The organism is Pyxidicoccus trucidator (assembly GCF_010894435.1).
Classification (GTDB): domain Bacteria; phylum Myxococcota; class Myxococcia; order Myxococcales; family Myxococcaceae; genus Myxococcus; species Myxococcus trucidator.
In genome coordinates, this window is sequence record NZ_JAAIXZ010000025.1 from 57,672 (window position 1) to 163,577 (window position 105,906).

At 70.0% G+C, this 105,906-nt stretch carries 89 protein-coding genes and 2 tRNA genes (1 of these 91 cut by a window edge); 30 read left to right on the top strand and 61 right to left on the bottom strand.

Annotated features, from left to right (window positions below; all coding sequences use genetic code 11):
* The 7 genes from era to G4D85_RS43125 all read right to left on the bottom strand — a co-directional run.
* Positions 1 to 801: the 5' portion of a GTPase Era gene (gene era / locus G4D85_RS43095; RefSeq protein ID WP_164020115.1), read on the bottom strand. 144 nt of this gene lie to the left of the window's left edge; only the first 801 of its 945 coding nucleotides appear in the window; it begins with the start codon at positions 799 to 801; its stop codon lies beyond the left edge, outside the window.
* A gap of 120 nt (positions 802 to 921) precedes the next feature.
* Positions 922 to 1,473 carry a peptidylprolyl isomerase gene (locus G4D85_RS43100; protein WP_164020116.1) on the bottom strand — a complete coding sequence of 184 codons (552 nt, stop codon included), beginning with the start codon at positions 1,471 to 1,473 and terminating at the stop codon, positions 922 to 924.
* A gap of 78 nt (positions 1,474 to 1,551) precedes the next feature.
* Positions 1,552 to 2,316, bottom strand: coding sequence for a peptidylprolyl isomerase (locus G4D85_RS43105; protein WP_164020117.1), 765 nt, complete (start codon positions 2,314 to 2,316; stop codon positions 1,552 to 1,554).
* Positions 2,317 to 2,359: 43 nt separating this feature from the next.
* Positions 2,360 to 3,166, bottom strand: a complete 807-nt coding sequence (gene rnc, locus G4D85_RS43110; RefSeq protein ID WP_164020118.1) for a ribonuclease III — start codon at positions 3,164 to 3,166, stop codon at positions 2,360 to 2,362.
* Positions 3,167 to 4,030 (bottom strand): hypothetical protein, encoded by an 864-nt coding sequence (locus G4D85_RS43115; RefSeq protein ID WP_205525954.1) that lies wholly within the window; start codon positions 4,028 to 4,030, stop codon positions 3,167 to 3,169. It abuts the gene before it with no gap.
* Entirely contained in the window at positions 4,030 to 5,175 is a 1,146-nt protein-coding gene (locus G4D85_RS43120; RefSeq protein WP_164020120.1) for an acyl-CoA dehydrogenase family protein, read from the bottom strand. The genes G4D85_RS43115 and G4D85_RS43120 overlap by 1 nt, the downstream gene beginning before the upstream one ends.
* A gap of 69 nt (positions 5,176 to 5,244) precedes the next feature.
* Positions 5,245 to 6,774: an acyl-CoA carboxylase subunit beta gene (locus G4D85_RS43125; protein ID WP_164020121.1), complete on the bottom strand. Its 1,530-nt coding sequence runs from the start codon at positions 6,772 to 6,774 to the stop codon at positions 5,245 to 5,247.
* A 203-nt stretch (positions 6,775 to 6,977) separates the two neighbouring features.
* Here G4D85_RS43125 and G4D85_RS43130 point away from each other — a divergent pair, with 203 nt between their 5' ends.
* Positions 6,978 to 7,337, top strand: a complete 360-nt coding sequence (locus tag G4D85_RS43130) for a YtxH domain-containing protein (RefSeq protein WP_164020122.1) — start codon at positions 6,978 to 6,980, stop codon at positions 7,335 to 7,337.
* Between the two features lie 122 nt (positions 7,338 to 7,459).
* Here G4D85_RS43130 and G4D85_RS43135 read toward each other — a convergent pair whose 3' ends face one another.
* Positions 7,460 to 8,236, bottom strand: a complete 777-nt coding sequence (locus tag G4D85_RS43135) for an enoyl-CoA hydratase-related protein (RefSeq protein ID WP_164020123.1) — start codon at positions 8,234 to 8,236, stop codon at positions 7,460 to 7,462.
* Between the two features lie 102 nt (positions 8,237 to 8,338).
* Between G4D85_RS43135 and G4D85_RS43140 the strand changes: the two genes are divergently transcribed.
* Complete coding sequence (locus G4D85_RS43140) at positions 8,339 to 10,285, top strand: TIM44-like domain-containing protein (RefSeq protein WP_164020124.1); 1,947 nt, start codon at positions 8,339 to 8,341, stop codon at positions 10,283 to 10,285.
* A gap of 141 nt (positions 10,286 to 10,426) precedes the next feature.
* On the opposite strand, the gene G4D85_RS43145 is transcribed toward G4D85_RS43140, so the two are convergent.
* The 3 genes from G4D85_RS43145 to G4D85_RS43155 form a co-directional block, all read right to left on the bottom strand.
* Positions 10,427 to 11,449 (bottom strand): Rpn family recombination-promoting nuclease/putative transposase, encoded by a 1,023-nt coding sequence (locus G4D85_RS43145; RefSeq protein WP_164020125.1) that lies wholly within the window; start codon positions 11,447 to 11,449, stop codon positions 10,427 to 10,429.
* A 199-nt stretch (positions 11,450 to 11,648) separates the two neighbouring features.
* Entirely contained in the window at positions 11,649 to 12,608 is a 960-nt protein-coding gene (locus tag G4D85_RS43150; RefSeq protein ID WP_164020126.1) for a hydroxymethylglutaryl-CoA lyase, read from the bottom strand.
* Positions 12,609 to 12,641: 33 nt separating this feature from the next.
* Positions 12,642 to 13,370, bottom strand: a complete 729-nt coding sequence (locus G4D85_RS43155; protein WP_164020127.1) for a class I SAM-dependent methyltransferase — start codon at positions 13,368 to 13,370, stop codon at positions 12,642 to 12,644.
* 75 nt (positions 13,371 to 13,445) lie between these two features.
* On the opposite strand from G4D85_RS43155, the gene G4D85_RS43160 reads away from it, so the two are divergent.
* From G4D85_RS43160 to G4D85_RS43175, 4 genes are all read left to right on the top strand, one after another.
* The gene (locus G4D85_RS43160; RefSeq protein ID WP_164020128.1) at positions 13,446 to 15,329 is read left to right on the top strand and encodes a methylmalonyl-CoA mutase family protein; all 1,884 of its coding nucleotides are present in this window, start codon (positions 13,446 to 13,448) and stop codon (positions 15,327 to 15,329) included.
* Entirely contained in the window at positions 15,329 to 17,515 is a 2,187-nt protein-coding gene (gene scpA, locus G4D85_RS43165) for a methylmalonyl-CoA mutase (RefSeq protein ID WP_164020129.1), read from the top strand. The genes G4D85_RS43160 and scpA overlap by 1 nt, the downstream gene beginning before the upstream one ends.
* On the top strand, positions 17,512 to 18,495 hold the full coding sequence (gene meaB, locus G4D85_RS43170) for a methylmalonyl Co-A mutase-associated GTPase MeaB (RefSeq protein WP_164020130.1): 984 nt from the start codon (positions 17,512 to 17,514) through the stop codon (positions 18,493 to 18,495). Before scpA ends, meaB begins: the two co-directional genes overlap by 4 nt.
* Before the next feature lie 75 nt (positions 18,496 to 18,570).
* On the top strand, positions 18,571 to 22,038 hold the full coding sequence (locus G4D85_RS43175; RefSeq protein ID WP_164020131.1) for a methylmalonyl-CoA mutase family protein: 3,468 nt from the start codon (positions 18,571 to 18,573) through the stop codon (positions 22,036 to 22,038).
* Positions 22,039 to 22,103: 65 nt separating this feature from the next.
* On the opposite strand, the gene G4D85_RS43180 is transcribed toward G4D85_RS43175, so the two are convergent.
* The 3 genes from G4D85_RS43180 to G4D85_RS43190 are packed head-to-tail and all read right to left on the bottom strand — an operon-like array spanning position 22,104 to position 26,836.
* On the bottom strand, positions 22,104 to 23,297 hold the full coding sequence (locus G4D85_RS43180; protein ID WP_164020132.1) for an aminotransferase class I/II-fold pyridoxal phosphate-dependent enzyme: 1,194 nt from the start codon (positions 23,295 to 23,297) through the stop codon (positions 22,104 to 22,106).
* Between the two features lie 60 nt (positions 23,298 to 23,357).
* Positions 23,358 to 24,335 carry a phosphatase PAP2 family protein gene (locus G4D85_RS43185; protein WP_240359843.1) on the bottom strand — a complete coding sequence of 326 codons (978 nt, stop codon included), beginning with the start codon at positions 24,333 to 24,335 and terminating at the stop codon, positions 23,358 to 23,360.
* Positions 24,332 to 26,836, bottom strand: a complete 2,505-nt coding sequence (locus tag G4D85_RS43190; protein ID WP_240359844.1) for an efflux RND transporter permease subunit — start codon at positions 26,834 to 26,836, stop codon at positions 24,332 to 24,334. Before G4D85_RS43190 ends, G4D85_RS43185 begins: the two co-directional genes overlap by 4 nt.
* Positions 26,837 to 27,256: 420 nt before the next feature.
* On the opposite strand from G4D85_RS43190, the gene G4D85_RS43195 reads away from it, so the two are divergent.
* The 3 genes from G4D85_RS43195 to G4D85_RS43205 are packed head-to-tail and all read left to right on the top strand — an operon-like array spanning position 27,257 to position 31,022.
* The gene (locus G4D85_RS43195) at positions 27,257 to 28,807 is read left to right on the top strand and encodes an aminotransferase class I/II-fold pyridoxal phosphate-dependent enzyme (protein WP_164020134.1); all 1,551 of its coding nucleotides are present in this window, start codon (positions 27,257 to 27,259) and stop codon (positions 28,805 to 28,807) included.
* Between the two features lie 7 nt (positions 28,808 to 28,814).
* Entirely contained in the window at positions 28,815 to 29,996 is a 1,182-nt protein-coding gene (locus G4D85_RS43200; protein WP_164020135.1) for a GNAT family N-acetyltransferase, read from the top strand.
* A gap of 18 nt (positions 29,997 to 30,014) precedes the next feature.
* Positions 30,015 to 31,022 (top strand): NAD-dependent epimerase/dehydratase family protein, encoded by a 1,008-nt coding sequence (locus tag G4D85_RS43205; RefSeq protein WP_164020136.1) that lies wholly within the window; start codon positions 30,015 to 30,017, stop codon positions 31,020 to 31,022.
* 70 nt (positions 31,023 to 31,092) lie between these two features.
* Here the strand turns inward: G4D85_RS43205 and G4D85_RS43210 are convergent, their stop codons facing one another.
* Positions 31,093 to 31,719 carry an MlaC/ttg2D family ABC transporter substrate-binding protein gene (locus G4D85_RS43210; RefSeq protein WP_164020137.1) on the bottom strand — a complete coding sequence of 209 codons (627 nt, stop codon included), beginning with the start codon at positions 31,717 to 31,719 and terminating at the stop codon, positions 31,093 to 31,095.
* A gap of 54 nt (positions 31,720 to 31,773) precedes the next feature.
* On the bottom strand, positions 31,774 to 33,528 hold the full coding sequence (locus G4D85_RS43215; protein WP_164020138.1) for a TolC family protein: 1,755 nt from the start codon (positions 33,526 to 33,528) through the stop codon (positions 31,774 to 31,776).
* Between the two features lie 290 nt (positions 33,529 to 33,818).
* Here G4D85_RS43215 and G4D85_RS43220 point away from each other — a divergent pair, with 290 nt between their 5' ends.
* A complete protein-coding gene (locus G4D85_RS43220) occupies positions 33,819 to 34,742 on the top strand; it encodes a class I fructose-bisphosphate aldolase (RefSeq protein ID WP_164020139.1) in 924 nt (307 codons plus the stop codon).
* 203 nt (positions 34,743 to 34,945) lie between these two features.
* Here the strand turns inward: G4D85_RS43220 and G4D85_RS43225 are convergent.
* The 5 genes from G4D85_RS43225 to G4D85_RS43245 all read right to left on the bottom strand — a co-directional run bounded on the left by G4D85_RS43225 (position 34,946) and on the right by G4D85_RS43245 (position 37,781).
* Positions 34,946 to 35,018 (bottom strand) — tRNA-Ala (locus G4D85_RS43225).
* A 55-nt stretch (positions 35,019 to 35,073) separates the two neighbouring features.
* Positions 35,074 to 35,475 carry a hypothetical protein gene (locus G4D85_RS43230; protein WP_205525955.1) on the bottom strand — a complete coding sequence of 134 codons (402 nt, stop codon included), beginning with the start codon at positions 35,473 to 35,475 and terminating at the stop codon, positions 35,074 to 35,076.
* 57 nt (positions 35,476 to 35,532) lie between these two features.
* Entirely contained in the window at positions 35,533 to 36,813 is a 1,281-nt protein-coding gene (locus tag G4D85_RS43235) for an RsmB/NOP family class I SAM-dependent RNA methyltransferase (protein ID WP_164020193.1), read from the bottom strand.
* 111 nt (positions 36,814 to 36,924) lie between these two features.
* The gene (locus G4D85_RS43240) at positions 36,925 to 37,599 is read right to left on the bottom strand and encodes a response regulator (protein ID WP_164020140.1); all 675 of its coding nucleotides are present in this window, start codon (positions 37,597 to 37,599) and stop codon (positions 36,925 to 36,927) included.
* Positions 37,600 to 37,695: 96 nt separating this feature from the next.
* Positions 37,696 to 37,781: transfer RNA gene (locus tag G4D85_RS43245), tRNA-Leu, on the bottom strand.
* Between the two features lie 96 nt (positions 37,782 to 37,877).
* Here G4D85_RS43245 and G4D85_RS43250 point away from each other — a divergent pair.
* The 3 genes from G4D85_RS43250 (at position 37,878) to G4D85_RS43260 (ending at position 41,764) form a co-directional block, all read left to right on the top strand.
* Entirely contained in the window at positions 37,878 to 38,621 is a 744-nt protein-coding gene (locus tag G4D85_RS43250) for a tetratricopeptide repeat protein (protein ID WP_164020141.1), read from the top strand.
* 399 nt (positions 38,622 to 39,020) lie between these two features.
* Complete coding sequence (locus G4D85_RS43255) at positions 39,021 to 39,977, top strand: diguanylate cyclase (protein WP_164020142.1); 957 nt, start codon at positions 39,021 to 39,023, stop codon at positions 39,975 to 39,977.
* Between the two features lie 47 nt (positions 39,978 to 40,024).
* The gene (locus tag G4D85_RS43260; protein ID WP_164020143.1) at positions 40,025 to 41,764 is read left to right on the top strand and encodes a response regulator; all 1,740 of its coding nucleotides are present in this window, start codon (positions 40,025 to 40,027) and stop codon (positions 41,762 to 41,764) included.
* 68 nt (positions 41,765 to 41,832) lie between these two features.
* Here G4D85_RS43260 and G4D85_RS43265 read toward each other — a convergent pair whose 3' ends face one another.
* The 17 genes from G4D85_RS43265 to G4D85_RS43340 form a co-directional block, all read right to left on the bottom strand.
* A complete protein-coding gene (locus G4D85_RS43265; protein ID WP_164020144.1) occupies positions 41,833 to 42,423 on the bottom strand; it encodes an HdeD family acid-resistance protein in 591 nt (196 codons plus the stop codon).
* Positions 42,424 to 42,655: 232 nt separating this feature from the next.
* Positions 42,656 to 43,558 carry a tRNA (adenosine(37)-N6)-dimethylallyltransferase MiaA gene (miaA, locus tag G4D85_RS43270; RefSeq protein ID WP_164020145.1) on the bottom strand — a complete coding sequence of 301 codons (903 nt, stop codon included), beginning with the start codon at positions 43,556 to 43,558 and terminating at the stop codon, positions 42,656 to 42,658.
* On the bottom strand, positions 43,551 to 44,462 hold the full coding sequence (locus tag G4D85_RS43275) for a hypothetical protein (protein WP_240359853.1): 912 nt from the start codon (positions 44,460 to 44,462) through the stop codon (positions 43,551 to 43,553). Before G4D85_RS43275 ends, miaA begins: the two co-directional genes overlap by 8 nt.
* Before the next feature lie 101 nt (positions 44,463 to 44,563).
* On the bottom strand, positions 44,564 to 44,725 hold the full coding sequence (locus tag G4D85_RS49070) for a hypothetical protein (RefSeq protein ID WP_205525956.1): 162 nt from the start codon (positions 44,723 to 44,725) through the stop codon (positions 44,564 to 44,566).
* A 17-nt stretch (positions 44,726 to 44,742) separates the two neighbouring features.
* Positions 44,743 to 47,844 carry an outer membrane protein assembly factor BamB family protein gene (locus G4D85_RS43280; RefSeq protein WP_240359845.1) on the bottom strand — a complete coding sequence of 1,034 codons (3,102 nt, stop codon included), beginning with the start codon at positions 47,842 to 47,844 and terminating at the stop codon, positions 44,743 to 44,745.
* Between the two features lies 1 nt (position 47,845).
* Positions 47,846 to 48,364 (bottom strand): hypothetical protein, encoded by a 519-nt coding sequence (locus G4D85_RS43285; RefSeq protein WP_205525957.1) that lies wholly within the window; start codon positions 48,362 to 48,364, stop codon positions 47,846 to 47,848.
* Positions 48,364 to 48,672: a PqqD family protein gene (locus G4D85_RS43290; RefSeq protein ID WP_164020147.1), complete on the bottom strand. Its 309-nt coding sequence runs from the start codon at positions 48,670 to 48,672 to the stop codon at positions 48,364 to 48,366. Before G4D85_RS43290 ends, G4D85_RS43285 begins: the two co-directional genes overlap by 1 nt.
* A complete protein-coding gene (locus tag G4D85_RS43295; RefSeq protein WP_275900380.1) occupies positions 48,669 to 49,076 on the bottom strand; it encodes a S24 family peptidase in 408 nt (135 codons plus the stop codon). Before G4D85_RS43295 ends, G4D85_RS43290 begins: the two co-directional genes overlap by 4 nt.
* A gap of 182 nt (positions 49,077 to 49,258) precedes the next feature.
* Entirely contained in the window at positions 49,259 to 50,527 is a 1,269-nt protein-coding gene (gene hisS, locus G4D85_RS43300; RefSeq protein ID WP_275900383.1) for a histidine--tRNA ligase, read from the bottom strand.
* Positions 50,528 to 50,553: 26 nt separating this feature from the next.
* Entirely contained in the window at positions 50,554 to 51,396 is an 843-nt protein-coding gene (asd, locus tag G4D85_RS43305; protein ID WP_164020149.1) for an archaetidylserine decarboxylase, read from the bottom strand.
* 75 nt (positions 51,397 to 51,471) lie between these two features.
* Entirely contained in the window at positions 51,472 to 52,188 is a 717-nt protein-coding gene (locus G4D85_RS43310) for a hypothetical protein (RefSeq protein ID WP_164020150.1), read from the bottom strand.
* A gap of 55 nt (positions 52,189 to 52,243) precedes the next feature.
* Entirely contained in the window at positions 52,244 to 52,975 is a 732-nt protein-coding gene (locus tag G4D85_RS43315; RefSeq protein ID WP_164020151.1) for a metallophosphoesterase family protein, read from the bottom strand.
* Positions 52,976 to 53,001: 26 nt separating this feature from the next.
* Positions 53,002 to 53,355, bottom strand: coding sequence for a TIGR02266 family protein (locus G4D85_RS43320; protein WP_205525958.1), 354 nt, complete (start codon positions 53,353 to 53,355; stop codon positions 53,002 to 53,004).
* Positions 53,356 to 53,459: 104 nt separating this feature from the next.
* Positions 53,460 to 54,386, bottom strand: coding sequence for a PfkB family carbohydrate kinase (locus G4D85_RS43325; protein WP_164020152.1), 927 nt, complete (start codon positions 54,384 to 54,386; stop codon positions 53,460 to 53,462).
* Positions 54,387 to 54,507: 121 nt separating this feature from the next.
* Positions 54,508 to 56,037: an MlaD family protein gene (locus G4D85_RS43330; RefSeq protein ID WP_164020153.1), complete on the bottom strand. Its 1,530-nt coding sequence runs from the start codon at positions 56,035 to 56,037 to the stop codon at positions 54,508 to 54,510.
* A gap of 103 nt (positions 56,038 to 56,140) precedes the next feature.
* A complete protein-coding gene (locus G4D85_RS43335) occupies positions 56,141 to 56,878 on the bottom strand; it encodes an ABC transporter ATP-binding protein (RefSeq protein ID WP_164020198.1) in 738 nt (245 codons plus the stop codon).
* 56 nt (positions 56,879 to 56,934) lie between these two features.
* The gene (locus G4D85_RS43340) at positions 56,935 to 57,750 is read right to left on the bottom strand and encodes an MlaE family ABC transporter permease (protein WP_164020154.1); all 816 of its coding nucleotides are present in this window, start codon (positions 57,748 to 57,750) and stop codon (positions 56,935 to 56,937) included.
* A gap of 181 nt (positions 57,751 to 57,931) precedes the next feature.
* Between G4D85_RS43340 and G4D85_RS43345 the strand changes: the two genes are divergently transcribed.
* The 3 genes from G4D85_RS43345 to G4D85_RS43355 are packed head-to-tail and all read left to right on the top strand — an operon-like array spanning position 57,932 to position 60,825.
* On the top strand, positions 57,932 to 58,513 hold the full coding sequence (locus G4D85_RS43345; protein ID WP_240359846.1) for a hypothetical protein: 582 nt from the start codon (positions 57,932 to 57,934) through the stop codon (positions 58,511 to 58,513).
* 45 nt (positions 58,514 to 58,558) lie between these two features.
* Positions 58,559 to 59,980, top strand: coding sequence for a hypothetical protein (locus G4D85_RS43350; protein ID WP_164020156.1), 1,422 nt, complete (start codon positions 58,559 to 58,561; stop codon positions 59,978 to 59,980).
* Positions 59,977 to 60,825 (top strand): hypothetical protein, encoded by an 849-nt coding sequence (locus G4D85_RS43355; RefSeq protein ID WP_164020157.1) that lies wholly within the window; start codon positions 59,977 to 59,979, stop codon positions 60,823 to 60,825. The genes G4D85_RS43350 and G4D85_RS43355 overlap by 4 nt, the downstream gene beginning before the upstream one ends.
* Here G4D85_RS43355 and G4D85_RS43360 read toward each other — a convergent pair.
* Genes G4D85_RS43360 through G4D85_RS43380 form a run of 5 tightly spaced genes read right to left on the bottom strand, consistent with a single transcriptional unit; the run spans position 60,812 to position 67,168 of the window.
* Positions 60,812 to 61,519: an RluA family pseudouridine synthase gene (locus G4D85_RS43360; RefSeq protein ID WP_164020158.1), complete on the bottom strand. Its 708-nt coding sequence runs from the start codon at positions 61,517 to 61,519 to the stop codon at positions 60,812 to 60,814. The two genes, G4D85_RS43355 and G4D85_RS43360, sit on opposite strands and share 14 nt — an antisense overlap.
* On the bottom strand, positions 61,516 to 63,003 hold the full coding sequence (locus tag G4D85_RS43365) for a M16 family metallopeptidase (RefSeq protein WP_164020159.1): 1,488 nt from the start codon (positions 63,001 to 63,003) through the stop codon (positions 61,516 to 61,518). Before G4D85_RS43365 ends, G4D85_RS43360 begins: the two co-directional genes overlap by 4 nt.
* 32 nt (positions 63,004 to 63,035) lie before the next feature.
* Positions 63,036 to 64,349, bottom strand: coding sequence for a M16 family metallopeptidase (locus G4D85_RS43370; RefSeq protein WP_164020160.1), 1,314 nt, complete (start codon positions 64,347 to 64,349; stop codon positions 63,036 to 63,038).
* A 27-nt stretch (positions 64,350 to 64,376) separates the two neighbouring features.
* On the bottom strand, positions 64,377 to 65,042 hold the full coding sequence (locus G4D85_RS43375; protein ID WP_205525960.1) for a response regulator: 666 nt from the start codon (positions 65,040 to 65,042) through the stop codon (positions 64,377 to 64,379).
* 2 nt (positions 65,043 to 65,044) lie between these two features.
* Positions 65,045 to 67,168 carry a serine/threonine-protein kinase gene (locus G4D85_RS43380; protein WP_164020162.1) on the bottom strand — a complete coding sequence of 708 codons (2,124 nt, stop codon included), beginning with the start codon at positions 67,166 to 67,168 and terminating at the stop codon, positions 65,045 to 65,047.
* Between the two features lie 399 nt (positions 67,169 to 67,567).
* On the opposite strand from G4D85_RS43380, the gene G4D85_RS43385 reads away from it, so the two are divergent.
* From G4D85_RS43385 to sitI6, 4 genes are all read left to right on the top strand, one after another.
* Entirely contained in the window at positions 67,568 to 69,262 is a 1,695-nt protein-coding gene (locus G4D85_RS43385) for an HAD-IG family 5'-nucleotidase (protein ID WP_164020163.1), read from the top strand.
* 156 nt (positions 69,263 to 69,418) lie between these two features.
* Positions 69,419 to 70,717 (top strand): glycerophosphodiester phosphodiesterase family protein, encoded by a 1,299-nt coding sequence (locus G4D85_RS43390; RefSeq protein ID WP_205525961.1) that lies wholly within the window; start codon positions 69,419 to 69,421, stop codon positions 70,715 to 70,717.
* Between the two features lie 77 nt (positions 70,718 to 70,794).
* Positions 70,795 to 71,469: a SitA6 family polymorphic toxin lipoprotein gene (gene sitA6, locus G4D85_RS43395; RefSeq protein ID WP_164020164.1), complete on the top strand. Its 675-nt coding sequence runs from the start codon at positions 70,795 to 70,797 to the stop codon at positions 71,467 to 71,469.
* Positions 71,470 to 71,482: 13 nt separating this feature from the next.
* Complete coding sequence (gene sitI6 / locus G4D85_RS43400) at positions 71,483 to 72,205, top strand: SitI6 family double-CXXCG motif immunity protein (protein WP_164020165.1); 723 nt, start codon at positions 71,483 to 71,485, stop codon at positions 72,203 to 72,205.
* Positions 72,206 to 72,232: 27 nt separating this feature from the next.
* Here sitI6 and G4D85_RS43405 read toward each other — a convergent pair whose 3' ends face one another.
* The 3 genes from G4D85_RS43405 to G4D85_RS43415 are packed head-to-tail and all read right to left on the bottom strand — an operon-like array spanning position 72,233 to position 74,382.
* On the bottom strand, positions 72,233 to 73,093 hold the full coding sequence (locus G4D85_RS43405; protein ID WP_164020166.1) for an aminotransferase class IV: 861 nt from the start codon (positions 73,091 to 73,093) through the stop codon (positions 72,233 to 72,235).
* 7 nt (positions 73,094 to 73,100) lie between these two features.
* Positions 73,101 to 73,637, bottom strand: coding sequence for a P1 family peptidase (locus G4D85_RS43410; RefSeq protein WP_164020167.1), 537 nt, complete (start codon positions 73,635 to 73,637; stop codon positions 73,101 to 73,103).
* Positions 73,597 to 74,382 carry a class I SAM-dependent methyltransferase gene (locus G4D85_RS43415; protein ID WP_164020168.1) on the bottom strand — a complete coding sequence of 262 codons (786 nt, stop codon included), beginning with the start codon at positions 74,380 to 74,382 and terminating at the stop codon, positions 73,597 to 73,599. The genes G4D85_RS43410 and G4D85_RS43415 overlap by 41 nt, the downstream gene beginning before the upstream one ends.
* 224 nt (positions 74,383 to 74,606) lie before the next feature.
* Between G4D85_RS43415 and G4D85_RS43420 the strand changes: the two genes are divergently transcribed.
* Positions 74,607 to 76,838: a di-heme oxidoreductase family protein gene (locus G4D85_RS43420; protein ID WP_164020169.1), complete on the top strand. Its 2,232-nt coding sequence runs from the start codon at positions 74,607 to 74,609 to the stop codon at positions 76,836 to 76,838.
* A 66-nt stretch (positions 76,839 to 76,904) separates the two neighbouring features.
* Here G4D85_RS43420 and G4D85_RS43425 read toward each other — a convergent pair whose 3' ends face one another.
* The 5 genes from G4D85_RS43425 to G4D85_RS43445 form a co-directional block, all read right to left on the bottom strand.
* Entirely contained in the window at positions 76,905 to 77,426 is a 522-nt protein-coding gene (locus G4D85_RS43425) for a hypothetical protein (RefSeq protein WP_164020170.1), read from the bottom strand.
* Between the two features lie 139 nt (positions 77,427 to 77,565).
* Positions 77,566 to 79,731 (bottom strand): sensor domain-containing diguanylate cyclase, encoded by a 2,166-nt coding sequence (locus tag G4D85_RS43430; protein ID WP_164020171.1) that lies wholly within the window; start codon positions 79,729 to 79,731, stop codon positions 77,566 to 77,568.
* Positions 79,728 to 80,009 (bottom strand): FtsB family cell division protein, encoded by a 282-nt coding sequence (locus tag G4D85_RS43435; protein ID WP_164020172.1) that lies wholly within the window; start codon positions 80,007 to 80,009, stop codon positions 79,728 to 79,730. The genes G4D85_RS43430 and G4D85_RS43435 overlap by 4 nt, the downstream gene beginning before the upstream one ends.
* Positions 80,010 to 80,117: 108 nt before the next feature.
* On the bottom strand, positions 80,118 to 80,636 hold the full coding sequence (locus tag G4D85_RS43440) for a TlpA family protein disulfide reductase (RefSeq protein ID WP_164020173.1): 519 nt from the start codon (positions 80,634 to 80,636) through the stop codon (positions 80,118 to 80,120).
* Positions 80,633 to 81,121 carry a Fur family transcriptional regulator gene (locus tag G4D85_RS43445; RefSeq protein ID WP_205525962.1) on the bottom strand — a complete coding sequence of 163 codons (489 nt, stop codon included), beginning with the start codon at positions 81,119 to 81,121 and terminating at the stop codon, positions 80,633 to 80,635. Before G4D85_RS43445 ends, G4D85_RS43440 begins: the two co-directional genes overlap by 4 nt.
* Positions 81,122 to 81,557: 436 nt before the next feature.
* Here G4D85_RS43445 and G4D85_RS43450 point away from each other — a divergent pair, with 436 nt between their 5' ends.
* The 4 genes from G4D85_RS43450 to G4D85_RS43465 are packed head-to-tail and all read left to right on the top strand — an operon-like array spanning position 81,558 to position 84,158.
* On the top strand, positions 81,558 to 82,745 hold the full coding sequence (locus G4D85_RS43450) for a hypothetical protein (RefSeq protein ID WP_240359848.1): 1,188 nt from the start codon (positions 81,558 to 81,560) through the stop codon (positions 82,743 to 82,745).
* 16 nt (positions 82,746 to 82,761) lie between these two features.
* Positions 82,762 to 83,112, top strand: coding sequence for an FmdB family zinc ribbon protein (locus G4D85_RS43455; protein WP_164020174.1), 351 nt, complete (start codon positions 82,762 to 82,764; stop codon positions 83,110 to 83,112).
* A 50-nt stretch (positions 83,113 to 83,162) separates the two neighbouring features.
* Entirely contained in the window at positions 83,163 to 83,366 is a 204-nt protein-coding gene (locus G4D85_RS43460) for a hypothetical protein (RefSeq protein WP_164020175.1), read from the top strand.
* A gap of 42 nt (positions 83,367 to 83,408) precedes the next feature.
* Positions 83,409 to 84,158, top strand: coding sequence for a hypothetical protein (locus G4D85_RS43465; protein ID WP_164020176.1), 750 nt, complete (start codon positions 83,409 to 83,411; stop codon positions 84,156 to 84,158).
* 18 nt (positions 84,159 to 84,176) lie between these two features.
* Here the strand turns inward: G4D85_RS43465 and G4D85_RS43470 are convergent, their stop codons facing one another.
* Both G4D85_RS43470 and G4D85_RS43475 read right to left on the bottom strand, forming a co-directional pair.
* Positions 84,177 to 84,914 carry a PHP-associated domain-containing protein gene (locus G4D85_RS43470; RefSeq protein WP_164020177.1) on the bottom strand — a complete coding sequence of 246 codons (738 nt, stop codon included), beginning with the start codon at positions 84,912 to 84,914 and terminating at the stop codon, positions 84,177 to 84,179.
* Positions 84,915 to 84,977: 63 nt separating this feature from the next.
* Positions 84,978 to 85,253 (bottom strand): hypothetical protein, encoded by a 276-nt coding sequence (locus G4D85_RS43475; RefSeq protein ID WP_164020178.1) that lies wholly within the window; start codon positions 85,251 to 85,253, stop codon positions 84,978 to 84,980.
* 229 nt (positions 85,254 to 85,482) lie between these two features.
* On the opposite strand from G4D85_RS43475, the gene G4D85_RS43480 reads away from it, so the two are divergent.
* A complete protein-coding gene (locus G4D85_RS43480; protein WP_164020179.1) occupies positions 85,483 to 85,695 on the top strand; it encodes a hypothetical protein in 213 nt (70 codons plus the stop codon).
* A gap of 69 nt (positions 85,696 to 85,764) precedes the next feature.
* Here the strand turns inward: G4D85_RS43480 and G4D85_RS43485 are convergent, their stop codons facing one another.
* The 3 genes from G4D85_RS43485 to G4D85_RS43495 all read right to left on the bottom strand — a co-directional run bounded on the left by G4D85_RS43485 (position 85,765) and on the right by G4D85_RS43495 (position 93,202).
* Positions 85,765 to 87,939: an alpha-amylase family glycosyl hydrolase gene (locus G4D85_RS43485; protein ID WP_164020180.1), complete on the bottom strand. Its 2,175-nt coding sequence runs from the start codon at positions 87,937 to 87,939 to the stop codon at positions 85,765 to 85,767.
* A gap of 120 nt (positions 87,940 to 88,059) precedes the next feature.
* Complete coding sequence (locus tag G4D85_RS50640; RefSeq protein WP_420821750.1) at positions 88,060 to 90,477, bottom strand: serine/threonine-protein kinase; 2,418 nt, start codon at positions 90,475 to 90,477, stop codon at positions 88,060 to 88,062.
* 190 nt (positions 90,478 to 90,667) lie between these two features.
* Positions 90,668 to 93,202: a serine/threonine protein kinase gene (locus G4D85_RS43495; protein ID WP_164020182.1), complete on the bottom strand. Its 2,535-nt coding sequence runs from the start codon at positions 93,200 to 93,202 to the stop codon at positions 90,668 to 90,670.
* 64 nt (positions 93,203 to 93,266) lie between these two features.
* Here G4D85_RS43495 and G4D85_RS43500 point away from each other — a divergent pair, with 64 nt between their 5' ends.
* The 3 genes from G4D85_RS43500 (at position 93,267) to G4D85_RS43510 (ending at position 97,186) form a co-directional block, all read left to right on the top strand.
* A complete protein-coding gene (locus G4D85_RS43500; protein ID WP_164020183.1) occupies positions 93,267 to 94,646 on the top strand; it encodes a sigma 54-interacting transcriptional regulator in 1,380 nt (459 codons plus the stop codon).
* 156 nt (positions 94,647 to 94,802) lie between these two features.
* The gene (locus tag G4D85_RS43505) at positions 94,803 to 96,095 is read left to right on the top strand and encodes a hypothetical protein (RefSeq protein ID WP_205525964.1); all 1,293 of its coding nucleotides are present in this window, start codon (positions 94,803 to 94,805) and stop codon (positions 96,093 to 96,095) included.
* A gap of 119 nt (positions 96,096 to 96,214) precedes the next feature.
* On the top strand, positions 96,215 to 97,186 hold the full coding sequence (locus G4D85_RS43510; protein ID WP_164020185.1) for a DUF4382 domain-containing protein: 972 nt from the start codon (positions 96,215 to 96,217) through the stop codon (positions 97,184 to 97,186).
* Between the two features lie 164 nt (positions 97,187 to 97,350).
* On the opposite strand, the gene G4D85_RS43515 is transcribed toward G4D85_RS43510, so the two are convergent.
* The 4 genes from G4D85_RS43515 to G4D85_RS43530 form a co-directional block, all read right to left on the bottom strand.
* Positions 97,351 to 98,310 carry a hypothetical protein gene (locus G4D85_RS43515; protein WP_164020186.1) on the bottom strand — a complete coding sequence of 320 codons (960 nt, stop codon included), beginning with the start codon at positions 98,308 to 98,310 and terminating at the stop codon, positions 97,351 to 97,353.
* 11 nt (positions 98,311 to 98,321) lie between these two features.
* Positions 98,322 to 99,011: a hypothetical protein gene (locus tag G4D85_RS43520; protein ID WP_164020187.1), complete on the bottom strand. Its 690-nt coding sequence runs from the start codon at positions 99,009 to 99,011 to the stop codon at positions 98,322 to 98,324.
* 6 nt (positions 99,012 to 99,017) lie between these two features.
* Positions 99,018 to 100,826 carry a metallophosphoesterase gene (locus G4D85_RS43525; RefSeq protein WP_240359849.1) on the bottom strand — a complete coding sequence of 603 codons (1,809 nt, stop codon included), beginning with the start codon at positions 100,824 to 100,826 and terminating at the stop codon, positions 99,018 to 99,020.
* Positions 100,827 to 100,926: 100 nt separating this feature from the next.
* Positions 100,927 to 102,513, bottom strand: coding sequence for a patatin-like phospholipase family protein (locus tag G4D85_RS43530; protein ID WP_240359850.1), 1,587 nt, complete (start codon positions 102,511 to 102,513; stop codon positions 100,927 to 100,929).
* Between the two features lie 993 nt (positions 102,514 to 103,506).
* On the opposite strand from G4D85_RS43530, the gene G4D85_RS43535 reads away from it, so the two are divergent.
* Positions 103,507 to 103,857, top strand: coding sequence for a hypothetical protein (locus tag G4D85_RS43535; protein WP_164020189.1), 351 nt, complete (start codon positions 103,507 to 103,509; stop codon positions 103,855 to 103,857).
* Between the two features lie 41 nt (positions 103,858 to 103,898).
* Here the strand turns inward: G4D85_RS43535 and G4D85_RS43540 are convergent, their stop codons facing one another.
* The gene (locus tag G4D85_RS43540) at positions 103,899 to 105,770 is read right to left on the bottom strand and encodes a hypothetical protein (protein WP_164020190.1); all 1,872 of its coding nucleotides are present in this window, start codon (positions 105,768 to 105,770) and stop codon (positions 103,899 to 103,901) included.
* Positions 105,771 to 105,906 lie beyond the last annotated feature (136 nt).

Below are 105,906 nucleotides of genomic sequence, written 5' to 3' on the forward strand. Positions count from 1 at the left end.
CCCCTGCTTGCCAATGATGATGGCCTTCTGGCTGTCGCGCTCCACGTAGATGGAGGCCGCGATGCGGATGAGCCCGCCCAGCTGGTTCGGCGGAGTGCCCGGCCGGGGCTCCCGCTCGGACTCGTCGAAGATGTCCACCAGCACCGCGGTGGAATAGGGGAGTTCCTGGCGGCAGTGCCGCAGCACCTGCTCGCGAATGTACTCGGCCACCAGCATGCGCTCCTGCTGGTCCGTCAGCATGTCCTCGTCGAAGACGTTCTCCCCTTCCGGCAGGTGGCCCAGCACCGTGTGGAAGAGCCGCTCCACCCCGTCCTTCTCGCGCGCGGAGATGGGCACCACCTCCGCGAAGGGGAACTGGTTGCGGTACAGCTCGATGAGCGGCAGCAGCAGCGCCTTGGGGACGGTGTCGATCTTGTTGATGACGAGGAAGGTGGGCTTGCCCAGCTTCTGCAGCCGCTCGAGGATGGTGCGGTTGCCCGGGCTCACGTCGAGCTTCTCGCCCGCGGGCGGCTCGATGAGGAAGAGGACTAGGTCCACCTCCTCGGCCGCGCTCAGGGCGGTTTCGACCATGTAGCGGTTGAGCTCGCCCTTGGCCTGGTGGATGCCCGGCGTGTCGAGGAACGCCACCTGCCCCTCCGGGCGCGTCACCACGCCGAGGATGCGGTTGCGAGTCGTCTGGGGCTTGGGCGAGACGATGGCGAGCTTCTCGCCCGTCAGCGCATTGAGCAGCGTGCTCTTGCCCACGTTGGGGCGCCCGATGAGCGCGGCGAAGCCGCTGCGGTGTGGATTGGGGGAGGCCATTGCTTCGAAGGTGATCTGGGAGTCCCCGAAAGGGGGAGCCCCGAAGGGGGAACGTCTTACAGCGCCCTATAACAGCCCGCCGCCCGGCGTTTCAGCACGGACGGGCGGCAGGCGGGCGGCCTACGGCTGGGTCGTCGAAATGGTCAGCTTGTTGATGCGCACGTCCTGGCGCGGGCGGTCGCTCCCGTCGCGCGGCGCGTTGGCGATCTTCTCCACCACGTCGTAGCCGCTTACCACCTCACCGAAGATGGTGTGCTTGTTGTTGAGGTACGTCGGCTTGGACGTGGTGATGAAGAACTGGCTGCCGTTGGTGTTGGGGCGGCCGATGTTGGCCGTGGCCAGCAGGCCCACTTTGTCGAAGGTGCGACCGCTCTGGTACTCGTCCGGGACGTTGAAGCCCGGGCCACCGCGGCCAGTGCCCGTGGGGTCGCCGGCTTGAACCATGAAGCCCGGAATCACGCGGTGGAAGATGACGCCGTCGTAGAACGGCTTCTTCGTCTTCTCGCCGGACTGGGGGTCCGCGAACTCCAGCTCGCCCGTCGCCAGGCCCACGAAGCTGGTCACCGTCTTCGGCGCGTCCTTCGCGAACAGGCGCACGACAATCTGCCCCTGCGTGGTGTCGAAGGTGGCGTACAGGTCCTTGCCCGCCTGGGCCTCGTCCATCATTCCCATGCTGCCCTCCCGTCTGCGCTGGGGGCCCGACCGGATGGACGGGCCCGTGTCAGGTCCTCTGCCCCACCTACCGGGGGCTCACGGCGCCGGCGAGGCCGGCGTCGCGCCCGGAGCCGGCACCGGAGCCGTCTCTGGAACCTTCTTCGGCGAAGCCTTCTTCGGCGCCGTGGCCGACTCCCTGCCACCCATTGCCGAGCCCGGGGCCGGAGCCGCGACGCCCGCAGGCGCCTTGTCGCTCAGCACCACCCGGTTGATGACCACCGGCGTCTGAGGTCGGTCCCGGTTGTCCCGGGCCACGCCGCCAATCTTCGTCACCACGTCGTAGCCCTGCACCACCTCGCCGAAGATGGTGTGCTTGTTGTTCAGGTACGTGGGCGTGGTGGTGGTGATGAAGAACTGGCTGCCGTTGGTGTTGGGGCCCGCGTTGGCCATGGCCAGCAGGCCGACCTTGTTGAAGCCCCGCTCGCTCTTGAACTCGTCCTCGAAGCGGTAGCCCGGGTCACCCATGCCGGTGCCCGTCGGGTCTCCGCCCTGAATCATGAAGTCGGGGATGACCCGGTGGAACACCGTGCCGTCGTACATCGGCTTCTTCGACATCTTTCCGGACTGCGGGTCCCTCCACTCCTTCTCACCCGAGGCCAGGCCCACGAAGTTGGCCACCGTCTTGGGGGCGTCCTTGGAGAAGAGGCGGACGATGATGTCGCCCTGGCTCGTCTTGAGCGTGGCGTAGAGGTCCTTGCCGGACTCGACCTTCTTCGTCCACTTGCCGGCGGCGGCCGAGGCGGTACCCGCCAGCAGGCAGGCCACCAGCGCGAGCGTCATACGGAGGGAGGAGGGTCGCATCGGCGGGCACCTTATGCGCCACCCCTCCTCCGTCCAAGGGGTTTCACGTCGGGGTGTCGCCCCGTGACGTTTCGTCCGGTGTGGGCGCGGAGGGCTCGCTCGCGGGTGCGGGGGCCGGGTTCGGCGCCAGCCGCTGCGAGAACATGTCCAGGGTCACCCGGGCCGCGGCCTGCTCCGCCTCCTTCTTGCTGCGCCCCGTGGCGCGCGCGAAGGGCTCCTCGCCGATGATGACCTCCACCTCGAAGGTCTTGGAGTGTTCCGGACCGGACTCCGACACCACCCGGTACTTCGGGGGCATCTTCAGCCGCTCGTGGACGAGCTGGCCCAGGGCCGTCTTGTAGTCCTTGTCCAGGCTGGTGGCCGCCTCGTCGATGAGCTCCGCGAAGAATCGGTCCACCAGTTGGAGCACCGGCTCCATGCCCCCGCTGAGGTACACGGCGCCGAAGACGGCCTCCATGGCGTCCGCCAGCAGCGAGTTCTTCTCACGCCCCTTGTACTTGTCCTCGCCCCGTCCCAGCAGCAGCAGGTCTCCCAGTGGAATCCGCCGGGCCACCAGGGCCAGCCCTTCCTCGTGGACGAGGCGGGCACGGACCTTGGTGAGGAAACCCTCGGGCACGTCCGGGTAGCGCCGCCAGAGCCGGTCGGCGACCGCGAGGTTGACCACCGCGTCGCCAAAGAACTCCAGGCGCTGGTTGTCCTTCAGGCGCAGGTCCGGGTTCTCGTTGACGTACGTCTTGTGGGTAAGCGCTTCAATCGCCAGGTCCTGCCGGGAGATGGTGACTCCCAGGCGGGACTCGAGGAGCTGCACCCGCCCGGCGAGGCTGAGTTTCTCGGGACTGCTCACCGTCATTCACTCCTGTGGCGCGTCCGGACCCACGAGCCTCACGGCCTCGGGGGGGACCTTCAGCAGGTCCGCCACCATCCGAACGATGCCGGGAAACTCATCCAGCTCGAACCGCCCCGCCCACACCTTGCCCTGGGCCCCCGCCAGCAGGCCCCGGAACGTACGCCCCGCCACCCTCGCCGCGGCGAAGCGGTAGGGTCTGCCCTGCACCTGAAGCTGCGCCAGCAGCTCCAGGGCACTCCTCGGAGGCACCAGCGCCTCAGCTCCGAACTTCTCCACGATGTCCGAGAAGCGCACCAGCCCGGCACCCACGGGCGCCGGCTGGGGCCGGGCCGCCGGCTCGCCGAACAGCGCCGCGAGGTAGCCCGTCAGGGCCACCCGCTCCCGGAACTCGGACAGCTCCAGCGTGTGGCCACCGTTCGCCTGGACGTCCGCCCCACCCCGCACCACGCGGGCCACCCGGAAGTTGCCCAGCCGGTCCGCCACCAGCGTGACGGTCAGGTCGGCGTCCGCCACCTCGGTGGACAGCTCCAGCGTCTGCGGGTCCACGCGCGCGGTGAGGCCCAGCACCTGGAGCTCCGCCGAGCGGCGCTGGACGTGGAAGATGTGCTCGTTGAAGGCGTCGGACAGCAGCGCCTCGATGTCCGCGACGTCACTGAGGGCGCCAATCAGGATGGGGGCGAGCCCCACCACCGCCGCCGGGGCGATGGGAATGAGCCGGTCCCCCATCACCTGGAAGGTCACCTCGGGGATGAAGGCCCGGGTGACGGGATTGACGAGGGGGGAGGCCTCCAGGTCCAGCACCGCCTCGGTGCCAGCCGCGTCCTCCCTCACTTGCAGCCCGAGACCCTCCAGTCGAGCGGTGTCCATCACTCCCCTTTGAAGATCTCGCGGGCGATGATGGTGCGCTGGATTTCGCTCGTTCCCTCGCCAATCTCACAAAGCTTGGCGTCGCGCAGGTAGCGCTCGACGGGGAACTCACGGGTGTAGCCGTAGCCGCCGTGGATCTGCACCGCCTTGTTGCAGGCGCGCATGGCCGCCTCGGAGGCGAAGAGCTTCCCCATGGAGGCTTCCTTCGAGTACGGCTTGCCCTCGTCCGCCAGCCGGGCCGCGCGGTGCACCAGCAGCCGCGCCGCGTCCATCTCCGTCTGCATGTCCGCCATCATCCAGCGCAGGCCCTGGAACTCGCTGATGGGCTGGCCGAAGGCGGTGCGCTCGCGCGAGTAGCGGACGGACTCCTCCAGGGCGCCCCGGCCCAGGCCCACCGCCAGCGCGCCGATGGTGATGCGGCCGCGGTCGAGGATCTTCATCGTGTCGATGAAGCCGTGGTCCACCTCGCCCACGCGGAAGGAGTCCGGCACCTCGACGTTCTCCAGGATGAGCTCGGCGGTGTCCGAGGAGCGCATGCCCAGCTTGCCGTGGATGGCGCGCTGGCTGAAGCCCGGCATGCCCTTCTCCAGCAGGAACGCGGTGATGCCCTTCTGCCGCTTCTGCGGCGAAGTCACTGCCAGCACCACGAAGACGTCGCCGACGGTGCCCTGGGTGATGAACATCTTGGTGCCGTTGAGCACCCAGTTGTTGCCCTTGCGCACCGCCGTCGTCTTCATGCTGGAGGCGTCCGAGCCGGACCCCGGCTCAGTCAGGCCCCAGGCGCCGAGGAACTCGCCGGTGGCCAGCTTCGGCAGGTACTTCTTGCGCTGGGCGTCGGTGCCGAAGATGCGCAGGTGGCTGGTGCCCAGGCCGTTGTGGCTCGCCACCGTCAGCGCGAGCGAGCCGTCATAGCGGGCGATCTCCTCCACGGCGACCGCCACGGCGAGCGAGTCCATGGCCGCCCCGCCGTACTCCTCGGCGACCAGCATGCCCATGACGCCCAGCTGTCCCAGCTCCCGCACCACCTCGAGCGGGAACTTCTCGTCCTTGTCCCACTCGCGGGCGTACGGCTTCACCCGGCGTTCGCAGAAGTCTCGGAGGGAGGACTGGAGGGCGCGGTGGCTTTCAGGAAGTTCGAAATCCATGGTCGGCAGGATCTATAGCAGAGCGGCCCGGTGCAGGCCGGGCCTCGCGGAGGGAGGAAGTTTTCCTACTCAGACGGGATAGACACCGTGCTTCTTCTCGGCACGGGGCGCATGGCGCTGGGAGTACAGCCGGTAACGCTGGGTCAGCTCCTGACGCAGGCTGTCACCGGGGACGATCTCATCGATGATGAGCTCGCTGGCCAGCTTGTAGATGTCCACGTCGGCCCTGTACTCGTCGCGCAGCTTCTGGACGTAGGCGGGGCGGTCGGCCTCGGGCAGCTCCTGGATCTTGTTGTAGTAGACGGCGTTGACGGCCGCCTCCGGACCCATGACGGCGATCATCGCCCCGGGCAGCGCCAGGGTGGCGTCCGGCGCGAAGCCGGGGCCGCTCATGGCGTACAGGCCGGCGCCGTAGGCCTTGCGCACCACCACGCAGATCTTCGGGACGCTGGCCTCGGACACGGCGGAGATCATCTTCGCGCCAGCGCGGATGATGCCGGCGCGCTCCACCTTGGTGCCGATCATGAAGCCCGGCACGTCCGCCAGGTAGAGCAGCGGGATGTTGAATGCATCACACAGCCAGATGAAGCGCGCCGCCTTGTCCGCGCTGTCCACGAACAGCACGCCGCCCTTGTACTTGGGCTGGTTGGCGACGATGCCCACCGGCATGCCGTCGATGCGGGCCAGGCCGGTGATGAGCTCCTGGGCGAAGAGCTTCTTCACCTCGAACCAGCTGTCCTCGTCGATGAGCTCCTTGATGAGCGCATGCATGTCGAAGGGCTTGTTCTGGTCCACGGGGACGATCTCGTCCACGCGCTTGCCGCTGGCCTTGGGCGCGAGCTTGGGCGCCTCGGGCGGACGCTGGCTGAAGTTCTCCGGGAAGAAGCCGATGTACTTCTTCGCGGCGGCGATGGCCTCCTCCTCCGTCTTCACCAGCACGTCGCCGACACCGGAGATGGAGCAGTGCATCTTCGCGCCGCCCATCTCCTCCAGCGTCACCTTCTCGCCAATCACCATCTCCGCCATGCGGGGGCTGCCCAGGTACATGGAGGCGTTGCCGTCCACCATGATGACCAGGTCGCAGAAGGCGGGGATGTACGCGCCACCGGCGGCGGACGGCCCGAAGAGCAGGCACACCTGGGGCACGAAGCCGGACATATGCACTTCGTTGTAGAAGATGCGGCCCGCGCCCCGGCGGCCGGGGAACATCTCCACCTGGTCGGTGATGCGAGCGCCGGCGGAGTCCACCAGATAGAAGAGCGGGCAGCGCAGCGCGCGGGCCGTCTCCTGGATGCGGAGGATCTTCTCCACCGTGCGGGCGCCCCAGCTTCCCGCCTTCACCGTGGAGTCATTGGCCATGATGGCCACGGTGCGGCCGGCCACCTTGCCGAGGCCGATGATGACACCGTCCGAGGGCAGGTCCGCGTCCAGGTTGTTGGCGAGCTTGGCGTCCTCGACGAAGGAACCTTCATCCACCAGCAGGCGGATGCGGTCGCGAGCGAAGAGCTTGCCCGCCTCCTTGTTCTTCGCGTGGTACTTCTCCGCGCCACCCTTCTCTACCTGGGCGATCTTCTCCAGCAGCTTCGAGTCTTGGGACATGGCCCGGGCCACATAGCAGAAAGGTCCCCGCCTGGCTGCCTTCTCTCCAGGGGAGCAGCGCGGCATGACGTCCAGCTTACGACGCAGTGTGTGAACGGGGGTCTCGGGGGGTGCCACGGAAGGCTCCCCTGCCTACCTTGGAGCCTCACGGGGGCGTCACGCGAGCAAAACCGCCTCCTGCAAATCTGGCCCTGGAGGGACGCATGTTCGCAGCGAAGAAGACCAAATGGATGGCGAAGGGGTTGGCCAAGAGCGACCTGATCCGCAAGGTCGTGGCGCACAAGCTCATCAACGACCTGCCCCGCGCGGCGCGGGACACCTGGGATGACTTTGACCCGGATGACGTGCTGCGTGTGGTGGGGCTGACCACCCGCAAGCCCGCGACCCTGGGCCTGGGGGGCCTGGGCGTCTTCATCCTCGGCGTGGCTGCCGGTGGCGTGGCGGCGCTGCTCCTCGCCCCGAAGACGGGCACCGAGCTGCGCACCACCGTCAAGGACAAGGCGATGGGCTACATGAACAAGCAGAACGTCAACATCGGCCCCGAGAAGACCGCGAGCGCCTGAAGCACCGGGGCCTTCCGGCCCCCAGCCTGAAACCCTCCGGGGGCGCGAGGCCTGGTCCATCCAGGTCCGTGCCCCCGGTGTCTTTCACGGGGCCCGGGACGACGGGCCCTCCGGCGCGCTGACTACCGGCCCTTGTAGACGGGCGGACGCTTCTCGGCGAAGGCGCGCAGGCCCTCCAGCCGGTCCTCCGTCTTGAGGATCTCCTCGTAGCGGCGCAGCTCCAGCGCCAGCGCGTCGTCCAGCTCCAGACCGGTGCCCTCGTCGATGGCGTGCTTGGCCGTGGACACGGCGATGGGCGCGTTCTTCACCACCGCTTCCGCCAGTCCGAAGGCCACCTCCAGCAGGTGCCCCTCCGGAGCGAGCCGGTTCACCAGCCCCACACTGAAGGCCTCCGCCGCGTTGACGCTGCGCGCGGTGAGGATGAGGTCCTTCGCGCGGCCCACGCCAATCAGCCGCGCCAGCCGCTGCGTGCCGCCGCCGCCGGGGATGATGCCCAGCCGCGTCTCCGTCAGCCCCAGCTCCGCCGCGGGCGCGGCGACGCGCAGGTCGCACGCCAGCGCCAGCTCGGTGCCGCCGCCAAAGGCCGCGCCGTTGATGGCGGCGATGAAGACGCAGTCGCTCTGCTCGATGGCGCGGAAGGTGCGTCGCAGCCCGTCGAGGAAGGCGCGGACGTCGTCCTCGACCATGGTGGCGCGCTCCTTCAGGTCCGCGCCCGCGCAGAAGGCCTTGTCGCCCGCGCCTGTGAGGATGACGGCGCGGACGTCGCGACCGGTGGACACGCGCGCAACCATCGCCCCCAGCTCCGTCAGCATCGCCCGGCTGATGGCGTTGCGGCGGCCCTCGCCGTCGATGGTCCAGATCTCGATGGCACCCCGTGCGTCGACCTTGAATTCCGGCATGTGGACTCCCTCTCCGGGCCCGTCCGGCGGGCCGCCCTCGGACGCGGCAGAGTGCGGCGGGAAGGCGGGTCTGGCAAGGCGGAAACGGTTAGCATTGGACGCATGTCCTCGCGCTTCACGCCGTATCGACTCTCCCGGTGGGCCCCCTGGCTGCCCTCCACGCTTGCCCTGGTGGCCCTGGTTGCTCCCCTGGTGGCCCTGGCCCGGGGCGGCGGCGGCGAGCACTACACCCGCCCCTCCTCGGACAGCGGAGACGACGGTGGCGGCATCCCCTTCTGGATCATCTACGAGGTGATAGGGCTCGTCTTCCGCTACCCGAAGGTGATGCTCCCGCTGCTCGCCATCGGCGGCGTGGGGTACTGGTTCTACAAGCGCAACCTTCACCCGGACGCCACCACCCGGCGCGCCCTGGACCAGCGCGAGGCGGAGCAGCGCACCCAGGTGTCCCACCGTGACGTGCCGGGCTGGGTGAACGCCCTCAAGCTGAAGGACCCCGCCTTCGAGCTCCAGCCGGTGCTGGACAAGTCTCGGTGGCTCTTCCTGGAGCTGCAGAAGGCGTGGTTCCAGCGCGACATGACGCCGGTGCGGCCCTTCCTGTCGGACGCCACCTGGCAGCGCTTCAACGTGCAGCTGAAGCTCCTGGAGGCCCAGGGCGTGCGCGATGCCATCACCGACATCGAGGTGCTCGACATCCAGCTCATCGGCCTGGCGCAGACGGCGTGGTTCGACAGCATCCAGCTTCGCGTCCAGGCACGCATGCGCGACACGGACGTGCCCGCCTCCTTCACGGACGCGCAGGCCACGGACATGGCGCGCAAGGCGCTGCCGGAGTCCTTCACCGAGGTGTGGACCTTCGTGCGCAAGCCCGGTGCGCAGACTCGCGCGGGCGCGGACCTGTTCCAGGGCAAATGCCCCAACTGCGGCGCCCCGTTCGCCGGCGGCGCGGCCAACACGTGCGAGTACTGCAATGCGGTGGTGAACTCCGGTAACTACGACTGGACGCTGTCGGAGATCACCCAGGGCGTGGAGCACGTGCGCCACCACAAGACGGTGGACGGACTGCTCCCGGCGCGCGAGGTGGACCCCGCGCTCAACCTGGAGATTCTCGAGGACCGCGCGTCGCTGCTGTTCTGGAAGTGGGTGGACGCGCAGAGCCGCGGCGACGCGAAGACGCTGTCCAAGGTGGCCAACACGGAGGCCGTGCAGCGGCTGGGCTCGGAGCTGGAGGACCTGCACCGCAAGGGCCGGCGTCGCGTGTTCCTGGAGTGCGCCGTGGGCGCGGTGGACGTGCGCGCGCTGCAGGTGGCCCCTCAGGGGTATGACGTGGCGCACGTGGAGATCCGCTGGAGCGCGCGCATGGGCGTGGGCCCGCTGAACGAGCGCCCGCCGACGCTTCCCACGGTGCCTCAGCGCTTCGTCTTCTCCCTGGTGCGTAGGCACGGGGCGCGGACGAACGCCGCCAACGGCATGTCCACGGACCGCTGCCCGCAGTGCAACGCGACGCTCACCGACAGCGCCGCGACGACGTGCGACTTCTGCGGCACGCAGCTGGGCAGCGGCGAGCGGGACTGGGTGCTGGCGTCCGCCCTCCCCTACGAGGCGTGGAACGTGGAACAGGACCAGCGGTACCAGGCCAACGTGCTCCGCAAGGCCGTGGCCACCGAGCAGTCCCGGAACAAGGGCCCCGTACCGGGCGCGGATATGGCGATGGACGTGCAGGAGCGGCAGCGGCTGCTCTACATGATGGCGGCCATCGCCGCGGCCGACGGCGAGGTCAGCTCCAGCGAGCGGAAGATGCTCAAGCTCTGCTCGGAGCGCTGGGGCGTGGAGTGGGCCAACGTGGAGATGGCCCTGGGCGCGGGCTCGCAGCTCTTCGAGCGACTGGTCCCACGCGGCACGCCCGAGGCCGAGCTCTTCCTCCGCAACATCGTGGAGATCGCCATGGCGGACGGCCGAATCGATCGCAAGGAGCGGCGCATGCTGGAGACCGCCGCCGCCCACCTGGGCATGCAGGAGCGGCTCACGGCCATGCTTGGCGAACGTGGCTGACGACAAGGGCGGCCCGGAGTCTCCTCCGGTGCCGCCTTCCTTGGCTTACGAGCGCCTGGAGCGGCTCACGGCCATGCACGGCGAGCGCTGACGGCCCGCTCCATGCTTGACCACGAGACCTCTCGGTTTCCGGCTCACGAGCTACTGGGCCAGGTCGTCGAGCACCGCGGAGAGGGTGGTAGCGTTCAGGGACTTGTCGAACCAGCGGTCAAGCGTGGCCATGTCCGTGCAGTTGAGGATTCGCTGCCGGGCCTCTTCGTCAACGTGCACGCACCGTACGGTGAGGATCCGCAGGATGTCCTCGGCACGCGCGCGTCTCCTCCCCTGCTCCAGGCCCTCCTCCCGGCCCCTCGCCAAGCCTTGCTGGAGTCCCCGCTCGACAAGTTCCTCGCCATAGCTCCGCATCAGCTCCTCCTTGCGCTGCTGCCCCAGCACCGAATGTAACACCTGCCCGGCCGCTTCATGCGCAGCCTCGTCACCCACCCACAGGAGGTAGCGGATGAGCACGACCAGATGCTCGGCGCCTTCGGGGCCTGCCTGCACCTGAGCGAAGAGCGCCGCCCACTCCGGCAGCTTCTGGGCCAGCTCTCCGCTCCGACCGTATCGCAGCGTCAGCCATGCCAGCCGGGCCAGCGGAGGACCGGGGCGCGCCTGCAGCGCCTCCTCACGTTCGGCAGTCAAATCATCGAGCAGGAACTCGAAGCACGGCACCAGCGCCCGCCACCGCTCCCGGCCCTTCTCGGGTAGCCCGAAGAGATCCTCCACCCGGCGTGGCGCCGTCCAGACTGTCTCGGGCCCGTGGTACATGACGAGCGGGATGATGAGCGGAAGCACTGTGCTGTCCGGATGCTCTTGGCGCGAGCGCTCCAGCTGGCGCACCACGTAGCGCAGCATGCGCAGCGCCATCCACCGATCCACCGTGGACTGGTGCTCCAGCAGTACGTACAGCAGCAGCGGGTGGCCCGTGCGCAGGCGCGCCGTGAAGAGCAAGTCGCTCTCCGTCTCCCGCAGCTCCGGGTCCACGACGCTACCGGGCTCTCTGCGCAGAGACGTCCAGTCCACTTCTGAGACGACCTGTGCGGGCAGCACAGCGCGAAGCTCGGCCGCAGCTCGCTCGGGGTGGCCGAAGGTGTAGCGGACGAAGAGGTCGTGGGGGCCAGACATGGTGAGCCGGGCCATAAGCACGCGGTGGGCCAGACGGCGCTATCGAGGCCCTCAACGCGGTGGCGAACTCCGGCAACTCCGATTGGATGCTATCGGAGGATCGGCTCACGGCCCTCCTCGGTGACCGGTGACGACAAGGGCGGCCCGGAAGGCTCTCCGGTGCCGCCCCTCGCCACTCACGCGCACACCGGATCGCGCTTCAGCTCTGCGCGCTCTGCGCCCGCCGCGACGCCTTCTTCTCCCGCTCGCCCAGCGCGGCTTGCAGGTACTTGCCAGCCAGCTTCCGGCCGATGAGTTCCTGCGCAATCTCCCCGGCCTCCACCAGTCGGTCCAGGTTGATGCCCGTCTCCACGCCCATGCCGTGCAGCATGAACACCGCGTCCTCGGTGGCCAGGTTGCCCGCCGCGCCCGGAGCGTAGGGACAGCCGCCCAGCCCGCCGATGCTCGCGTCGAACGTCGTCACGCCTGCGGACAGGCCCACCAGCGCGTTGGCCAGCGCGGTGCCTCGCGTGTCGTGCATGTGCAGCGCCAGCTTCTCCACGGGGATGTGCTTGAGCAGCGCCTCGAGGATTCCCTCCGTCTGCCGGGGCGTGCCCACGCCAATCGTGTCGCCCAGGCTGAGCTGGTACAGGCCCGCGTCCACGAGCTGGCGGCAGATGTCCACCACCCGCTCCACGGGGACGTGGCCCTCGTACGGGCAACCCCACACGGTGGACAGGTAGCCGCGCACGCGCATGCCCGCCTTCAAGGCGGACACCGTCACCTCGCGCGCCCCCGCGAGCGCCTCGGCGATGCTCTTGTTGATGTTCTTCTTCGAGTGGGCCTCGGACGCGGAGATGAAGACCGCCGCCTCCTCCAGGCCCGCCTCCTTGGCGCGCTCCAGCCCCTTGAGGTTGGGCACGAGCGCGGAGAACACCACGCCCTCGCGCCGCCCGACGAGCCGCAGCAGCTCCTCCGCGTCCGCGAGCTGGGGAATCCACTTCGGGGAGACGAAGGACGTCACCTCGATGCGCTTCTCGCCCGCGGCGACCAGCGCGTCGATGAGTCGTGCCTTGTCCCGGGTAGGCAGCGTGCGCAGCTCGTTCTGCAAGCCGTCCCGGGGGCCGACCTCGTAGACGTCGACCCGCTTCGGGAGCTGGCCCAGCCAGCCTGGACGCATTCGGGGTTGTTCTTTCGGATCCACTGGACGCTCTCAGCCTTGTCGGCGCTCTGCTGCCACAATCAGATCGGCCGCCCGCGGTGACGGCGGCTCACCGTCGAGCCCACCATGCACCCAGGCCGTTGAGAAGCCCGTGCTTTCCAACAGCCGTGTCAGTTCCGCAAGCGGATAGTAGCGAATGGAATACGACGCGGTGAGACGCCGACCGGTCGGTAGGGAAAGCGTTCGCTGGCCCATGTCCCTTCCTGTAACGGCGTCGAAGCGGCTCTGCTCTTCCAGCACGCTTCCGTCCGGCAAGGTCTGCCGGAATGCAGCACCCGGAGACTCCGCCAACCGCTCGTATGGCACCGACTGGAACACCAACCGCCCTCCCGGCCGCAGCACCCGCGCCACCTCGCGGAGGATGTGCACGTGCTCCTCATCCGTGAAGGCGAAGAGTGTCGAGTACCAGGCGTAGGCCCCGGCCAGTGACTCCGGGCGGAATGGCAGGGCGCGCAGGTCGCCCTGCACCGCGGGGAAGCCGGGCCGCCGCATCGACAGCGACAGCGCATCCAGCTCGAGGCCGATGATGCGCCCGGCCAACGGGCCTGACGCATTGAGTCGTGAGGCGTGACGTCCGTGCCCGCAGCCCAGGTCGACCACCGCGCCCGGTCCGGGAATGTCGGCGAAGGCCCGTGCGAGGTACTCCGCCTCACTCGCCGTGACGCTCTCGGAGAGGAAGGGCAGCGTGCTGCGCAGGTAGAGCTCACCGAAGAAGGACACGCGCAGAGGGTACGTGCGCGCCCACGCCGTCACCAGCCCATTGCCCCGGGCAGCCATTGCGCCTATGGGAAGGGCATGTCGCAAGGACCCCTGCCCACCGATACCGAGTTCCCGCCTCCGTCGCTCGACGCGTGGCGCCGGCTCGTGGAGAAGGACCTGAAGGGCAAGCCCTTCACCTCGCTCCAGTCCCCCCTGGAAGGCGGCCTGTCCCTCAAGCCCCTCTACACCTCCCAGGACGTCGCCTCCCCCGTCGAGCCCCCGGGTGTCTCCCCCTTCGTGCGTGGCACCGGACCGCTGGGCCACACCGAGGGCGGCTGGACGCTGTGCCAGGAGTACGCCGGCTCCGACGTGGCCTCCACCGCCGAGGCCCTCCGCACCGACCTGGAGCGTGGCGCCCAGGGGGTCTGGCTGCTGCTGGACGCACCGCACGGCGTCGACGTGAAGGACGAGGCCTCGCTGACGCAGCTCCTCGCGCACGTCCCGCTGGAGCGCACGCCCGTGCACCTCGAGCCGGCGCGCGACGTGCTCGCCCCCGCTGCCCTCCTGCTCCAGGTCGCGGACGCGCGGCGCGTGCCGCGCAAGGCGCTGAGTGGAAGCCTGGGCATCGACCCGATTGGCGCCATTGCGCGCGCGGGCGCGGAGAAGGTGGACGTGGCAGGGACGCTCGCCAGGGCCGCGCCGCTCGTGACGTCGCTGCTGAAGGAGGCACCGGGCCTGCGCGCGCTGCTGGTGTCCTCGCGTGCCTGGGCGGATGCGGGCGCCACGCCCGTGCAGGAGCTGGCGTGGGCCATCGCCACCGGCGTGGAATACCTGCGCGAGCTGGAGCGCGCGGGCGTGTCTCCCGGGGACTCGGCGCGCTCGGTGCAGTTCGCGCTGTCCGTGGGCGCGCAGTTCTTCCCGGAGCTGGCCCGGCTGCGCGCGGCGCGGCTGCTCTGGTCCAAGGTCGTCGCCGCTTCAGGAGGTCAGCCCGAGGCCCAGGCCATGGTGCTGCACGCTCGCACCGCCAGCGCCACCAAGTCGAAGAGAGACCCGTGGGTGAACATCCTGCGCGCCACATCGGAGTCCTTCGCCGCCGTCGTCGCGGGCGCGGACAGCGTGAGCACCGCCCCCTTCGACGAGCCCCTGGGCGCGCCGGACGAGCAGGGCCGGCGGCTCGCGCGCAACACGCAGCTCATCCTGCGTGACGAGGCCAGCCTCAACCGCGTCGCGGACCCCGCCGGTGGCAGCTACTACCTGGAGCAGCTCACGGGCGAAATCGCCCGCGCCGCGTGGACCGAGCTACAGCGAATCGAATCGCTGGGCGGTATGACGCGCGCGCTCGTCCAGGGTGACGTGGCCCGCGCGCTGGCCGAGGCAGTCTCCGCGCGCGACAAGGCCGTGCGCACCCGGCGCCTGCCCATGGTGGGTGTCAGCGAGTTTCCCCACCTGAGCGAGACCCCCGTCCAGCGCGAGCCTCACCCCACTCCCGCTCCCGTGGCCGAGGGGGGCTTCGCGCCGCTGCGGCCCGTCCGCCTCGCTGAGGCCTTCGAGTCCCTGCGCGACGCCAGCGACCGCCACCTCGCCCTGTACGGTGCCCGTCCTCGCGCCTTCATGTTGAGCCTGGGCACGGTGGCGGAGCACACCGTCCGCTCGATGTGGGTCGCCAACGCGCTGGCCGTGGGCGGCATCGAGACCACCGAGCACCGCGACTCCCCGGACGCGGCCCACGCGGCGGAGGCCTTCGTGGCCGCGGGCACGCCGCTCGCCATCATCTCCGGGCCCGACACGCTCTATCCGGACCAGGTGCCCGCGCTCGTCCAGGCACTCAAGGCCCGGGGCGCGCGCGCCGTGGCCGTCGCGGGCCGACCTGGTGACCACGAGGCCGCCTTCCGCGCGGCCGGCGTGGACCTCTTCCTCTATGCGGGAGCGGACCTGTTCCAGCTCCTGAAGACGCTGCACACCCATCTGGGGGTGGCCTGATGCGCTCCAACGTCCCCGACTTCTCCCACGTCGCCTTCGACGCTCCCGAGACGCAGCCCACCCCCGACGCGCGTGACGCCCAGCGCCGCCGCGCGAGCGAGGCCACCCGCACCGCCGAGCGGTGGGACACGCCCGAGGGCATTCCCGTCAAGCCCGTCTACGGCCCCGAGGACCTGGAGGGCGTGGCGCACCTGGGCTCGCTGCCGGGCCTGCCGCCCTTCGTGCGCGGCCCCTACTCCACCATGTACGTGCAGCAGCCGTGGACGGTGCGCCAGTATGCGGGCTTCTCCACGGCCGAGGCCTCCAACGCCTTCTACCGCCGCAACCTCGCGGCCGGACAGAAGGGCCTGTCCATCGCCTTCGACCTCGCCACACACCGGGGCTACGACAGCGACCACCCGCGCGTCTCCGGCGACGTGGGCATGGCGGGTGTGGCCATCGACTCCATCAAGGACATGCGCATCCTGTTCGACCGGATTCCGCTCGACCAGATGAGCGTGTCCATGACGATGAACGGCGCGGTGCTCCCCGTGCTCGCGCTCTACGTCGTCGCGGCCGAGGAACAGGGCGTGCGCCCCGAGCAGCTCAGCGGGACCATCCAGAACGACATCCTCAAGGAGTTCATGGTCCGCAACACGTACATCTATCCGCCCGCTCCCTCGATGCGCATCATCGGGGACATCTTCCGCTTCACCGCGGAGCGGATGCCGCGCTTCAACAGCATCAGCATCAGCGGCTACCACATGCAGGAGGCCGGCGCGTCGCAGGACCTGGAGCTGGGCTACACGCTCGCGGACGGTGTCGAGTACATCCGCGCAGGGCTCGCCGCCGGCCTGGACGTGGACGCCTTCGCTCCCCGCCTGTCGTTCTTCTGGGCCATCGGGATGAACTTCTTCATGGAGGTGGCCAAGCTGCGCGCGGCCCGCCTCCTGTGGGCCCACCTCATCAAGGGCTTCAAGCCCAAGAGCGACAAGAGCCTGGCGCTGCGCACCCACTGCCAGACGTCCGGCTGGAGCCTCACCGCGCAGGACGTCTTCAACAACGTCGTGCGCACCTGCGTGGAGGCCATGGCCGCCACCCAGGGCCACACCCAGAGCCTGCACACCAACTCGCTGGACGAGGCGATTGCGCTGCCCACCGACTTCAGCGCGCGCATCGCCCGCAACACCCAGCTGTACCTCCAGATGGAGAGCGGCACCACGCGCGTCATCGACCCGTGGGGCGGCAGCTATTACGTGGAGCGCCTCACCCACGAGCTGGCGCACCGGGCCTGGACACACATCCAGGAGGTGGAGGCGCTGGGTGGCATGACGAAGGCGATTGAAGCCGGGCTGCCCAAGCTGCGAATCGAAGAGGCCGCCGCGCGCACCCAGGCGCGCATCGACTCCGGGCGTCAGGCCATCATCGGCGTGAACAAGTACCCGCCCGAGCGCGAGGACCGCATCGACATCCTCAAGGTGGACAACTCCGCGGTGCGCGAGGCCCAGGTGGCCCGCCTGCGCGAGCTGCGCGCCGAGCGCAACGCGGACGAGGTCAGCAGCCGCCTGCATGCGCTCACCGAGGCGGGCCGGCGCAACGAGGGGAATCTCCTGGCGCTCGCCATCGACGCGGCTCGGGCCCGGGCCACCGTGGGAGAAATCAGCGACGCGCTCGAGAAGGTGTACGGGCGCTACGAGGCCACCGTGCGGAGCATCTCCGGAATCTATTCGGCCGAGGCCGGCTCGGCGGGTGGCATCGCCGAGGCCCGGGCGAAGGCGGACTCCTTCCTGGCGCGCTTCGGCCGCCGGCCGCGCATCCTCATCGCGAAGATGGGGCAGGACGGCCATGACCGTGGCCAGAAGGTCATCGCCACCGCCTTCGCCGACCTGGGCTTCGACGTGGACATCGGGCCCCTGTTCCAGACGCCCGAGGAGTCCGCACGCCAGGCGGTGGAGAACGACGTGCACGTCGTGGGGGCCAGCTCGCTCGCCGCGGGTCACCTCACGCTGGTGCCGGAGCTGAAGCAGGCGCTGAAGAAGCTGGGCCGCGAGGACATCATGGTCGTGGTGGGCGGCGTGATTCCGCCCCAGGACTACGACGCGCTGCGGGCCGCGGGCGCCGCCGCCATCTTCGGCCCCGGCACCGTCATCGCGAAGGCGGCCCTGGAGCTGCTCGACAAGCTCGCCGCCGAGCTGGAGGCGGCGTGAAGCTGCTGCCCGCGGACACGTACGTGGAGGGCGTCCGCGCCGGGGACAGGGCGGTGCTCGCGCGCGCCATCACCCTGGTGGAGAGCGAGCTCCCGCGCCACGCGGCGCTTGCCCAGGAGGTCCTCACGCGCCTGCTGCCCCACACGGGCAACAGCCAGCGCGTGGGCATCAGCGGCGTGCCGGGCGTGGGCAAGAGCACCTTCATCGACGCGCTCGGGATGCACCTGGTGGGCCGGGGCCAGAAGGTGGCGGTGCTCGCCATCGACCCGTCCAGCAGCATCTCCGGCGGCAGCATCCTGGGTGACAAGACGCGCATGGCCCGGCTGGCGCGCGAGTCCTCGGCGTACATCCGTCCCAGCCCCTCCAGCGGCACGCTGGGCGGCGTGGCGCGCAAGACGCGCGAGACGCTGCTGCTGTGCGAGGCCGCCGGCTTCGACGTGGTGCTGGTGGAGACGGTGGGCGTGGGCCAGTCAGAGACGGTCGTCGCGGACCTGGTGGACTTCTACCTGGTGCTGATGCTCGCGGGCGCGGGCGACGAATTGCAGGGCATCAAGCGCGGCATCCTCGAGGTGGCGGACATGGTCGCCATCAACAAGGCGGACGGCGACAACGCGCCCCGCGCCGAGCGAGCCCGCGCCGAGTACCGCGCCGCCCTGCACCTCATGCGGCCGGGCTCCGAGCCGGTGGTCACCACGTGCAGCGCGCTGGAGGGCACCGGCATCGAGAAGTTGTGGGACGCAGTCGTCACCCAGGTATCCCGCCGCGCCGCGTCGGGCGAGCTGTCACGCCGCCGCAAGGAGCAGCAGGTGGGCTGGATGTGGGCCATGGTGCAGGACGGTCTGCGGTCGGCCCTTCGGGCCCACCCCGAGGTGGCTGCCCTGGTGCCAACGCTGGAGGGAGACGTACGTGAAGGGCGCGCGACGCCCACCTCGGCCGCACTGCGTGTGCTAGGCGCCTTCCTACCTCGTTTGCCGGCCTGACAGCCCGCGTCGGGCGGCGGGCACACGCCGTCTCAATCGCTTGCCGGGCCCGCACCGCACTTCTAGTGTACGCGCGTGCGACACGCTCAGCCGACGACCCCTCCCCAGCCCTACAAGCCCCGCTTCCACGTCCGCATCGTCACCGCCGCCAGCCTCTTCGACGGCCATGACGCGGCCATCAACGTGATGCGCCGCCTGATGCAGGCGTCGGGCGCGGAGATCATCCACCTGGGCCACAACCGCTCCGTGTCGGAGATCGTCGACTGCGCCATCCAGGAGGACGCCCAGGGCATCGCCCTCACGTCCTACCAGGGCGGTCACGTCGAGTACTTCAAGTACATGATCGACCTGCTCCGCCAGCGCGGCGCGAACATCAAGGTCTTCGGCGGTGGCGGTGGCACCATCCTCCCCTCTGAAATCGAGGAGCTGCACAAGTACGGCGTCACGCGCATCTACTCGCCCGACGACGGCCGGGCCATGGGCCTGCAGGGGATGATCGACGACCTCATCTCCCAGTGCGACTTCGAGAAGCGCCCCGCGGACTTCCAGCCGCTGCTCGCCCGCCCCCTGCCCCGCCAGCCGGACCGCATCGCCTCGCTCATCACCATCGCGGAGAACTTCGCGGACGCGGGCGAGGAGCTGCGCAAGGCCATGGCGGAGGCCCATGTGGATGCGCCCCGCGTGCCCGTGCTCGGCATCACCGGCACCGGCGGCGCGGGCAAGTCCAGCCTTGTGGACGAGCTGGTGCGCCGCTTCCTGGCGGACTTCCCGGACAAGACGCTCGCCGTGCTCTCCGTGGACCCGTCCAAGCGCAAGTCCGGCGGCGCGCTCCTGGGTGACCGCATCCGGATGAACGCCATCGACAACCCGCGCGTCTACATGCGGTCCATGGCCACGCGGCAGAGCAACCTCGCGCTGTCCCGGCACGTGGCCCACTCCATCGAGGTCTGCAAGGCGGCGGGCTTCGACCTCATCGTGGTGGAGACGTCCGGCATCGGCCAGTCGGACACGGAGATCACCGAGCACTCGGACGTGTCGCTGTACGTCATGACAGCCGAGTACGGCGCGGCGACGCAGCTCGAGAAGATCGACATGCTCGACTTCGCGGACGTCATCGCCATCAACAAGTTCGACAAGCGCGGCTCGCTGGACGCGCTGCGCGACGTGCGCAAGCAGTGGAAGCGCAACCACAACGCCTTCACCGTCGCCGACGACGCGGTGCCCGTGCACGGCACCATCGCCTCGCAGTTCAACGACCCAGGCATGAACCAGCTCTACCGCGCCATCATGGACGCGGTGGTGAAGAAGACCGGCGCGCCGCTCCAGTCGAACTTCGCGCTCACCCCGGGCATGAGCGAGAAGAAGTGGATCATCCCGCCGGAGCGCACCCGCTACCTCGCGGAGATTGTGGAAGCGTGCGAGGCCTACGACGGCTCCGTGCGCGCCCAGGCCGCGATTGCGCGGCGCATGTACCAGCTGCACGGCACCATCCAGGCCCTGCGCGCCAACGTGGGCAAGAAGCGCCTGGAGATTGTCGAGCCGAAGGACTCCGCCGACGTGGTGCAGGTCACCGAGCGCGTGGAGGGCGAGCCCGCCTACCTGGGTGAGCTGGTGGCGCTGTACCAGGACCTGGAGAGCCGCCTGCACCCGGACTGCCGGCGCCTGCTGGCGGAGTGGCCCGCGACGAAGCGGCGCTATGCGGCGGCGAAGTACCAGTACCAGGTGCGCGACAAGGTCATCGAGCTGGACCTGTTCACCGAGTCCCTCTCGCACCTGCGCGTCCCGAAGATTGCCCTGCCCCGCTACGAGGACTGGGGCGACATCCTCACGTGGCTGCTGCGAGAGAATGCCCCGGGCGCCTTCCCGTTCACCTCGGGCGTCTTCCCGCTCAAGCGCGAGGGCGAGGACCCCGCGCGCATGTTCGCGGGTGAAGGCGGCCCGGAGCGCACCAACAAGCGCTTCCACTACGTGTCGCGCGGCCTGCCGGCGAAGCGCCTGTCCACCGCGTTCGACTCGGTGACGCTGTACGGCGAGGACCCGGACCACCGGCCGGACATCTACGGCAAGGTGGGCAACTCGGGCGTGTCCATCGCCAACGTGGACGACGCGAAGAAGCTCTACTCGGGCTTCGACCTGGCGGACCCGTCCACCTCGGTGTCGATGACCATCAACGGCCCGGCGCCCATGCTGCTGGGCTTCTTCCTCAACGCCGCCGTGGACCAGCAGTGCGAGAAGTGGATCCGCGAGCAGGGCCAGGTGGAGGCCGTCGACAAGAAGATCGACGCCATCTACCGCGAGCGCGGCCAGCCCCGCCCCCGCTACCAGGGTGACCTGCCCGCGGGCAACGACGGGCTCGGGCTGCTGCTGCTGGGCGTGTCCGGCGACGAGGTGCTGCCGCGCGAGGTGTACGAGAAGATCCGCGCGAAGACGCTCCAGTCGGTGCGCGGCACCGTGCAGGCGGACATCCTCAAGGAGGACCAGGCGCAGAACACCTGCATCTTCTCCACCGAGTTCGCCCTGCGCGTCATGGGCGACATCCAGCAGTACTTCATCGACCAGAAGGTGCGGAACTTCTACTCGGTGTCCATCTCCGGGTACCACATCGCGGAGGCCGGGGCGAACCCCATCTCCCAGCTGGCCTTCACGCTGGCCAACGGCTTCACCTTCGTCGAGTACTACCTGTCGCGGGGCATGGACATCGACGACTTCGCGCCCAACCTGTCGTTCTTCTTCTCGAACGGCATGGACCCCGAGTACGCGGTGCTGGGGCGCGTGGCCCGGCGCATCTGGGCCAAGGCCATCCGGGACAAGTACGGCGGCAATGACCGCTCGCAGAAGCTGAAGTACCACATCCAGACGTCCGGCCGTTCCCTGCACGCGCAGGAGATTGCCTTCAACGACATCCGCACCACGCTGCAGGCGCTGCTGGCGCTCAACGACAACTGCAACTCCCTGCACACCAACGCGTATGACGAGGCCATCACCACTCCCACCGAGGAGAGCGTGCGGCGGGCCCTCGCCATCCAGCTGGTCATCAACAAGGAGTTCGGCCTGTCGAAGAACGAGAACCCCAACCAGGGTGCGTTCATCATCGAGGAGCTGACCGACCTGGTGGAGGCGGCGGTGCTCACGGAGTTCCGCGCCATCTCCGAGCGCGGCGGCGTGCTGGGCGCCATGGAGCGCATGTACCAGCGCTCCAAGATCCAGGAAGAGTCCCTCTACTACGAGATGCAGAAGCACGACGGGACGCTGCCCATTGTCGGGGTGAATACCTTCCTGGACCCGAAGGGCTCGCCCACCGTGACGCCGCCGGAGGTGATTCGCGCGACGAAGGAGGAGAAGGACTACGCCATCACCGCCCGCGACGCCTTCCGCAAGCGCAACGAGGGCACGGCGCCCCAGGCCCTGGAGGCGGTGCGCCGCGCGGCGCTGGACAACGGCAACGTGTTCGCCGCGCTGATGGACGCGTGCAAGGTGTGCACGCTGGGCCAGCTCTCCCGCGCCCTGTACGAGGTGGGCGGCCAGTACCGGCGCAACATGTAGCGCGGTGACTCAGCGGTGCGGCGCACCGCTTCGTCCAGCGCTCCGCCCTCAGGCGCCGCAGTGGCTCAGCGCCGCGGCGCCAGCTTCGCTCGCAGGCGGCGTACCGCTTCGTCCAGCACCGCCTCCGTCTTGCAGAAGGCGAAGCGCGCCAGCCCCTGCCCCAGGTGGCGGTGCTCCGGGCCGTAGAAGACGCTTGGCGGAATGGCCGCCACGCCCACCTCGGACACCAGGTGCCGGCAGAAGGCCACGTCGTCCTGGAAGCCGTACCGGGCAATGTCCGCGAGGATGAAGTAGCTCCCCTGCGGCGCGAAGGCCGTCAGCCCCGCCTCGCGCAACCCACCCAATAGACGCTCGCGCTTCCCCGCGTACGTCGCCGCCAACTCCGCGTAGTACGCGTCCGGCAGCCGCAGCGCCGCCGCCATGGCCGCCTGCAGCGGCGACGCCGTGGCGAACGTCACGAACTGGTGGGCCCGCTGCACGGCGTCCCGGAGCGGCGGAGGCGCGATGACCCAGCCCACCTTCCACCCGGTGAGGCTGAACGTCTTCCCGCCGCTGCTCACCGTGACGGTGCGCTCGGACAGGCCGGGCAGCGTGGCCGGGCGCAGGTGCCGGGCGGGAGCGAAGACGATGTGCTCGTACACCTCGTCCGACAGCACCTTCACGTCGTGCTCGGCGCACAGCCCGCCCAGGAACTCGAGCTCCTCGCGGGTGAACACCTTGCCGGTGGGGTTGTGCGGCGAGTTGAGGATGAGCAGCCGCGTGCGCGGGCCGAAGGCGGCGCGCACCTCGTCCCGGTCGAACCACCACTCCGGGTGGCTCGCGTCCGGCGGACGCAGCGGCACGTAGCGCGGGGTGGCGCCCACGAAGGTGATGTTGGCGTCGTACGAGTCGTAGAAGGGCTCGAAGGCCACCACCTCGTCGCCCGGGTCCACCAGCCCCAGCAGCACGTCGAGGATGGCCTCGGTGGCGCCGCTGGTGACAACCACCATGGTGTCCGGATCCACCTGCTGGCCGTAGAAACGCGCGGCGTGCTCGGCGATGGCGAGGCGGAGGTCCTTCGCGCCCATGCTGATGGCGTACTGGTTCACCCCGTCGCGGATGGCGCGCTGCGCGGCCTCCTTGACGGCGTCCGGCCCGTCGAAATCCGGGAACCCCTGCCCCAGATTGACGGCGCCGTGCTTCGCGGCGAGCGCGCTGAACTCGGAAAAGACGGTGGTGCCGAAGCGGGTGACTCGCTGCGCGGACACGGGCCTGGACATGGAAGGAGGCTCCTCCTGGCCGGGCGCTCGCGGGGTGGGTGGGGACGACGCGAGGCCGGCTCAGGGCCGTACGATAGCGTCCACCGGGACGGAGCGCGCGGCCCTCTCGCCCTCGCGCTGGCGGGCGGCGCGGGACACGCCCAGGGCCAGCCCCGTCACCACCATCACCAGCGGCACCGCGCACACCAGGTCCGTGGCGTAGTGGAAGCGCCCGGCCAGGGTGGCGATGATGAGGCCCAGGCCCGGCAGCAGCATCAGCCAGAACAGGGGCCGGGAGAACCGCCACGCATAGAAGAGCACCAGCAGCGTGGTGCCGCTGTGGCCCGAGGGGAAGCAGTCCCGGACGTACGTCGGCGTGCGCATCACCGAGTCCAGCAGCTGCGTCACCATGACGCCCTGCAGCGGCCCGTCGAACGCGCCGATGAGGAAGTAGCGCGGCCCGATGGCCGGCACCAGCGCGTAGGCCGCGTAGTTGAGGAAGAACATCAACCCGAGGCCGGTGAGGTACTCGCCGAAGTCGGAGAAGACGCCGCGGGCCCGCCGGTAGAGCACCACCCCCAGCACCACCGGCCAGACGAAGTGGCCGTAGTAGCAGACCATCAACACGTCATTGAGCCAGGGCGGGACGAGACGCTCCAGCTCCACCGCGGCCTGGAAGCCGAACAGCTGCTGGTCCGCGGCCACCAACTGCGCGTCCTTCAGGATGGGATTGAGCGTGTCCACCACCGGCGACAACCACCCGTGCGACAGCACCGACACCGGCAGCAGCCACCAGTCCGCGAGGGTGGTGAGCATTCGGTTGTGCGGGTACATGGCCGCCAGCGTGCGGAGCACCAACGGGCCAGAGGCCATGAAGGCGAACAACCCCGCATTGGGCAGCGCGTCCGGCGCCCAGCGCCCCGGGCCCACGAGCACCAGCGCGGCCAGCGAGCAGGCGGTGATGACGATGAGGTCCACCGCGTTCAGGTGGACCTGTACGTCGTGCTCCCGCAGCCTCTGAGCCAGACGGCGGCGACTCTGGAAGGACCAGGGATTCACGCTGACTTCCGCTCCCCCGGCGACTCGCTGTCCGCGCCGGCCACGCCAAGCTCCAGGCTCCGGACGACGGCGCCCTCCTCCACCGTGACAGCCTTCCGCGCCTTCCAGCGCTCCAGGAGGGCCAGCATCGCCGGGAAGAAGACCGTGGTCCCGAGAAAGGTGCACACGACGCCGAGCAGCGCAATCTGCCCGATGCTGCGCAGCCCCTGGTGGTTGGCGACGAGCAGCGCGCCATAGCCGGCCGCGTTCGACAGCGTGGCCACCACGGCCGCCAGCCCCGTGTGCCGCACCACCTTGCCGAGCGAGCCGGGCCCCTCTTCCTCGTACCGGTGGAACAGGTGCACCGAGTTGTCCACCGCGATGGCAAGCAGGTTGGGCAGCACCACGGCGTTGATGAAGTTGAGCTGCACGTCGAAGAGGTACATGCCGCCCGCCAGGCACGTCATGCCCAGGAACAGCGGCCCGGTGACGAGCAGCGCGCGCTTGAAGCTGCGCAGGCTGAGGAGGATGACGAAGAACACCACCCCCGCCGCGGACCAGAGGATGAGCGGCCCGTCCGCGCGCACCAGCGCGAAGATGCGCGCGGCGATGCGGTTGCTGTCCAGCACCGCCATGTCGATGCCGCGCGCCTTCGTGCCCTCCACCACCTGGTCGATCTGCGCCGCCCAGCGCTTCAGGTCGTCCGTGTCGTAGTTGGACACCGAGGGGAACAGCAGCAGGAACATGCCCTTGCCGTCCGTGGCCTCGAAGCGGCGGCGGGCCTCCACCGGCAGCGCGTCCAGCCCGTAGGGCTTCGCCGCCACCATCTGCTCGAACTCCTTCAGCCGCGCGTCCTCATGCATCTCCGAAGGCAGGCCCTGGAACAGCGTCCGGAGGCCGGCAAGCTCCTCCTCGCGGCGCTTCAAGTCCGAAGGCACCAGGTCCGTGAGGGACGCGCTGCGCAGGAACACGGAGTCGGCCCCGTTGCGGCGCTTCACCTCCGCGATGACCTCCTCCACCTGCCCCACCTGCTTCAGGTCCTCCACCAGGAAGATGGCCGGGTTGAGCGGCTGGCCCAGCTGCTCGGTGACGTGGTCGTCCAGGCGCGAGGACGGCGAGTCACCCTTCAGCTTGCGCATGTCCGTCTCGAAGCCGAGCCGGGGGGCCACGGCCACCGAGAACACCGCGAAGCCCACCACCGCCAGCGCGAGCGCTGCGATGACGGACGTGGGCCAGCGCTTCCACTCGCGCCCGGGCCCGGCCTCCACGGTGGCGGAGCCCTCCGCCGCGGGCGCGGCGTCGGCGCGCGCGGGGCGCAGCCGCTCGGCGATGGCCAGCAGCGAGGGGCCCATGGCGTACGCCGCCAGCACCGCCAGCAGCACGCCCAGTCCCGCCAGGAAGCCGAACTGGTTGAAGGCGTGGAACTGCGCCAGCAGCAGCACGAGGAAGGCCGCCGCGTTCGTCACGGCCGAGGTGAGCGCCCCGCCGAAGGTGCCCCGCACCGCGGCGGCCAGCGCGTCCCGCGAGGACCGCGTCTGCCGCTCCTCCCAGTAGCGCATGCACAGGTGCACGCCGTACTCGATGCCCAGGCCGATGAGGATGGCCACCAGGAAGCCCGTCACCACGTTCAGGTGGCCGATGACGAGCCAGGCGATGCCGAACGTCAGTAGCAGGCCCACCAGGACGGGCAGGCCCACCACCGCCAGCGCGGCGATGCGCCGGGTGGCCAGCAGGATGAGCCCCACCGCGATGAGCGCGGACAGGAGGCCGGCGCGACCCAGGTCCCCCTGCATCACCGCGTCCTCCTCGATGCGGCTCTGGAAGTTGCCCGTCGCCTCCAGCGCCACCGAAGGGAAGCGCTCCGCCGCCAGCGCGCGGCCGGTGCCCATGGCCAGCTCCACGAAGCGCCGCGCGAAGCCCAGGTCCCCCGCCGTCCCCGACGGCTTGATCATCAGGTAGACCTCGGTGCCGTCCGCGTTGGCGAGGTACTCCTTCATGGGCGCGTCGGGCGCGTGCTTCCTGGCAATCGCGTCGAAGTCCGGCGGCGCGGGCGTGGCCCCCAGGTCCACGAAGAACGGGTTGGCCCGCATGCGCTCGTAGCGAACCCGCGCCTCCAGATCCGCGCGCAGCCCCGCCAGCTTCTCCACGGGCAGCAGCAGCAGCCCGTTCCGGCGGAAGAACTCCACGTCATAGCTGTGCTCGACGTAGCGGACCTCCGGCAGCACCTCCAGGCGGAGCTTCAGCTCGGCCGCGTAGGCCTTGAGCCGCTCCGGGGTGTCGCCCTTCGCCACGATGACGAGGTACCCGTCGCCCCCCGCCTTCTGCGACACGCGTGTCAGGTCCTGCACTTCGCGGGCACCCTGGGGGAGCAGCTCCACGAACGAGCCGCGGAACTCCAACCGCGACGCCAGTGCCATACCGCCCGCGGCCAGCAGCGCGAAGACGAGCAGCACCTGCCAGGGCCGCGACACCGCCGCATGGATGAATCCGTCAAACCACCGCTGTCGCAGAGACCTCGCCAACGTCCGCTCCTCGATGAATGCCCGGAGAAGCAAGTTCCCGGCCAGACAAATGGTCCCCGCAAACAACAGGCCCGGGAAAAGTCTTCCAGGCCTCCGGAGGCCCTCCGGTGGGCGTGCAGCCATGGGCACACGGGGGGTTCCAGTATCCACCAGGCAACAGCCGTGTGCCGGCGGCGTGCCACCAAAGTCGCGGTGCTGTCAAGACGGGGACCTATTAGGGGTCCTCGCACGGGACTCAAGCAACAGTCCGCGCCTTGACACTGCCGCTATCCCTCTTTATTCACGGCCCCGCGTCCCCCGTGGGAGGTCGCTGGACGCAGATTTGCCAGGTCGGAACGAGCCCTGCATGGGCGTGGCGACCGGTGATCCGCAGTCCCCCGAGGATCCACCCTCCCGACGCAGCAGCAAGAAAGACCACCCATGAGCGACGTCTTCGACAAGTGCCATAACTGGAAGGACTACCGCATCGCGAAGGCCACGGGACTCTACCCGTACTTCCGAGCCATCGAAGCGTCCCACGGCGCCACCGAGGTCGAGATCGAGGGCAAGCGCGTCATCATGGTGGGGTCCAACAACTACCTGGGCCTCTCCGCGGATCCGCGCGTGAAGGAAGCCGCCATCAAGGCGACGGAGAAGTTCGGCACCACGTGCTCCGGCTCGCGCCTGCTCAACGGCACGCTGGCGCTGCACGAGGAGTTGGAGGCGCGGCTGGCGAAGTTCCTCAACCGCGAGGCCGCCATCGTCATCTCCACCGGCTTCCAGACGAACCTCGCGCTGGCGTCCATCCTCGGCCGGCACGACATCGTCTTCAGCGACCGGCAGAACCACGCGTCGCTGGTGGACGGCATCCGCCTGTCCTTCGCCACCGAGCGCAAGTTCCGCCACAACGACATGGACCACCTGGAGCAATTGCTGTCCCAGGCGGACCCGAACGCGGGGAAGATCATCATCACCGACGGCGTCTTCTCCATGGAAGGCGACCTCTGCAACCTGCCCCGCATCACCGAGCTGGCGAAGCAGTACAACGCCCGGGTGATGACGGATGACGCCCACGCCATGGGCGTGCTGGGCGAGAAGGGCCGCGGCACCTCCGAGTACTTCGGCCTGGAGAAGGAGACGGACCTCGTCATGGGGACGTTCTCCAAGAGCTTCGCGTCGCTGGGTGGCGTGCTGGCGGGCCCCTTCGACGTCATCAACTACATGCGGCACAAGTCGCGCTCGGTCATCTTCTCCGCGTCCATGACGCCGGCGTCCATCGCCGCGGCGCTCAAGGCGCTGGAGATCATCGAGGCCGAGCCGCAGCGCCGCGAGCGGCTGCTGGACATCGCGGAGAAGATGCACAACGGCTTCCGTGCCATGGGCTTCGACACGGGCGTGTCGGTGACGCCGGTGGTGCCGGTGCACATCGGCGACCAGGTGAAGTGCTTCCGCTTCTGGCGCGCGCTGCACGAGGCCGGCGTCTTCGCCAACCCGGTGATTCCGCCGGCGGTGGAGGCGGGCCACGCGCTCATCCGCACCTCGTACATGGCCACGCACACGGACGCGCAGCTGGACCGCGTGCTGGACACCTTCGAGACCATCGGCCGCAAGCTGAGCGTGATTCCGGAGACGCGGCCCTCGGTGTACGAGCCCGTGCAGATTGCCCGTCCGGGCACCCGCGTGCTGAGCAACAAGGCCAGCGAGAAGTGGGCGGCGGGCTCCGCCGGCCTGCTGGCGGACAAGGGCGGCCTCACCCTGGAGCAGCTGTCTCGCATGTCCTCGCGCGAGGTGGCCGGCAGGCTCTTCGACGCGGTGGAGCAGCTCACCTGGCGCGCGGCCAACCTGCAGCCGGAAGACCTGCGCAAGCTGGGCACCGCTCCGATGAAGCTGTGGGAGAAGCGCGGCAATCTGCCGGGCCTCCTGCTGGAGAAGGGCGCCCACTTCTTCATGCGCAACGGCACCAACGGCGCCCAGTCAGAAGACAGGAGCTAGTCCCCAAATGGCCCTCCCCGCCGAGCCCTCGGCCGCGTCAGCTTCGCTCCCGCCCCTGCCCTCGGACGTGCAGGTGACGCCCGTGCGCGGCTCGGCGGAGAAGATGCAGTTCATCCGCTTCCCGTACGCCCTCTACAAGGACGACCCGAACTGGGTCATGCCGCTGGAGATGGAGCGCAAGGACTTCCTGGACCCGAAGAAGAACCCCTTCTTCCAGTACGGCGAGGTGGAGCTGTTCCTCGCGCGGCGGGGCAAGGACCTCGTGGGGCGCATCGCGGCCATCCGCAACCCGCGTTACATGGAGGAGCAGGGCACCAAGGAGGGCTTCTTCGGCCTCTTCGAGTGCGTGAATGACGCGGGCATCGCCCGCGCGCTGCTGGACACGGCGGCGGCGTGGGTGCGCGAGCGGGGCATGACGTCCATGCTCGGGCCGGCCAACTTCTCGTCCAACCAGGACTGGGGCCTGCTCATCGACGGCTTCGACACGCCGCCGGCCATCATGATGCCGCACAACCCGCCCTACTACCTGGGGCTGCTGGAGGCGTGCGGCCTCACCAAGGCGAAGGACCTCTACGCCTTCGAGCTGTCCTCCTCCGCGCAGCCGCCGGAGAAGGTGGTGCGAATCGCGGAGAAGATGCGCCAGCGCGAGGGCATCACCGTGCGCCCGGTGAAAATGAAGGACATGGCCGCCGAGGTGGAGCGCATCCGCGACATCTACAACTCCGCCTGGGAGAAGAACTGGGGCTTCGTGCCCTTCACGGACGCGGAGTTCGACCACCTCGCCAAGGACCTGAAGTCCATCGTCCGGCCGGAGCTGGCGCTGATGGCCGAGGTGAAGGGCGAGCCGGTGGCCTTCTCTCTCACCGTCCCCGACGCGAACCAGGCCATCAAGGCGGCCAACGGGCGGCTCACCCACTTCGGCCTGCCCATCGGCCTGGCGAAGCTGGTGCTGGCCTCGCGCCGCATCAACCGGCTGCGCCTCGTCATCCTCGGCATCAAGCCGGGCTACCGGCGCCGCGGCCTGGACGCCATCCTGTACCTGGACACGCTGCGCACGGCGAAGCAGCTGGGCTACGTGGGCGGCGAAATCTCCTGGACGCTCGAGGACAACCACCTCGTCAACCGCGCCATCGAGTCCATGGGCGCGAAGCGCTCCAAGACGTACCGCGTCTTCCAGCGCCCGCTGTAATCCCTCACGGAGTCCGCATTGCGTTTTCTGCTCACCGGCGGCACGGGGTTCATCGGCCAGCGGCTCGCGCGCCGCATCATCGACCGGGGTGACACGCTCACGGTGCTGGTGCGAGGCAGCTCGCGCCGGGGCCCCCTGGAGGCCCTGGGCGCGCGCTTCGCGGTGGGCGACCTGACCACGGGCGAGGGGCTCGCCGAGGCCGTGCGCGACGTGGACTGCGTGCTGCACCTCGCGGGCGTCACCAAGGCCCGCGAGCCCGCCGGCTACTTCGAGGGCAACGCGAATGGCACCCGCCGCGTGGTGGAGGCCATGGCCGCCCTGCCCCACCCGCCCCGGCTGGTGTACTGCTCCTCGCTGGCCGCCGCCGGGCCGTCCACGCCCGAGCGCCCGCGCCGCGAGGAGGACGCTCCGGCGCCCGTCTCCATCTACGGCCGGAGCAAGCTGGGCGGTGAGGACGCGGTGCGCGAGCTCGCGGACCGGGTGCCTTGCGTCATCCTCCGGCCGCCGATTGTGTACGGGCCGGGGGACACGGAGTTCATCCCCTCCATGCTGCCCATGGCTCGCAAGGGGCTGGCCATCAAGAGCGGCTTCGGGCCCAAGCGCTACTCGCTCATCCACGTGGATGACCTGTGCACCGCGCTGCTGGCGGCCGCCGAGCGCGGCCCCACGCTGACGAAGGACGACCCCGCCCGGGGCGTCTACTCCGTGTCCGATGGCGGCGAGCACACCTGGGAGGACGTCTGCGGGGCGCTGGCCGGGGCCCTGGGCCGGGGCCGGCCCACGGTGGTGCCCGTGCCGGACGTCATCGGCTACCTGATTGGCCTGGGCTCGGAGCTCATGGCCCGGCTGAAGGGCACCGTCCCCATCCTCAACCGCGACAAGGTGCGGGAGATGACGTGCCCCGCCTGGACGTGCACCACCGAGCGCGCGAGCCGCGAGCTCGGCTTCGCTCCCAGCATCCCCCTGGCCCAGGGAATCGCCGGCACGCTGGCCTCGTACCAGCACCAGCTGGCCAGCGGGCACTGACGCTGAAACGCACGAAGGCCGGGGCCCTCCTGGGAGGGACACCCGGCCTCGACGCGGCAGCCGCCTGCTTTCAGCCGCCCGTGCCCTGTGCGGGAGCCGGGGCCGCCGCGCCACCCTTCGCGGACTGCGCGGCGTTCTCCTTCTCCAGCTGTGCCCGCTTGCTCTTCAGCGTGGTGAGCAGGCCGTCGAAGCCCTTGTCACCGAGCAGCTTGCGGAACTGGCCCTTGTACGTGTCCACGAGGGACACCTCGTCGGTGACGACGTCGTAGATGCGCCACTCGCTCTTCGCGCTGGTGCGGTACAGGCGGTAGTCGACGGGAATCTGGTCCTTCTTCAGGGTGAGGGTGGTGTTGACCGTGGCCTCGTTCCCCTGGACGGCCTCCTTGCCGTACTTCACCTCGGCCTGGGCCTGACCGATGGCCTTCTGGGCGTAGGAGGCGCGCAGCAGGCCCGTCATGGTGTCGGTGAACTCCTTCTGCTGGGCGGGGGTGAGCGTGGCCCACGTCTTGTCGCCCAGCGCACGCTTCGCCAGCTCCCCGAAGTCGACGAACTTCTCGACGACGGTGGCGAGCGACGCGGCGGTGGCGCCGGGAGCGTTGGCCGCCTTCTGCACATCTGCATTCCCGGATTTGACGACCGTGAGCGGGCCGGCGGGTGCGGCGGCAAGCAGGGTTGCGGCGAGCAGGGATGCAATCATGGTTTTTCGGCTCCGTGGTGGAGGACGCTAGAGAGGACAGCTGCGTGGCGGTGGTTATTCACCCGCCCCCGGGGGTGTTCCGGTGACGCGGTTCAGGGCGGCCATTCCCACCCGGACGTCGTGCCAGCTCTTGCCCCTCTCGCCAGACGCCTGGGCATAGGCGGTGAATGCATCCACCAGGTCCCGCGTCTCACCCGTGCCCAGGTCGAAGGCGGCGAAGGCGGCCGTCACCCAGCGGCGGGCGTTCTTCTCCGCCTCGCTGAAGGCCTTCGCGCGCGCCCACGCCGCCACCAACTCGCCGTGCACCTTCGTCACCTCCAGGCGGATGCCGGCGCGGAGCTGCTTCTCCTGGGCGCGGAGCTTCTCCAGCTCCGCGCGCGCCTGCTCGAGCTGCGCGTTCTTGATGGGGATGTCGAAGGTGGCGCGCATCACCAGGCCCAGCCCGACGGTGCGCTCGTTGTACGGGTCATACGCGAAGGGGTTCGTCTGGCGCGTGGCGCTGCTGGTGTAGCGGACGTCGTAGAAGCCGGCGAGCCCCAGGTCCGGGTAGTAGCTCCGCTCGCGGATGAACACCTCCGACTCGCGCGCGGCGATGCCGGCGGTGATGGCGGTGAGCTCCGGCCGGTGCTGCTCGGCCAGCGACAGGGACTGCTCCACCGAGGGCGGCGCCACCTCCTCTTCCGGCGCCAGCTCCTCTTCCACAACGGCCACCGGCTCGTCCGGGGCCGCGTTGGCCAGCAGGCCGATGGCGGCCTGCGCGAACTTCAGCCCCTGATGGGCCTCCGCCTTGCGCGCCTCCACCAGTTGGCGGAAGAAGCGGACCTTGTACATGTCCACCGGGGACACCTGGGGGGACTCTTCCTTCAGCAGCGCGTCGATGCGCTCGGCGGCGTCCTCCAGCCGCTTCGACACGTCTTCAATCTGCTGCAGCCCGGAGCGCGCCAGCTGGTAGCCGAAGTAGGCCTGCGCGGCCTGGAAGCCCGCTTCGTCCCGGGCCCGCTCGCGCAGCGCCGCGCCCAGCACGGGCCCCTGTGAACCCGCCTTCTCCAGCGCGGACAGCTTCCCGAAGGTGTAGACCGGCAGCACCGCGTTGCCCGTGGAGAACACCGTCACGCCCAGGCGGCCGAAGTTGGCGTCGCCCTCGCGGGACGCCTCGGTGAGGTTGCCCGCGGCATCGATGCGCGCCTCGGGCACGGGGCCACCCACGCCCATGGAGAGCTCGAACCTGGGGAACCAGGCCCACTTCGCCTGCTGGTAGAGCGCCTGGAACCTGCGCAGCTCCGCGGTGGCCTCCTCCACCCGCGAGTCCGTGGCGCGGGCCTTCTCCACCAGTTGCGCCAACGTCAGCGGCGCCGCGCGCGGGGCAGCCCCCTGGCCGGAGGGAGCCTCGCTGACGGACTCGCTCACCTGCTGCGCCTCCCGCCCGGGCTCACGCGCGGGAACTCCCGACACGTTCCGTCCGCCATTGGCGTCCGGCGACACCGTCGTTTCGGGGGCAATGGCCGGGGGCCCGGGGGGAAGGCTCACCGCACCGGAGCCCGTCCTTGGCGTGGGCAGGTTGCTCCCGGACGTCCCTCCGCCCGGCGAGGGCGTGCCCGGAGTCCCCGTGCCGGAGGTTCCGGGAGCGGGCGAGGAGGTGCCCGAAGTCCCCGTGCCGGAAGTGCCGGGAGCGGGCGAGGAGGTGCCCGTTCCTGGAGTGGGTGAAGGGCTCGTTCCCTGCCCGGCCGTCCCCGGGGTGAGCTGCGCAGCCGAGAGCCCGGCCGCCAGCACCAGCGCCACTGTCACGCCTCGTTCCAGATGTCCGCGCATTACTCCCGCCTCGTGCGGGCCCCCATATCCGAGTTGCCCGCAAGGACACAGCATCTCTGTTCAGGGCTGCGCCGTCATCGCCCTTGTTCGTCCCCTTTCCATCGTCTGATCCCCTCCGGAAGCCCTGCTCTGGCCGCGTGGAGTCCGTCCTGCCGGGAGCGCTGCCTCCGAGCTCACGTGGAACCGGTGACACTCGCGCGAGAAAATGAGTTGGTTGGATGTGCCGTATGCAGCAGATTGCGGTCGTTCCCGAGTCGGGCCGCAGGGCCCACCTACCGAGGACCCCACACATGGCCTATACCGATCGCGTCAAGCAGATCCTGTCCTGGTACACGTCTGACAGCCCCGGCACGCTGACCAACCTGGCCCGGCTGATGAACACCGGCACGCTCGCCGGCACGGGCAAGTTCGTCATCCTCCCGGTGGATCAGGGCTTCGAGCACGGTCCCGCGCGCTCGTTCGGTCCGAACCCCGCCGGCTATGACCCCGACTACCACGCGCAGCTCGCCATCGACTCCGGCTGCAACGCCTACGCGGCGCCGCTGGGCTTCCTGGAGGCGATTGCCGGCAAGTACGCGGGCGAGATTCCCCTCCTCCTCAAGCTCAACAACTCCGACTCGCTGGCCAAGGTCCCCAACCCGATGTCCGCGGTGACGGCCTCCGTGAAGGACGCCGTGCGGCTGGGCTGCGTCGCGGTCGGCTACACGATCTATCCGGGCTCCGGCGCGCGCAACGAGCAGTACGAGGCGCTCCGGGAGATCATCGCCGAGGGCAAGTCCTACGGCCTGCCCACCGTCGTCTGGGCCTACCCCCGCGGCAACATGTCCAAGGAGGGCGAGACGGGCATCGACGTGATTGCGTACGCGGCGCAGATCAGCGCCCAGCTCGGCGCGCACATCATCAAGGTGAAGCCGCCGCAGGACCACATCGAGCAGCCCGAGGCGAAGAAGGCCTTCGAGAAGGCCGGCATCCCCACCAAGACGATGGCGGACCGCGTGCGCGAGGTGGTGCGCTCCGCGTTCAACGGCAAGCGCATCGTCATCTTCTCCGGCGGCGAGGCCAAGGACACGCCGGCGCTGCTGGAGGAGATCAAGCAGATCAACGCGGGCGGCGGCTTCGGCTCCATCATGGGCCGCAACGCCTTCCAGCGTCCGCACGGCGAGTCCGTGAAGCTGCTCAAGGACGTGATGAACATCTTCGCCAGCAAGGAGTAGGCGTCCTCGCGGGCCCCAGGCCCCGAAACGCGAAGGCCCGTCAGGTCTCCCTGGCGGGCCTTTTCATTGAGCGCTGTGGCCCGGAAGGCACGGCTCGCGCGCCACGCGTTGGACGCCCGGGCACGCATGGGCGAACACGCACGCCGTTGCCGGAAAACAAAAAGGCCCGCCTAGTTTCCCGGGCGGGCCTCTTCATTTCAGAGTGGAGCTAATCGGGATCGAACCGATGACCTCTTGAATGCCATTCAAGCGCTCTCCCAGCTGAGCTATAGCCCCGTCTTTACTGCTGGACCGCTGTGGGAAGCGGCCCGACGTCGAAAGCGGGTGCGTTCTACCGCTTCTTTCCGCCGTTGGCCACAATTGTTTGTGGCTTGGTGGCGTTTTTTCCACCCTTCAACCGCTCCGCGACCTCATCTCCTTCCCGGAGGATGTCCGTCAGCTCGCGCACGTGGGCCTCGGCCGCCTGCTCGGCCGCCTCCACTGCCTTGAGGACCGACGCGAAGCCGGCGGGCAGCTCCAGCTTGCCCTTCTGCACCTGGCGCCAGACGATCTCGCCCAGCTCCTTGAGTGCCCGCTCCTTCTGGTCCTTCAGGATGGTGGACCTGGCGTTGGCCCGGGCCAGGTCCGTGTTGCGCTCGACGGCCTCGCGCAGCTGGGCCAGCCGGGCCTGGGCCGCCTGGAAGGCCTCGTTGATCTGCTTCACCACCTCGGACTGCTTCGGGTCGGCCGCCACGTGGGTGTCACCCCTTGCGAATTCAAACAATTGCGTAGCGTGTGGCCTCGGCGACTGTCAACCCCGCACAGCCTTCCGGAGCCGCGCCGCGAAGAAGCCACCACCGGGCACGCGGGGAGGCAGCGCCTTGAGGTACGGGCCCTGCGCCGCCAGCGCCGCCCGTTCCGCTCCCAGCACGTCTCCCACCGGCTCCAGCGTGAAGTCCGGGTGCTTCGCCAGGAAGGCCTCCACCACGGACTCGTCCTCCTCCGGCATCACCGAGCAGGTGGCGTAGACGATGAGCGTCCCCGGCTTCGCCTGCGCCGCGACCTCCTCCAGCAGCTCGGACTGGGTGGTCTGGTACTTGGAAATCTCCTGGGCGGTGAGCTTCCACTTCTGATCCGGCTCGCGCGCCAGCGAGCCCGTGCCGCTGCATGGGGCGTCGATCAGCAGCACGTCCGCCTCGGACAGCGGCAGCGGGTGCGGGAAGGCCACCTGGCGCAGGGAGAGGTTGCGCACGCGCTCGCGCGCCTCGGCCAGCCTCCGCCGGGAGCGGTCTCCCGCGAGCACCTTGCCGGTGGGCCCCACGAAGTCCGCCAGCGCCAGCGTCTTGCCACCCGCCCCCGCGCACACGTCCGCCACGGTGAGCCCCGCCAGCGTGCCGCCCACGGGCCGGCACAGCTCGGAGATGAGCTGGCTGCCCACGTCCTGCACCTGGAGCTTCCCGGACTTCATCACCTTCGTCTCGAAGATGCGGTGGCTGGAGTCCACGACGCGCACCGCGTCCGGAGCGGCCGCCACCGGCTCCGCGGCGACGCCCTCTTCCGCCAGCGCCGCCAGCACCGCGTCGCGCGTGCCGGGAGGCCGCACGCGGAAGTGCAGCGCGGGCTCCTCGTCCAGCGAGGCCAGCAGCCCCTCCAGCACGTCTGGTGGGTACACCTCCGCCAGCCGCACCACGAGCCAGGTGGGGAACGAGTACCGCACCGCCAGCCGCTCCGCCGGAGACTCGGGCAGGGGGGCTTCCGGCAGCGGGCGCTCCACCACCTCCTGCAGGAGGTCGTCCTTGATGGTGCGCGGGCGCACCGGGCCGGGCAGCCGCACCTCGGGGCCGATGCGCTTCCAGTCCTCGCCGCAGAAGATGCGCCGCCAGAGCGCATAGCGCACCAGGGCCTGGTCCTCCGTGAGGCCCACCTTGCCCATGGTGTGGCCCAGCAGGCGCGCGGCCAGGTCGAGCAGCCGCTGGTGCCGGGACAGCTCACGCACCGTCAGGGCCGCGAAGCGCCGCTCCTGCCCGCCCAGGCCATCCGCCTCGCGCAGGGCGTCCCCCAGCGCGGCCTTGAGCGGCTCACCTCGAAGAATCTTGATGTGCGCCTGGAGCGCCGCCGTCGCAGCACGTCGGGACGGACGGCCGAGCCGGGCCGCGTCCAACGGTGTCGAAGGCCACACGGAATCCACCACGGAAGAGAACCCCTACCCTTTCAGCGCCAGGGTGAGGGCCAGACACCCCGTATGCGAGCGGGCCTCGGGCGCCTGTCCGGCTCCCACGAAGAGGAACCGGGGCGCGGTGTGTCGCTCGCCCTCCACCTCCACGTCCCCTTCCACCAGCAGCAACCCTTCGCCACCCTTCGCACGAGCGCGCCACGTGAAGCCACCGCCGGGAGCCACGCGCACCCACGCCGGACCCGCCTCGGCGTCGGGGCCCACCGCGGCCCTCCGCACCCCGGGAGACTCCTCCGTCCAGGCGCTCTCCGGCGGCAGCTCCCGGGCCGTGCCCAGGCGCTCCACGTCCTGCCGGAGGGTGAGGAAGCGCTCCACCAGGGTGAGGATGTCGTCCAACTGGAAGGGCTTCACCAGGACGGCGTCCGGCACGTGGGGCCGCAACGTCCGGGAGACCTCCTCGGGGGCCGCGGCGCTGACGATGGCCACCGCCTGCTGCCTCCGCCGGGCGGCCTCCAGCACGATGCGGCCCCCATGCTCATGGCTGCCGATGCGCAGGTCGGTGATGACGAGGTCGAACCGCCCGGAGTCCAGGGCCGCCAGAGCCTCGCGCTCGGTGCCGACCGCCTGCACCTCGGCCTGCTCGGCGATGATCTCGCCCATGCCTTCCCGGAGGCTCGCGTCGTCCTCGACCAGCAGCACCTTCATTGCGGGGAGCCTCCGCTGGCCTGACTGCTACCTGTCCTTCTCGGACCCGGGCCGGGCCGGCATGGTCACCCCCACCGGTCCGCCCCCTTCGGAATGTGGCCCTCCCCGGACTCGAACCGGGACGCGGGGTCAGCCGCAGCGGATTTTGAGTCCGCCTCGTCTACCAATTTCGACAGAGGGCCGCTTGTTGCAGGAACGGCCAGACGTATACCGCGACCCGCGCCGCCATGCATCCGAAGATTGCGGTGTCGCACGCACACCAGTAAGAGGGGCCCCGCATGTACAACCTTCTCATTTCCCTCGCCGTGGGTGTCGTGGTCGCGCTCCTGGTGAAGCTGGCCGGCTTCTCCATCTGGGCCGGACTCGTCCCCGGGATCATCGCCCTCATCGGCACCTTCGTGCTGCTCGCCCGCCGCGTGGCGGGCCGCGTCCAGGCGCTGATGACGGTGGTGCAGCAGGACCTCCAGTCGCAGCCCACCAGCCAGAAGGAGGCCCAGGGGCGCGTGGACCGGGCGGTGAAGACGCTCGAGAAGGGTCTCGTCTACGACAAGTGGCAGTTCCTCGTGGGCCCTGAGATCCACGCGCAGATCGGCATGCTGAAGTACATGGTGAAGGACCTGGACGGCGCCAAGGCGCACTTCGACAAGGCCAGTTCGCGCAACTACATGGCCAAGGCGATGCAGGGCGCCCTGTACTACCAGCGCAAGGACTTCCCCGCGATGAAGGTCGCCTTCGAGGCGGCCGTGAAGAGCGGCAAGAAGGAGTCCATCGTCTGGGCCGTGTACGCCTGGTGCCTCCTGCAGAACAAGGACAAGGACGGCGCCCTCCGGGTGCTCGCTCGTGCCGTGGAGGAGAACCCCAAGGACGAGAAGCTCAAGGGCAGCCTCGGGCAGCTCCAGAACGACAAGCGCCTGAAGATGAAGCCGTACGAGCCCATGTGGTGGCAGTTCGGGCTCGAGGCTCCTCCGATGATGCCCCCCATGGGCGGCGGCCGTCGGATGCAGTTCACTACGCGACGCTAGTTGCCCGGCGCGGGGCGGGCGACCGTCCGCCCGCGCACGGCAATTCCTACCGGGCCCTTCAAGACGATGCTGGAACGTCTTCCGACCCGTTAAAACGGGGTGACGGAGAGGGCTCGCAACCACCTGAAATCACTCTGACCCACCTGCGTCCGCGCGGGGCATGCTGCTTGCTCCAGGGCCGTGCGCGCGCTGGACGGGGAGCAGGCCCGTGGCGCGGCGGCGAACGGGCTTGGCAGCCGGAGGTCTCGGGTGAAGGTTGCGGGGGTCGGCGGGTGCTTGCAGGACCGGGTGGCGGCGGATGCGCGTGGGGCGCTGGGGCGTTGGGAGCACTCGGAGGGGCGTGGCACCCGAGACTTTCGGCCTGCCATTTCGCAGCAGGCGAGCGAAGCGGAGTGGTGCATGGAACGGCGTGGCCGTACCTCGGGGCGGTCCCTCCTCCTCATCATCGAGGATGACGCGGGGGTCCGTGAGAGTCTCATGGACCTGCTCTCCTCCCGCTTCGACGTGCTCGCGGCGGCGGACGCGGATGCGGGCGTGGAGCTGGCGCGCGAGCACCGGCCGGACCTCGTCCTGCTGGACCGCTTCCTTCCCAGCGGCGACGGGCTCATGGTGCTGGAGGCGCTCCAGCGCGATGCGCGCACGGAGGCCGTGCCTGTCATCTTCCTGACAGGCGACGCGGACGAGGCGACGCTCGAGCGCTGCCTGGAGATGGGCGCGGTGGACTTCATCCACAAGCCCGCGAGCGCGCGCGAATTGCTGGCGCGCATCGACCGGGCGCTGCGCCAGAGCGAGCAGCAGCGGCGCCTCCAGATTCTTGCGCAGACGGACGCGCTCACCGGGCTGGCCAACTTCCGCGCGCTGACGGTGCGGTTGGAGGAGGAGTTCCGCCGGGCCCACCGCTACCAGTACCCGCTGAGCGTGGTGGTCATCGACCTGGACCACCTCAAGGCCATCAACGACGGCATGGGCCATGACGTGGGCAACCGGGCCATCTTCGCGCTGGCGTCGCAGCTGAAGGGCAACCTGCGCGAGTCCGACTTCGCGGCCCGCTTTGGCGGAGACGAGTTCGTGGCGCTGCTGCCGCACCAGACGGCGCTGGAGGCGGCCGTGTTCGCCGAGCGCATCCGCGCTGGCCTGCGTTCCGTGGGCGTGCAGAAGAGCGACGGCCGCCCTGCCCCCTTCGGACTGAGCGTGAGCGTGGGCATCGCCGACCATACGTTGGAAGCACCGAAGGAGGACACGGACGCGCTGATGAAGGCGGCGGACGCGGCCCTCTATGAGGCCAAGCGTGAGGGGCGCGACAGGGTGGTGGTGTACGGCCGGCCGGTGATCTCCCCGCCGGTGCAGCGGCACTGAAGAAGCAGCACGGCGTGGCAGGCAACGGCGGGGCAGCGAGGGCGCGGATGATGCAGGGGAACAGGCTGGCGAGCGGTTCGAGGGTGGCGATTGTCGGCGGCGGCATTGCCGGCGCGGGACTGGCAGCTTCCCTCCTCTTCAACGGGCGGGCGCGGGGCCTGACGCTGGACGTGCGGGTGTACGCGAGCGGCATGTCGGAGCGCACGGCGCCACCGGCGGTGCTGACGCCGGAGTGCCGCTCGCGCCTGGCCGCGCTGGGCTGCCGCATTCCCACCGAGTGGCGCTCGCACGAGTTGCGCGGGGTGGAGATCATCTCCGAGGGCCGCCGGGAGCTGCTCTCCGCGGCTCCGGGTGGGCTGTGGGTGGTGGACGGCTGGCCCAACGGCGAGGGCGGGCTGGCGCAGGTGCGCGACGTGCTGGCCACGGCCGCGAGCGCCCAGGGTGCCCGCTTCGTGTCCCGTCACGTGGAGCGCGTGGAGCGCCAAGCTCCGGCGCCGGACGCACCCGCGTCGGTGCGGGGGGCCGGGCCGCTGGTGGTCCGGGCGCAGGGCAGCGGAGACCGCTTCCACGCGGTGGCCCTGGCGACGGGCGCGGGCCCGCTGATGGGGGACGCCTTCTTCAAGGGCTTCCGCCCGGCGCCCACGGTGGCGGCGGTGCAGGCGCGGCTGCGGCATGCCTCTCCCCGGCTGGAGCTGGCGCCGCTCGCGCGGCTGTGGATTTCCCCGCTGCCCACGGTGGATGGGCTGTTCCTGCTGCCGGGGGCGGGCTCGGTGTACGCGCTGGCCTTCGGCCCCGCGGTGACGCCGGCGGACCTGTGCCAGGCGCTGATGATGGCGGCGCGGGACGGACTGGTGGAGGAAGGCTTCGAGCTGGCGGCGCTGGAGACGACGCGGCTGCCGTACGGGCCGGGGCGCACGCTGGTGGCGCCGGGCCAGGTGGTGGTGGGGCCCGCGGCCTTCGGCCACCCGCTGCAGGTGGGCCTGTCGGAGACGCTGGCCTCGTGCAGCCGCGCGGCGGTGGCGCTGCTGGACGGAGGGCTGGATGCGTCCACGCTGGAGCGTCGGTACGTGCGCGAGGGCCTGGGCGAGCTGATGGAGGACGCGGCGGCGGGTGCACGCTCCATCACCTGGCTGCGCCGCGCGGGACGACGGGCACCGGCGGCCTTCGTGGCGGCGAAGGGGCGGCGGGGCTCCGGCGGGGTGTATGGCGGCGGCGTGCTCGGCATGAGCGCGCCGACTCCCACGGCCCTGCTGGGCGCGGCGCGCTGGGCTGGGCTGCGCGAGGTGGTGGGCTCGTGGATGCGCACGACGATGGAGCCGGTGCCCATGGCGGTGCCCGAGCTGGAGCCCGACCTCTACTACGTGGTGGACGATGACCCCGACGCGCGCGAGGCGCTGACGGCGCTGCTGGAGAGCACGGGCGCGAAGGTGGTGGCCTTCGCGGACGAGCTGGCGCTGTTCTGCGCGGTGGCGCGGCGTCCGCCCACGGCAATCCTGCTGGACGTGGTGCTGCACTGGGTGGACGGCCTGCGGCTGGCCGAGGGGCTGAAGCAGCACCCGCTCACGCGCAACACCCGGGTGGTGGTGATGAGCGGCCTCAACCGGCCGCACGTGCGCCAGCGCGCCCTGGACGCGGGGGCGGAGGCCTTCCTGCCCAAGCCCGTGGACCCGGACCGGCTGCTCCGCCTGCTCACGGGCCGGGCGCCGGCTGCGACCTCACTGGAGTCCACCGCGCAGTCGGCGGAGAACCAGCAGCAGGAGCTGGGCTCGGACCGCTACGCGTCCTGAGTCGCGAGGGAAGTGCTGGAGCCGCCGGGGTGTCCGGCGGCTCCCCTGGCGCGCTGGCTCGCGCCTCGCTACGCGGTGACGTCGCGCAGGGCCCGCCGCAGGGTCAGCGAGCCGGCCATGAGGGCAACGCCTCGGAAGAGGATGCCGAGGCCCACGAGGGTGCCCACCAGCCACACGGCGGACACGGGCCACTCGGACATGACCACGACGCCCAGGAAGATGGAGATGGCGCCGTAGACGAAGTCCCAGCCCCAGCGCGCGTAGCGGTCCATCACCGAGGTGATTGCGTGGAACAGGCCGCTGGCGAAGAAGTAGCCAGCGAGCATGAGCGTCAGCGCGGCCAGGCCGGCGCGCGGGTACACGAGGACGAACATGCCCACCACGGTGGAGAGGATGCCGCTCAGCAGGTAGAGCCAGAACGGCCCGCCTGACTTGCGGACGCGGACCGCGGAGACGATCTCCGCGATGCCGGCGATGGCCAGCAGCGCGCCGAAGAAGATGGCGGTGACCAGGCTGGTGAGGAACGCGGTCCCCAGCGCGACGATGCCGAGCACCGTCATCAGCAGTCCGATGATGAAGAGGCCACCCCAGACCGTCGAGGTAACCCTTGGACTGTTGCCTGGGCGTGTCTCCTGATTGCTCTCGATGCTGATGGGCATGACATCCGCTCCCGCGGTGTGAGCCCCTTGCGTCCGGCAGGCTGTGTGAAGGTCTGGCTGTCGCGAGGTGGTGTCCGACGCGCAGGGGCGGTCCAGCAGCGAACATGGGCGCAGCGGGTGGCGCGGACAACGTGGCCCCTGCGCGCTCCGTCCCTCCCCTGCTCCCCCCTGGAGTGCCAGTGTCCGGCGCTCACCGCGCCCATGGAGGCCCAATCAACGCGGGTGCCCGTCTCTAACCCGGCAGCTCGTACGGCGGCGGCAGGAACACGGCACCGGGCTCCTTGCGGAACCACGTGAGCTGGCGCTTGGCGTAGCGGCGGGTCTCCTGCGCGGTGTCGTGGATGGCCTCCTCCACCGTCATCCGCCCCTCCACCACCGCGCGCGCCTGCACGTAGCCCACGCTGCGCATGGGGGCCGCGTCCGTGTAGCCCCGGGCCATCAGCGCGCGCGTCTCCTCCACCAGCGCTCCGGAGAACATGGCCTCGGTGCGCGCGTTGATGCGCCGGTAGAGCTCCTCGCGTGGCGGGTCCAGCACGTACAAGCGGAAGGGATACCGGTCCGGAGAGAACGCATGCGCCCGCCGGAACTCCGACGCGGGCACACCAGTCTGGGCGTGGATCTCCAGGGCGCGGACGACACGGACCAGGTCCTGCGGGGGCAGCTTCGCGGCCGTCTCCGGGTCCACGGCCGCCAGCCTGCGGTGCACGGCCTCACGGCCCTCGGCCGCCGCGAGCGCCTCCAGCTCCGCTCTCAATTCGGGCAGCGCTCCGGGCGCGTCCACCACGCCGTGCAGCAGCACGCGCATGTACAGGCCCGTGCCGCCCACGACGAACACCGGCCGTCCGCGTCCGGCAATCTCGGCGATGACCGCGTCCGCGCGCCGCTGATACCCGGCGGCGGAGAACGACTCCAGCGGGTCCACGATGGACACCAGGTGATGAGGCACCAAGGCCAGCTCCTCGGCCGAGGGCTTCGCGGTGCCGATGTCGAAGTGCCGGTACACCTGCTGCGAGTCGGCGCTGACAATCTCCCCGCCGGCCCGCCGGGCCAGCTCGATGGCGAGCGCCGTCTTCCCCGACGCCGTCGGCCCGGCAATCACCGTCAGCAATGGCCTGCCTTCCGTCCCCTCACCCATGTCCCGCTGCCTCCAGTGCGCCACGGACCACCGCCGCGGCGGACGCATCGCGAGCGAACACCAGCCGCACCGGAGGCACCTCTGACAGCAGCCGCCCCGCCGCCGCGAGCAGCCCGCCCCGCCCGGCGGTCGTCGCCTCGGGCAGCAGCGCGTTGAGCATCAGCATCCGCCCCACCGCGCCCGCCGGCTGCGACTCCCACCGCGAGCCCGAGTCCCACGCCAACGTCCCCACTGCCTTCAACACGGCTTCACGTGGCACGCCCACGTTCCATGGCGTCCCCGCGGCCCGCCACACAGGAGCCTGAGCAGCACCAGGCCCAATCGGGGAACGGGCACCCGGCTGAGGCCCCAGGGCTGACGAGGTGCCCGGGCCCGCGGCATGTCCCGAGCCCGAACCATCGGCCACCGCTCCCTGTGCACCGCCCACCGTCGGCTCCGGCCACACGGCCACCAGTTCGTCCGAGAGCACCACTCCTCCCGCCTCCGCCCACAGCGCGCCCAGGGTGCTCTTCCCCGCCCCCGAGTGCCCCACGAAGAGCGCGGCCCTCTCCTGGTGCGCCACGGCCACGCCGTGCACGAGCAAGCCGCCACGCCGGGCGAGCGCCCCCGCCAACATCACCTTCAGCACCGTCTCCACGGGAAAACGCCCCTGCCCCACCACCGAGGCTCGCAGGCCATCCACGGAGAGCGTCGCGGAGTAGTCCTCGCCCTCCAGGTGCAACCCACCCTCCGGAGTGCGCTGAACCAGGGGAAGCGTCCGGGTGGCGGGTTCGGGCCTCACCACCGTGGGCGCCACGACTTCGAGCCGCGCCACCTCGCCAGCGTCGGCGGAAGTAGGTGCCAGGAAGCGGGAGAACAGCCGCCGCAGCGAGCCGCGAAGGTCCGCGTCGGCCACCTCCACCACCACCGTCCAGCCGGCGATGCACACGCGCACACCGGTGTCGGGCGGGGTGTCGTCGGGACTGCCGGAGCCTCGGGGACCGGACGCGCCGGTGCCCGGGGGGCTCAGGGGATGCACTCCGACTCACCCGGGATGTTGCACTGGGAGATCTGCGCCAGCGCGACGAAGGGCTGCTCCCAGAGGATGGCGGGCGCCTCGTACTTCTTCGAATGCGCCTCGGAGGCCGTGGCCTGCGAGGCGTGGGTATCAGGGTTCCGGTCCGGCATGGAGGAAGGCTCTTTTCTCACGGGAAGGGTACCGGGAAAGCGCAGATGCGGCCATCTTCCGAGCCCACGTGCAGGCGGCTCACAGTGTTGTCGACCGTCGGAGTCCCGATGCGCTGCGCGCCCCCAATCGAGACCTGCCGCGAGTCCGTGCCATCCGTCAGCTCGAGCTGATGCACCTGCCCGTCCGAGCTGCCCACGTAGACGCGGGCCACGCCGCTCCGGTTGAACCCGAACGTGCCCGACGGGGATGCGATGGCGGTGCTCCACTTGAGCGCCGGCACGGGGTTGCCGGCCACCACGTCGTAGTACGCCACCTGACCCGAGGCGATGCTGGCCACGAAGCCGCCGCCCTGCGGCCGCACGAAGCTGGTGAAGGCAGGCGTGCTCGGCGCGGGACGCGTGGCGATGGGCAGGCTCCACACCGGCTGCAGCGTGCTCACGCTGACCGCGTGCACGCTGCCGTCGCTGTCGGTCGCGAAGATGTTGTTGGTCGCCGCGTTGCGCACCAGGCTCACGTCGATGTCCCCCACCGGCAGGCGCGCGATGTCCGCCACCGTGGGGCCGGAGGCCAGCGTGTCCAGGACGCGCAGCGTGTCCGTGGAGCCCGCGTGGCTCTTCGTGCCGATGAAGAGCCGGTTGGTGGTGTAGTCCACCACCATGCCGCCGCTGACCATGCCCAGGTCGCCGGGCTGGTACGTCCACACCAGCGCGCCCGTGGCGGCATTCAGCGCCACCACGCGGTTCTGCGCCGCGTCTGCCAGCCGCGTGGCGAAGAACACCAGGTCCCGCCCGGGGTGCGCGGCCTGGTACGCCGGGTTGGCGAAGTCATGCAGCTGGGTGACGGGGAAGGACTGGATGGTGCCAATCGGATTGCCGCCATTGTCCCAGCGCCACAGCACCTGGCCGGTGGTGGCGTTGATGGCATGGGCGACGCCGGCCTGGTCTCCCACCAGGATGTACTGACCGGACAGGCCGCGCAGCGGCACCACGGGGAAGCGGCTGCCGACGAGGCCCGACAGGGGCAGCGGCCTCCAGCGCTCGGCGCCGTCCTGAGCCGGGTTGCTGACCTGCGTGAGGTTGGCCACCACGGAGTTGTTGAAGGAGCTGAAGATGCCCACGCCCAGCTCGGTGATGGGCTGCTGGCGCGCGTCCAGACCCACCGTGTAGCACCACAGCGGCGCGCCACCCAGCCGCGCCCGCGGGGTGGCGACGAGCGCCGCCGACGTGGGCCGGTTGCCCGCCGAGTACCAGCGCACATCGTCCGCGTTGAACACGCGGTAGAAATACGTGGCGCCGTTGGTGACGGTGGTGTCCGTGAAGGTAGAGGCCGGGCTGAAGGCGTCCGTGTAGACGACGCGGGCGTTGCCCACCGTGTCGCCCACCGCGTAGCTCCGGCCCTGCACGGGCGCGGCGTTCGGCGCGGCGCCTTCCGCGCGCAGCACCATGACCCCATCGTGCAGCGCGGGGTTGTCCCAGGTGAGCGTCACGCTGGCATCGCGAGCCACGGCGGTGAGGCGCTCCACCTCCGGCGCCGAGCCGGTCAGCAGCGTCACCGGGGCTTCGATGCGCGTGGGCGGCCCGTTGAAGTCCTCCAGATGCAGCCGCTGGCGGAACGAGGTCGGCCCGGTGAGCAGCGCGGCGGGGCCGAAGTTCGAATACGTCACGGAGAACGTTCGCTCCTGCCCCACCGGGATGCCGGTCGCCGTGGTGGCGGTCCAGGTGACGATTCCCGCGCCGTCACGGCCCACCTGCCACCCGGACAGCGTCGCGGCGCTGGCGAACGTGAAGTAGTTGGCCGCGGGCCGCAGCAGCCTGACCTGCTGGATGGCCGCCGTCCCCCGGTTCTGCACCGTATAGGTTATGACCTGGTTGGCGGCATTGGCGGCCAGGGCCCGGGGGCTGACGCGAACGCGGTAGGCCGCGATGCGGCCAGTCGCCGAGTCCACGAGGTCTCCGGCCAGGGCGCTGCCATTGAGGGTCGCGTCCGCCTGGGCCCGGAAGCGGTAGTCCACGCCCGCGGCACCGCTGACCTGATAGCTCCACACGAAGTGGGCGGAGGTCCCGGGCGCAAGCCGGCCCACACTGGCCGGGGTGGGCCCCGACAAGGCCGTCAGGCTGGCCGAGCCCTGGGTGATCAGCCCCCGGGGCTGCACATTCACGAGAGAGTCGGTGGTGGACGTGTTGGTCACCGTCATCCGCACCCGCACCGTCTCCCCGGTGAAGGCCTCCGCGTTGTCCACGTCCACCGAGGCCGCGAGCGGGCCCACGTTCGCCATCCGCGTGTCCGCTACCTGCGAGGTGACGGTGTTCGCACCATTGACGGCGCGGATCTGCGCCACCCCGATGCCCGCGGTGGTCGCCTGCGCGCGCGCGACGAGCACGCCCGCGCCCCGCAGGGGCACGTTCGTCTGGAACGGTGTCGGCTCGGTGCCAACGACCTGGAACGTGACGGACCCCGCACTGGTGGACGGCCCCACGGCGGTGATGCCGTTCTGCGCCGCCGTGGTGCGGTTCTCGACGACGATGCGCGCGGCCGTCTCGCCGCCGACGCCCAGCGTGGGCGGGCTCAGGGCGACCCGGGAAGCCAGACCCGAGCGCGCCCACGCCGCCGCCGTCAGGTTCGCCGTGAAGAGGGTGTTGTCACAGTGGTCCCGGCCGTTGGTGTTGTTGTTGCCCGTCACGAACCGGTCGGCGGCGACATCGACGTTGCCCGCGGGAGGGATGAACCGGAGGGCAAAGCGGACATTTCCACCCGCGGGCAGGCCGTGGGTGTCGTTCGCGCAGGAGCCGACCGTGGACGAGAAGGTGATGCGCCGTGAGCCCACGTCCAGGAAGCTCACCTCCCAGCCTGCGGGCGCCGGGGTGTTCAACGGGATGTAGCCGGTGGGCAGGACGAACGAGATCTGTGACAGCCGGCGCGAGTTGTTGTTCGAGGTGTTGACCACGTTGAAGGTCACCTCGGAGGCCTCGTCCATCACCGCCCGCGCCACGGTGTCGCCGGGCGCGGGGACGGCAGTGACGCTCCATGAGCGGGCCTGCGCCCCCGCGACCACCGGAACGAGGAGGGCAAGCAGCACCGCGAGGCGGATGTCGAAGGGATTCATTGCGGCGGGCCTCACGTCACGGCTCCAGGGTGAAGGCGGCCGTGGTCAGCGGCTCGCCGTCGAGGAAGAAGCGCACCTGCCACGTCCCGCTCATGCCGGTGGTGGCCACGGTGGTACCGGCCACCGGCAGCGAGAAGCGCACCGTGCGCTGCACGTCGGGCGGCGCCTCCACCACCGACGAGCGCCGCTCGTAGGGGTGGCCGGCCGGCGACAAGAACTCCACCTCCACCGTGCCCTTGCCGCGCACGCCGCCCACCGTCAGGTCCACGTCCACCTGGGACACCGACGACAGGCCCCGGTCCTCCAGGCCGACGACGGCGGCGCTGCCCGTCACGGGCGGAATCACGGCCGCCTCCGGCGCGGGCGGCGGCTGGCGCGCGTCCTGGGGCTCGTCCCCGAGGACGTCCGTGGCGGGAAGGGGCTCCGTGGGCTGCTCATCCGTGGGTCCCCGACTCACCGGGCCGAAGGGGGACACCCCCTCCGTGCACGCGGACAGCAGCAACGCCGCCGCGAGGAACGCCGTACGCGCTCGCATCACCGTACCTCCTGAAGCTCGTCAATGAGGCCCAGCCGGGCCAGGTCTGTCAGGAACCGCAGCGTGTCCGTGAGGACCTGCGACGGCTCCATCTTGTATTCGCGTGCTACCTGCTCGGCCACGGAGCGCGCGGTGCGCTTCCCGTCACAGAGCTCCCAGATGCGGATCGCCGTCGGGTTCAGCCCGCGCAGCGTGCGTCCCTCCGCGTCCAGCACGATGTAGTCCGAGCCGAACCGCTGGCCGGACACACCCTCGCGAGGCGTGGGGACATGGTCCACTCCGAAGTTGGCGCCAGGGGCCGCGCTCATGAGCGCCCTCCCCGTCCCAGCAGCGCCGCCAGCCGCCACTTCACCGCCACCCGCCAGCGGCCCAGCCGCGACGGGCCCCGGTCCCACCCCTCCTCCAGCACCACCCCGCTCCGGCGCACCCGGCGCACCAGCCCCAGCACGCGCGAAGGCGGCAGCGGCGGGTCCTCCGCGGGCGAGTTGTCCCCGCGCAGCGCCAATACACCCGCGTCGCAGCGCTTCACCCGGTGCAGCACCAGCGCGTGGTCGAAGCGCGCCAGCACCACGTCGCCGGGCCTCGGCTCGCGCGCCAGTGGCTCCACACCCGCCAGGTCGCCCGAGCGCAGCGACGGCCACATGCTGTCCCCGCGCACGGGAATCCAGCGCAGGTCCGCTGGCACGGTGGAATGGGAGGGCGCTGGCTGCATGGAAGGAAACGAAGTCTACCCCACCGGCACTGTCACGGCGAGTACACCCAGGCCCACTCTCCCTGACTTTCCCAGGGGTTACACGCCTGCTCGCTCTTCGCGATTCTTACGGGAGTCCCGGGCCTCCCGGATGCCTCCCGCCCCGTCATCCGGTGCGGGAGGCCTCGGAAGTGCCTGGAACGTCAGGCCGACGCGGGGCTGCCCGCCGGGGCGGCGGCCGGCTGGGCACGGACCACGCTGGCCACGGAGTCCAGGGCCACGGGGATGAGGTCTCCACCGGCCATGGGCTTCAGCTTCGCCTGGCCGCTGGTGCGCTCGGCCTCGCCCAGGACGAGGGTGAAGCGGGCGCCGCTCTTGTCGGCGCGCTTCATCTGGCTCTTCAGGCTGCCGCCGCGCGTGTCGTAGTCCACGCGCAGCCCCTCGCGGCGCAGGCGGCTGGCCAGCGTCAGGGCGGCGTCCTGCGAGCCCTCGTCCGCCACGGCCACGAACAGGTCCGGCGGCGTGGAGTACTTGCGGCCGCTCTCCTTCAGCAGCAGCACCAGCCGGTCCAACCCCATGGCGAAGCCCACGGCGGGCACGTCCGGCCCGCCCAGGCCCTTCATCATCTTGTCGTACCGGCCGCCGCCGCCCACGGTGCTGGCGGTGCCCAGCGCGGGGTGCGCGGCGATGAACTCGAAGACGGTGCGCGTGTAGTAGTCCAGGCCCCGCACCATGCGCGGGTTGACCACGTACTTGATGCCCAGTGCCGTCAGCTTGCGCTGCAAATCATCGAAGTGCGTGCGGCACGGCTCGCACAGGAACTCGAGCACGTTGGGCCCCGCGGCGGCGATGCCCTGGCACGTCGGGTTCTTGCAGTCGAGCACGCGCAGCGGGTTGGTCTCCATGCGCCGCTGGCAGTCCCCGCACAGCTCCTCGCGGTGGGCCTTGAGGTACTCCACCAGCTTCGCGTGGTACGCGGGCCGGCACGCCTCGTCCCCCAGGGAGTTGAGGTTGAGGGACACGTCCTTCAACTCCAGCGCGCCCAGGAACTGGACCACCATGTCCATCATCTCGGCGTCCTGGGCGGCCTCCTTCGCGCCGTAGGCCTCCGCGCCGATTTGATAGAACTGGCGGTAGCGGCCCGTCTTCATCCGCTCGTAGCGGAACATGGGCCCCATGTAGAACCAGCGGGTGACGGGCTCCTGGTTGCTGATGGAGTGCTCGATGTACGCGCGCGCCGCGGGCGCGGTGCCCTCCGGACGCAGCGACAGGCTGCGCTCGCCCTTGTCGAGGAACGTGTACATCTCCTTGCCGACGATGTCCGTCTCCTCGCCCACGCTGCGCACGAAGAGCGCGGTGTCCTCCACCATGGGCGTGCGGACCTCGCCGAAGCCGTACCGGCCGAACACCTCGCGCGCCGTGCCCTCCACGTGCTGCCAGATCTCGATCTCCCCAGGAAGGAGATCATTCATGCCCTTCACGCCGGAGATCTTCTGGCTCACGTAATCACTCCAATGCGCTTGCCCAGGCGCACCACCGCCTCTTCCTTCAGGCTGTCGTCCCAGATGACGCGCTTGGGCTCGAACAGCAGGATGACGGTGGAGCCCATCTCGAACCGGCCCAGCTCGCCGCCCTTCTCCACCTTGAAGCCCGAGTCGTACTTGTGGACCTTGCCGGGCTTGCCCGCGTGCGTGAGCACCTCGTCGTACGTCGCCTTGATGCGCGACACGCAGGTGGCGCCGACTTTGACGACGGCGCACTTGCCCGCCACCGTGTCCAGGTACGTGACGAGCCGCTCGTTGACGCAGAACAGGGACTGCTTGTTCTTCACCGACGCAGGATTCACGGGCCAGAACTCACCGGGGATGTACGCGTAGCCGGTGATGGTGCCGCCCAGCGGCGCGTGGATGCGGTGGTAGTCGCGCGGGGACAGGTAGATGGTCGTCCAGGCGCCGCCATGGAACGGCTTCGCGGCCTCCTTGTCGCCCAGCAGCTCGTCCACCGTGTACTCGATGCCCTTCGCCTGAAGGCAGCGGCCCTGGTCCGAGTAGCCCACCTGGGACACGCGGCCATCCACCGGGGACACCACCACCTTCTCCCCCGGGTCGATGGGGCGCAGGCCCGGCTTCAGGCCGCGGGTGAAGAACTCGGCGAACGTGGGGTAGCGCTCGAACGTGTGCTCGGCCTCCTCCATGTCCACGTTGTACGCCTTGGCGAAGGCGCGCATCGCCGCGTGGTGCACCGGCGCCGGAGCAGGCAGGCGCGTGGCCACGCCCACCAACGTGGACAGGGCGGACTTGGGCAACAACTGCATCAACTTCATGAAGGTCTGTTCGTTCATTCGGCTTCGGCCTGCGAAAGAAGTCGGAGTGGCCCGCCGCGCGGGAGGGCCCGGCGCGGCGGAAGGCTTGGAGTCTTAACGGCCAGCATCGGCCGCGGGCGACGGCGCGGGGCCACCATCAGCGGTGACTGTCTCCGTTCGAACGGCGCTCTTGGGTAACAGCGTCAGCACCTGTCCCTGTTCGATGAGAAGCACCACGCCCACATGCCCGGGGTACTCCAGGCGGCAGGACGTGCGGTCGGCCAGCTCCCACGCCTCCCGCATTCCCCGCCCCTCCACCTGGATGGGCGCGGTGCGCTGGAAGCAGCCACGGAAGCCGGCCACCAGCTCGGAGGCCGAGGTGCCCGTCTGGGGGCCGGTCAACCCGGCGTCCGGAGGCCCGGCATCCGGGGCCTCGGGCTTGCGGGCGGGCTCGGGCGGGGTGAGCGTCGGCATGGACGTGCCCGGGGGGATTTCGCGGGCGGTGGCGACGGCCTTGTCCCGGGCGCTCGCCGCGTCCTGCATGCGGGCACGGCCCTCCTGGATGCGCTGGAGCAGCTCGCGGGCGCCGTTGGCGTCCAGGCTGTCCGCCGGCACGCGCTGGAGCTGCGCTTCAATCTCGCCAATCTGCGGGTCCAGGTAGGCGGCATCCAGCTTCTGCGCGTACAGCGTGCGGAAGCGGCGGGCGGCCTCCTCGTACTCGGCTGACGGGCCTGAGTCCCGGCGGCAGGCCGCGGGCGCGAGCCCGAGCAGGATGGCGAAGGCAAGGCCCACGAGGGGCCGGAGGGACACTCGAAGGACGGGGGTACGCACGGTACGGGTTTATTTCATTTCCCCGCGCCTGTGCCGACTTTTGTACGGCGCCGCGTCACACCCCGAGGAACAGGCGCTTGCCGAAGTTGAGCGCCAGGTCCGCGTCGAAGATCTTCTGGGCGGACGTCTCGATGTCGTACTCCACCCGGACGTACTCCACCGTGCGCGCGTCGGTGTCGCAGATGACGAAGCAGGCCCGGTTGTCGTAGTCGCGCGGCTGGCCCACGCTGCCCACGGAGATGATGTACTTGTAGCCCTTCCGGATGCCGAACTTCTGGGCCACCACGTCGTTCACCTCGCCATTGCCGATGGCGAACGCGCGGCACAGGTGGCTGTGCCCGATGAACGTCACCTCGGGCAGCTCCGCCACGTAGGGCGTCAGCTCCCGCGCCTGCTCCAGGGCGAAGATGTACTCGTACGCCTTCGGGTCGATGGGCGAGCCGTGGCAGAAGCCCACGTCGCCAATCCGGTACGTGTACGGCAGGCTGCGCAGCCACACCATGTTCTCGTCCGTGAGGACGTTGGCGGACCAGTCGAGCGCGTGCCGGGCGGCATCGTAGTAGTACGAGTAGTCCATCCGCCCCGCCACCGCCGCGTCGTGGTTGCCCAGCAGCGTCACCTCCGCCACCGAGCGGACCAGGTCACAGCACGGGTTGGGCGACGCCCCATACCCGACGATGTCCCCCAGCGAGACGAAGCGGTCCACCTTCTGGTGCTCGGCGACGCGGAGCACCTCGGAGAGCGCCTCGATGTTGGAGTGGATGTCGGAGATGACGGCGATACGCATGGGGGCCTCGGTTCGGGGGTACCGGCTCAGCCGGCCCAGCCGACCTTCACCTGGTTCTGCTGCTGCTGGGAGATCATCTGCCGGAGCCGGCCCAGGGTTTCGCCGTCCAGCGACTCGAAGCGCAACCCCATGCCGGGCGGAAAGGCCCGCTCCTCTTCCTCCCGCAGCCATACCACCGTGGCCTTGGCGTGGATCTCCGGAGCCCCGCCGCGCGTCAGCCGGACGACGGCGTTGGCGCCCTGGGCAAGTGGCGTGCTGGTCCGCAGAAAGAGGCCTCCCTCGCTCAGGTTGGTGATGCGCGCGTAGAGGGTGACGTTGTCACCCTCGCACCAGCACCGCAGCTGGGTGGGAATCCGCGTGTGCTTTCGGTTCTCGCTCAACCCGCTTCCTTCGTATTCCGAAACCCGGATCAGCAGCCTAGGGACGGCATGAATCCACCGTCAAGTTTGGAGGTGGGAGAAACTCCCACCCCGAGGCCACCCGATCAGCGCTCCAGCGGGCCCAGGTCGTCGAAGTGGGTGAGCTTCCGGAACTCGGCGAAGCGGGCGTGGATTTCCGGCCGCGTCACCTCGCGCAGCCGCTCCAGGCTGAACTTCTCCACGGTGAAGGAGGCCATGACGCTGCCCATCACCATGGCGCGGCGGAGCACCGCCGCGTCGGGGCTGCCCGGGGACGTGGCCAGGGCGCCCATGAAGCCGCCCGCGAAGGTGTCTCCCGCGCCGGTGGGGTCGAACACCTCGGCCAGCGGGAAGGCCGGGCAGGCGAAGACGTGGTCCTGGTCGAAGAGGAGCGCGCCGTACTCGCCACGCTTGATGACCACGCGCTGGGGGCCCATGCCGAGGATGGCCCGGGCCGCCTTCACCACGTTGTGCTCCCCCGCCAGCTGCCGCGCCTCGGCGTCGTTGACGAAGAGCAGGTTGACGCGCTTGAGCGTGTTGAGCAGCGCCGGCCGGCTGCCCTTGATCCAGAAGTTCATCGTGTCCGCGGCCACCAGCTTCGGGGCGCGCACCTGGTCCAGCACCTGCGACTGGAGCTCCGGGTGGATGTTGCCGAGGAAGACGTACGGCGTGTCCTGGTAGGCCGCGGGCAGCTTGGGGGAGAACGACTGGAAGACGTTGAGCTGGGTGTCCAGCGTCTGCGCCTCGTTCAGCTCGTAGCCGTAGCGGCCGCTCCAGCGGAACGTGCGCCCGGACTCACGCGTCAGTCCCTCCAGGTCGATGCCCCGCCCGCGCAGGAAGTTGAGGTGCGCCTCGGGGAAGTCCTCGCCCACCACCGCCACCACGCGTGCCGGGGTGAAGAACGAGGCCGACGTGGAGAAGTAGGTGGCCGAGCCGCCGAGGATGTCCTCCTTCCGCCCGAAGGGGGTTTCCACGGAGTCCAGAGCGACGGAGCCAACGACGAGGAGGGACATGGAGCATCCTGGGGGGAAAATGCCGTCAATCAGGCACGGCGCTCCCCGGGAACCCCGTGCCGTTGCCGGGTACGTGGTTTCCCGCCTTCCGTCAAGAGTCCAACGGAAGGGCGGCGACAGCTCAGGGGGTCGGTATACCCGTGGCGGTGAGGATGGACTTCAGGTCGTCGTCGGTGAAGAAGAGGCCGCCACCGACGAAGAAGTCCCGGCCTGCGATCAGCCGCTGCGTCGCCAGGTCTCTCTGTTGGGCGTTGAGGATGTCGTCCATGCCCGCCACCACGAAGAGGTGGTCGAAGGCCTGGGCCCGCAGGGTGGCGCGCATGCGGGGGTAGCGCAGCTCGTCCGCCGCGAAGTTGAACGCGTCCAGCTTCAGCGTCAGCGCGTCCTCGAAGAGGTGCAGGTCTCCGCCCACACCACCGGTGGACTCGATGAGGCCCACGCGCAGGGTGGTGAAGTACCAGCGCTTGGCGAACTGGGCGCTGATCTTCAGGCTCTCCCTCGTCACCTTCTGCGTCTGGGTGACGGGGTCGCCCTCGGCGGGCGGGTTGGTCTGTACCGTCTGGGTGGACACGGTGCCGCGCGGGTCGTCCACCAGCTCCAGCAGGTAGTACTTGTCCGGCTTGGGGATGAGCCGCACGGACAGCAGGTTCTTCGAGCGGCCCTGGGCGGCCAGGTAGGTGCTCTGGATGCCCACCTCCGTCTGGAGGTCGGTGAGCCTGGCGGCGAAGCGGGCCACGTCCTGCACCGTCTCACGCACCTCGCGGCCCACCGTCTCGTCGGCCAGCAGCACGCCCGCGGCGCCCTCCCCGTCCTTCACCTTGCGGGTGATCTCCTCCAGGTTGCCCAGCGTGCCGTCCAGCTTGCTGAGCGTCTCCTTCAGGCTGGCAACGGTCTCCTTCACGTCACCCTCGCCGGTTCCGACGATGTTCTTCACGCTCGCGAGCACCTCGCGCACGTCGCGGGTGATCATCTCGATGTTGTCGACGATGCGCGACACGTCGGCCGAGTTGCTCTGGGTGATGCCGCGCACGTCCGAGGAGATGTCCTCCACGTTGCCGACGATGACGTCCAGCCGGTCCGCGTTGCGGCGCACCGTGGCGTCCACCGAGTCCGACAGCCGCACCAGGTTCTCCACGATTCGCTGCAGCGAGCCCTGGCCCTTCTCCCCGCCCAGCACCTCGCGCAGCGCGCCCGTCACCTGCTGGATGTCGGCGGTGATCTGCGACAGCGACTCGAACACGGCCTCCATTCCGGCGGTGTCGATGACACGGCGGATCTGCCCGTTGTCCTCCATGGCCGGCGCGCCCTCGGTGCCGGGGTTGAGGTCCAGGAGGTAGTCCCCCAGCAGCGACTCGGAGCGCTTGGTGACGACGGCGTCCTGCCGCAGATCCACGTCGTTGCGGATCCGCAGGAACACCTTCGCGCGGGTGCCCTCGAGGGTGATCGCGTCGATCTCCCCCACGGGGATGCCGGCGATCTGCACCCGGCCGCGCACGGCGAGGCCCGAGGCGTCGCGGAAGTAGGCCCAGACGAGCAGCGACTCGTCCTCACCCAGGCCACCCTTGCGGGTGAACAGGACGAAGGTGATGAGAAAAGCCCCCGCGGCGATGACCAGAAGGCCAACACGGAAGGGCGTGACGAGCTTCTTCACCTGATGTGACTCCGAGGGCTACCGGCCGGGCGCGACTCTAACGTTTTGCATCCGGAGTGCCACCTTTTCCGCTGGGCACCCCGCCCTCCCGCCTGCCTCTGACTCAGTTCTTTCCGAACCAGGTCTGGAGGAAGACCTTCACCGCGGGATGCTGGGATTCCCGGACCTGATCCGGGGGGCCGTTCTCCACGATGACGCCCTTGGAGAGGAAGGCAATCTGATCCGCCACGTTGAAGGCGGAGGCGATGTCATGGCTGATGACCACGCTGGTGACGCCCAGCCCCTTCTGCGCGGCGAGGATCATCTCGTCCACGTAGTCGGTGGTGATGGGGTCCAGTCCGGTGGTGGGCTCGTCGTAGAGGACGATCTTCGGACCGAGAATGGTGGCGCGGGCCAGCCCCACGCGCTTGCGCATGCCGCCGGACAGGTCCGCCGGGAACTTGTCCTCCACCGCGGGCTTGAGGCCCATCAGGTCCAGCCGCTCGCGCACCTTCCGGCGGATGACGTCCTCCGGGTCCTTCGTGTGCTCGCGCAGCGGAAAGGCCACGTTCTCGAACACCGACATCGAGTCGAAGAGGGCCGCCGCCTGGAACACCATGCCGAACTTGTTCCGGACCTCCTGCAGCCCCCGCACGCTCATGGGGACGATGTCCTGCCCGTCGATGATGACCTTGCCGCTGTCCGGCTTGAGCAGGCCGATCATGTGCTTCATCAGCACCGTCTTGCCGGAGCCCGAGCCTCCGAGGATGACGCACGTGCTGCCGGCGGGCACCTTGAGGTTGATGCCCGTGAGGACCTTCGTCTCGCCGAAGGTCTTGTGCAGGTCCACGATTTCAATCATCGGCGTCGTGGACGCGGCGGGCCCCGGGCCCGCGCGGGTGGACTCAGTCGGGGCCATCAGTGGAACATGATGCCGAGAATGAAATCGAGGATGAAGATGGAGAGCGCGCTGGCGACCATGGCCTCGGTGGTGGCCTGGCCCACGCCCTTCGCGCCGCCGGAGGCGTTGTAGCCCTTGAAGCAGCAGATGAGGGCCACGGCGAGGCCGAAGACGGCCCCCTTCACCAGGCCCTCGTAGACGTCCGCGGGCGCCAGCCACTGCTGGGTGCGGGACAGGAAGGTGCCGGGGGAGATGCCCAGGGCGCCCACCGCGACGAGGTAGGCGCCCGACATGCCCGTGGTGTTGAAGAGCATGGTGAGCGCCGGCACCATGAAGAGGCCGGCCAGCACCCGGGGCACCAGCAGGTATTGCACCGGGTTGACGGCCATGGTCTCCAGCGCGTCCACCTGCTCGGTGACGCGCATGGTGCCCAGTTCCGTGCACATGGCGGAGCCGGCGCGCATCGTCACCATCAGCGCGGAGAACACGGCGGCCAGCTCGCGGGTGAGCGTCAGTCCCACCGTGGGGCCCACCAGGCTCTCCGCGTCGAAGAGCGCGAAGGCGGTGGACGTCTGCAGGGCGAACACCATGCCGGTGAAGGTGCCCGTCAGGCTGACGATGAAGATGGAGCCCACACCCACGAAGTCCAGCTGGGCGAACAGGTTGGTCAACCGGAAGGGCCGCCGGACGCTCCACCGGAACACGTCCAGGCCCAGGGCCACCACGCCTCCCAGGGTACTGACGACGTCGATGAGGCCCTTGCCGAAGCTGGCCACGGACTGGGTGAGGAATCCGGGTTCGCGGGCCGGGCTGCTGGGGGTCTGCGTGGACATTGCGGTCTGGAACCTACTCTTACGTGAGCGGCGGGTGGGCACAAGCGAAGTAATGCCCCCGGGGGCAAGGGAGGAAGCGTGCGTCGAAGTCACTTCCTACCGTTGGAGTGAAGCCGTTATGTTCCGCGCCCCTTTCCTTCCAAGCCTGGCGCTACCGGTCCGGGCCGAGATACAGACGAACATGGCAACTCATAAGGTCGGCGGCGAGGTGGACGCACAGTGCACCCGCTGCAAGATGACTCTCGCGCACACCATCCTGGCGATGGTCGGTCCGAAGATCGCTCGGGTGCGCTGCAATACCTGTAACGGGGACCACGCATACCGGGCCGCTCCGGGCGTCACGGACCGTCCCTCCACGTCCAGCAGCGCCGCGCGCGCGGCCCGCGCTGCCTCGGCGGCGGCCACCAAGGCGGAGAAGGTCATCATCTCCTTCGAGGAGCAGCTGGCCGGCAAGGACGTGGCCAACGCGCCGAAGTACAGCCCCAAGGACACCTACCAGGTGGACCAGGTCATCCAGCATCCGACGTTCGGCACGGGCTTCGTGACGGCGGTGCGGGGCGACAAGGTGGACATCACCTTCCGCACCGACACCAAGACGCTGGTGCACGGCCGCGGCGGCGCTCCGGCGGACAGGCCCGCCTTCAGCCCGCCCAACGCCAGGTCCACCGGCCCGGCGGACAAGCCCCAGCCTCTCGGGGGCGCCACCGAGGTCGCGGCCGAGCCCGCGGCCGAAGAGGAGCCCCCGGCGCCCGCCGAGGGTTGACCCGGTCGGGTGGAGGGGATGAAGTCGATGCCACGGTTCGTGCGCATGCGTCCTCTGCCCCTCCTCCTGCTGCTCCTCGCCGCTCCGCTGGCCCGTGCGGCCCCTCCTGGAGTGACGGTGTCGTGGACACCGGAGCGGGTGGTGCTCGGCCAGGACTCGCGGGTGGCGCTGAAGGTGCGCGTCCCCAAAGGCTCCGGCCCGGTGCGCGGCGCCGCTTCTTCCGGAACCTTCACCCGGGAGCGCGTGGAGGGTGGCGAGGTACGCGTCTTCGAGTGGACGCCCCCGCCCGTGCGCTACCCGCTGGTGGCCGTGCTCGCCTTCTGGGTGGAGGACGGCGCACCGCTCCCCGGCGTGGCGCCCTCCAAAGCGGAGGCCGCCGGCAGCGGGCCTTCCGAGGTGGGCGTCGTCCGCATCCCCCTGCTGGGAAAGACGCAGCTGGACGTGTCCACCGACGCCGGGGCCAGCGTGGTGGTCGAGGTGGACGGCAAGCACTTCGGTCCGGTGAAGGCCGATGACCGCGGCCGGGCCCGCGTGCCGGTGGAAGTACCACCGGGGGTCCTCTCCGCGAGCGTGCTGGCCACCCGCGACACGCTGCGCACCCGCGCCGCCATTCCGCTGGACCCGCCCACCGAGCAGCCCCTCGTCGCGGCCCTCCTCCCGTCTCCCCTCCCCGCCACGGGCGGGGGCTGGCTCCTCGTGGCCGGCGAGGAGGGCCTCGTTCACGGAGACGTCGAGCTCTCCGTCGAGGGCGCGCGTCTGTCGGCCGTGAGCGAGGAGTCCCTGCTGCGCTACCGCGTCACGCCGAAGGCGGACGCCACCGCCATCACCGTGACGGTGCGCCGCAAGGGGCAGGACGACACCGCGCGCGCCGTGGCGGAGCTGACACGGGTGACGGTGCCACCGCCTGTGCTCGTCCAGCCGCCCGTGACGCCGACGCCGCCTCCCGCGCCGACGGTGGCGGGGGCGTGGCACCCGTCCGTCTTCGTGCTCGTGGGCGGTGCCTTCGCGAGCGGGGCCAACACGGGCCCCATGGGCGCGGTGGGCGTGTCCCTGGTGCCTCCGTGGTGGAGGGAACGGCTCGCGGTGGAGCTCGAGGCGGGCCTGCGTCGCGTCACCTTCGACGGTGGCGTGGACGCGCTGGGCTCGGTGCACTCGCGGGTGCTGGCGGTGCCGGTGCTCGCGTCGGTGCGCGTCGGTGTGTTCCAGGGCGCCGCCGTCTCCCTGTACGGGCGAGCAGGGGGCGGACTGCTGCCTTTCCAGCATCGGCTCAGCAGCGACTTCCAGGAAGACGTGAAAGAGAGCAAGCTGGCTGGGATGGGTTTCCTGTCCTTCCAGGGTGCGTACCGTCTCGGACGCTGGAGCGTGCTGGCGGAAGTGCGCGGAGCCTGGGCTCCCGCGCGCACGCCCTGGCTGGACGCACAGCTTGGCGGGCTGAGCGGGCTCCTGGGCGCGAGGTTCGAGCCGTGAGCCAGGGCCGCGCCACCGTGCTGCTCGTCGCCGCCCTGCTCTGCGCCTGCGGCTCCAGTACGGCGTTACCGGCCCCGGACATCCTCTCCGTCGCGCCCAACCAGGTCACCGTCCCGCGACACGTCCCCGTCGAGCAGCGGAGCCCCGTCCGGGTGTCCCTCGACGCGGTGATTCCCGTCCGCGTGGACTACGGCCAGGAGCAGGTGAGCACCGACGCCGCGCGGGTGTGGATTGGCTCCGAGCAAGCGCCGGTGCAGGCCCTGGACGGCGACGGCACCCTCATCATCTCGGTGCCGGAAATGCTCGACATGGGCACCTACGACGTCCGCGTCGCCCTGTCGGACGGGCGTGAGACCGTCCGACAGGCCGTGTTCTCCGTCATCCCGAAGGACCGGGGCCCGCCGCCGGACGACGACGCGGGGGTGGTCGACCTTCCCGAGAACGACCTGGACGCCGGTCCGCTCATCCAGACCGATGCGGGCACGCCGGACGCGGGCACGTCGTCGGATGCGGGAGTGGTCCAGCCTGACGGGCCCGGCCCCAATGACCCGATTCGCCCGGGCGACATCACCGGCTTCGAGATTGAGGCCCTGGAAGACCAGCAGCAGGGCACGCCCTTCCTGGTCGTCGTTCGCGCCCTGGGACCGCGCGCGGCGCACTTCCAGGACAGCACGGAGCTCACCGTCAACAAGAATGGCACCGTGAGCCCCCTCAAGCTGGGGCCGTTCGACAACGGCGTCGTCGGGCAGTACGTCACCGTGGGCGTGCTGGGCGCCAACGTGAAGCTCACGGTGACGGACGCCTACGGCGCGCAGGGCACGTCCAACGGCTTCAAGGTGAAGTAGTCGCCGGGCGGCGCAGCAGCTCCCGGGCGCGCAGCATGTCCTCGGGAAGCGGGGCCTCCACGGCGCGTGGCTCCACACCGGGCAGCGCGGGCCACTCCACGCGAGCGGCATGCAGCGGAGTCCGGGCAAGCACCACCGCCTCCCCTGCCCCGCCCAGCTCCTTCTCCGTCATCGGCTCGTCGCGGCCGTACTGGTGGTCCACCAGCAGCGGGTGGCCCAGCGAGAGAAGGTGCACGCGAATCTGGTGGGTGCGCCCGGTGAGGGGCTCCGCCTCCACCAGCGACGCGCGCTCGAAGGTCTCCACCGGCCGCACGCGCGTGCGCGAGGCCTTGGCGCCGAGGTCTCCCGGCCGGGCCACGCGCATGCGTCCCTTGCGCCCGGCCACCAGGGGCGCGTCCACCAGGTGCGGTGCCTCCACCCGGCCCTCCACCAGGGCCAGGTAGCGCTTACGCACCTGGCCGGCCTCGAAGGCCACGGAGAGGGCGCGGTGCACCGCCGCGTCCAGCGCGAAGACGAGGACCCCGGAGGTGTCCCTGTCCAGCCGGTGCACCACGAACACCTTCTGGCCCCGCCGCGACTCCAGCGCGTCACGCAGCGAGGGGCCACCGTCACGCCCGGGGATGACCGGCACCCCGGGCGGCTTGTCCACCACGAGCACCCCCCCGCCTTCGAAGAGGATGCGGGTGTCCGTCACTCGTACTCCGACGCGGGCACCACGGTGATGGGGCCCAGGCCCTTGAGCTTCTTCTTCACCGTGTCCGCGCGGCCCAGCACGACGACGGCTGGCGGCTCCGCCAGGCAGTACTTCTTCGCCACCGCGGCCACCTGCTTCGGAGTCACCGCGCGCAGCCTGTCGCGGAACTTCTCCACCCAGTCATCGCCCAGCCCATGCAGGCGCGTGTCGGCGATGCTGCCGGCGATGGACTCGTTCGTCTCCGTGCGCAGCGGGTAGAGGCCGGCGAGGTACGCCTGCGCGTCCGCCAATTCGCGCGGCTTGAGCCCCTTCTCACGGACGTTGCCAATCTCCCCCAGCGCCACGTCGATGATTTCCCGCGTGGACTCCGTCTTGGTGAAGGTGCTGAGCGCGAAGACGCCGCCAGCGTTCATCGCGTCGAACCAGGAGCTGACGCCGTAGGTGAGGCCACGGTTGACGCGAATCTCGTTCATCAGCCGCGACGTGAAGCCGCCGCCCAGGGCGATGTTCATCGCGGTGGCGGGGAAGTAGTCCTCGTGGCCCATGCGGAAGCCGGGGCCGCCCAGGCGCACCTGGGACTGCGTCTGGTCCGGCTTGTCCACGAGCAGCACGCGCCCGGCCTGGGGAATCTTCTTCAGCGGCGGAATGACGGGGGCCGTGTCCGGGCCGCCCTCCCAGCCGACGAAGGCCTCCTCGGCGGCGGCGGCCACGCGCTCCGGCCGCACCGCGCCCACCACCACCAGCATGGCCACCTTCGGCCCCATGCGCTCCTTGTGGAAGCGCACCACGTCGTCGCGGGTGAAGGTGCGCACCGTGCGGGACGAGCCGCCCACGTCGTGCCCGTACGGGTGGTCACCCCACAGCGCGCGCACCATGGCCCGGTCGGCGATGACGGACGGGTCGTCCAGATCATTGGAGAACTGGGCCAGGGCCCGCTCGCGCGCGTCGTCCACCTCGGACTGCGGGAAGGTGGGCTCGCGCACCAGCTGGCCCAGCACGCCCATCATCTGCGCGAAGTGCTCGGCCGGGGTGGTGAGGGCGATGGACATCGTGTCCTCGCCCACGCCCACGCCCAGGCTGGCGCCGACGAACTCCACCGTCTCGTCGATGGCCTGGGCCGTCAGGCGGCGGGTTCCCCGGCGCAGCAGCCGGGCGGTGAAGTCCGCCAGGCCATGCTTGCCCTCGGGGTCGGTGGCGCTGCCGGCGCGCAGCACCAGCCGCATGGACACCAGCGGCAGCGGGCCGCGCTCGGCGGCAACCACCTTCAGCCCGCTGGTGGTGGTGCTCTCGTGCAGCGCGGGCAGCGTGAGCGCACCGGTGGACGCCGCCTTGCGGGACGGAGCGGCCGTACGCGCGGCGGCGGTGCGCCCGGAGGCCGGTGCCTTGCGGGTGGCGCGCTTGAGGGCCCGAACGGGGGCCTTCACGGCGCGAGCGGAGGAGGACTTCACGGAGGTCTTCAGGGAGGGGCTCTTGCGAGAGGCCATAAAGATGGGGGCTTTCCTTTTCCGGTCCGGGCTCAGGCCTCGGAGGGCGCGGGGAGCAGCGTCACCACCGAGCGGCGCTCGGGAGCGAAGTACTTCGCGGCGGCCGCCTTCACCATGTCGTTGGTGATGGAGGTGTAGGCGCTGGGGAGCGTGAGCAGGCGACGCCAGTCTCCGAGCAGCGCCTCGTAGTGGCCCAGCGCATGCGCGCGGCCGTTGTTGGTGGCCAGCTCGCGCATGTGGTCCGAGCGCAGGTTGTTCTGCGCCTTCTGCAGCTCGCGCTCGGTGACGCCTTCGCGGGCCAGCTTCTCCAGCTCGGCGTACAGCGCGGCCTCCACCTTCGCCGGGTCGGAGTCCGGCTTCAGCTCCAGGTAGAAGAGGATGGTGCCCGGGTCGATGCGCCAGCTCCAGTCGAGCATGATGGAGACGCACAGCTTCTGCTCGTACACGAGCGAGCGCACCAGCCGGCTCCCCTCCCCCTTCGTGAGCACGTACTGCGCCACGTCCAGGGTGAAGGTGTCGTCCTCTCGGGCGGACGGGCCGCGGAAGCCGAGCATCAGCGCGGGCGACTGCGCGGGGTGGCGCACCAGGGCGCGGCGCTCGCCCTTCTGCTCGGGCTCGGCGTTGAGCACCTTGGCGGGCGCGGGGCCGCGGGGGATGTCGCCGTAGTACTTGCGAACCAGGGCCAGCGTCTTCTTCGGGTCGATGTCCCCGGCGATGTAGAGCACCGCGTTGTTGGGCGCGTAGTACGTGCGGAAGTACTCCTGGCAGTCCTCGCGGGTGATGTTCTCGATGTCCGCCATCCACCCGATGACGGGCCAGCGGTACGCGTGGGCCTTGTAGACGAGCGTGCCCAGCTCCTCGTCCATGATGCCGGTGATGTCGTTGTCCACGCGGACGCGGCGCTCTTCCTTCACCACCTCGCGCTCGCTGGTCAGCGTGTCCTGGGAGATGCGCAGCGAGCGCATCCGGTCCGACTCCAGGTCGAGCACCGTCTCCAGCGAGTCGGCGGCGAAGTCGTCGTAGTACACCGTCATGTCATTGGACGTGTACGCGTTGGAGCGGCCGCCGCTGGACTCCAGCGTCTTGTCGAACATCTTCGGGCCGTACTTCTTGGCCCCGTTGAACATCATGTGCTCGAAGAGGTGGCTGATGCCGGTGATGCCGGGGCGCTCGTTGCGGCTGCCCACCTGGAAGAAGGTGTAGAGGCTGACCACCGGAGCCTGGTGGTTGGCGAGCAGCCGCACCTGGAGGCCATTGGGCAGCGTGGCCTCGTGAACGTCGAACAGGGACTCGAGGGCGGGATCCGCCGCGCGAGCGGGGGCATTCATCTGGGAAGCCTTGCGCATAGGCCTCCACCTATACTCAGGGCGCGGCTATAGATCCACGACACCCGCACGCAGAGCCATCACGACGGCTTCCACGTGAGAGTTGACGCCCATCTTCCGGTAGATATGTGACAGGTGTGTACGGACGGTGCGCCGCTCCAGCGTCATCACCTGCCCCACCTCGGCATTGGACAGGCCCTTGCCCACGTAGCGCAGCACCTCGAACTCCGTCGGGGTGAGGGCCCAGGGGTTGTCCGCCTTCTTCTCCGGCGAGGCGGGCTTCGCCTGCACGGACTGGAAGTAGTTCCAGAAGCGGCGGGCGATGATGGGCTCCAGCACGGTGCCGCCCTCCATCACCTCCTGGATGCCGGAGCGGATCTTCTCCGGGCCCACGCGCTTGACCAGATAGCCGGACGCGCCGGCCTGGATGGCCTCGTACACCTTCTGCTCGTCGTCGAAGGACGTGAGGATGAGGATCTCCACCTCCGGCGCCCGGCGCTTCACCCGCTGCGTCACCTGGATGCCGTTGATGCCCGGCAGCTCCAGGTCCAGAAGCACGAGCTGCGGGCGGAGCTGGAGGATGTCCTCCACGGCGGCCTCGCCTTCCTGTGACGTGCCTACGATTTCCAGCTCGGGGAAGGTGCCCAGCACCTTGACCAGGTTCTTCAGGAGCTGCGGCTGGTCCTCGACGACGAAGATGCGGGTGCGGTCCATGGTCACCGTCTCGGGGCGCTGAAGGAGTCCACCACCAGCTTGCGATGCTGGCCCCGCGTGAAGCGCAACTCCGACTCCTGCGCCTCACCCGTGGTGGTGGACACCAGCCGGATGAGCCGCGTGCCGGCCTTGATGGGGAAGCGGGACAGCGGCGTGCGCCGGTTCACCCGCTCCCCGTCGATATACACCCGCGCGGGCACATTGGTGGTGATGGTGATGTACGCGCGCTGAGACTTCGGCGGCGGCCTCGGCGCGGGAGCGTCGTCTTCCTCCCGCGGGGCGTCCTGCGCGCTGGCCGGTCGCGCCGGCTCGGGCCGCGCGGGCTCGGGCGGCGGCGCCGGCGTCGGCCGGGGCGGCTGAGGCACCTGAATCGGTGTCGGTTCGCTCGGCCCCTGCCCCAGCGTCGGGTCGTCCTCTCCGCCGGGCTCCGCCGTGGCGGGAGCGCCCTCCACGGGCTTGTCCCCGAGCCGCCACGCGGCGATGGCGAAGCTGAACAGCCCCACCAGCGCGAGCGCCCCGGCGATGGCCACCATCCGCCCGCGCCGATGCGGGGTCGGGAACAGGTTCTGTTCCTCCGTCATCAGCCGCCGGGACGCGGCCGCGTCCAGCCCCGGCCCGGAAGGCGCCGGCACGGCCATGTCGTCGCGCTCCTTCGCCCCGGCGCGAGCTGACGCGGGAAACGGCTCGGGCAGCGCGCGGGAGCCGCGCTCTGGCGAGGACTGGGGTCGGCGGGGCCGGACGCCGCGGCGCCCGGAGGTGGAGACGGAGACGGACAGCTCCTCGTCCTCCTCGGACGGGGCGGGCCCGGAGAAGTCCTCCATCACCTTCACGCGCGGGTTGCGAGCGCCGACGCGGGTGCCCTGCTGCGCGTTGACGCCGCCCTGGGGGACCAACTGCCGGCGCGGCTTTGCGGGCGCGGCGCCCGGCGGAGCATCCCAGCCACGCTCCAGCGGACCCGCCTGCCCCGGACCGGTAGTCTCCCCTTCGCCCACGGGAGGCTCGGGCGCCCGGGAACGCGAGGAAGCCACGGACAGCTCCGGCTCGTAGTCCTCCGGCCGGTACTCCTCGAAAGCGGGCGCGGCGGAATCCTGCGTGTCGGCGCTGGCCTCCTCCTCCTGAGACAGCGGGCGGCTGTAGGGGGCACGCTGGATGATGGAGGCCTCGGGCTCCTCGGCATGGAGGTCCATCTCCGCGCCGGAGATGGGCTCCAGGGTGAAGACCTCCTTGAAGGGCGCGGGCCCCAGGCCGGCGAGGCTCACCTCGTTGGGGAACAGCTCGTTCACGAAGCGGCGCACGTCGTCGAGGCCGGGCATGCCGCCGCTGGCGGAGAGGAAGTTGCGCAGCGACGCGGCGAACTCGCCGCACGAGCGGAAGCGGCGCTGCGGGCTCTGCTCCAGCGCGCGGAGGATGAGCGAGTCCAGCCGTGAGTTGATGCGCCGGTCCAACCGGCTGGGCGGAGGCAGCGCCTCGCTGCGCCGGGTGGAGACGCCGCCGCCGCCGGCAATCACCGGCTCGCGCTGGGTGAGCAGCTCGTAGGCGATGGCGCCCAGCGAGTACACGTCGGACTGCTCGGTGTAGGCCTCGCCCCGGGACACCTCGGGCGAGCGGTACGTGCCGCGCCCCCGGTTGGCGAACGAGCGCCGGAGCTGCGGCACCGCCATGAGGGCGCGCAGCGCGCCGAAGTCACACACGGCGGGCGTGCCGTCGCGAGACAGCACCACGTTGCCCGGCGTGAGCGCGCCGTGGAGGACGCCCGCGTCATGGGCCTGCTGCACGGCCTCCAGCAGCTGGATGACGATGTGCAGGGCCACGGTGGGCGGCAGCACCACTTCCTTGGTGTGGAGCCGCTGCAGCGCCGTGCCCAGCGTGAAGCCGTCCAGGTCCTCCCGGACGACGGCGAGCCGCTGGTTCACGACGCCGATGTCCACCACGTGGAGGATGCCGGGGTGGCGGACGGGCTGGAGGAGGCGCGTCGTCTCCGCGAGGTCGAGCGCGTAGGCCGGGTCCGACGTCTTGGGGTGGAAGAGCTTGACGACCACCTCGCTCGCGGGGAGCTGGAGGCCCTCGTACAGCTCCGCGAGCTCGCCGGTCTCGATGCGGCCCGTCAGCCTGTAGGTGGCGCTCATCGCTTCTTTCGCGCCGGGCGGCGCCGGGACACGGCGGAGAAGATGAAGCCGCACCAGACACACGACTCACCGCGTCGGCCCGGGGGCAGCTGCAGGGTACAACCGGGGCAGCGGGGGCGCGCGCGGACGGGGGCGGTGCGCGAGGGCTCGCTCGCTCGCCTGGAGGCGACCCGGGCGGAGGGCGCGGGCGCGCTCACGCGGAGCCGGGCCTCCAGGAGCCGCACCCGGTCCTCGAGCGCGGTGATCCGGGCGGACAGGCGCGCATGAACCTCCTCGGCAGTCTCCGAGGGCTGGCGTCTGGCGGGCGAGCGCATTTCAGACTGGGAGCGTGCCACGCGCACTCGCAACCCGGCAAGGACCGAGCCGTGGGCAGATGCGCGTGGTATGTGTTGATGTTCCGTGGCCCAGACCCTTTCGCCCTTCCGACCCATCCCGGGCGGTCCCTTGCAGGACCCGCTTCACGGGAGCTTTCGTTCTCCTCTCAACCTGGCGCGGGCCGCGAATGCCTCGCGGCGAGCGCAGGAGCTGCTGGCCGACGAGGAGCTCGCCCGGCTGCTGACGCTGCCGCGAGAGCGGCACGACCTGGTGCCGAGAGCGCGCGAGGTCTTCGTCAACCGCAACCTGCGCATGTCGAGCGTGGAGCTGATCGGCTTCGACATGGACTACACGCTGGCCATCTACCACATGCGCCGGCTGGAGCAGCTGTCGTTCGACATGACGCTGGCGAAGCTGGTGACGGAGTACGGCTACCCGCCGGTGGTGGGCGGCCTGCTCTACGACCACCACTTCGTGATGCGCGGGCTGGCGGTGGACCGGCTGAACGGAAACATCCTGAAGATGGACCGGTTCGGCCACGTGGGGCGCGCGTACCACGGGCTGCGTCCGCTGAAGTCGGAGGTGTCGCGCGACCTGTACCGCAACAAGCGGGTGCGGCTGCGCAACCCGCAGTTCGCGTGGAACGACACCTTGTTCGCGCTGCCGGAGACGTGCCTCTTCGCGGGCATCATCGAGCTGCTGGAGTCGCTGGGGCAGCGGGTGGACTACGGGAAGCTGTACGACGACATCCGCGAGGCGATTGATACGATTCACCGGGACAACTCGCTCAAGCGCGAGGTGCGCAAGGACCTGGGGCGGTACGTGTTCCTGGACCCGGAGCTGGGGCCGGCGTTGCACAAGCTGCGCTCGGGTGGGAAGCGGCTGTTCCTGCTGACGAACTCGGCGTGGGACTACACGGACGCGGTGATGGGGTACCTGCTGGACGGGCAGCTGGCGGAGTACCCGAGCTGGCGGAACTACTTCGACGTGGTGGTGACGGCGGCGGGCAAGCCGGGCTTCTTCACGGACGGGCGTCCCTTCCTGGAGCTGGACGCGAGCACGGAGGAAGGCCGCGTCATCTGCGAGGCGACGACGCTGGACCGGGGCAAGGTGTACTCGGGCGGCAACCTGGCGCGCTTCGAGGAGCTGACGGGCTACCGGGGGGAGCACATCCTCTACGTCGGCGACCACATCTACGGCGACATCCTGAAGTCGAAGAAGTCGTCACTGTGGCGCACGTGCATGGTGGTGCAGGAGATCGAAGACGAGATCACCTACACGGACTCGCGGCAGGAGGAGATTGGCACGCTGTCGCAGATCGAGGTGGTGCGCGAGCGTCTGGACGACGAGGTGAACCACCACAAGACGCTGCTGAACACGCTGGAGCGCAGGCTGGAGCGCGAGCCGCTGACGCCCCAGGAGCGGACGGCGGCGGACGACCTGCGGAAGCAGACGAAGGCGGAGCTGGACCGGATGCGGCGGGCGCTGAAGGAAGCGAACGACATCGCGGACACGCTGGAGCAGGACGTCGAAGAGGGCTTCAACCCGTACTGGGGGCTGCTGTTCAAGGAGGGCAACGAGAACAGCCGCTTCGGGTACCAGGTGGAGCAGTACGCCTGTCTCTACACGAGCCGGGTGTCGAACTTCCTGCACCACTCGCCGATGCAGTACTACCGGTCCCCGCGCGACAAGATGCCGCACGAGCAGGCCGGAGCGCTGTCCGCGGCCCTGTCGCCCATGGGTGGCGAGGGGCCGCCGAAGGGCGCGGGGAAGGACTAGCGTTCCTTCACGACGAGGTTTGGCCCTCGTGTGTGAGTGAGTGCTCACGAAGCTGTCCACGAATCGTGGCGGACTCTTGACGCAAGGGTCCTGGTGAGGAGGTGCATGGTGCGCGCGCTTTCAACACCCTCTCTCCAGCCAGGAGCCGTGCGCCTCATGACCCCGACGAGGTTGATGTCACTCGCCGCCGTGACTCTCACCGCGTGCCTCGCCTCTCCCGCCGTCGTGTCCGCCCGGGACGACTCGCGAGACCGAAGTGCCGAGCAGGCCGAAGGCCAGCACTCGCGCCGTCTCAACGTGCAGGTGGGCCCACGCCCGTACTACCTCGTCGAGGACATGGACGAGAGCCCCCTGAAGCGGAGGCTCCAGCAGTGCTCCGAGGGCCCGTTCTACAAGACTGAGTTCTCCATCGGGCACCGGGGCGCCCCGCTCCAGTTCCCGGAGCACACGAAGGAGTCGTATGAGGCGGCGGCCCGCATGGGCGCGGGCATCCTCGAGTGCGACGTGACGTTCACGAAGGACCGGCAGCTGGTGTGCCGGCATTCGCAGTGTGACCTCCACACCACGACGAACATTCTCGCCATCCCCGCGCTGGCGGCGAAGTGCACGCAGCCCTTCCAGCCGGCGAATCCGGCCACGGGCCGTCCGGCCTCGGCGATGTGCTGCACCAGCGACATCACCCTCGCCGAGTTCAAGCAACTCTGCGGGAAGATGGACGCGTCCAACCCGGCGGCGACGACGGTGGCGCAGTACCTGGGCGGCACGGCGAACTGGCGCACGGACCTCTACTCCACCTGCGGCACGGTGCTCACCCACAAGGAGAGCATCGAGCTGTTCAAGAAGCTGGGCACGAAGTTCACGCCGGAGCTGAAGGCTCCGAGCGTCCCCATGCCGTTCCAAGGGGAGTACACGCAGCAGCAGTACGCGCAGCAGATGATCGACGAATACAAGCAGGCCCGCGTCCCCGCGAGCGATGTCTGGCCGCAGTCGTTCGACCTGAACGACGTGCTGTACTGGATTCAGCACGAGCCGCGCTTCGGCAAGCAGGCCGTGTACCTGGATGGCCGCTACGAAATCCCGGGCACCCTCTTCGACCCGAACAATCCGACCACGTGGGTTCCCAACATGGACGCGCTGGTGGACTCGGGAGTGAAGGTCATTGCGCCGCCCATCTACGTGCTGCTCACGCTCGACGCGCAAGGGAAGATCGTTCCCTCCGCGTACGCGAAGGCGGCGCGGGCCGCGGGCCTGGACATCATCACCTGGTCGTTCGAGCGCGCCGGGCCGCTGAAGACGGGCGGCGGCTTCTATTACCAGTCCGTTGCTCCGGCGATTGACAACGACGGCGACATGCTCGTGGCGCTCGATGTCCTCGCCCGGCACGTCGGCATCATCGGCATGTTCAGCGACTGGCCCGGCACCGTGACGTACTACGCGAACTGCATGGGGTTGTAGTGAGGCCAGAGCCGGAACCACGGCGCGGGTTCCCTCCGTGCCGTTGGGACACACGTGGATGCTAGGGTCCGCGAACGATGCGAACCCTTCCATCCTTGCTGGTCTGGTTCCTGACCGTGTCCTGGTTGGGCTGCGCCACTCCCACCGCTTCCTCTCAGCAGGTCTGGGACGAAGCGGTGGTGGAGTGCGATGAGCCCGACGAGGACCAGTGCGTCACCCTCCTGTGCGGTGAGGACGCTTGCGGCCTCTACCGCTGCGCGGACGTGCCCGGCGACATCGAACTGGCGCGCTTCCCTCCTTCGCGACCTCCTGCTGCCGCTGCGGCACCGGGCAGTGGGCCTCGGAGGAACTGGGGCCGCGGGATGGGGCTTCCCAATGGGGCCGAGCCCGTCATGGTCTTCCCCAACTGGAATGGAACCCGCGAGCGGGTCATCCCGCCGTCACACCAGCTCTCGCCCGGCCGGTTCGAGAAACACCACATCTTCCCCCAGGCAAAGTCCCTGGCGGATTGGTTCAATGGAAGAGGAGTCAGAATCCACGACTACACCATGCCGATTCCGCGCGACATGCACAGACGGCTTCACGGCAATGATGGGCGTGGGGGCGAATGGAACAAGGCCTGGCGGGACTTCAAGAGTCGTAACGAGTACGCCACCCCAGAGCAGATCTACAAGCACGCAGGGGAGCTCATCTATCGCTTCCAGCTCCTTGGAGGTCCCGTTCAGCCCTACTATTCCAGTCCAGGAACGTGAGGACCTCGCTCAGATGACCCGGTTCTACATCTTGCGCGAGGATGCGGCGGCAACGGCGCAATACAACGGGCACTTCGACGCCACGCACAAGTGGCGCCTGCCGGGGGTGCAGTGCCACACCTGCGGGGCCACGTGGGGGAGTGCGGGACAGCAGTATCCCGGAGTGGACCTGTCGCAACTTCCCGAGCGGACGCAGCTGGTAAGCCCCTGGCCCGTAGCTGTTCCCGAGTTCGAGCGACTTCGCGAATTGGTGCGCCCCCTGGCGCCCAGCGGAGTGGGGCTTCTACCGGGAGCGCAGTTTGGGCCGCTGGAAGGTCCGGCCTCGGGGAAATTCGGCCCGTTCACAGCGGAGGGAGACATCCTGTGGCTGGTGCAACGGGACGCATTGGAGCGCCTCCAGGTAGAAGGTGTGAAGGGGCTGCTGGGCTGCCGGACGGAGCTGCGGTTCCGGAAGAAAGACCCACCCGACATCTTGGAGCTCCAGATTGAGCCCCACGGCCGACTGCATCCGGACTGCCTTCCTCCAGACATGCCTCCGCAGTGCGCCACCTGCGGCCGACTCGGGTTCAGCCTGCCGGATGAGCCCATTCTCGAATCCGCCTCCCTCCCCACCGACCTGAACCTGTTCCGAGTGGGCGACTTCGCCACGGTGGTCATCGGCACCGAGCGCTTCAAGGATGCCGTGCACCAACTCGAACTGCCCGGCATCACCTTCCGCGAAATACCAACGCGCTGAACCACCCTGAGCAGGCGGGGTCCACCGTCACGCAGGCGCTTCAATCCCCATGCGCTGAAGCAGCGCCTGCTGGAGCGCGAGTGTCACCGGGCCCGGCTTCCCCGCCCCCACCCTCGCCCCGTTCACCGCAATCACCGGCTGCACATCCGTGGTGGTGCCAGCGAGGAACACCTCCTGGAACCTGTCCCGCTCGTCCACCCGCACCGCCCGCTCCTGCACCGGAATCTTCAGCTCGCGCGCCAGCCCCAGCACGATGTCGCGAGTCACACCCGGCAGGATGCGCTCGTCCTTCGGGTGTGTGAGTAGCGTCCCGTCCATGACGAAGAAGGCGCTCGTGGACGCGCCCTCCGTGATGACCCCATCTCGCACCAGCAGCGCCTCGAACACTCCCGCCTCGCGTGCCTGCTGCTTGGCCAGGATGTTGGGCAGCAGGTTGACCGTCTTCAAGTCACACCGCGCCCAGCGCAGGTCCGGCAGGAGCACGGTACTCACGCCTTCCTTGCGCTGCGTCCACGGCACCTGGAACGGCGACGCGGACATATAGAGCGTGGGCGGAGTCCCCGCGGGCGGGAAGGCATTGTTGCGCGGGGCCGCACCCCGGGTGAGCTGCAGGTACACCGTCGCCTGCTTCCCCACGAAACCATTGGCCTCCAGCAGCGTCTGGGAGATGTCCCCCACCCGCGCCTTGTTGAAGCCCTCCGGCGTCGTCAGCTTCAGCTCCTGGATGCCCCGCTGGAGCCGGTGCCAGTGCGCCTCTTCCGCGAACAGTCCGCTCGGGAGCGCCCGCATCACCTCGTACACCCCGTCCCCGAAGAGAAAGCCCCGGTCCTCCACCGACACCCGAGCCTGCTCCAGCGGAACAACCTCGCCATTCAGATAGACGTGCATGCGTGCCTCAGGGTGTCCCGGTCTGTCCCACTCCGTGCCGCCGCAGCACCTCGCGCACGCGCTCCAGGGGAATGGCCTCCACCGACTGCCCATTCCCCTTCACGGAGGTGGCCATGAACATCGAATTGTAGATGGCCTCCTCCGTGGCCTCCACCACCGCCTGGAACAGTGGCGACAGGGCGTCATTGCCCAGCGTCTCCGCCGTCATCAGCTCGGCGTTGAAGGGGCGTCGCACCGACGCCGCCGTGGAGAACGCGATGACGTAGTCCCCGGAGCCATTCGAGGCCGACGAGCCCGTACGTCCCAGCCCCAGCGTGGCGCGCTCCGCGAGCCGCCGCAGGTTGCGATGGTCCACGGGCGCGTCCGTGGCCACGACCATGTGGGAGCCTTCTTCTCGTCCGCCACCTTCGCCTCCTTCGGACCGACCGCGAGCGCCGGTCCACCCAGCAGCAGGGACAGCAACCCCAGCACGCGCCACATCCACCACCTCCCGGGAGCACGGCTCAGGGACTCGACAACGGCCCCAGCCGCCCCCACACGACATCCGTGAACCGCGAGCCCGGCTCCTCCGCGAGCCCGAGCTTCTTCAAGTCGTCCGAGTACTTCGCCCCCTTCACCACCACCCACCGCCGCGCCACGCGCCGGCCTTCGGCCAGCGTCTCGGGCGTCAGTGGCGCGTGCTCGGCGAAGCGGCGCAGCACCTCGAACGCGGGCTGGGCCTTCTTCGGCTTCGCGAACATCGGGTCGAAGAAGACGACGTCGAACGAGCCCGACGGCAGCGTCTTCAGGTACTCGCGGGCATCCGCGTGCCGCACCTCGATGGGCCCCGAGTCCGCCCCCAGCTCGAAGCGCCGCAGGCCCTCCCCCGCCACCACCCCCAGCGCCAGGCTCTTCTCCAGCCCCACCACCCGTCCCGAGGGCCCCACCGCGAGCGACGCCACCAGCGCGTCCTGCGCCAGCCCCAGCGTGCAGTCCAGCACGGCGTCCCCGGGCCGCAATTCCGCAACGCGCACGAAGGCATCCGGCTCACCCTCCCGCAGGCGCATGCGGCGCAGGTGCGCCATGCCCGCGTGGAACGCGAACGAGCCCTCTGAGTCCCACAGCGTCACCCCGTCCCCGCCCACCACCAGCAGCGCCTCCGCCTTCACCCCGAGCCACGGAGCGATGCCCTCCTTCGAGCGCCGGGGGAGGAACGGCAGTCCCCAGCGGGCGGCCACGGCCCGCGCCTCGCGGATCTGCGCCGCGTCCACCTTCGTGCTGGTCGTCACCGCGAGCGGAACCGGAGCCATTCTCGGCTCGCATCCTGCCCTACAGCACGCCCCCGGCAACGACCCGCGGCCACCTCCCGCACGCCCCCGGCGGGCCCCTTTGCACACAGTCGCGCACCCGACACGGCCAGACGTGCTTACCGAAATTTATAGGAATTCTTATCCAGCTGCCCTAAACCTGGACTTCCTTCGGACGGTGAAGAATGTCACCCCCGCCGCCCGGAGTGGCTCGCTGGGAGAAAACCATGCGCAACAGAACAGCAGGACTGGCTGTGGTCGCAGTCGTCGCCGCGTTGTTTGCGAGCGACTCATTCGCGGCAACCTATGGAGCGACGCAGTCGGGCTCCTCCGCCATCTTCTATGTCGACACCACGTCGTGGGCGGACATCCACTACACGAAGAACAACGGAGGCCAGCTCAACTTCCGGATGGCCATCGTCAACGGCCGGAACGAGTACACGGTGACGGGCCTCGTCGCGGGCGACTTCATCGACTACTCGTTCACGTACTGGGATGTGTCCTGCAACTGTGCCCGCGACACGTCGTGGACCCGGTACACGCACAGCGGCACGCCGCCTCCTCCGGTGGACTCGGGCACGGGCACCGACGCGGGCCAACCCCCGCCCCCTCCGCCCCTCGGGGACATCGTCCCGCTCTTCAACAACACCACGCCGCTAGAGGCGGCCACGGTGGAGAACACGGCCACGGCCATCATCACCCGCGTCGGTGACCGCGTACGCGACCGCCACGCGCGCGAGGACGAGTACCAAGCCTACGACCACTACCTGACGCGCTACTTCGAGAAGCGCACGCACTCCGTCGAAATCATCGACGAGGTGGCCAAGGGCGGCAGCCGCATCGTGGTCAACCTCCGCACCATCTACCCGTATGACAGCCCGGACTTCCGCGCGTTCTTCCGCGGCCTGAACACGGTGGCCGAGTACTTCCACAACGCCGACATGACCACCGTCAACGACTACCTCTACACCTCCAGCGTGAACTTCAACGCCAAGGAGGGTCGCGCCATCCGCGTGGGCGACCGCATGGAGATTGAAATCGGCGTCTTCCTTCGGCAACCGGTGGAAGGCCGCTTCAACTACTACTCCACGGCCATGCTCTACATGGTCGGCACCGGCGGCATCGCCCCGTTCGAAGTCTCGGGCGCCATCGAGGACTCGTTCCCCCTGCCGGCGGCCGGCCTCAGCGGCGGCCTGACGACGCAGAACCAGCCCCTGTCCAACGAGCCGCGCAACCGCTTCCTCCAGATGGCCATGAACATGGCCCCGGTGAACGCGCAGCCCTTCGTGGAAGGCCGCCGCCTGCACCACACGCACTTCGGGGATGGCAGCCACTCCGAGCCGAACAACCCCGCCCTCACCGAGCACGCGAACAAGCTCGGCCCCAACTACGTCTCCACCTCCTGCATCTCCTGCCACGTGCAGAACGGCCGCGGCCTGCCGCCCGCCGTCAACACCACGCTGGGCAACTACGTGGTCAAGGTGAGCAACTCCAGCGGTGGCAAGGACGCGTTCCTCGGCTACCGGCTCCAGCCGCGCCGCACCAGCGGCACGCCCGAGGCGGACGTCCGCATCTCCGGGTGGACGCTCTCCAGCGGCACGTTCAGCGACGGCACGGGGTACCAGCTGCGCAAGCCGACCTACAGCTTCGTGAACGTCACGCCGACGAACTACTCGGCGCGCGTCACCCCGCAGCTCGTCGGCCTGGGCTTGCTGGAGGCGGTGCCGGAGAGCGCCATCGTCGCGCTGTCGGACCCGAACGACGCCAACGGCGACGGCATCTCCGGGCGCACGCAGAAGGTGCTGGACCCCGAGACGGGCGCGACGCGCCTGGGCCGCTTCGGCTGGAAGGCCGGCGCGGCGAAGGTGAAGCACCAGGTGGCGGACGCCCTGGTGAATGACATGGGCGTGACGTCTCCCGTCTTCACCACCTCGGACTGCGGCACGCAGCAGACGGGCTGCCCGGGCGCCAGCACGGAGCTGTCCGCGGCGGACCTGGACAAGATGACGCGCTACATCGCCCTGCTGGGCGTGCCGGCGCGCCGCGACCTCCGCGACGCCACGGCGCTGCGCGGCGAGACGCTGTTCCAGAGCGCGGGCTGCGCGAAGTGCCACACGGCCTCGCTCACCACCAGCCAGTACCACCCGAACACCGAGCTGCGGAGCCAGACCATCCGCCCGTACACGGACCTGCTGCTGCACGACATGGGCTCCGGGCTGGCCGACAACCTCGGCGAGGGCCAGGCCTCCGGCGCCGAGTGGCGCACGCCGCCCCTCTGGGGCATCGGCCTGACGGCGGGAGTCAGCGGTGGCGAGGCGTACCTGCACGACGGCCGCGCCCGCAACCTCTCCGAGGCCATCCTCTGGCACGGCGGCGAGGGCCAGGCGGCGAAGAACGCCTTCGTCAGCATGAACAGCGCCGACCGCGCCGCGCTGCTCAAGTTCCTGCAGTCGCTGTAACGGACGCCGGGAGCTGAAGGGAGCCCGCCACCCCGCGGCTTCGGGGGTGGCGGGCTCCACTCCGGCTCAGCAGTCCCTGCCGCCGTTGACCTCCACCGTCATCACGAAGCGCGCCTGGTTGAAGACGAGCGCGTAGAAGTGGCCGGTGGTGCAGTAGTCCGGCGCCGTCGGGTAGCTCCAGCCGTACACCACCGCCGAGTAGCTCTCGCCGGTGTTGATGTACCGCTCGATGTCGTTGACCAGCGTGGTGCCCAGCGCCGCGCGGACCTGCGCGCGGGTGAGCGTGGCGCCGTACTGCCAGGGCAGCCGCGTGTCAGCCGCCACCTCGAGGGCGACGGCGGCGGCCTCCGTCACGCTCACCGGACCGGATACGGGCTCGTTGATCTCCAGCGCATGCACCGCCACGCCCGCCTGCGCGGCGGTGGCGGCAAGCTGGGCGTCCAGCGCCGTCTCCACCAACTCGATGTACGTCAGCGGCTGGGACGTGGTGGAGGTCGACTCGGGCTGAGGGGCGGGCTCGACGCCGGACCCACAGCCCATGAACATCGCGGTGGCCAGCACGAACGACGGGAGGGCGAGACGCTTCATGGACTTCCTCCGGGGGGACCGCCGGGCTTCGCTGCCCGACGGGAGAGTTCCGGAGGTATCCAACTCCCTGGGACCACCCACGTCAAAATGCCATCAAGTTACGACAACAGGCCCATGGAAGGCTTCCACGGGGCTTGAGTCAGGAGGCCTCGGCGGCCTGGAGCTTCCGCCCACCCTGCATCTGCGCCACGGTGACGGACTGGTTCCGGCCGTTGCGCTTGGAGTGGTACAGGCACTGGTCCGCGAGGTCGATGAGCTGCTGCTTCTCCAGGCCGTTGTCGGGGAAGGTGGCGATGCCCAGCGACATGGTGATTCGCAGCGGGCCCATCTCGGTCTGGAAGACCTCGGCCTTCACGGCCTCGCGGATGCGCTCGGAGATGGTGTAGGCGCCCTTGGAGTCCGTCTCCGGCATGACGATGACGAACTCCTCGCCGCCGTAGCGGGCCACCACGTCGGTGTCGCGGGCCATCGTCTTGATGATGCGCGCCACGCCCTTGAGCACCTGGTCGCCCGTGGGGTGGCCGTAGGTGTCGTTGACGCTCTTGAAGTGGTCCACGTCGGTGAGGATGATCGAGCACTTGCGCTGGTAGCGCCGCGCCTGCGCGAGGACCTCGTCCGCCTTCGCCTGGAAGGTGCGGTGGTTGAACAGGCCGGTGAGGCCGTCCGTGGTGGCCATCCGCTCCATCTGCTCGTAGAGCTGTGCGCGCAGCACCGCCTGGGCGGCCTGGATGGCGATGACCTCGATCATCCGCAGCACGTCCTGCTCGAACGCGGCCTTCTTGCGCGAGCCCGCCACGAGCGTGCCGAGGATGCGGTCCCCCGCCACCAGCGGGAAGATCTTCAGCGCGCCCAGGCCGCGAATCTGCGTCTCGTCGTCGAAGATGATCTGCCGGTCCATCGCCTTGATGTCGCGGCCCGGCAGCGGCGCCCCGTAGCGCACCACGTTGGCGACCAGCCCGTTGTTGTCGGGGAACGACTGGCCCTCCAGCGCCTGCCCCTGCGCCGTCACGCCCGACATCCGCACCACGCGGTGCATCCGCTTGCCTTCCACCTCGGACACCAGCGTCACCGCGCAGAAGTCCAGCCCCGCCAGGTGCCGGGTGCTCTCCAGCACGGCCACGAAGACCTGGTCCGGGCTGCCCGCGCGGTTCAGCTCTTCAATCGCGCGGAAGAACCGGTCCTTCTCGTCACGCGTCTTGCGGATGTAGCTCATCACCCGCTCCACCTCGATGGAGCGCAGCACCTCGCCGGCGATGATGGACAGCAGCTTCTCGTCCTGGTCGCTGAAGGGCTCGTTGGCCATGCGGTCCGCCACCAGCACGCCGCGCACCAGCCCGCTGCCCTCGAGGATGGGGACGGCGAGCAGGGCCTGCACCGTGGGCCCGCCGCCGTCGTAGTGCGTCACGCCCTTGAGCCCCTGCGGCGAGTTCATCCGCACCGGCGCCCGGCGCTTCAGCACTCCGCCGATGATGCCCTCACCCGCGTTGAAGCGCTCGCGCTGCACGCGCTCGGAGCCCGAGCGGCAGTCGTACAGCTTCAGGCTCCGGTCATCCGACGTGAGCAGGAACGCAGCGCAGGTGTGGGTGCGCAGGCCCGTCTCGGCAATCTCCAGCGCCGCGTGCACCGCGCCCTCGATTTCCTTCACCGAGGCGACCAGCCACTTCTCGTCGCTGCTCATCCCGCTGAAGCTGTCCTGCGTCCCGGAGGACACCAGCCGGAAGGTGCGCGCGCGCTCCTCCACCTCGCGGATGCGCTTCTGCACCGCGTCGCTCTCCGCCCGGCGCGCCGCGGCCATCCGCGCCGCCAGCACCAGGTGGTAGAGCCCGGAGAACAGCGCCAGGAAGGCCGCGTGCGTGAGGAAGCCGGACACGTTGGGCACGGGGCCCGCGAGCGTCACCAGCGCGTCGAACACCAGCGCCACGCCCAGCAGCGTCAGCCCCGCGTTGCGCGGCAGGAAGGCCACCAGGAACGCCATCAACAGATACACGAGGGGGAACAGCTCCCCGCCGCCAATGGCCACGACGATGAAGGCCGCGGCGATGAGCCCGCCGCCCAGCTCCAGGTCGTCACGCAGGTCGATGACCGCGCCCACCGCGCCCCGCATGGCGCGGTGCCAGGCGGCCACGGCGATGCCCACCAGCAGGAAGCCCACCAGGGCCGCCTCGAACCACTCCAGCGTGTGGAGCCCTCGGAAGCCTCCGCGTGCCAGGTGGATGAACGTGGCCAGCGCGGCGGCGGCCGGAATGGCCCTCACCGAGTGACGCAGCAACCTTCCGGGAGACGGAAACGAGGTCAGCGACGTCATGGGGACTCCAGGTGGAAGACAATCTCTCCCGGCTTCACGTAGCCCAGCTCCTCGCGCACGGCCCGCTCCAGCGCCGCCGGGTCCTTGCGCAGGGCGTTGATTTCCTGCCGCAGGGCCTCGTTCTGCTCGGCCAGCCCGCGGTTGCGCTCCTGCAGCGAGTCCACGTCCTGACGCAGCGAGAGGTAGCGCCGGAAGCCCTTGGCATCCGCCACCGACAGCAGGCTCAAGGCCCCCGCCACACCCACCGCCACCACCAGGAACTTTCGCCTCGCCGTCATGAACGCGCCGAAGGTACCAGTGACCCCCTGCCCCGCAAGAAAACCGCTCCAGGCATGTAGCACCCGCGAGTGCACGCACCGCGGGCGCCCCACGGCGGCGCCGCGTCGTCAGTCCTCGGTGAGCAGCTTCTCGATGGCCTTCGCCACGTCGGTGTGCCCTTCCACGCCCTGCCACCCGGCCACGGCACGGCCACGGCGGTCCAGCAGGACGGTGGTGGGCAGCGCGCGGATATGGCCGAAGGCGGTCTGCCCCTCGCGCATGAAGTCATCCGCCACCAGCACCGGGTAGCGGAGCGCGTAGTGGTCCGCGAAGGGCTGGAGCACCTTCGCGCCCTCCAGGTCCATGCCCACCGACACCACCTGGAAGCCCCGCGCGCCATAGTCGCGCTGCAGCGCCTCCAGCGTGGGCATCTCCGCGAGGCACGGGAAGCACCAGGTCGCGAAGAAGGAGACCAGCACCACCTTGCCGTTCAGCGCGCGCGCCTCGTGCCGGGTGGGCCCCACCGAGGGCAGGGCCAGCGCCTGGAGGAAGGCCGGCCCCACATCCACCGGCTTCGTGCCCCGGCAGCCGGCCAGCCCCACCACCAGCAGGGCCGCACACACCCACGCACGGGCGACCGACTTCATGCCGCCGTCGGGGCCGCGCCCGCGGCGCGCTGGCAGTCCTTGCACAGCCCGTACAGCTCCATCTTGTGCGACGTCACCTTGAAGCCGTGCTTGCGGGCCACCGCGTCCTGCATCGCCTCGATCCGGTCATTCTCGAACTCGACGATGGTGCCGCACCGCGTGCAGATGAGGTGGTCGTGGTGCTCCCGCCCCGCCGCCGCTTCGTAGCGCGTCTGCCCGTCGCCGAAGTTGCGCGCGTGGGCCAGGCCGCACTCGTTGAGCAGCTTCATGGTCCGGTACACGGTGGCCACGGACACCTTGGTGTCCTGTTCGCGCACCTTGTTCCACAGCTCCTCCACCGACAGGTGCCCCCCCATGGCGAAGAAGGTGTCGATGATGAGGCTGCGCTGGCGAGTGCTCTTCAGCCCGTGCTGGGCCATGTAGCGGGCGAGCACCTCGTCCTTCGACTCCTCCGGCTCATGACTGTGGCTGTGGCTGTGGCTCATGTCGGTTCCTTCGAACGCCCCGCGGGTCCGCGCCTGCATCCTGCTCCCTCGGTAGGGGGCCGGACCTGCCCGGCCCTCCGCTCCTGTTGTAACCGCTCTGGGAGGCGACCGCGACCCGCCATCCCCCCTGTTTCATCCCACGCCGAAGAAACCGCCACTGACGACTGTTGGTCTCCGAACGTGGGGGGCAGATATCCTCACCCGCGCCGGCTCGCAACGTCCGGCAAGCGGCGACATGGAGGTCCACGCCCCCGTTCGCCCACCTTGCCGGCTTGCACCCGCCGCTGGCTGTTTAGATTGGAGTCGGACTGGCTCATTGACACCTGTCTGGCGGCGAAGATAGAGGCATCCGCCCTCGTAAACGAGCAATTTTCGGCGACTTTCCATGACCAGCCCCTGGCAGAGAAGACGACAGCCCGACGATGTCCCCACCCCCGTGGCGGTCGCCGTCTCGGATTTCTGCAGGCGAGCGAAGTCGCCGGCGCCGGCTCCGGAGGTGCGCGAAGCGCTCGCCCTCCTGGCCGAGGACGATGATTTCCGCGTGCGGACCCTCACGGACGGAGAGCCCGAGGCGTCCCCGCTGGGGCCCTTCGCCGTGGTGGACATCCTCCGCGGCACGGCCCCTTCCCTGGCCGCCCAGCGGCAGGCCTGCGGCTTCTATGACGTCGCTCGGGAGCTGGCGTACGTGCGTGAGGAGAAGACGCCTCCGCCCGCCCCCGTGTCCGACATCCCCACCTTCGCCACGCCGCCCAGGGCCTCCCCGGGCGCCGAAGAAGGCGACGGCAAGGCCGGCAGGAAGGCGACCAAGGCCGAGAAGGCGGAGGCCGCCGTCCAGGAGCGCATCACCCCGCGCAAGCGCGCCACCCCCGAGACGGAGGCCGACGCGGCCGAGGCCCTGCCCCCCGAGGGAGACGAGGACCTGGGCTTCCTGCGACGCGATCTCCCCCGCCCCCGGGGCCGCTTCACCCGTGTGGAGGCGCCCCGGGCGTCCTTCATGGAGCTGACGCGCCTGAGCAGCAAGCCGGCCGTGGAGGGCGCGCTGGAGGGCGCCGAGCACCGCTTCGCGCTCCTGCGCAACCTGTCGCAGCGCTACAACGGCTCGCGCGGCGAGCTGACGCTGGTGGACGTGGAGAACGTGCTCCGCGACCACGGGCTGCTGGAGGCCTTCACGGACAAGGAGCGCCAGCAGGTCATCGCGGCGTACTCCGACCAGCGCGGGGCCGCCGGCCGCGTGGCCTGGACCCTGGGGCTGAGCCCCTCGGAGCTGCAGCGGCTCGTCTCGGTGCTCGCCGTGGGCGACGAGGTCGAGGCCCTGCGCGAGCGCTTCCGCCGCGAGGCCCTGGCCACCTCGCACCTGACGCACCGGTTGGACCTGCTCGGCCGCGAGAAGTACCTCGCGGACCTGGGCATCCAGCGCCGGTTCGCGGACGCACTCCGCAAGGAGCTGGAGAAGCTGGTGGCGGACGAGCTGCCAGAGGCCACCGAACTGCACGGGCTGGCGGATGCCGTGGGCCGCAAGCACGGCGCTCCCGCCGAGCTCGTCTTCCGCGCCTTCGAGCGCTTGGGTCTGGCGGACGGGCTGCGCAAGCAGCTCCTCGCTGGCGCCCCTCATTCAACAACCTGACGAGGCACTGAGAACCATGCCCATCTACGAATACGCCTGCCAGAGCTGTGGAAAGACCATCGACGTGCTGCAGAAGATCTCGGACCCGACTCCGGCCGCCTGCACCGAGTGCGGCGCCGAGGGCTCCCTGTCCAAGGTCGTCAGCCGCTCCAGCTTCGTCCTGAAGGGCGGCGGCTGGTACTCGGACCTGTACAGCTCGACGAAGAAGGACGGCGGCTCCTCCAGCGACTCCTCCTCGTCCAGCAGCAGCAGCTCGTCGTCTTCGAGCAGCTCGTCGACGTCGTCTGCGAGCAGCACCTCGTCCTCGACCAGCACCCCGGCCAGCACCCCCGCGCCCGCCGCGGCGGCGTCTGGCGACAAGAAGTAGGGCGGCGGAAAATTCGCCCGGGGCACGGGAGCGGCGCACACTTGCGTCCCGTGCCCTTTCCTCCCTCCAAGCGTCCTCCCCGCCACTGCGCGCTGTGCGGCCATCCGGAGCTGACGGACTCGCGCGGGCTCGGCCGGTTCCTGCTCGTCGCGGACCCGCTCGGCCGGGGCCCCGTGTGCCCTCCCCAGCGAGGGTGCCGTGGTGGCAAGCAGGAGGCGCACGCCGCTCCGCCGCTGACGCAGGCCGCCCGCTGAGCTAAGCAGGTTTCCTCCCGCGCCCTGTCCCGCGGAGGTGCCATGCCGCTCAACCGACTCCGACTCCCCTCCCTCGCCGTCCTCTTCCTCGCCGCGCTCGCCTCGGGCTGTGGCTCCCACACCCGGATGCCCCCCGAGGCCCGGGCCTCCCTCGACCGCACCCTCACCGGCCCCGAGGCGGTGCAGTACCTGCGCCTCTCCGCCAACGTCACGCCGTTCTTCGGTGATGCCTCCAAGCGCCTCCTCACGCCGTACGCGCCCGAGGACGTGCGCCTGCTGGACGACACGAAAGGTAAGCCCATCAGCCCCGGCGCCGTGGAGCGGATCATCCCCGCCGGCACGAAGCTGCGGATCACGAAGGTGGAGTTCCCCACCTCGTGGGTGGTGGCCGAGCGCGTCCTCTACACCCCGCGCACCTGGCCCTGGGTGTACCTCACCGAGGAGGGCGCCCCCGCCGGGCCCCCGCTGGTGCTGGTGCTGCCTCCCAACCTGGAGCGCCCGGAGGACTTCCGCACCGAGCTGGAGAAGTACCTCGCGCCCCGTGAGCTGACGGCCCAACTGGACGCCCTGCCCCCCGCGGTGAAGGACGCCGTCCGCGAGAAGCGGCTGGTGGCCAACATGCCCCTGGACGCCGTGCGCATGGCCTGGGGCCCGCCGGAGCAGGTGCGCCGCACGCTTGAGGGCACGGCGAAGAACGAGGAGTGGACGTACCCGGCGGGCCGCCGCAAGGCTTTCCTCACCGACGGCCGGCTCACCCGCGCCGAGGAGGCCGGGAAGCCGCTGCTGCCGTGAGGCTCCGGGCGGAGGTGCCTACTGCCGGCGACGGCGCTTGCCGCCCCGGCCACCGCCTCCGCCCCCGCCGCCCGACTTGCGCGCGGCCTGGGCCTCTCCGGGCCGGGTGAGGCGCGGCAGCTCGCCGGCCATGACGGGCCAGTACTCGCCCTTGAGCAGCTCGGCCACCAGCTCCGCCTGCGTCTTGATGTCGCGCTTGAAGAAGGTGGCCCCGCGGCCCACCTCGTCCAGCGAGCCCCGCGCGTCGCTGCCCCCGACGCACGGGAGCTTCAGCGCCTCGGCGGCCTCCACGGCCAGGTCGTTGGACGTCTGCTTCACCCGGGCGTTGTAGCCCTCCACCGCGCTCAGGATGTTGAGCGTGCGGATGAAGTCCATGGCCGGGTTCTGCGAGTCCCTGTCATACGGCCGCGCCGCGATGATGGCGGCGCCCAGCGACTTCACCTTGGGCAGGCACTCCGCGGCGCTCCACGGCTTCTCGCGGTTGCTGCCCCACAGCTGCACCGGCTCCGGGGCCAGCTCCGGCTTCGGGAAGAAGCACAGGTACTGGCCACGGTCCGTCACCAGCTCCAACCCGACGAAGACCTTCAGCTTCGACTTCGCTCCCAGGTCGAACAGCTCGTCACAGCCGTCCTGGGTGTTCGTCTCGGTGAAGGCCACCCCGTCCAGGCCGAACAGCGCGGCCCGCTCCAGCACGGCGCGAGGATCCAAATCGCAACCCTTGGAGAGGTAGGAATGGGCGTGCAGGTCGATGAGCATGGGCGCCGCTCCCTAACAGGCCACCCCCGGGCCTGTCGAGCCTGCCGCGCCCGCTGCTGACCGTCAGGCGAAAGCGTAGGACTGGAAGGTGCCCTGCCTGGCCTGCGTGTTCTTCTCCTCGTACGTGCGGATGAGGTACCCCATCAGCATCAGCGAGGACGTGTTCTCCAGCACCCGCGCCGGGTCCTTGGAGATAAGATTCGCGCTGTAGTTCAGGAAGAACTGGGCCAGCTCCTCGCCCGCTTCCTTGACGATCAGCGCGTTGAGCGCAGTGGGCTCCATCGTCCGGATCGTATTGATGAAGTCTACCGCGAGGTCCTTCTTGGTCTTCATGTCCACGGGCCTTCCCCCTTCCCCAACCGCCGCCTCACTCGCGGCCCCCTGCCCCGAGCGCCCCAACCACCAGGTGCGACTTGGACAATCTAGGCATGCCCCCCGCCCTGCAAACCCCCGCCTCCGGGGGATCAACCTCCGAGCCTCGGGGAAGCCGGGTTTTTGACACCTCTGGAAATCACGTGCCATAACCCCCTATTGTCCTTTGTCAGTACCGCACAAGGAGTGGCAGGCGATGTTCACGGGCGTGAAGGTCTTCTCCGCCACCAAGGCGAAGGAGCGCGAGGAGCTGGGTGAGAACGTCACCCGTTGGCTGAAGAGCAACGCGGATCTGGAGATTGTGGACCGCGTCGTCTGTCAGTCATCCGACAACGAATTCCACTGCTACACCCTCGTGCTCTTCTACAAGCACGGGAAGAGCCAGCAGCCGCAACCGTCGCAGCCGTAGTCCCGAGCCGGCGGAGGAAGGGGCGGCCTCCCCTCCCCACCGGACGGCCCGGAAGAGCACCCGCTCGTTCTACGGCAGGAGGACCTCCGCGGGGACGTACACGGAGACGCTGCGCGGTGGCAGCTCCACCACGGTCGCCGTCCCCGCGAGCTGAAGCGTGCGTCCGCTGAAGATGTCCTCGTACGGCCCCGTCTCGGCGGCCAGGCTGCCCACCAGGTCTATCTCCAGCGACGGCCGCTGCACCGTGCCCCGATTGATGACCACGATGGCGCCCGGCCCGCCACCCGGCAGGCTCCGCTGGAAGATGTAGAGGTCGCTCTCCACGCGCAGCGTGTGCCGCTCGCCTGTCTGCAGCGCCGGGTTCAGCCGCCGGGCCCGGCCCAGCTTCTGGACCACCTCCAGCAGCTCCTTCTCCATCGGCTCCAGCATGGAGTCGAAGCGCATCATCCGCCGGTTGTCCGGGTCGCCCGCGCCCGGCATGCCCACCTCATCGCCGTAGTACACGAGCGGCACGCCCGGCTGGGTGAGCAGGAAGGTGAAGGCGTACTTCGCCTTCTCGAAGGCGGACGCGTCCGTCACCGTGGCCGGCGGGCGGGAGTTGCTGAACGGGTCTCCCCCCGCGCCCTCGAGCTGCTTCGCCGCCTGCGACATGAAGCGCGCCACGTCGTGGTTGCCGATGAAGGGCGAGTTGATGGTGCCCGGCGCGTAGAAGACCTCGTTGGCGCGCACGGCGGCGTCCACCCGCTCCAGCCCCTGCCCGTCCGCGAAGGCCTCGCGCAGCGGCCAGTACATGGGGAAGTCGAACTGGCCATCCAGCTCGCGGGGGCTGACGTAGCGGGCAATCTGCGAGCGGCCATCGGCGCCGACGAACGTCTCGCCCACCAGGTAGAACTCGGTGCCCGTCATGGCGGTGATTTCCTTCAGCTTCCCGCGCAGGGTGCGCCCCGCCACCTGGTCCATGTGCTTCACGGCGTCCATGCGAAAGCCGTCGAAGTCGGCCGCCTCCAGCCACCACAGCGAGTCGTCGATGAACTGGTCCACCATGTCCGACGAGCGCCAGTTGAAGTCCGGCAGGTAGTTGGTGAACTTGCAGGTGAGGCGCTTCTCCTCCCAGTCACAGTCCTGGCTGCCGCACACGCAGCTGGCGGAGGTGTTGAACCAGCCGTCACCCTGGTGCTCGACCCAGTACGGGTGCTCCTGGTGCACGTGGTTGAGCACCAGGTCCGCGATGACGCGGATGCCGCGCTTGTGGGCGGCGGTGGTGAGCGCGCGCAGCTCCTCCAGCGAGCCGAAGCGGTGCTGGGTAGTGCGGGGCTTGGACGGCCAGTAGCCGTGGTAGCCCGAGTAGTACTTGCCGCCCGTGCCGACGAAGCGCCCCTCGGGGTTCTGGTCCACCGGGGAGATCCACAGCGTGCGGATGCCCATCGCGTCGAAGTAGCCAGCCTCGAGCTTCTCGGTGATGCCGGCGAAGTCCCCGCCCTGGTAGTTGGCGATGGGGTCCACGTCCGCCACGGGCCCGTCGTTGTCCGCGCGGGCGTTGTGGAACCGGTCCGTGAAGGCGAAGTACATCAGCCCCGACTCCCACCGGAACTTCTCCTCCTCCACCCAGAAGGGCAGGTAGAGGGAGTTCGCCTCGCGGCCCTGGGAGTCCCGGGCCGTCACCTTGACGTGGTGCTTGCCCCGCTCCAGGGGCTCGGCATCGAGGATGAAGCGGCCCGTGCTCCGATCGAACGCGTTGGGCTTCACCTCGCCGTCCACCGACAGCTCCACGCCCTCCTTCGCCGGCCCCGCCTCGTCCGTCCCGTCGAGATAGGCGACCTCCAGGTCCAGCCGGCCCGACGGCGTCACCGAGAAGCGCCGCAGCTCCAGCACCGGCTGGCGGCAGTCCGGCACGGTGAGCCGCGAGTACTCGTCGGCGCGCACCCAGCGGGTGTACGGGTTCTGGGGGTCCATCAGCTGCTTGTCCCCCAGGACGAAGCGGTAGCCGTAGTCGCGCGGCTCCAGCCCCTCCAGGCGCGCGGTGAACACGCCGTCGCCCCGGTCCTGCAGCTTCAGCGGGTTGGTGGACGAGAAGCCGTCCCACTCGCCGACGACGGACACGGCGCCCTGCACGGACAGCTGCGGGGCGTAGGTCAACGTCACCTCGCAGGTCCGGACGGGAATGGAATCTTCGGTCTCACCGCAGGCGGCGGCGAGCAACAGCGCCGGAAATGCCAGGGCGCGGGGGAAGCGGAAGGGCGTCATGCGAGCACCTTTCTACGGGAGCCCCGCTCGCTTTTCCAAGCCCCCGGGCTGGAACGACTTGACTCGGTGCGTCGAGGGTTGATTTCGAGGGGACGCGCCGTCGGCTGCGAGGCCGTGGGGCTACTCGGCCTCGTACTCCTGGAGCGTGCGGATGACCTGGCTGGCCTGGGGGTGGTTCCCGGGGGCCAGCTCCAGGAAGCGCCGGTAGTGCTTCGCGCCCTCCTCCCGGCGGCCCAGCCGGGCCTCCACGGAGCCCAGCAGCAGGTGGCACTCCACGTGGTCCGGGTCCAGCGCCACGCACTGGCGGGCCCGTGCGCGCGCGGCCTCGAACTTCCCGGACTTGAAGAGGGCACGGGCCGCCACCAGGACTCCGTCCGCCGAGCTTCCGGAAGTCGCGCGGCCCTCGGCGGAGGGCTCCGGGAACGCCTCGGCGTCGCTGGCTGGGGTGCCCGGCGCCGCCTTCTTGTCCAGCCGCTGCGCGCTGGCGGGCCTCGGGGTGGCCTGGCGGACCACCGGGGCGCCTCGCTCGGGCAGCGGGCGGGTCTTCTCGATGAGGATGTTCACCGCGCCCTCGTTGTCGGACGGGTCGTCGTCGACGAAGCCGCAGGCCAGGCCGCGCATCCCGGTGATGCGCACCTCCTCGCCGTGGGACATCAGGAAGCGGGAGACCCGCTCTGGAGCCAGGTCCTCCGCTCGCTCCCGCTGCACGCAGGCCACGGTGAGCGCAGGGCCCCGCTCGCGCCCGCGCGTGAAGGCGCCCTCACCCACCGGCTCCAGCGTCAACCGGTAGGACTCCTCTGGCAGCAGGCCCGAGAGGACGAAGGCCCGGTCCGCCGGGGCCGTCATCCACTCGGGGTGGAGGACGTGGCGCTGAACCGCGCCCGTCCTCAGGCTGGTGACAGTCACGGTGCGCCCGGGCAGGTCGTCCGGGACGGGAGGGCCCAGGGTGAAAAGCATCAGCCCCGAGGCACTCCGGAGTACCTCCGGCTTGCGAGACACGGGGCCCACCGCGGCAGCGGCGTCCACGCCCGGGCCCGTGAGGAGGAAGAAGAGCGCGGGCATCGCCTTGCCGCGGTCCGCCGTGCCAGACACGGTGGTCTCCACGAGGCTCCAGTCCGCGTTGGCGTCCAGCGTTCCCAGGGCAGCGCGCCCGGAGGAGACGCTGAACACGTGCTTCCGGGCATCGACCTGGAAGGACTCCACCGGCCAGGTGGCGGAGGCCCGGGCCTCGGACGCCGCCGGAGTCGACTTCTTCGGAGGGCCCTCGTCCGCCCGCGCGGGCGGAGGGACGGGCCGGAACGAGGCCGGAGGCCCGGAAGGACGGGGCTCCTCCTGCTCCATCCAGTCGGCCTTGAGCCGGGTGAACGTCATCCACAGCAGGACCAGGACGGCCAGCACGGCCACGCCGCCCACGGCGGTCGACACGCCGATACCGTCATGGAGGATGCCGCCCTCGGACTCGCTGGCGCCGTCCGCCGACGCCTCGGGCGACTCCGACTCCGACGGCGCCAACGGCTCGCTCTGGTCGGTCTCGAGCGTCTGGAGTCCCGCCGTCAGCATCGGCGCCGCCGGCTCGGTGGGCTTGGGCATGGGCGGGGCGACGCGCCAGACGGACAGCTCCTCCACGAAGGAGGGCGGCACCTTGGTGTCGCGGCCCTCGGCCGCCATCTCCGTGCGGAACAGCTCGCGCAGCAGGTACGCCACGGACATGGCGGAGAAGCGCGGCGCGGACGTGTAGAGGAACCCGGCCAGTGCGTCGCCCAGGGCGTGGGCGGACTCGAAGCGGTCCTCCTTCTTCAGCGCGAGCGCCTTCTGCAGGATGGCGTCCAGCGCCGCGGGCACATCCGGCCGCACGTCGCGGGCCCGGGTGACGGGCTGGCGGAGTGCCAGCTTGCGCCGCACCTCGTACTCGGGCCCCTCCAGCGGCAGCCGCCCGCAGACCAGCATGTAGAGGACCACGCCGGTGGCCCAGACGTCGGTGCGCGCATCCACGTCCTCGCCGCGCGCCTGCTCGGGGGAGAAGAAGAGGTACTTCCCCTTCACCACGCCCGGGGTGGTGTCGAAGCTGCGCAGCGAGCGCGCCTTGGCGATGCCGAAGTCGACAATCTTGACCTGGCCCTCGTAGCTGACGAGCACGTTGTCCGGGGAGATGTCCCGGTGGACGATGCCCAGCGGCACGCCCTTCTCGTCGGCCCGGGTGTGCGCGTAGTGCAGCCCCCGGCACATCTCCAGGGCAATGAAGGTGGCGACGGGCACGGGCAGAGAGAAGAACTTGGATTGCAGCGCCCGCTTGAGAATGCGGTGGAGCGGCTGGCCGTCCACGTACTCCATGGCCAGGAAGTAGTTGCCGTCCGCCTGCCCGAAGTCGAAGACCTGGGCCACGTTGCCGTGCGACAGCGTGGCGGAGATGCGCGCCTCGCTGATGAACATGGAGATGAACGCCTCGTCGTCGGCGAACTCCGGCAACACCTTCTTGATGAGCACGGACTTGGTGACGCCGGCCGCGCCCATCAGCCGGGCACGCCACGTCTCCGCCATTCCCCCCCGACCGATACGGGCCTGCAATTCGTATCGGCCGAAATGTTTCCCCTGCTCGGTTGCCATTGCGCGCGTAGGGTACCGCCCTGGCGGGGCGGTTGCTAAGCCCCCCCACCCACGGAGCAGCACCCGGCGGCTGACGATGCGGCCCGGCTCAAAGGTGACGCCGGCAGGGCCTGTCGCAACCGAGCTACTGCTGTCCGTTTCGCGGCTGCGACCCCTTTGCTTCGTAGTCCGCGAGCAGCTTGCGGATGCCGTCGGTCCGGGGGTCGTCCGGGTGGTGCTGGACGAAGAGCCGGTAGTTCATCGAGGCGGGCTCGTTGTAGCCGAGCCGGGCCTGGGCCGAGGCCAGGTGGAGGAGGCAGCTGGCGTGGAGCGGCTCGACGTCCAGACACTGCTGAGCGAGCTGGGTGGCCTTGAGGTAGTCCCGCTCCTGGAGGGCCCTCGCGGCGTCCCGAGCCAGCCCCCCGGTCTCCGACTCGGGAAGCCCCTCTCCCTTCGCCAAGCCTGTCTTGCGGAGCTGGAGTTCTACCGTGCCCTGGTTGTCGGAGGGGTCATCGTCAACGAAGCCGCACCGCAGCGAGTCAACGCCCTCGACCTGTACCTCCCTGCCCTGCTCCAGGAGGAACGCCACGGGCCAGCCCGCGGCGGGTCCTTCCGCCGTCTTGGATTGACTCCCCTGGACACAGACGACCCGGCGCACGGCGCCTCGTGACAGCCCATGAATGAACGCCCCCTCGCCAGCGGACGTCAGCGTCAGGGAATAGCTGTCCGAGCGGCTCAGGCCCTCGATGAGGGCGGCCCTCTCCACGGAGGCGACCCTCGCCTCCGGTTGGAAGCTGAACTGCTTCGCCACGCCAGGCTGCGTGCCCGCGAGCTGGATGACCCGCCTGGAAGACCGTTTCTGGGTGGGGGGGCCCAGGGTGAAGAAAGACATGGCCGAGGCGCCCCGGAAGCTCAGCGCGTCCCGGGTGACTTCTCCCAGGGTGACTTCACCAGACACCGAGGACCCCAGGAGCAGGAAGAAGACGGGCGGCTGATTCGATGGAGAAGGCGCCTGGACGCTCTTCGGTTCCGGAAGGGGCGCGTCGGAGCGCTCCGAGACTTGATAGGTCTTGGTGGGGGTCAGCCCCGGGAAGGCAACAAGCCTTCGAGGCAGGACGATGACGTGCCGCTTCGCATCCAGCCACGTGGAGGACACGGACGCAGCCTGTCCATCGGCGCCGGCATCGGGAGCGCCGCTCGCGGAGAGCGCCAGGGCCTGGCTTGAGGGTTCGGCGGTTCCGCCATCCGTCGTGGAGGCTTCTGTCATTGACGCGGAGGCAGCCGCATCCGGTGGCGGGGCGACTCCCGAATCCGCCGCTGGCGCCAGGAGCGCCTCGCTCGCTGCCGGAAGCAAACTTCCCCTCGCGGGTGAATCGGCTTCGACGCCTGGCACGGGAGCCGCCGTCACACCCGTCTCTTGTAGGGGACGGAGCGGTGACGGGGCCCGCGACTCGGCTTGCTGCGAGGAGGTCAGGAACAGGGCCACCGCCCCCAGCGTGAGCACCGCGCCCGCGCCGATGCAGACGGTGGCAAGCGAGATGCGCGGGGAGCGGCCGGGAGCCTTCGGTGGCTCGGGTGCCTCGGGCTGCCCCACCAGGGGCCGGCGCATCGGCGGAGTGGTCGTGACTTCCGCGATGGCCGAAGCCTGGGAGGGAGTCACGGCCACGTTGCTGCGCCACGCGTCCAGCTCCTCGAGGAACGCGGGCGGCACCGCCATCGGGCGGCCCTCCTGGGTCAGCTCGTTCCGGAACAGCTCGCGGACCAGATGCGCCAGGTTCATGGACGAGAACCGGGGCGCGAAGCGGTAGAGGAACGAGGCCAGCGCGTCCCCGAAGGCGTGGCTGGACTCGAAGCGCATGTCGAGGTTCACCGACAGCGCGCGCATGACGATTTCGTCCAGCTCGGCGGGCAGGTCCTTGCGCACCTGCCGGGGCGACGGGAACTCGCCGTTCGCCAGCCGCGTCATCGCCGTCAACTGCGTGTACTGCTCTCCGGACACGGGGAGCTGTCCACAGAGCAACTCGTAGAGCACCACGCCGGTGGCCCAGACGTCGGTGCGCGCATCCACGTCCTCGCCGCGCGCCTGCTCCGGCGAGAAGAAGAGGTACTTGCCCTTCACCACCCCGGGCTCGGTAAAGAAGCTGCGCAGCGAGCGCGCCTTGGCGATGCCGAAGTCGACAATCTTGACCTGGCCCTCGTAGCTGACGAGCACGTTGTCCGGAGAGATGTCCCGGTGGACGATGCCCAGCGGCTGGCCCTTCTCGTCGGCCCGGGTGTGCGCGTAGTGCAGCCCCCGGCACATCTCCAGGGCGAGGAACGTCGCCAGGGGAATGGGCAGGGTCCGGAGGCCAGTCCGCGCCGCGCGCCTGAGGATGCGGTGGAGCGGCTGGCCGTCCACGAGCTCCATGGCGAGGAAGTAGTCACCATCCACGCGGCCGAAGTCGAAGACCTGGGCCACGTTGCCATGCGACAGCGTGGCGGAGATGCGCGCCTCGCTGATGAACATGGAGATGAAGGCTTCATCGCCGGAGAACTCCGGCAGCACCTTCTTGATGAGCACGGGCTTGGTGACGCCGGCGTCGCCCACCAGGCGGGCACGCCACGTCTCCGCCATTCCTCCCCGACCGAGCCATGACACCAGCTCGTATCGGCCAAACCTGTCTCCGGGTTGCAAGGCCATTCAGGCGGCTACCTTACCGCATATCAGGGGAATCCCGGGGGCTGCACCCGGCAGGGCCCATGCTATGTTCCGCGCCGTGGCGAGCCTGGGAGACGAGGACGGGGACGAGCTGATCCGAACCGATGCCCTTCCGGCACTCCGCGCCCCTCGTGTCCGCATGCGTCTGGCGGTGCTGACGGGGCCGGATGCCGGGGAGGCCTATCCGCTGTTGCCGGGGCGCTACCGCATCGGCTCCGAGCCGACGTCGGACATCGTGCTCCCGGACCGGGCGGTATCGCGCCAGCACCTCATCCTGGAAGTGCGGGATGATGGCGTACGGGCGGTGGACCCGGGCTCGCGCAACGGCTCCTACTGCGAGGGCATGCGCTTCTCCGAGCTGGAGGTCCGCCCCGGCGCGGTCCTCACGCTGGGCACCACCGAGCTGAAGCTGGTGCCCGAGGGCGAGAAGCCACGCTCCATGCCCCTGTCCACGCGCGGCAGCTTCGGCGGGCTGGTGGGCAACAGCCGACGCATGCGCGAGGTCTTCACGCTGCTGGAGCGGCTGGCCGCGGGCGACTCGGACGTCCTCATCCAGGGCGAGACGGGCACGGGCAAGGAGCTGTGCGCGGAGGCCATCCACGCCCACAGCCCAAGGAGCAAGGGCCCCTTCGTCATCGCCGACCTCGCGGGCATTCCTCCCGCGCTGCTGGAGAGCGAGCTGTTCGGCCACGTGAAGGGGGCCTTCACCGGCGCCAACACGGACCGCGCCGGCGCCTTCGAGCGCGCGCACGGGGGCACCCTCTTCCTGGACGAGGTGGGCGAGCTGCCGCTGGAAGTGCAGCCCCGCCTGCTGCGCGCGCTGGAGCGCCGGCAGGTGAAGCGCGTGGGCGCCAACGACTACCGCACCGTCAACGTGCGCGTGGTGGCGGCCACGCACCAGGACCTGGAAGGCTCGGTGAAGAGCGGCCAGTTCCGAGGGGACCTCTTCCACCGGCTCGCCGTGCTGCGCGCCATCCTTCCGCCCCTGCGCGAGCACCCGGAGGACATCCCGCTGCTCATCGACACCGTGCTGGAGCGCATGCACCGTCCTCCCAGCGCCCTGTCGGACCAGACGCGCGCGCTGCTGGCCCAGTACCCGTGGCCGGGCAACGTGCGCGAATTGCGCAACGTGGTGGACCGCGTGGTGAACCTGGGTGAAGAGGCGCTGCCGGACATCCCCGACGTGCCCGCGCGCGGAACCGTGCACGGAGACGACGACCCGGAGAACACGGTGCCCATGTCCCTGGACCTCCCCTTCAAGGAGGCCAAGGAGCGGCTCATCGACGGCTTCGAGCGGGACTACCTCCGCACCCTCCTCGAGCGCTGCGGGGGCAACGTGTCCCGCGCCTCGCGAGAGGCCGGCATCGACCGCGTCTACCTGCGCAAGCTGCTGCGCAAGCACGGCCTGGACACGGCGTCCTCCTGACGGAAGCGTCCGTCAGCCCCCATTCCCGTGCGACCGAGGGGATGCTGGGCCTCCGAGCGGCGGATGACCTCGTCCGCTGAAGGATGCTGGCGGCTCACCCGCCGGGGCTGTGCGCCTTGAGGGCCATGGACCCGTGCACAGCGTTCGGGGGCTGCCATGCTCCCTCCCTCTTCGAATCCTCCGCTCGCGGCAATGTCCCTGCTCGCCGCGCTCCTGTGCCTCGGCTGCGGAGCTCGTGCCGCGGATGACGCACCTCCGGGCCCGGCCTCTCACACCTGGACGCTGCGGCACCTGCGCGAGCGCGTCGCCACCGGCCGCGCACTCCCCTCCGGGCTCGTCACCCTCGTCGGCGAGTCCATCACCCCGCGTGGCCAGCCGCTACCGCAGTGGTCGCCGCCCTACCATCGGCTGGAGCGCTACCAGGCCCAGGGCCAGGACGGCTTCAACGTCCTCCCGGCCTTCAGCGAGGGTCGGCCGGCCGCCTTCTCCGTGCTGGAGGTCTGGGAGCACGTCCCGGAGGTCTGGGTGCAGCCCTGGTACGTGCTCGTCACCGCGTATGACCCGGCGCGGCCGGACGCACACCGGCTGGAGGGCGCGCTGCCGCTGGTGGACATCGGCGAGGACAGCGTCTTCTACAGCCCCTTCTGGGAGCTCACCTACGTCGTCGTCCCCCGGGACACGCCGCCGGACCGCTACACGCGCGTCGTGGACCTCTTCTCCTCGGGGTTGCCCATGCACCGGGGCGGAGGGCTGCTGGCACCGCTCGCGCCACCGGACGTCGCGCCCGTGGTGGCGGAGGGCGCCGCGACGCCGCTGCGGCCGCTCTCGGGAGAGCGGGTGGGCGTCCCCGGGACGGGCCAGGTCTGGCTGCGGGGCCAGCGCGTGACGTACCTCGACTTCGGCACGCGTGCCTTCACCTGGAACACGTCCGCGGAGCGCAGCGGCGTGGTGGACGAGGTGCCCCTCTATCTCTTCGCCCTTCCCGACTCGAATGGACGCCCGGTGCCGCTGGGGCTGCCCGCGGTGATTGGCTCGGGACCCCGGGGCGTGGTCAGCCCCGCGAGCAGAGCCCCCTCGGAAGCACCGCGCTTCGGCGCGCTGACCCGGCCGCACCTGGCGCTGCTGCCCCCGGGCGCCGGCCCGTTCATCCCCTCCGCGCTCGGGCAACTCAAGGCCACGCTGCGCGAGCGCGGCGTCACGGTGGTGGACGCGCACCCGACCGCGGAGCACCTGGCCGAAGCCAGGGAGTACGTGCTGCGGGTGGCGCTGAATCCGGAGTGCTTCAAGGACCTCGTCGGGTTCCCCCAGACATGCCGGTGGCTGGACTCGCAGGCAGCCGTGGAGGCGAGCCTCGAACCCGCCACCGTGCTGCCCCAGGACGTGCTCTTCACGTCGCCCCTGCTGTCCTTCGACGACTGGCTGGCTGGTTCAATTCTCCAACCACACTGAAGCCCGTGCCACCCGGTTACCGGAGTGAAAGTCCGTGGCCGTTCCTTGGCCTGGCGGGTCATTTCCAGCCGAGAGGCTCCAAAAGTCCCAGGAGCCGTTGCCGGAGCTGACCTGACCCCATGCCTTTGATTCCGCGCCTTCGCTCGAGCTTCGCCGCCCTCCTGACTGTCGCCCTGCTGCCCCTCGTGGGCTGTGGTGGCGGCGAGGGCAAGGTCACCCTGTTGATGACCGACGCGCCGGGCGACGACCTGAAGACCGCCGTCGTCACCATCTCCGAGATCTACCTGCAGGGCGGCGGGGACGACGACGACAGCGACGACCTCGAGAAGGCCGACAACGACGGCAAGGGTGGTCGTGTCGTGCTGCTCGACGAGCCCGTCACGGTGAGCCTGCTGGAGCTGGCCAACAAGACGTCGGAGCTGGTGTCCGACGCGGTGGTCCCGAACGGTAACTACTCCGAGATCCGCTTCGTCATCACCGGCGGCTACGTGGAGGCGAAGAACGCGGACGGCAGCACCACCCTCTTCGCGTCCTCTGACGACTACGCGGAGCTGCCGGAGGGCGCCGTGGTCGGTGGCCGTCTGCACATGCCGAGCTATGGCTCGTCGGGCCTGAAGGTGAAGTTCACCGAGAAGCTCACCATCGAGGGCGAGCAGAAGATCCTCCTGGTGGACTTCGACGTCGCGCAGAGCTTCGGCAAGGAGGCCGGTGGCTCGGGCCGCTGGGTGATGAGCCCGGTCATCAAGGCCGCCGAGGTGACGGCGTCGGGCAGCCTCAACGTGACGCTGGCGAAGGCGTCGGACGTGACGCTGCCGGTAGTGGACGACCACCAGGTGACGCTGGGCGACTTCCGCGCGGTGATGATCAACGCCGCGGGCAGCCGCGAGGAGCTGGCGCTGGTGGACAGCAACGGCGACGGCACCTTCGAGGCGACCTTCAAGTTCCTCATCCCGGGAACCTTCTCGCTCAGCGTGGCGGGTCCCGAGGGCGTGAGCTTCACCACCTCGCCGGGCGCCCCGGTGACGGTGGAGCTGGGTTCGGGCAGGGACCTCACGCAGGCTTTCACGCTCACCGACGCGCAGCAGGAGTAGCGCGCGGAAGCGTCAACAGTGCAGTGGGTCGGCGCGGGGCCGACCCGGACGAGGCGTCGGGGCGTGCTCCCCGGCGCCTCGTTTTTTATCTACCGACCGGGCTCCCGAGCGCCAGCACTCGGCGGACGCTTCAGACCCTCCGACGCGGAGGGGGCCGCTCCCCCTCAGTACACGACGAGCGGATGCGGCGGGTGGTAGCTGACGATGGTCAGCACCGGGATGCGGGTCGCCTCGTCCTCCGCATCGGCGCCGCCCGAGGTCAGGCGCATGCCGTCGAAGCGGGCGAGGATGACGTAGTCGCGGCGCGTCTCCAGGAACGGGTCCGCGCGCGGCAGCCGCCCGAGCGCCTCGCGTCCCGTCTCGTCGGAGATGTTGTCGTAGTGCTTCCGCGTGACCTGGCGCTCACTGCGCTGGCGTGACGTCACCGTGCCGCCGATGCGTCCCGGCCCGGTGAGCTGCGTCTGTCCGTCCAGGTCCCCGGAGAAGGAGGACACCGTATCGGAGCGCTCGCCGTAGCCTACCGGCATGTCCGTCTCCACGGAGCCGAGGGCCTGCTCCACCAGCCACACCGTGGGGCGCTCACCCTCCGTTCGCTGGTCGGCCACGCGGGCACGCAGCAGGACGTAGCGACCCTTGTAGGTGTCCGGCCGGTCCATGGCGGACGACAGCGAGAAGATGGGGATCTTCCGGTCCTGGAGGTACTGCAGCTCGCCCGTCACGCTGCCCCCGCGCTGGGCCACCACGCGGGCGATGAGCGACGCGCCCTCGGGCCGGACGCGCAGGTCCTCCGCCCAGGCACGGCCCAGCAGCGCGTTGAGCTGCGTGAAGGGCGTGTGCTCGATGCAGGCCTTGAGCGCGGCCCAGCCCTCCTCGCGAGAGTCGGCGTGTATCCGGCGCGCGGCGGCCTCGCACAGGGCGGGATTCGGAAAACGGGCGGCGAAGGCCTTCGGGTCCGCCACCGCGCTGGGCGCGGGCGGCTCGGGCGGAGGCTTCGCGGCCACTACCTCCTGACGGGGCGGCGCCTCCGACCACGTCACGTGTGCGTGCGATGCGGAAGCGCCACAGCCGGCGGCGAGCGAGCCCACCAGGGCCCAGGTGGGGAGCATCCAGGGATGACGGAGCATGGAAGGAACTCCTAGAGCGAGGCGGAGCCGGAGCTGGACTTGTTGCGCTCCCGGACGGTGGGCGCGGACGACGACGACGGCAGCACCATCGAGCACGCGTCCGAGCACCGGTCGTTGAGGCACGCGAGCGTGGCGGGCGGAGCGAGCTGCTGGGAGACATCGGAGTAGCAGCGGTCGCCGCTGCCGCCCGGGCAGCCCGCGCGAGCGGCGCACTCGCAGCACGGGGAGACCACGGTGGCCATCGTCTGCACATCCTGCAGCACGCTGGACAGCGCGCGGTAGCAGGCGCGAGCGCCCGGCGCGAAGCGGCCCTTGGCGTCGATGACGGACGCGGTGCCATCCAGTCCGCACTGGTCCACGGCGGCGGAGTAGCGGCGCTCACACAGTGCGGTGAGCGTCGCGTCGGGGCGGCTTTCGCGAATGGCGCCCACGGCCTCCGAGCACAGGGCCCGGGCAACGTCCGTGAGGAGCTTGCGATTGGCGGTGTCCTGGCCGTCATTGGGACTGCCGGTGGACAGCGCGGCCTCGAAGACGCACTCCTTTCCCGCGCGCAGGGTATCGACAGTGCAGGCCCACGCGGTGGGCGAGTCGTCCGCGACGGGCGGCGCCGCGAGCGCTTCGGGAGGAAGGGCCGGAGCGTTGTTGCCGTCCGGTGCCGCGCCCAGCAGGAAGAGGGAGAAGAGGATCGCCTTCATGGACATGGCAGGTTAGGACGTTGCGTCCCCCGGCACAAACGCTCCCGCCAGCGAGTGTTCCGTCCTCCCCTTCCCTACCCTCGTGGGTGGGGCCTTCGTCCGCCCGACGACGATGGGCGGCTCGATCAACTCCGGGGGCGTGGCCCGGGTGTCCTTCGGGTCCGCCACCCACTCCGGCTCGCGCACCGTGTCCCCGGGCGTCCAGGCCCTGGGCACGCGGCGGATACCTACCGGGTAGAGCGTCAGCCGCCCCTCCCTGTCTATCTTCAACCGCAGGAAGTTCTTCCAGTCTGGAATGGCCAGTGACGAGAACGCCTCGTTGGGGTGGCAACCGAACACATTGAGGGAAACCAGCAGGTACAGGCCCATCAACGTCGGCCCCACGAGGAATCCCCCGGCGAACAGCAGCAGTCCGCTGGCCACGTCCCGCCGCAAGGTATCCGCTCCACCCACCAGGGTCCCCGCCAGCGAGGAGGCGGCCCACGTCAGCAGCAGGGCGGCCACGAGGTGGGCGGCGCCATGGAGCCCACCGGCCAGCCGCTTCCACCAGGCGCCTCGGCGCCCATCGGCGAAGCCAATCAACCCGAGCACCAACACCGCCGCCATCAACATGGAGCCGGTGTTCTCGATGGCCCCCGCCAGCACGGAGGCCAGGGAGTGTGACGTCCCGGTGGCGTTGAGCTCCGCGGCCAGCCCCCAGCCCAGCAGCGCGTAGACGATGCCCATGAACGCGCCGAACCAGGGGTTGTGGCCGACGAAGCCCAGGTTGCGCCAGGTGAGGCGCCGGGACACGTCGCGGTTCGGGTAGCTCTGCTGGAGCGTGTAGCCGTCAGGACGCGAGTCCACGCGCGGCAGGTGCGTGGGGTGGAGGAACGCGCCGCCGCCGCCCGCGACGATCTTCTGCCGCCCCTCCTCGTTCTCGTGGCGCCGGTAGTGGTGCAGGTCACCCGCGAGGAAGACGCTCACCTTCTTGCCGAGCACCATCTCCTGGAGGAAATCGAGGTTGTTGTCGAGGAAGGTCCGGCCGGCGTGGGGCTTCACCTGCTGGTGGATCCACGCGGGCTCCGCGTTGCAGAGGATGACTCGGTCGGCGTCGTCCATCTTCTTCGCGACGTTCTCGAAGAACTCCACCTGCGCGCCGTCGATGTCCGACTCCAGCTGCATGTCGGTGCCCAGCAGCCACCAGCCCCGAGGCAGCTTGAGCGCGAAGTAGCTGCGCCGTTGGTGTGTCCGCCAGGCGGAGGACTGCCGGCCCTGGCAGAACAGGCGCAGGAAGGACACCAGCCCGTCGTACCAGTCGTGGTTGCCCGGGATTGCGAACAGGTGCGGCAGCGCGCGGCCATGGCGCATCGCGGCCTCATAGGGGCGCACGGTGCGCGCCTGGTACTCGCCCACGCTCGCGGTCGGGTACACGGCGTCGCCGCCGAAGACGAGCACCTCGCCTCCCCGCGTCTCGTGGGTGGTGCCGGACGGTTCCTTCAAGGTCAGCACCGGCTGCGTTACGGCGAGGGCCACGGCATAGGTGCTGTCCCAGCCGTCGCCCATGTCTGACACGTAGTCGAGCCACAGCTCGTCCCTCGGGCGCCCGGCCTCATCCACGGAGAAGTCGAAGAAGAACGGCTGCGGCGAGGCCACCGCGTCCAGCAGCCGGCGATCCGCCTGCTTTCCGATGGTCGCGGACAGGAGCGCCTTGAGACCCGTCTTCGCAAGGACGCTCGGGTCGTACCAGGACACCATCCTCCGTCTGGGGGGACCGGGCGGCCGGGGCGTGGGGGCCCTGCCCGGAACGGCACGCACATCGACAGTCAGGGGCTCCGACATGATGGACCTCCTCCAGATGGAGGCGCGAACACGACTCCGTGACGCCGCCGTGGCGGCCTGCGTCCGGGTGCCTGGCTCCTCCATACGGGAGGGAGCGCCGTCACCCGGGCGGTGGAGCGGCGGGTGCGCCTGTCTCCATCACCGGCTCACGAGCCGGACCCCGCCGGGCCCGTGGCTCGTACACGTCCCAGAGCGGCCCGAGGAAGAACCGCCCGAAGCGAGCCATGGCGGACAGGCCCGCGCTTCCCCGCCGGGCCGGGTGCATGCTGGAGATGAGCTGGAGCAGCTGCTCCACGCCCATCGTCAGGACTCCGGCGCCGACGATGCGGCCGCGAGCATCCGTTCCCTCATGGAGCTGGCACTGGAGCCGGGTGGTGTCCTTCCACAGCCCGTTCCCTCGGGCATCGCGGATGGCCCGGGTGCCCTCCAGGTAGTAATCCTTCCCGGCGTGGGCGAAGCGCAGGCCATAGGTCATCAGCCGCGTGCGGGGGTCCTCCCGGGAGCGGAAGAGGTTGAAGCTGCCCTGCCGCACGGGAAGGTCCTGCCCGAAGGGCGCGTAGCTGAGCCGGGCCACCAGCCTCGCGGAGTGGCGCTCGTCGCTCACGAACGCGTCCATGTCGTCGACGCTGATGGTGAAGTGGACGGTGAGCGGCATGGCCTGGGGCTGGAGGGCTCCGGCCATCGGGTCCGTGGCGCCCAGGGTGAACGGCCCGGTCAGCGACTCGCGGAAGGTCAGGTCGGGAGCGGGCTCGGTGGTGAGGGTGATTTCCGGGGTGAGCGGCAGCCCCTGCTCACCGCGCACGGCGAGGTAGCGCCACGTGTCCGAGTAGCCCATGTCGATGAGCGAGGCGGAGGTGGCGCGCCCGTCGTAGAGCTCCGTGTCGAGTGGCAGTGGGCGCTCGGGCTTCACGAGGTGGACGGCGATGGGGCGGCGGTGGCCCATCACCTCTTCGCCGGCGAGGATTCGCTCGTTGAGCTCCCGGATTCGCTCGAGCTGCTCGAAGAGGGCGCCGTTGGCGCTCAGCTCCATCAGGTGGGCGTACTGCTGGAGGAGGCCGCGGCCATAGCGGGGCGTGTTGCCGAGGCACCACAGCACCCAGATGACGTCCGCGCCCCGGCGCACCGCCTCCATCAGGTTGCCGTCCTGGATCCACAGGGAGTCGGTGTAGAGCGTGCCGTCCCGGTTCACGGGTGGCATGAGGATGGGAGGCGAGAGCCCGGCCACGACCAGGTCCGTGTCCACGCGCGTGTGGGGGATGACCTCGTTCACCTTGCGGGCGAAGTCGCAGACGTTGAAGGTGCCTTCCAGCAAGGTGCTGGCGCGGATGGCGGACGGGTCCACGCCCAGGTGCGGGAGGACGCGGTGCACGAGCGAGTCCGCGTCGCCGAGCGCCTCCACGTCGAGGAGGTCCACCGCCTTCCGGGGCGCGGCGAAGGAGAGGAAGTCCTTCACGGGGAGCGTCCGCCACCGATCACACACCTCCTGGGGCGACAGACCGGACAGCAGCATGGCGAGGTTGAGGATGCCGCTCGACGTGCCATCCGCGTGCTGGAAGACGACGCCCGCGTCCGCCAGCGCGCGAATCGCTCCCGCCTGCCACGCCACACGCAGGCCGCCACCCACCAGGATGAGCGAACGCTTCCGTCCATCCCTGCTCTCGACGGGGCGTGAGGAAGGGGCACGCACCGCTGCTGGCGATGGCACCAGGGGAACTGCCGCTTCACGTGCGCCGACGCGCTCATGGCCACGTCGAGCGATGACCTCGGAAGTTCGTGGAACGGTGGACGAGCGAGCAACGCCTCGTTCCCCACCCCGATGAGAAATCGCGGCGGCCAGGCGCGCCATGACTCCTGGCCGGTACTGACGTGAAACGTGGGCAGGCGAAGGTGCGAACGCCCCCGTCTCCCCTCGTCGCGGGGCAGCGGGCGAAGGTGCGGACGCACCCGTCTCTCCTCGTCGCGGAACAGCGGGCCGAGGTGCGGATGGGCCCTGCACCTCTCGTCGCACGGCGGTCGACGGCGCGTGCGGTGCGCGCTCCCTCCCGCTTCGGGAAGTGGCGGCGAACGACTGTGCTTCGGCCCCCTCGTCCCCCCGGCGCGGCTCTCCACCGCGCCGTGAGCGCTTGCTCTTGAACATGAGGTAGCCAAGCGACAGCGCACCACCGAGCAGGTTCCCCGCAGCCAGTCCCCGAGAGAGGGGCGCGAGCCGCCAACGAGTGGGAGCCTTGGGCACCGTTCCCACGCCCGGCTCCCCATTCTCGTAGGCGGAGCCGGAGCCCGAGGGCTCGTCCCCCCTCGCGACTCTCGGCTCCTCGGAATCCCTGGCACTCGAAGTGATGGACGGTTCGGCTGGCATGACGCGGGCCTCCACGTCTCGACTTCGACCAGGCCGGATGCCGTGAAGACTATTTCACGGCGGGCCTGCCCCCCTCCGGCGGCACGACGTCAGCCAGGGGAACCTTGCAGCAAACGTGGGGAGCACTTGCGCGGGGTGCAACCCCGTCGCTTCCAGGGCATCGGGTATCAGCGCGGCACCTCGGACTTCGGAGCATCCCTGCCCATGCGCTCGCTCACCCGCTCCCAGTCCCCCTGGGAGGAAGTGCACTGCGTCTGTCCCTTGAACGGAGGGGTTTATCGTGGGACGCATGATGTCGCGGGCCCTTGAGCGCGAGGTGGAGCGGTGAGCCAGCGGGACACGGACTGGAAGCCCTTTGAGGACGGCGGCTCCATCGGCTGGATGGGCTCGCAGGGAGGCACCATCGCTCGCGACGAGGAGCTCGCCGGACAGGTGCGCCTCACCTACGAGGTGGACGACTCCCGCTCCTTCCACGCCCTCACCTGCTCCGTCGCGGGTTGGTTCCTGCACCACCGCTTCTTCGACAACGCCGCGGAGGCCACCACCGCCTTCGACGCCATGAAGCCCGCTCTGGAGGAGCTCCGCACGCAGCTCCCCGAAGGAGGTCCGAAGACCTCCCTCGAAGCCCGCGCCGGAGGGCCCCTCCTGGCCGCCTTCATGGCCCGGTTCTCCTGACTCGATGACGTCCAGCAGGACGCACGACAGTCCCTCGGCCCTCACACCGCCGCGCGCAGACGGGACACGAAGAACCACGCGAACACCCCGAGCAACACGAGCCACCCCGCGTTGATGGCCATGGAGCGGAGCCATCGCGCATGGGCCTGCTCGCGCTCGTACTCCTCGACGAGCTGTCGTGCGGAGACATTGCCCGAATCCAGCGCGAGGGCCCGCTTTGCATAGGCCGCCCTCTCCCAGTCCTGACGCCCTTCCCCGAGGGACGTCATGTAGACCCGGGCCAGCTCCGGGCGACTGGAGGTCCTCGCCAGCGACTCGATACGGTCGAGCCGGCCGCTCACCTCCCGCTCTTCCCTTTGGCTCATGAGGACTCGGATCAGCTCCATCAACTCCGGCTCCAGGTCGGCGTGATGCTCAAGACCGGCTCGCGGCACCGGAATGCCCTTGAGCACCCTGGCCACGGGCTCCAGCTGTTTCGCCCTGGCGGCCGCCTGGGCGGCCCGAGCCCGCGCCACAACAACCTTCGCCACTTCCTCGCGGCCCCGCGCTTCCTTCGAGGCCGTGTCCAGGAGCGAGAGCGCCGTGTCGAACTGGCCTTCCCGCAGCGCGGCCTCCACCTGCGTCAGCGTCGCCCGGAGCGCTCCGACCCGCTGTGAGGTCAGGCGAGCATGGATCGCCCGCGCCAGTGTCGCCGGGTCCGTGCCCACCGGCAGTCCCAGCTTCAGGGCCCTGGCCCGCAGCAGCTCCCGCGCCGTGCGACCCCGGCCTTCCACGAGGGAGAGGACGGTGTCCTCCAGCGGCCCCAGGTCCTCTCCGAGCGCCCCCACCAGCGCGGCCACGGTCTCCTTCTCGGGCAGCGCGGACAGGCACGCCTTCAGGTCCACGCCCTCCACTCCTTGCGCACCCAGCCCGACGATGAGCGGCACCGCCTCTGGAGCGCGGCTCGCGCAGAGCACCTGGAGCACCTCCGCCGCCCTGAGCCCGCGCAGCGCCTCCACGAGAGTCTCCGTCCTCCACGTCCGGAGCGCAGCCTGCGCCTCATTCCGAAGGGGCCCGTCCTGGTAGGCCAGCACCACCAACGCCGGGGCGGAGAGCTCCGGCCGCATGTCCCGGAGCGCGTCCTCCACCACCCGGTCCAACGTCGGGCCCGAGGCGAACAGCTGCGTCATGGGATGGCCCGGAAGGCTCGCATGCAGCGCCTTGAGCGAGTCCCGAGCCGACAGGTAGTCCTGCCCGGACTTCAGCACGGAGAGCAGGAGCGAAACGTCCTCTCCGGTCCCCACGCGCCCCAGCAAGCGCAGCGCAAACATCGGCGCGATACCGGCGCCGATTGAAGCGTCCAGCTTCGCGACCCCACCTGTCACCCAGGCGCGCACCTCCTCTCGGACGAGCGTCGCGTCCGGCCCCAGGTGCGGGAAGAGGTTCGCCGCCACGGCTACGTCCAGCTGCCCCCGGGAGTTGGCGAGGAGCAGCAGCGTCCGGGTGACGCCTGGGCTCCGGGCGGGGTCCGCGAACAACCGGTAGCTGACCAGGATGGGATTCGTGCCCACGGGCTTCGAGTCGTCCATCGGGAAGCCACGAATCAACTGACGCTGGGCGCGCGCCTCCATGATGACGCCGTCATGGAGGCGGTCCTTGTAGGGGCTCGAACCGCTGGCGCGATAGGTCAGCTCGAATTGCAGGTCGAACACCTCCACGTCGAGACGGTTCTCCAGCTCGATGGTCAGCTGGAAGATGGGCGTCCAGGCGGCACGAGTGTGCTTCCTCGCCCGGGTCGTGAGCTCCGAGACGTCCTTGATGTAGACGAACCCTTCGCTGCCCTGCGTGTACTGGCGGGCAGCGCCATCCCCGGCGGCCTGGACCTGCAAGGCCCCCAGGAGGAGCAGGGCCGCCACGAGGACTGGAGCACGCATTCCGCGAGCCTAGTTGAACTGCGCGAGATGCGGGGTTTGAGGTTGCCTGGCGTGTGAGGCGGGCGGGAGGCAAGTGAGGGGGCTGGCTGTTGGTGCTTGTAGGGAGGCGCGCCATGGCCGAGCAGGCAGCCCTGCG

Bases quoted from the DNA above. Each gene is read 5' to 3' on its own strand.
- G4D85_RS43215 (WP_164020138.1), bottom strand. From the start codon at position 33,528: ATGCGCGGACATCTGGAACGAGGCGTGACAGTGGCGCTGGTGCTGGCG.
- G4D85_RS43125 (WP_164020121.1), bottom strand. From the start codon at position 6,774: ATGTCCCAAGACTCGAAGCTGCTGGAGAAGATCGCCCAGGTAGAGAAG.
- G4D85_RS43515 (WP_164020186.1), bottom strand. From the start codon at position 98,310: ATGCTCCGTCATCCCTGGATGCTCCCCACCTGGGCCCTGGTGGGCTCG.
- G4D85_RS43420 (WP_164020169.1), top strand. From the start codon at position 74,607: ATGCGCAACAGAACAGCAGGACTGGCTGTGGTCGCAGTCGTCGCCGCG.
- G4D85_RS43520 (WP_164020187.1), bottom strand. From the start codon at position 99,011: ATGTCCATGAAGGCGATCCTCTTCTCCCTCTTCCTGCTGGGCGCGGCA.
- G4D85_RS43290 (WP_164020147.1), bottom strand. From the start codon at position 48,672: ATGAGCGCGGCCCCTGGCGCCAACTTCGGAGTGGACCATGTCCCCACG.
- G4D85_RS43260 (WP_164020143.1), top strand. From the start codon at position 40,025: ATGATGCAGGGGAACAGGCTGGCGAGCGGTTCGAGGGTGGCGATTGTC.
- G4D85_RS43540 (WP_164020190.1), bottom strand. From the start codon at position 105,770: ATGCGTGCTCCAGTCCTCGTGGCGGCCCTGCTCCTCCTGGGGGCCTTG.
- rnc (WP_164020118.1), bottom strand. From the start codon at position 3,166: ATGACGGTGAGCAGTCCCGAGAAACTCAGCCTCGCCGGGCGGGTGCAG.
- G4D85_RS43135 (WP_164020123.1), bottom strand. From the start codon at position 8,236: ATGCCGGAATTCAAGGTCGACGCACGGGGTGCCATCGAGATCTGGACC.
- asd (WP_164020149.1), bottom strand. From the start codon at position 51,396: ATGAACGAACAGACCTTCATGAAGTTGATGCAGTTGTTGCCCAAGTCC.
- G4D85_RS43480 (WP_164020179.1), top strand. From the start codon at position 85,483: ATGTTCACGGGCGTGAAGGTCTTCTCCGCCACCAAGGCGAAGGAGCGC.
- hisS (WP_275900383.1), bottom strand. From the start codon at position 50,527: ATGAATGATCTCCTTCCTGGGGAGATCGAGATCTGGCAGCACGTGGAG.
- G4D85_RS43345 (WP_240359846.1), top strand. From the start codon at position 57,932: ATGGCAACTCATAAGGTCGGCGGCGAGGTGGACGCACAGTGCACCCGC.
- G4D85_RS43200 (WP_164020135.1), top strand. From the start codon at position 28,815: ATGGCCCTCCCCGCCGAGCCCTCGGCCGCGTCAGCTTCGCTCCCGCCC.
- sitA6 (WP_164020164.1), top strand. From the start codon at position 70,795: ATGCGAACCCTTCCATCCTTGCTGGTCTGGTTCCTGACCGTGTCCTGG.
- G4D85_RS43145 (WP_164020125.1), bottom strand. From the start codon at position 11,449: ATGTCTGGCCCCCACGACCTCTTCGTCCGCTACACCTTCGGCCACCCC.
- G4D85_RS43380 (WP_164020162.1), bottom strand. From the start codon at position 67,168: ATGAGCGCCACCTACAGGCTGACGGGCCGCATCGAGACCGGCGAGCTC.
- G4D85_RS43105 (WP_164020117.1), bottom strand. From the start codon at position 2,316: ATGCGACCCTCCTCCCTCCGTATGACGCTCGCGCTGGTGGCCTGCCTG.
- G4D85_RS43160 (WP_164020128.1), top strand. From the start codon at position 13,446: ATGTCGCAAGGACCCCTGCCCACCGATACCGAGTTCCCGCCTCCGTCG.
- scpA (WP_164020129.1), top strand. From the start codon at position 15,329: ATGCGCTCCAACGTCCCCGACTTCTCCCACGTCGCCTTCGACGCTCCC.
- G4D85_RS43120 (WP_164020120.1), bottom strand. From the start codon at position 5,175: ATGGATTTCGAACTTCCTGAAAGCCACCGCGCCCTCCAGTCCTCCCTC.
- G4D85_RS43100 (WP_164020116.1), bottom strand. From the start codon at position 1,473: ATGGGAATGATGGACGAGGCCCAGGCGGGCAAGGACCTGTACGCCACC.
- G4D85_RS43390 (WP_205525961.1), top strand. From the start codon at position 69,419: ATGACCCCGACGAGGTTGATGTCACTCGCCGCCGTGACTCTCACCGCG.
- G4D85_RS43500 (WP_164020183.1), top strand. From the start codon at position 93,267: ATGTTCCGCGCCGTGGCGAGCCTGGGAGACGAGGACGGGGACGAGCTG.
- G4D85_RS50640 (WP_420821750.1), bottom strand. From the start codon at position 90,477: ATGGCGGAGACGTGGCGTGCCCGGCTGATGGGCGCGGCCGGCGTCACC.
- G4D85_RS43375 (WP_205525960.1), bottom strand. From the start codon at position 65,042: ATGGACCGCACCCGCATCTTCGTCGTCGAGGACCAGCCGCAGCTCCTG.
- G4D85_RS43335 (WP_164020198.1), bottom strand. From the start codon at position 56,878: ATGATTGAAATCGTGGACCTGCACAAGACCTTCGGCGAGACGAAGGTC.
- G4D85_RS43495 (WP_164020182.1), bottom strand. From the start codon at position 93,202: ATGGCCTTGCAACCCGGAGACAGGTTTGGCCGATACGAGCTGGTGTCA.
- G4D85_RS43370 (WP_164020160.1), bottom strand. From the start codon at position 64,349: ATGCGCAAGGCTTCCCAGATGAATGCCCCCGCTCGCGCGGCGGATCCC.
- G4D85_RS43505 (WP_205525964.1), top strand. From the start codon at position 94,803: ATGCTCCCTCCCTCTTCGAATCCTCCGCTCGCGGCAATGTCCCTGCTC.
- G4D85_RS43405 (WP_164020166.1), bottom strand. From the start codon at position 73,093: ATGCACGTCTATCTGAATGGCGAGGTTGTTCCGCTGGAGCAGGCTCGG.
- G4D85_RS43220 (WP_164020139.1), top strand. From the start codon at position 33,819: ATGGCCTATACCGATCGCGTCAAGCAGATCCTGTCCTGGTACACGTCT.
- G4D85_RS43415 (WP_164020168.1), bottom strand. From the start codon at position 74,382: ATGGCTCCGGTTCCGCTCGCGGTGACGACCAGCACGAAGGTGGACGCG.
- G4D85_RS43440 (WP_164020173.1), bottom strand. From the start codon at position 80,636: ATGAAGTCGGTCGCCCGTGCGTGGGTGTGTGCGGCCCTGCTGGTGGTG.
- G4D85_RS43465 (WP_164020176.1), top strand. From the start codon at position 83,409: ATGCCGCTCAACCGACTCCGACTCCCCTCCCTCGCCGTCCTCTTCCTC.
- G4D85_RS43195 (WP_164020134.1), top strand. From the start codon at position 27,257: ATGAGCGACGTCTTCGACAAGTGCCATAACTGGAAGGACTACCGCATC.
- G4D85_RS43325 (WP_164020152.1), bottom strand. From the start codon at position 54,386: ATGTCCCTCCTCGTCGTTGGCTCCGTCGCTCTGGACTCCGTGGAAACC.
- sitI6 (WP_164020165.1), top strand. From the start codon at position 71,483: ATGACCCGGTTCTACATCTTGCGCGAGGATGCGGCGGCAACGGCGCAA.
- G4D85_RS43140 (WP_164020124.1), top strand. From the start codon at position 8,339: ATGTCCTCGCGCTTCACGCCGTATCGACTCTCCCGGTGGGCCCCCTGG.
- G4D85_RS43470 (WP_164020177.1), bottom strand. From the start codon at position 84,914: ATGCTCATCGACCTGCACGCCCATTCCTACCTCTCCAAGGGTTGCGAT.
- G4D85_RS43315 (WP_164020151.1), bottom strand. From the start codon at position 52,975: ATGCGTATCGCCGTCATCTCCGACATCCACTCCAACATCGAGGCGCTC.
- G4D85_RS43430 (WP_164020171.1), bottom strand. From the start codon at position 79,731: ATGACGTCGCTGACCTCGTTTCCGTCTCCCGGAAGGTTGCTGCGTCAC.
- G4D85_RS43250 (WP_164020141.1), top strand. From the start codon at position 37,878: ATGTACAACCTTCTCATTTCCCTCGCCGTGGGTGTCGTGGTCGCGCTC.
- G4D85_RS43115 (WP_205525954.1), bottom strand. From the start codon at position 4,030: ATGGACACCGCTCGACTGGAGGGTCTCGGGCTGCAAGTGAGGGAGGAC.
- G4D85_RS43210 (WP_164020137.1), bottom strand. From the start codon at position 31,719: ATGATTGCATCCCTGCTCGCCGCAACCCTGCTTGCCGCCGCACCCGCC.
- G4D85_RS49070 (WP_205525956.1), bottom strand. From the start codon at position 44,725: ATGCCGGACCGGAACCCTGATACCCACGCCTCGCAGGCCACGGCCTCC.
- G4D85_RS43130 (WP_164020122.1), top strand. From the start codon at position 6,978: ATGTTCGCAGCGAAGAAGACCAAATGGATGGCGAAGGGGTTGGCCAAG.
- G4D85_RS43285 (WP_205525957.1), bottom strand. From the start codon at position 48,364: ATGCGAGCGCGTACGGCGTTCCTCGCGGCGGCGTTGCTGCTGTCCGCG.
- G4D85_RS43340 (WP_164020154.1), bottom strand. From the start codon at position 57,750: ATGTCCACGCAGACCCCCAGCAGCCCGGCCCGCGAACCCGGATTCCTC.
- G4D85_RS43510 (WP_164020185.1), top strand. From the start codon at position 96,215: ATGCCTTTGATTCCGCGCCTTCGCTCGAGCTTCGCCGCCCTCCTGACT.
- G4D85_RS43445 (WP_205525962.1), bottom strand. From the start codon at position 81,121: ATGAGCCACAGCCACAGCCACAGTCATGAGCCGGAGGAGTCGAAGGAC.
- G4D85_RS43525 (WP_240359849.1), bottom strand. From the start codon at position 100,826: ATGTCGGAGCCCCTGACTGTCGATGTGCGTGCCGTTCCGGGCAGGGCC.
- G4D85_RS43425 (WP_164020170.1), bottom strand. From the start codon at position 77,426: ATGAAGCGTCTCGCCCTCCCGTCGTTCGTGCTGGCCACCGCGATGTTC.
- G4D85_RS43150 (WP_164020126.1), bottom strand. From the start codon at position 12,608: ATGCGTCCAGGCTGGCTGGGCCAGCTCCCGAAGCGGGTCGACGTCTAC.
- G4D85_RS43295 (WP_275900380.1), bottom strand. From the start codon at position 49,076: ATGCAGCCAGCGCCCTCCCATTCCACCGTGCCAGCGGACCTGCGCTGG.
- miaA (WP_164020145.1), bottom strand. From the start codon at position 43,558: ATGGGTGAGGGGACGGAAGGCAGGCCATTGCTGACGGTGATTGCCGGG.
- G4D85_RS43265 (WP_164020144.1), bottom strand. From the start codon at position 42,423: ATGCCCATCAGCATCGAGAGCAATCAGGAGACACGCCCAGGCAACAGT.
- G4D85_RS43255 (WP_164020142.1), top strand. From the start codon at position 39,021: ATGGAACGGCGTGGCCGTACCTCGGGGCGGTCCCTCCTCCTCATCATC.
- G4D85_RS43485 (WP_164020180.1), bottom strand. From the start codon at position 87,939: ATGACGCCCTTCCGCTTCCCCCGCGCCCTGGCATTTCCGGCGCTGTTG.
- G4D85_RS43455 (WP_164020174.1), top strand. From the start codon at position 82,762: ATGCCCATCTACGAATACGCCTGCCAGAGCTGTGGAAAGACCATCGAC.
- G4D85_RS43350 (WP_164020156.1), top strand. From the start codon at position 58,559: ATGCGTCCTCTGCCCCTCCTCCTGCTGCTCCTCGCCGCTCCGCTGGCC.
- G4D85_RS43410 (WP_164020167.1), bottom strand. From the start codon at position 73,637: ATGTCGTGTGGGGGCGGCTGGGGCCGTTGTCGAGTCCCTGAGCCGTGC.
- G4D85_RS43435 (WP_164020172.1), bottom strand. From the start codon at position 80,009: ATGACGGCGAGGCGAAAGTTCCTGGTGGTGGCGGTGGGTGTGGCGGGG.
- G4D85_RS43365 (WP_164020159.1), bottom strand. From the start codon at position 63,003: ATGGCCTCTCGCAAGAGCCCCTCCCTGAAGACCTCCGTGAAGTCCTCC.
- G4D85_RS43240 (WP_164020140.1), bottom strand. From the start codon at position 37,599: ATGAAGGTGCTGCTGGTCGAGGACGACGCGAGCCTCCGGGAAGGCATG.
- G4D85_RS43180 (WP_164020132.1), bottom strand. From the start codon at position 23,297: ATGTCCAGGCCCGTGTCCGCGCAGCGAGTCACCCGCTTCGGCACCACC.